Below are 115,343 nucleotides of genomic sequence, written 5' to 3'. Positions count from 1 at the left end.
GAGTATAATAGAAAAGGTAGGCCAGACATCTATATCCTATGCTATTCTATTAGAAAAAGAGATGACAGAATAAAACGGGTGGTTTTGCAGCAGAAATACTACAGGTTTAACTTCAGCTGTGATTGTTGCTGCCAGTACAACAGGAAAACGCTATTCTATTAAAGGGCGCTTTTATGGAATAAAATTTAGATTATTAAAAGACTTTATAGTTATTCATTTAAGTAATGTAATTCACAATACAAAGATATTAAACAACTATATTAAACACCGTCTAGGTTAACTGGACGGTGTTTGTGTGATTATAAAGGCAAAATTAAACATCTTTATTCTAACTGAACAGAAACGGCCCTATTATTCTCCAATTATCTAATCTAAAGCGGGATGGAGAAAGAGGGGACCTTTAAGGTTTATCACATTACTAAGAGTTGAATTCCTATGGAGGAGAATTTAAAAGCTTCACCTGTTTTTTAGTTGATAAATGAAGAGATGCCTCTGACGGGATTCGAACCCGCATTCCTTTCGTAAGCATAGGCTAGGGGAGAACATGCTTCCCTACGGTATAGAGGATGTTTTTTAACAAATGAAAGAAAAGATTAGTGAAAAAAGCTGCTTCAGATAATTTATAGAATTATATCTCCTTTCACTTTGTATTAAAGAAGAGTAAAAATAAGGAGATGACCAATGTGAAAAAAATTACTGTCTATTCCGCTGACTATTGCGGTTATTGTCGTGCAACTAAGGATTGGCTAGCAAAACATCAATTATCTTATACCGAATTAGATATCACTAATAATGAAATACAAGAAGAATTTCAGAAATATAAAACACCTGGAATCCCACTAATTCTTGTTACGGACGAAGATACCGGCCACACTATTCAGATTAGAGGGTTTAATATTGGTGAGTTAACCGAAGCATTATTTTAAGCCGAATTTTATTCGGCATTTTATTTTTATTAATCTTCTTTCACTTTATAGGGAAAGGGGTGAAAAATGTGATAAATAATAAAAATTTGATTCTAGGACCGCAACAAATTATTACTGTTTTTGAAGCTCTTAGTACAATCCCTGAGAATTTAGACATCATCAGGGCAAGAGAAGTTTGGTCTCAATCAAAACAAGGTGATGGTATTATCGTAGCAACTATTGATACAGGAGTAGAAAAAGAACATCCAGATTTAAAGGATAATATTATTAGCGGGTATAACTTTACTGCAGATGATAGTCCAAATGTCTTTAAAGATTATACAGGCCATGGAACTCATGTTGCTGGGATTATTGCCGCTAGTGATAATGGAAAGGGAATTGTCGGTGTGGCACCAAAGAGCAAAATTTTAGCGCTAAAAGTAATTGATAGAAATGGGCTGGGAAGTTACGAAAATCTTATTCGAGCCATTCATTATGCAACCCATTGGATTGGTGATAATGGAGAAAGAGTGAATATCATCAATATGTCTTTAGGGGGACAAGAGCCCAACAATTTACTGCACAAAGCAATAAAAGAAGCTAGGCAAAAAGGGATTGTGCTTGTTTCAGCAGCTGGTAATGAGGGTGACGGTGAAGACGAGTCTTTTGAACGTTCTTATCCCGGATACTACAAAGAGGTTATTCAAATCGGTTCTATCACAAGAGATTTCAGACCATCTGTTTTCTCAAATACGAATGTAAATCTTGACTTTGTGGCACCTGGAGAAGATGTACTTTCAACACATTTGAACGGGCGCTATGTACAATTATCTGGTACATCTATGGCAGCCCCTTATGTTGCCGGAGCAGCAGCCTTAATTTTAAAGATTATTGATCCAGACAATCTAAACCCTCCGATGATTCCCTATCTTGTGTATCAGTATCTTCTTGAACATAAAAAACCATTAAATTTTTCTTTTAATCAGGTTGGAAATGGACTAATTCAATTAACTACTTAAAAGAGTGGCCTCCGGGTCACTCTTTTATTTGAAGATATTTCTAATCTATTTTGAGTTGATATATGGAAGATAAAATAAAATATTTACAAATTAACCCAATATATAGAACATATGTTCGAAAATGGTTTACAATTAATAGGTAAGAATCACTTTATATTATGAGGAAAAATAATATCAATATAAAGGTGATAGTATTTTTATGGAGGATTCTGCTATATGGACAAAAAGCTACCGTTAAAAAGTACAGAGTTTAAAAATCCTTTGATTAAGGGCTTTTTGGAAAATGAAATGAATAGAGAATTATACAAAAAAGCCATTTATGACTTTACAGAAGAAAACAAAAGATTAGTGGAAGATGCTTTTGCTGAATATTATGAGAGAGTCAGAAGGACGGCTTATTTTAGTAGTATGATTAAGTTTATGGGTATTGATTTCGACAAAAAATTACGTAAATTAAACAACCGCTTTATGCTCACCTTGGACCAACCTCTCAAAACTGAAACAAATGAAGGATCGACCATGAAGGATATGCTAATTGATTCTGCTGCACCATCATTATATGAAGGTGACGACACCCTTTCATCAAAAATCTCAGATAAGAAATTGTGTGAAGCCTTAGAAAGGCTAACACCAAAACAAGCAATAGTTTTAGAAATGATATATGTTAAAGAGCTTTCCAATAAGGAAATAGCAGATATCTTTCAAACTTCACCACAAAATATTTCCAATACCCATAAGAAAGCTTTAAAAAAGTTAAAAACACTAATGGAAGGTGATTTATAAATGACTAAAGAAGATTGTTGCACTAAAGAAATAAAAGAAATTTTAGTATTGTTCGAACCAAAAATAAGAAAAACCTTGCTACAAACTGCAGTTCAAGATCGTGAAGACTTAGCTCAGGAAATGAGATTAAAATTAATAGAAAAATATCGAAATATACAATTTAACAAAGCACCAAAGTTTTGGGACCTTGTTAATTTTTAATATATGGCGGTTTACTTTCTCTTTGTATCATTCACTTTATTATATATAAAACGGTGGTGGCATAGCCAAGTGGTAAGGCAAAGGTCTGCAAAACCTTTATCCCCGGTTCAAATCCGGGTGTCACCTCTAAATACTATAATGAGGTGAATATAACATATGAAAGTGATTGAAAATGGTACTGAGACAATTGAAATAGAATTTAAAAAGTTGAATCGTATCAAAAGTGACTTATTCAAGATTGCTAAGTGTATAGATGAATGTACGAATAAATCAGAGAAAGAATTTTATCAAATTATTTGTTTAGAGTACTCTAAAGAGTTGAAACAAATGAAAGACTCTATTGAACAAACTTATAATGTTGAATTACACAGTTGTTGTACTAACAGGCCTAAATAAATGACATTGGGAAATATGTTAGATAATTTATAAATTCAAAAAGCTTATTGAGACAGTTCTCAATAAGCTTTTTTCTGTTTAACCTATACATCTCGGCACTCCGCCGATCTTAAACTTGTATACCTCCTTTAGGGTATCTATATCCTATTCTGTAAATCCATTCATGACTAACGAACCCTTTCACTAAGCATATATGGTAAAATTAGGCCTAAATAAAAGTGAAAAGAATGATGATATGTCTGATTTTGATAAGGAAATATTCCATATTTTATTTTATCTGTACAATGAAGAATGAATATTTCGATACTTATTTAGTCAATAAAATGGCAGCAACCAATCTAGTTTAATGTTGGGAAAATGAATATAGGAAGCAGGTAAATAAATGATCCCATTAGTTTATGATCAAATTAATGGCTGGGGAAAAGACGATGAATTCTTCTTGGCACTTTTAAAGAAAGTAAATGTTAAAGAAATAGCAGATTTAGGTTGTGGAACAGGAAGGTTAACAACCCATTTTGCACAAGCTGGCTATCATATTACAGCTATTGACCCAAATGTAGATGCGATTGAAAAGGCGAAAAGTAAAGAGTTTGCAGACGAAGTGACTTGGATTGTTGGCGATAGCTCGAATTTACAACCAAATACGTTTGATGTTGTCATAATGACAGCGAATGTTGCACAAGTATTTCTTACAGACGAAAGTTGGCAGCAAGTCATTTCTAATGCACATCGAGCATTAAAACCTGGAGGACATTTTATTTTTGATACGCGTAACCCATTAGCAAAAGCGTGGGAACAATGGCAAAAAGATGTGACACCCGATGTTGCAAAGGATGAGGTAAGCGGCGACCCACTTGAAATTTGGACGGAATATGAAGGGTTTATAGGAGATGTATTTACGTTTTATGAAATCGTCAAAAATGCACGAACAGATGAAGTGTTAATTCATGAAAAAATGCAACTAAAGTTTCGAACACAAGAAGAAATCTATAAATCATTACAACAAGTAGGCTTTTCACAAATCCAAGTTTATGGTGATTGGGAGTTTGAACAAGCAACTGAAGAAACAAAATCATTTATTTTTCATAGTGTGAAATAATATAAGTGGGCTTTTCAAAATTAAACAACTTTTTAACAGCGTTCCATTTTGGAGTCGGTGTTACGCGCTAACATTTTTAAATGTAGTGTAGTGCTTTAGAAAACTAGTGAATATTACCGTATGAAAAAAGCCCTGTTTTTTTATTCGAAAACAGGGCTTTTTGGTTTTTTAAAAGACTTAGGGAAATGTATAAAATATACTCTCTTTTTTAAGAAAAGCACCGTTTATTTAATAAGGTTAATCAAAGATAAGGTTCAAATAATCTCCATGTCCTCTTATAAGTTCAACTTCATTTTCGGATGAAATCCAGAAGAAATGGAATGTTAATCCTTCTTCATCTCCTCCGCCTGTTGGTTGGTAATCCCATTCATCTGGAACACTTGATACAGATATTTTATAAAAAAACCTATTATGTATTGCACCGTCATCGTTCTCCCATAAATCTTCTGCAATTAAATTTTCAACATGAAAACTTCTCAACCCTGTTTCTTCTTCAATTTCTCTAATGACTGCATGATAAGTGTCTTCTTTGGGTTTTACTGTGCCTTTGGGTATCTGTATCCCTGCTTCAGTAATAGGATGTTGAAAGACTAATACCTGTGTTTTTCCTTCTTTAATTCTTGTTACATAACCATAGGCTTTTCTAATCGGTGTCAATAATATATTCCCCCATCACCTTCATATTTTCTCTACCTTTATTCAATAAATCTTCTTCGTTAATTCAATAACACTGGCTCTTGCTTTTCTTCTAACTTATACACTTCATCCCACTCTATTCCACAAGCAGCCGCATGTATTTTAGGGTCGTATTTCTGGCCACTTTTTAAAATTGTATAAATCAAATTTGCAATTTTACCACAAAGATGACCAATTGCCTTTTTCTTTATCATTCCTTCGTCAACTTTACGATCGTAATATGCTTTGAAGACGGTTGGTTTTCGTTTTCCATTCGCTAACATCATCATGGACATCTGATAAAGCACTCGACGTGCATCTCGAACACCACCATAGGTTTGTTTTGTTGAATGTACAGATGTTCCAGATTGAGAATTTTCAGCTGATACACCAAGGTATTTTTTGAATTCTTTATATGTATTAAAACGATCTATATCTCCAATAACACCGATTAAGGTACAGGCAATATTTTCACTGACAAAAGGAAAAGAAAGAAGTAACTCCGTATATGGATGTGGTTCAATTCCTTTTTCAGGGTCTCCTCTAAGAAGTGAATGGATTTCTACATCGATAAGTTGAATGCTTTCCTCAAGCCTCAAGGCTTCTTCAATTACCCATTTCTGCCTTCCTACTAGATGTTCTACTGGTACAGCCACTGTATGGGGCATAATTTCAGATAGTGTTTTAGCAGCCTTTTTCGCTACATTCTTAGCGCCTGCTTTAGAAATTGCCTTATACAATTCATCTTCCGATGATCCCTTCATGTGAAGACCCGAAGGGTATTCTAATACTAATTTCATTACTGAAGAAGTAGCCAATTTTTTAAATGCTTTATTTAAGTCTGGGTGTGTTACTTTTAATAATTGTTGAACTTGATTTTTTCTTCGAGTTAACTGAACGTTTAAATACCATCGATCTCGCATGACAGTCCGAAATAAGGATTGTAAGACAGTTTGAGGTCTTATTAAAGTAACTCCCTGCATGTGAGGATGGAGTTGTTTATGCCACCCCATATAGGACATTACTTTGGCATCCATTGAATCTGATTTTTCTGAGATACCTAAATTATTCTTACGAAATTCTCCAACTGCTTTATTCTCCACTTGAAAGAGTTGATATCCTTCGTTCAATAATACTTGCTGAACTAAATAGGAATAATGTCCACCAGTAGGTTCTAATAGGATTAAGAAATCATCTCTGTTGATAGTAAATTGATCTTCTATTTGTTTTAAAGCTTTTAAAAATTCTGCGATTCCTGCGCTATCAGAGTTAAATTTCATTGTTTTTGTTCGTTTCCAGGCAATTCCTTTGGGGTCTAAAAATGCATCAAATTTAATACAAGAAGCTACATGAAAACTAGCTCCAATATCTATACCAACATAAAATTGATAAAACTTACGAGTATCTTGACCTTTATTATCTGAATGATTCCCATAACTAAAAGGAGTAATCGTATTTTCCATGATTTCCTCTCCGAACAGTAAGCAGTATGATTATATCTGACCATCCAAGTTTCTGTTAGAGCTTAAGCCCAATGTAGCATGTTAGGATTATAACGCCAGATATTTAATCTCAGATTTAACAAAAGAGTCTAGATTCACTAGCTCCATACACTTTTAGAGTTTCAACTGCACACTATTCACTATATTGATTTTAAAATCTCTCTATATAGTCTATTGAGGAGGAGTATTCGACACTAACCATAATATTCCTTCTAAAAAAATAAAAAACCTGTCGAAATTGACAGGATAATCCGTTGTTTTATATTTAATTTAATGTGCAGTGCCGTCTTTCTAATTGAATGGAGTGCCTCACATCAATATTAGAGGTCTATGAATAATAGCCCCAGTCCAGTTAATGGTCGGAATCACCTAAAGGTCACTGCACAATTATATAATATCGTATCTAGTAAGATTAATAAACCAATGTCCCCAAACGACTTTCAAAGTTTCTATAAGAGAACTCACGTTTAAAATAAAGGTACATTGGTTCTTCTAAATTATATATTAATTATTCTTTTTATTCATTATTATTTAAATTGTAGCTATAGACTTAACTAAGTAGCATGTAGTCTATTAAAATAGTGTATTTTTTTCTTTAATCACTACAGAAACGACTTATTGTCCCTAATCACGTACTAAAAGAAGGCTGCCGAAACATTATCGACAGCCTACCATTAATAATCTTTCGTTCATGTTGCAAATTCGTTTAAACCGGGCACTCTTCTGGTCTTGCAGAATTAGCAACACACATACGGCATTTCCACAAGCACGTAGAACTAGCGATCGCACAAACTAGGCAAAATACGCATGAAATTGGGTTTAAGCAGCTAGCACAAGCCCCTAAGCATGAGTAGGCACTAACACATGACTGCCAAGAGCCACATCCAATACAGTCTGCCATACACGCTTTCCATTTCCCTTTAGAATCCAAAGGAACAATTACCGGTGTAGCTTCATTAATTACCACAACACCTTCATTTTTATAAAGCCTAATAAGAGTGTTTCCATTTTCACCAAACACTAGTGCTCCAATAACTTCATCTTTTTCCATAACATCAACGGTCCATGCCTGAATATAGTTTTTAGTAGATTGTTGTGATTCTTCATCAAAGGAATATTGCTCTACATTTAATACTTTTTGACTGTCTAGAGCTAAATCGTATCCTCCATTCTGAATAAAGGTAAGGATAGCATCATAATCCTCTGAGTCTTTAAATCTTTTAAACATTTGTGCAATTACATCTTTGTTGCTTTCAATTTTATTAAGTTGATACAACCAAACATCCTGAGCTTCCGTATACTGCAACTCAGCAGATTCACCATTATGAATTACAGTTTGAGTGTACTTAGTTCCCAAAATTTCGCCATCAGACTCTCTAAAAGATAAGTCTACTTGAACAGCTTGAAGATCATCGGAAAAACTTTTAATAGGGTGAGACACCTTCAAGTTCAGACCGAGTTTGCCGTTTAAACGTTGGTCGATCCGTTTTGCTACTTCCGATTTTTGAGCGACTGATAATTCAACAATTTGTTCCATATTAAAACCACCTTATTAAATATTTGAGTTTCGCAACTCATTTAATAAAGTGGTGGGAATGTTCTAGAAGTAAACCTATTCTCTACTGTGATAAATAAAAGCCTGGAAAATTTGAATGAGCATGAACACAAGAAAGCTTATGAACAAAGCTAAAGTTGCGGAATCTTTAAAAGCAGCAAGGCTATCACTTGAATAAAGAGAAATACTTAAATGAACAATTAAGTATAAATAAGATAAGCTTAAGGAGGTTTTTATCCTTCCAATAATAAACTGATCCATAACCACTTCTTTATTAAGCAAGCTGTTCCCTTTAATAGCGACAACAATATCCTTGATTAACACATAGGCACTGACTATTATGGCAGCTGAGAAAATAATCCCTCTAAAGTTGTCACCACTCTCAAAAGAGTTATATACGACAAAGGTAAACAATGCTACAAACACTAAGCTAACAAACATTTTTAAGATTCTTGGAACTCTCAAACTCATTTTGAAACATCTCCTTCTTCCTTAATGTAAAAAACTTCCTTGATATCCTTTCCCACTGCAATACTAATTGCATAAGCTACCTCAATTGATGGCGCATAACTTTTGTTTTCAATTGAAACAATCGTTTGACGATGAACAAGAGCCTTGTCTGCTAATTCTTGTTGTGTCATATCCATTAAAACGCGGTATTTCTTTACATTGTTATAAACAATAGGTCTTTTCATCCCTCATCACCTTTTTGTATATTATCTTATCCATGTTGTATATCATCCTATCCAATTTGTATATTATCATATACATAATGTATAGTAAACTATATATGTAAGTAAATGTTAAAAATGAGCAGAAAGTACTCTTTCCTTGTTTTTATGGCACAATATTCATGCCTTTGGAGGTTCCAAGCCACTTTTTAAAGGAATTAAACAGGTAATTAGCTCATGCTACCCGGCTTTCTTTATTGTAAAATGTTATTTATCTGATAAATAAAGCTTCCTTGCTCGGTTTCTAAGAAAAAGGTTCTGTAATTTGAATTTTCTCCCCCTAAGTCCTTCGTCTAAAACATCACTTTCTTCACAAGGAACCTTAGCTTCAACAGAGTAGTATCTGTGTAAGTATTATTGCGGAGGTGAGAAAATGACAGTAAAACAGATGACGATATTTGATATAAGTGATAATGAAATAATTAAAGATGCAATTCAGGAAAGTGAGTTACTTAAACAGCTGCAAGAAAAGGTAGCAGAGAAATCGCCAGAGAATGACTTATTACCTTATGATGTAGGTGATAGAGTATATATTCAACTTGGTTATACGGAAGATGAGGACTCGGAGAGTTACTATTACTTGAAAAAATGGTGGAAGAAGAAAGGGGTTATCCTAAAGGTCAATCTTAAGCCGAATCTTCAATATGAGGTAGACTTTGGGAATGAGGTCGCTATGGTTTATCATCATGAACTTTCAATAAGTCCTCCAGAAAAAGAATAGCGGTATGTGAACCCAGCGATTAGAATCCCTTGCTGCCATATTGGTTTCACAAGTCCTTATAAGTGTAATAGTGGTATAAGGATCTTATCAAACACATTATACGATTTAGAAGGGTGGAGCTAAATTGATCTTTAGAATAATACGCAATGTAATATTGGTATTAGTAACGCTATATTTAGCATTTTATTTAGGCTATGAAATCTTTGAAAGTTCAAAAATAGGGATAGGAATAATGCTGTTTGTACTATTTTTGACACTGTTCGCTACCTATAAATTAGTACAACAAAAAGAAAAAAAAACGAAAGATAATAACTGAAATATGAAAAGATAACTCAAGAAGTCTCATTCCTTATATGGACCAATTTGGTTGGTTCCTGGGGCAAAAGAGGCAAATGATTTCGTCCTGTGGGAGGGAGTTTGTTCCTGATCAAGGGGGAAGGTTTATGAGCTCCAGAAAACATTAAGAAGCGGCGAAACAGATAAATATATACCTGGAACCCAAAGTAAAAATTTAATGGTTTTGATAGATTCAAAGGGAGGAAGTTTATTGTTATATCATCCGAAATGGAGCAAATCGAAGAAACGTTTAATGAGTTTTATATGCGATTCTTTGCATTCAAGAGTAGATTTTAAAGTGATTAATTATCGAAAAGCACACGACCAGTTAGGTAGAACTGTCATAACTGTTGATAAAGTAGAAATGTTGAATATGTGTACAATTACTGCTGAAAGAGAAGAATATTATAGAGAACGAGATATTCGTATTCAATTAGACGATTTTAGTTATGATAATATACTTAATAATCGAGCAATCCAGGAACAAGCTCAAGAACAATTAAAAATGGAAGGTATTTATGCACAATTTGATTTCTTTTCTGCTTTGGAAGAATATTTTAATTCACCAATTGAAATATCTTTAAAGTCGAATGATATGTTAATAAAAATATTGTGTATTTTGGACCGTCGTGTAGGGAAAAGAACTTTACGTAAAATGAAAGAATCTATTTCAGAAGAAAAAACATTAGTTCAGGATTTTTATAAATTACGTTGTGACGCAGAAAATATACATAGTAGCGAATAAACTAAAAGAACTTCCATAAAACAGGTAGTTCTTTTTCTATGCCTTATCAAAATTGAACTTTAACAAGCCTTATGTTTAATTGACAGAGCTGACTTTACAGTTAATTCACACTTGTAAATTAACTGGTTTATATTTTTTTTGAAAATACCTCTTTAAATGCTAAGGGAGGTGCGAATATGGAAATAAATATTGCACAAATCATAAGTATTATGGGGAACTTTGGTTTTCCCGTAGCGATCGCAATATACTTATTAATCAGATTCGAAAAACGTATCGAAAGTTTAACCACGGCAATTACAGAACTTCAAAAAATCATAAAAAAAATTTAGTTGTCCAACATATATTAACCTTAAGGAGAGTGAATTCTTTATTCACTCTTTTTCCTGTAGTATACTTAAATTTTCACCTTAATCGTAACCTTTCTGGGTTTCCCACCAGGGGGAAAATCCCCCACAATATGCATTACACAAATATGAGTAGGCTATACATACAGCATGGGTACTAATCTATTTCATTATATAATTCACCTACCCAAACATTTAGAAAATGTTTATTACTGATGCTTTTTATATTTCTTAAATATTTGATTCTGCTGCAAACTGAAGACCTTTCTCTTGATGACACGATCTTCTAAAATATAGCCTTCTTGTTTGAAGCTAAAAAAATCCCCTTTGGAGTTAATAATCAAGTGATCGATTAATGGAATCTCAAGGACTAATCCCGCTTTTAGCAAGGATTCTGTTATATTGAAATCTTCTTTTGATGGTTTTATGTCGCTGGAAGGGTGGTTGTGCGCTACAATAAAGCTCCTTGCGTTATTTAGGATGCATGCTTTGAAGATTTCGCGAGGTGAAACGGCAACAGTGGAAAGGGTACCTAAATGACTTCTATGTACGGCAATAACGTCATTTCTGGTGTTGAGGCAAATAACGAGAAAAACCTCTCTATCATCATCCCCTATAAAGTGATGGGCAACATCTTTTACATCCCATGGATTACAAACTCTTCTTTCAAATCTTCTATCTTTCACTTCTATAATGACTTGCTTGATTCTTGAAACTTCATAAATGGTTTCCATTAGGCGTGCTCTTTTCTGTTTGGATTTGTTGAATTAATCATAAATCCATTACCTATTAATGTATATAATTAGGAAGATTTAGACATTAAATATTCACATATTCCTAAACAATATACATAGGACAAGTAATCCTTCTCATATGCGGCTTCTTTTTGTACAAACGGGGCAGCATTCCTCCTGTATTGTGGAGTAATGGGGATGATCTTAAAATATCTGAAAAAGTAGGTATCTGACAAGTGAAGGTTTAACTTAGGAACAGTTGCAGTTAGTTAGGAGGACGGTATCAAATCAATATATATACTTGGAACCTAAAATAAAATGTAAAAGGAAATTTAGAAATTTCACCTCTAAGCAAATGCTTCGAATCCATCTTTTGTTGAATTCAATGAAAGTCATTAATTTCATTGAATTTAATATTTATTATGTGGTATCCCAAAAAGCCGAGTTTTTCTACCGTGACCCCTTAGTACAATTTTCATTTTTTGTCGGGTAGGACATGATATATATAGATAGATAGATATCATTTAAAATGACATATTTGATATATCGAGTGATACGCTCAGTCAGTGTGATGTTTTTAAGGACCTTTACCTGTCAAGATTACAGGAAGGCTGCACACATTCAAAAAAAATGGTCGTAATGACAAATGAAAGCAAAAGAGGGACTCATTTAAGTCCCTCTTTCTTGGCCTGTCTATTCAACCAAACCTTCAAAAATGGCCTTTCTTAGCCCAGAAGCTTATATTCTATTTTTTTATGTTGATCTTTGTAAATTCTTTAATAAACTATATGCAATTTTATTTCTATTCATAAAAATTTCTTCAATTGGTAAAATAAAATGGGATGAAATAGAAGTTGTATCAACTAATAACGGTTTATCGTAAATAAGATTTATTTTGAATTTTTTAGTTGTAATTAAATAATCATTCGAATTTATTGCATTTAAGAAATCAAAGTAAACCTCTTGCCCATTCTCACTTTCAAATAGCCTTTCTATAGCTATCTTCCCATGGAAACCTCCCCACCAGGATAGGAGTAATTTAACACTTTCAGGAATTCCATCGATATTATTACTAAAAAGCTGTTTATATATACTTGAATCTTGTTCTAATATTCCGTTGTGATCATAACCACTTTGCTCATTTTTATAAGTGATTTCGGACCATATTTCTTTAAACTTACTTTCAAATTTTTCTTCCTTTAGAACTCCCCAATAACAATTCGTATAATACAAATTAACGCATTCATAAACATTTTAAAAAGTGTCCAAACCCTTGGTATATAATGGGTTGGACATTTTTTTAATTAATCATATTTAGCATTAAGAAGGATTAACGCTTATTTTTGAACAAGTTTAATGGTTCTTTCTCTCTGTAATATTTACGGTAATTATAAGGATTTTAATAACCATCTTATGTATCCTTTTATTTAGCTGCAACCGATAATCAAAGTTCCCATTTGATGTGGTGGCTTTCATTTATTCACTAAAAGTTTAGTGAAAGAATTGCTTAACTAATCGCATTGTGTGCTATTTAGACGAGAGTGTAGGGTTTCTCTTTTGGTATTTTTCGTTCTGGTGAGCGAACCTCATTTCCCAATTAGCTTTTACACTGGCAAATGGATTTACTTTTGTGAAGTAATACCATACATTGGCATGCACCTCGAAGGTTTGCTATCTTGTGTGAACTGCCCCTGCCTATTGAGGTTGGATAAAATCAATTTATGTTTTAAATATAATAATTTCTTTAATCATAGCAATTATACAATAGCAAATATGATAGTTACATGGCTTTTGTGAAAGTTTATATAAACTTTTTGATAACTATCGTGATTAATACAGTCGCCATCGCTTTAGGCCACATTAAGGTTCCCTATACTTGAGACCTATTTGTTCTCCTTAATACCTCTATTACGTATTGATGATTCAGCTTTTGGCATGGATATTGCATGTGTTATTTAAAGTAATGTATTAAAAGAAAGGAGAGAACAGATGTAAAGATATGCAGCAACAATAACGATTTGAACAAGTTGCGATTTTAACAGATCGTGTCAGTGGCAACCAACCAAGTTCTGAATGTTTTCGTCGGACTCCCCGTTGGATAATTCAAGAGGTAAATCATTATGATTACAGTTACCGGCAGAGATCTTTTTGCAACAAAACAACTAATTTGTTCTAGTTACTAAGAATTTAGTTGTGAACCTAACAAATATAGTTCTGGGATGAATATGACTTAAAATTATTTAGTGTAAAAGAAAAAAGAGAATACGTATTTGGGAGATAAACAGAAATCAGAATTTTCAAAATAACAAATACGCTGTTTGATAAAAAAGGAGGAAAAAAGGGATGAAAAGTCAAAGGGAAGACCATTCCATCTATGACCCAACGACCGGCACAATTTTCGGTGCATTAGTTAAAGGAACAGACCTCATGCAAGGTATTATCCGAGAATATGAAAAGTACAGCGCTGAATCTGGTGTGGTCACCTTTATAGGGTCTGTATCACAGGCAGGCTATGTCTATCCGGCGGAGAGACCAGATGGGAGCTTATGCTATTGTGATCCCATTGAAAGAGAGGGTCCCTTTGGAATTTTAAGTGGAACTGGCTTTCTAAGCAAAAATGAAAGCGGAAACACCGATTTGCACATGCATGCAGTATTTTTTGGGAAGCAGGGAATTGTCTTCGGAGGACATCTTATTTCTGGAAAAAATCCCGTATGCGTAACGGTGGAGTTTAGCATTCAAGTTGGAAATAACATAATGGCTATACGTTCATTTAATGAAGACCTTGGTTTTCCAACGATCAATTTCAAATAGGAGGGATACTGCATGGAAACACTAGGTGCAATATACCGAAAAACTTTTGGTAACTTTTCTGATTCTATTGCTGTGTGCGACGAGTATACAAGCTATACGTATGCACAGCTAAAAGAACGTTCCTTTCGTTTAGCCAACGCCTTGATTTCCTTTGGTCTTAAAAAAGGGGATCGAGTAGCCATCCTGGCATCCAATCGGATAGAGCATATTGAATTGGAAGTGGCAGCTGCTCTCGCAGGGCTCATTAAAGTCCCACTTAATTATCGTCTGCATCCAAGGGAGCATGAATATATGCTCCAACATTCAGGAGCCAGTATTTTATTAGGAGAGGACAATTTAATTGAGATCATTGATGTTGAAATTCCAACCATCAGATTCGGAATAGAATATGAATCATGGATTGCAGACTTTCCGGATATCGATCCAAATGTTGAGATTAATGAGGACGATGTAATCACAATTATGTACACCTCAGGAACAACTGGCAGACCCAAAGGAGCGATGCAAACACATCGCAACTGGATTTCCTGTACATTATCCTTAATTAAAGCAAGTGATATGTCTGATGATGATGTGGTTGGACATGTAGCACCTTTGACTCACGGAAGCCTGGCTATGGCTTATAGTGCCTTATTCTTGGGGATCAAACAGATTATATTTAATAAGTTTGAACCACAACAATTTTTGGAAGCAATCGAAAGTGAACGAATAACCGCCGTCTTTCTCGTACCTACCATGGTTAATCTAATGATTCACGAAGAGAGCTTATCAAAAAGAGATCTTAGCTCATTGAGAACAATAAATATGGCAGGTGCCCCGATGGCCGCTGAAAAGATAAAATTAGCGATAGATCTTTTGGGTCCAATTATTCTTGAAACCTATGGGCAAGCGGAGGCACCTTTGACAATTACGGTTATGCCAAAGGACGAATTAAAAGACTGGCCTTCGTCGTGTGGAAAAGTCGGAATATTTACAGAAATGAAAATTGTAGATAAATATGGTCAAGAAGTACCTGCCGGAACAATTGGTGAAATTATCTGTAATGGTTCATTGGTAATGAAAGGGTATTGGAATAACCCGAAAGCAACCTCAGAAACAATCAAGGATGGTTGGCTTTACACCGGTGATCTCGGATGGGTAGATGAAAAAGGCTATCTTCATATCGTCGATCGGTCGAAAGATGTCATTATTAGCGGTGGAGCGAATATTTATCCTCGAGAAGTAGAAGAGGTGTTAAATCTACATCCTGGTGTTAAAGAAACATGTGTATTTGGTATTCCAGATGAAAAATGGGGTGAATCTGTTTGCGCCTATATTGTGCCTAGGAATCAACAAACGGTATCAGAGCAGGAACTTATTGATTTGTGTAAAAATCACTTGGCAAGCTTTAAAAAGCCAAAGAAAATCTGTATTATGGACTGCCTACCTAAAAATTCGTATGGAAAAATATTACGCAAAGAAATTCGAGACTCTTACTGGGGGAGTAGAATATGAGAAATGTTTCAGTAACGGGAACCGGCATGACCAAATTTGGAAGGCATGAAGCCTCTCTAAAATCACTTGCTTTAACGGCTAGTCGTGAAGCCTTGCTTGATGCGGGAACTCCAAAAGTCGATGCTATTTATGTGGGGAATTTTTCGGGCGGAAGGTTAGCGGGGCAGGAAATTCTCGGATCTGTCTTAGCGAGAGAATTAGGGTTAGGCCCCATCCCCGCCGCCAAAATGGAAGGAGCTTGTGCATCTGGTGGAATTGCATTTCGTCAGGCTTATCATATGGTATCTGCTGGCATCTACGATACGGTATTGGTTGTAGGAGTAGAGAAAATGACCCATGCTCCAACAAATGTAGTAACGGAAGCGCTAAATGTGGGGATGGACAATGACTCCAATGAAGGGATATCAGGTTTAACTTTTCCTGGATTTTTTGGGGTGGTTGCCAACCGGTACATGTATGAGTTTGGTGCAGGTGTAGAACATCTGTCTATGGTATCTTTGAAAAACCGGGAATATGCATTGAATAACCCGAAAGCACAGTTCGGAAAAGCAACGAGCTTAGAAGAAATTATGCAGGCGCGTCCGATTACCGCTCCTCTAGGGCTATTCCATTGCTCCCCGATTACGGATGGAGCTGCCGCTGTCGTGGTTACCGCTAGAGATAAGGGAGTTAAGGTGCTTGCATCTAGTCAAGCTTCCGGACCACCGCTCATGCAAGATATTCCAGACTTATTAAGTATTGGGGCTATTCAAGAATCCGCACATCAAGCCTATAAGCAGGCAGGGCTAGGTCCAAGCGACATTGATGTTGTAGAACTTCATGATTGTTTTGCGATTACTGAAATTTTAGCTATTGAAGACTTAGGCTTTTTTGAAAAGGGGACTGGATGGAAAGCTGTTGAAGATGGTTTAACCAAGCATGGGGGACAGGTGCCTGTCAATACTGGTGGTGGATTACTGTCACGCGGTCATCCGATTGGAGCAACTGGAGTATGCCAAATTGCGCAAATTGTAAATCAACTCAAAGGAAGTGCAGTTAATCAAGTCGAAGGAGCAAGAATTGGATTAGCCCAGAATCTTGGAGGTACAGGGGCATATTCAACTGTCCACATTTTTGAAGGGAAGGGTCTGTAATGGTGGAAATGACATTATTATCATGTGTAGGTTGTAAAGAGAACTTTAATCCCCCTAAATATATTTGTCCACATTGCTATAGTGAAGAATTAATAGAAAAAAAGGTAAGTGGAATAGGGCAGATTTATTCTTATACCACGATCTATGCTGCACCAGAAAGGCTTGCTGCTGATGCTCCTTATCATATCATTTTAGTAGACTTAGATGAAGGGTTACGCGTCACAGCTCGTCTTATTAATGGTGAACCAACCATAAATCAAAAAGTTAAAATTTATAAGTTTGAGGATTCCGTTTATTGGTTTGAATCCATCTAGGTCATTTGAATTTTTTGTAGAATGGAGGATTAAATATGACAAATCGATTAGAGAATAAGGTTGCTCTTGTCTTTGGAGCAGGATCAGTTGGGGAAGGATGGGGAAATGGCAAAGCCGCTGCAGTTGCTTATGCACGTGAAGGTGCAAAAGTCATGGTCGTAGACTTACATGCTAAAGCTGCGGAACAAACGTGCCAAATTATTCTTAATGAAAATGGGGTCTGTTCTTATCGAACAGCAAATGTGACAAACTCCGTTGAAGTTCAAAAAGTCATTACAGACACTATTCAGGAGTTTGGTCAAATTGATATTCTTCATAACAATGTAGGATTAGCTCAAATGGGAGGAATCGTCGATCTACCTGAGGAGGATTGGGAAAAGACGATTAACGTAAATCTGAAAAGTGTCTACCTCACCATGAAGTGTGTTTTACCACACATGGCGGAAAGAAAAACAGGTTCCATTATTAATATTTCTTCTCTTGCAAGTATCCGTTTTACAGGCTATTCATACCCGGCATATAGTGCTGCAAAAGCTGCAGTGAATCATCTAACATCCGTCACAGCGCTTGAATATGCCTCCCAGGGAATTCGAGTGAATGCGATCTTACCGGGACTGGTTGACACCCCGTTAATTTATAAGGACATTGCTGGTCAATATGATAGTGTGGATGAAATGGTAGCGGCTCGAAGCGCTAGTTGTCCTATGGGGCGCATGGGAACAGCCTGGGATATTGCCCATGCATCTGTCTTTCTTGCCTCAGACGAGGCCAATTTTATCACGGGTGTTTGTTTGCCTGTTGATGGGGGGCACTCTATTCGTAGTTAATAATTATCTCGTTTGGTAGGAATATTTTTTGGAGGCTTAGTTTTGCCTCCAAACTAAAAATCTTATTTTCTTTTACTTTAGTGTTAGAAAAAACTCTCTTTACTGATATATATTGAAATTCAAAATTTAGAACGAAATTTGGGGACTTCTTGACGGTTATTATATCTAGGCGGGATTTATAGTTGGATCCTTACTCCGACAGAATCAGTAGATGATGTTCTGCTTTTTTTATTGTATTAATCTTGATTACATATGTTCAAATCATTACACATTTTCACCAGATTTATTGGGGATAAATGGAATGTAGTACGATAAAGAGAAATGAAAATAACGTAGATAGTAACCGGAGTTTCAAGAAGCATTGGTGCTACATGAGCAAAAACACTTGCTAGAGAATGTGTGTATGTTGTTTACGTGAATTCATTAGTGAGTGAAGAAACATGGAAAGAAATTGCTAAGATTAATCCAAAAATCAGAGCAATCTCTTTCATATACCGCTTTATCTCGCTTTCCTATTTTGGGAGGGCAAGATAAGGGGTTATCTGATACTCTAATAATTTTGAAATATATATAACTAAAATATTGGGGGGATTCTATCTACCCCGTTTTTTTGAAAAGTAAGATTGAAATATAGCTTAGTTTTTAGGTTCACCGACCATATCATCTTAGCTAGTAATACGTCTTATCTTCCCATTACAGAGATTGCTACAGTAACCAAGCGACCAGAATAAGTAATCGTTATGCATTTTATGAATCTGTACCAGTCATCGAAGGGCCCACTAACGTTGCTGACTTTATTGGTTTGGAAACTTGCTTATATATTAAGGAAGTATTATATGAGGGTAGGGATTCAAAATACCGACCTTGCCTGTTACTTCGCAAATATGTGAAGGCTAGGTGGTTAGGAAAGAAATCCGGAAGAGGATTCTATGTTTATGAATAGTCCCTGTTTAATATGGCAAGGTACGCAAATTCAAGAAGTAATAGGTATTAAATTAAGGAAGGTTCCTCTACATGACAAATGACTGAGCGTTCGCTCATAAATGTTAAATAAAGATAATTAATGAAAACAATTAAAGTCATCTTTAGAAAGGAACAACGATATGGAACTTCAAAAAGTAAAGATGTGGGTTGAAAAACAAAGAGACAGCCTATATATAGAAATCGTTAACATTTAAATCTTGTCCGCAGAGGCTCTTATATAGGCTTTTGGAAAATATTCCTTTAATACTATACCGATTAAAACAGAAAGATGTCTATCCAAGTCAGGAGAATAATTATAATGAAAGACTACTTGAGGAACAACGTGTTTTACCAAATGTAATCAAAGTCAAAAATGGTATTCCCACTGTGATTGAGTGGAACGGACAAAGATATATTTTTAAACCACTCCAATCAATTTAAAACAGGATTGAAAATTCGCCACTAAAAAGTGCCAAACTTACCTTTAAATGATACTCGCTCCAATTGAAATTATGGTAAAGGATGGTTAGTTATCCATTAGGAGGTTTCTGCTTTGAAAATTAAAGGAGTTATATATAAGAAGAGAGCCTATGTAGATCGTGAAAAGCCAAACGTTACCACTATTTTGTTTATTGAATTAGAGGAGAAAATCGACATAAATGGTGAGACGATTAGGATTATTCCAATCCTAAGTTCTAATCCATCCAGCTACTGTGTCGGAGAGCAGATAGAAGTGAATGGGGAAGTAAGGTTCGAATGTATTTGGACATCAACAGGAAAACTTAGTTTTTCGCAAATACCTGTTATCCGAGGCGCTATTTAGTTAACCAGAATATTTCAGTGTTTACAGTAAAGAAGGTTTACCAATGTTATCATTACTTAATTTTTTTCCCTGATGGCTGTCACCTCTTATGCCGTTTACCTGTTTATCCTGTCGTATACAGCCGCGATCTGTTTGGGAAGTTCGGTAAGAGAGCGGCTTATGAACCGAATCTGAAAGAACGAATCAATACGTATAGGTGAATGGGTTAGGATAGAGAAAATTGTTTCTAGAAAAAAAAGCGGATGTATGCACTTGATTCTGTTTCATGGCTTCATGTTCATCCAAGTGGGACTGATCGAACTGATTAACAAGGGATTGATTAAAGGGTACTTGACATGAAGAAATTGTATGAAGGCTTCGACCTCTGTCACCAGTCCACCAGTGTGTCGATGACGATCAATGGTCCGGCACCGATCATTCTTGCGATGTTTATGAATACAGCTATCCATCAGCAGGTTGAAAAGTTTATCGAGAAAAACGGGAGGCAGCCAAGCCGGGACGAGTTGGAACAAATTAAGGCATGGACCTTGCAAACGGTAAGAGGTACTGTGCAAGCGGATATCTTGAAAGAGGATCAAGGGCAAAATACGTGTATTTTCTCGACGGAGTTTGCACTTAAGATGATGGGGGACATACAACAGTACTTTATTGATCATAAGGTGCGCAATTACTATTCCGTAAGTATTAGTGGCTATCATATTGCCGAAGCGGGAGCTAACCCCATTTCCCAGTTAGCTTTTACTCTGGCGAATGGATTTACGTTTGTGGAGTATTACCTTAGCCGTTGTATGCACATCGATGATTTTGCTCCAAATCTTTCTTATTTCTTCAGTAACGGATTAGATCCGGAATATACGGTGATGGGCCGTGTCGCCCGTCGAATTTGGGCTACGGTCATCAAAAATAAATATGGCGGAAACGAACGCAGCCAAAAGCTGAAGTACCATATCCAAACCTCCGGTCGTTCCTTGCATGCACAAGAGATGGATTTCAATGACATCCGGACAACCTTGCAGGCCTTAATTGCGATCTATGACAATTGTAACTCCTTGCATACCAATGCTTATGATGAAGCGATCACGACACCGACGGAGAACTCCGTACGCCGGGCCATGGCGATCCAAATGATCATCAATAAAGAATTAGGCTTGGCGAAGAACGAAAATCCGCTTCAAGGGTCTTTTATCATTGATGAGTTAACCGATCTGGTGGAAGAAGCAGTATTGGCCGAATTCCAACGCATCCACGATCGTGGAGGGGTACTCGGAGCGATGGAAACACAATATCAGCGAGGGAAAATTCAAGAAGAATCCATGTATTACGAACATAAGAAGCACTCTGGGGAATTGCCGATTATTGGAGTCAATACGTTTATTAATCCGAATGCAGATGAAAATGCTTATGAGATCGAGTTGGCCCGTTCGACGGAAGAAGAAAAGCAAACCCAGATTCGAAATCTTCAAGATTTCTGGAAGAGAAACGAGGCGGAATGTCCAGCTGCCCTAGATCGTCTCAAGCAAGTTGCTCTTCAAAATGGAAATATCTTTGAAGAGTTGATTGAATGCGTGAAGGTGGCATCTCTTGGACAAATCACCACCGCTCTCTATGAAGTGGGCGGACAGTATAGACGGAATATGTAGGGTTTAGCCTGTTTGAATTACTTAATGAAGAAAACTGCTACCCTTGTCCACAATGGAGGAGATATAGGAGACAAGCCTTGTTTACGGAGAACGTGTTTCTAAGCTATCTCAATGGGTCAAGGCATATGGGACTCGTGATGAAGCCAACTCGATGATTGGGTTGGCTCTTTCTTTACTTCCTAAGGAAAAATAATGGACGTTTTGTAATCCCAACCAAGCTGTTTCGTGTAGGGTAGAATTGGCGAACGAGTTAGATGGAAAATTGTGATAAGGATGTTTGTTTCTTAGAAGAACAAATTGATCAGATAGAGGTTGTTTTACCGCCCTTGGTTAATTTTACCTTACCTAGAGGACACCCCGCAGGATCCCAAATTCACTTGTAAAGGACCATTCTATGCCGAGCAAAGAGAACCGCTGTAGAGATTCAAAAAGAGGATAACATTAACCTTAATGGTAAAGCTTGTTTCATTGGTGCCTACCCGTTAATTGGGGCAGTAGCAAAGAGTATCTACAATGTGCCAACTCAAAAATAATGAAAAAGAGATAAACCTTCTGAGTTAGGATCGTTAATCTTATGTTCATTAACGATAGCTATAATGCTATATCATAAATGCAATTATATGGCGTTTGTGATCATTTATTTAAAATATTTGATTACTATGGTGATTTATAGTGTGGCAATGATTAAGGTCCCATTAAGGTTCAGATAGATTTTATAATTGTTTTTATTATAAATATCTCTATTTAATCATTATAATTCAGAATATTTAGCCTTTTGGTATGGATATTGCATGTGTTAGTTAATGTAATAAAAGAAAGTAGAAAAAATATGTGGAAGATAACCAGTAATAGGAATTTACGAAAACAAAAATGCTGTATCGATAATAACGGAGGAAGTAGTCACTGCATGACACCGGAGTGCAATGATTGGGTTTCCAAGACAATCACAAATTGTAAGTTGGTTCTTTTTACCGCTGAGGAATTTGGAAACCATGATCTCTGCTGGACTGCTTATAAAAAGTTTAATGATTCTGTGAAGGAATTCCTGAAATAAACCATTTTCGTAATTATCGTAGATCTTTCATATACAACAGCCCGAATAGGTTCATAATCGGAAATTTCATAAAAGAGGATTAAATATAAATTTAATTTAATATAAGAGGAGATTGTTATTATGAATCAAAGAATTAGAGAAAAGCTTAAAAATGGTGAAACTACCTTTGGATTATGGGTCACGTTGGAAAGTCCATCTATTACAGAAATAGCAGTTGAATTAGGTCTTGATTGGATTTGCATTGATTTAGAACATGGATACCTTAGTTATAAGCAAGTTGCTGGACATCTTCAAGCGGCAAATGGATCAAACCTTAGTGTTTTTGTTAGAGTCCCAACCCACGCACTTGAATCTATTAAACGAGTATTAGACCTAGGAGCTCATGGAATCGTATTACCTTTTGTAAGATCTGCGAAGGATATTACTACGATTCAGCAATACGCTTATTATCCACCTAAAGGGCAAAGAGGTTTAGGAGGAGAGCGTAATGTTAAATGGGGATTAGGCCTTAGGGAGTATACAAGCACAGCAAATGACGATATCATGATCATTCCAGTAATTGAAACAAAGGATGCAGCAGAAGCTATTGATGATATTTTGGCACTAGAGGGTATTGAAACGATCCTTTTTGGACCAGGAGATTTATCCTCAAGCTACGGATATCTTGGGCAGTGGGAAGGACCAGGAATGGCAGAGTTAATTTTGGAGATGAAAGAAAAGGCTTTAAAACTTGGAATTGGAAGTGCCGTTATGGCGCGTAACACAGAGGATGCTAAATTGCGCCGTGATCAAGGATTTGCCATGGTTGGTCTAGGTTCAGATGCTGGTATGGTAGTTAGACATGTGGGAAAACTGCTTGCTGATCTTGAAGTAAAAGAAATCGATCATCGCTGGTTTTAATACATTCCCTTTTCTATACAAATTGCAAATCGGGACTGCGTTTTGCAATTAACCCAAGGGATGCCAAAGAATATGCGAAAGTTTCTATTTAAAAAATTGAGTAAACCTAAGGATTAAGAAACGATTGAACTTAGGAGGATTTTTGGTGCCATGAGTGGTTCTTACAAATAAACAGGGAGGACATGGAAGGAATATGAATTATGTGAATGGGAACACATGGCCAAAGAGTAAGCTGTTGTAATTCTCATTCTTCCAAGTAAGTTGATATTTAATAAGAAAGGCTTCAATCCCCTATTATTAAAATGATTGTGCTAAAGAAAAGTGTTCAGTATGCGTCAAAATTTAATGATGAAATTATAAAGTTGGAAAACATTTTATACGAGATTCATTATAGGCGAAGCCAACTAAGATTTTAATCTTTTTAAATACCTGATCTTATAAAAGATAGAAAGGAGGGATGTAATTCTAATTAATTTTGAGGTAGGACTGAAAAAGTATTGCTAATGTTTATAAAGAATTATAAAAGTCTGTCTTATTAAAAAAGGGGGAAATAAATGAAAAATCTGACATTTACAGGTTATTTAAACGGTGTATTCGCGATGGTTATGACGTTCTTGACGAGCGTTATCCTTGTTGCGCCTTCACCGATTATGACTACAATTGTTGAGAAATCACATTGGAATTTAGGACAGACTGGGTATTTATTATCTGCAATTTATGCGACAACAGTTATTTCTGTCTTTGTTGGAAGCGTATTTATTGAAAAAATTGGTGCCAAGTGGACTGCGGTCTTTTCATTGGCTATTGTAGCGATAGGCGGTGTCATGGCTTTCTTTTCAGGAGACAGCTTTGTACTGCACCTGATCGCAAGAGTTATCGTTGGTATTGGTTATGGATTATATTTTCCACTTCCTGGTGTTATCGTATCACAGTGGATTCCAAAGTCACAACAGCCTGCTTGGCTGGGTGCTCGTACTTCGATAAGCACTCTAGGAGTTTCTGCGGGTATGTACTTGACCCTACCTATTCTTGGCTTTATGCATACCTGGCAGGCTACTTTTGGCTTCTATGGTATTATAACGGCTGTGCTTTTCGTTATTTCTATATTCGTTCTCAGAGATCCTAAACGCAGCGAAAAAGCAAATGCTGCAGAACTGGCTGATACCAAAGTTGGCCAAATGGGTCTATCGCGGGTTGTAAAGAACAAAATCATCTTGAAGATGTGTGTACTTATAATTGGAGTGGGGATTACTACTATTGCATTTCAGGACTACTTACCTGCTTTTCTTGAGTTGGAACACGGTATGAGCAAAGAAGCCTCTTCCAAGTTGGCTGGCGTCAGCCCAATAGGATCCGCTTTATTCGGCTTTTTCTGCGGTTTAATCATGACAGCCCTTGGACGCAGGAAAATTATAGGTCTATCTTCACTAATTCTTATATTTTTCAGTGCGATGTTGGTAATATCCATAGACACCTATTTTGTTGTTCTAGTAGCCGCATTTCTATTTGGGGTAGGTTCCGTTGGTTATTATGTATACTATTCAATGATTCCGTTAGATGTTTCGAAATCCGATCCTTCCTTTGTTGGTGCAGCGTTTGCCATCATACTTGCATGTGGCTGGTTACCTGCTTTCTTCGTTCCTGCAGTTTTCCAGGCGTTGCTTAATCTCGGAATGTCAATGTCGATGGTAATGGTTATTTTTACCATACCAACACTCGGAAGTATATTCCTACAAATGTTTATTGAAGAGACAGGTCCTAAAGCTAAACAAAAGCAAGCTGAGGCTGTTATTCAAATGACAAACAAGGCAATTAAATAAACCTAAATATATGTTCAGTTTTTTAGATTTATGGAAAGTTAATTAATATTTATACTTTTACCTAAGGGGAAATTATTCTGCTTACTAACGCATCCCGTTTTATTCCTTGGTGCAATGTTTGTAGATGTGGCGATGGACGCACATGTAACCCTTTGTATAGCAAACCTGATATTCGGCTCAGTTATACACCTTCTGCAAAGTTTAATCCAGGCAGTATTCTCAGCATCGCTTCGCTTTAATTAGTTACCTCTTTTTCAAAAAGGGTCTATAAGCTGGCCGTTCCATGAGTTAGCGAAAGTAAAGATTTAGGATCTTTAAATTTCAGAAAGAAAATAGTGGAACTCCCTAAAAATATTCAGAAAATTAAAAATCCGCTTTGTAAAAATGAAAGCGGTAACACAAATTTGCATTTGCATGAAGCGTTTATGGGATAGCAAGTAATTGTTTGCGGAGGGCATCTTATTTCTGTAAAAAATCCCGTACCTATAACGGGACTATTCGTTCATTAATAAAGATCTTGTTCTTCCAAAGATCATTTTCAAATAGGAGGAAAGAGGATTAAAAAGCCAACGGGAAAACCATTCCGTCCTTGACCAAACGACTTGTACAATTTTCGGTTCATTCGTTAAAGGTGCTAATCTTATGAGAGTATTATTATCTGAAGAATTAATTTAAAAGCAAGCTCATAAAAAACCAAAATTGAAAAGAGGTAAAATACAATGAATGAAAAGATGAACACTGGTGTCCCTTACACACGTAATCCTCTGATGGAAGGATTTACTGAAAATTACTTTGAGACAAAGGACCATTTGAAGTTGCGTTACCTTCATAAGGGCAACGGAATGCCCTTCATCCTGGTCCACGGTTATAGCGATGATGCTGACTGTTGGTCTCTTAATGCACCTGCCTTTGCAGAAGAATATTCTGTCTATGCTCTTGATCTACGAGGGCATGGCTATTCTGATTCAAATCACGGTGCTCGCGTCTCCCGTCTAGCAGCAGACCTCAATGAATTTATAGAAGCTCTGAATGTACCAAAGGTAAACCTGCTGGGCTGGTCTATGGGTTGCAGCGTCCTCTGGAGTTATATTGACCTGTTTGGGCAAGACAAGATTAATAAGATTATCTTTGATGATGAGCCCCCCATGCTCGTGGCAAACCCAAGATTTACCCGTGAAGAAGTTATGCTTACCGGCAGCAATTGCATGGATTTCTGGCATCTGTGCAATGTAGTATATGATCATGGCTGTGTATGGAACTCGGTTGAGGGTCAAAGTCCTTTCTTCGATGCGTTCACGACTTGTTTCCATCGCGGCATCCTGACATACACAGATGAAGAAGTCGCCGCTATGCCAGATAACGTCCATGCTAAGCTTGCACAGCGTCCGCAGCCCCCTGTAACCGATAGTAAATTCCTGGCCAATCTGCTGAAGGATCACCTGATGCTTGACTGGAGAGACCTGATCCCAACCATCAGTGTGCCTGCCATGTATATGACCGGTGATGTGAGCCACGCCGTGACTCTTGAGTGCGGCAAATGGATGAGCGAAACCATGCAGAACTGCAAATGGGTCCGCTTCTCTGCAGAAGAGTTCGGTAACCATGATTTCAATTGGACTGCCTATAAGAAGTTTAATCGCGTTGTATTGGAATTCCTAGAGGAGTAATCCTGGAGAAGCATGGAATCCTGAAAAATATTGTATCAGCTTGAGAGTTAGGATGGAAATAGGGCCTGCAATTCTTTTCCTGATACAGAGCTAAGCCAAAAATTTTATTCGCAATCATTTTCTTGAGAATAGTTCAACCTTAAATTTATTTCTTTAACTAACCACATAAATGGAGACAGGCATGGAATTAATAAATGTATCATTCGTTGGAAAGACAGGTATTATCAATGGGGTTTAGACCAGCTTGAGTAAGTTATTTTAATGAGAGTAAATAGATGATTCAAGTAATCCCTTGTCCAATCTGCCTGGGTGAATACCAAAGGCTATTATTAATAAATGAGCCATTCCTGCATGTTAGCGGCAAGTTATATTTGGAATTTCTCTCGGATCTTTACCATGATACTGCGGTATTCTTATGAAAATACCATGTGGGGGTTAGGATTTGTATTCAGTTTTCTAAATTAGAAATAGAGGAGAAGGGGAATGAAAACATATTTACAATTAGGTGTGGTCTATTTAACTTCGTTTACTGCATGGTTTTTTGTTGTTCCTTTGGTTGTCTATGGGTATATAACTATCAGCTTCCCCGGGCAGAGCTCTCTCACAATTCTCATGATGACACTGCCATCTTTATTCGCTATGGTCGGTGGATTTGCTGCGATACCATTAACGCGCATTATGAGTAAGAAATCTATTGTGATTGTTGCACTTTGCCTAAGTCTATGCGGCGGTCTGATTATCCGTTTCATGGGAACAAGCAGTCTGACAATTGCGTTGATTGGGGCAGCAATCACTGGAATTTCGGCAGGATTGCTACCCTCGGTGAATAATGTAGTTTTGCCAAACATCGCACCCGAGAAACTTCGCGAGAAAGTAATTGGAGTTAATTATGCCATGCTTACTTTGGGGATGGTTATTGTTACTGCCTTATCAGGCTTCCTTGCAGCTGATGGAGACTGGGTGAGGGCGTACAATGTATTCTATATAATTATTCCAATTATTACTATTGTAATATTCTTCTATCCAAGGGTAAATGATAATACAACCCAGGATATTGCATTGACAACAAATACGGAACCTAAAGAGGGAAGCGATTCATCCCTAATAACCGTATTATCTTCAGTTCCCAAATTTGTTATTGCCCTTTTAATTGTTCGGTTTATCGCAGGATTTTTCTATATGGGAATTCCCTTAAATGCCTCTGAGTATTTCATTAATGAACGGGATATTAACTCAAGTCTGGTTGGAATGGGCGCTTCCATAGCAAATTTCTTTGCCATCTTTGGAACTGCATTTGTTTTTATATGGCTTAGGAAGTTAAAAAGATTCAGTCTGATGATGGCGTTAGTACTATGTTCAATTGCAGGTATAGCCAGTTTAACTCTCCCAAGTGTGTACGCCAATATGTTTGGATGGATTTTGGCGGGAATGGGTACTCTGATATTCTCCTCGGCGGTAAATACGCTTGTAGTTTTAGGATTCAAGGGTAAAATGGCTGAAACTATCAGCTCTTTATGCATTGTAGCCATGTTCGCCGGTGAATTTCTTGCAGGATATGTTTCTCCACTACTATCCAATTTGATATTTGGAGGCGTTTCTGCTTCGGCAAATATACAGGTAACCACTGTTGGTTGTATAGTTATCGGTATTTCCTCTGTACCGTTTTGTAAAATTGCATATAAGCACCTATATGCTTCGGAAAAAAAAGAGAGTTTCGTGGATAAAGAGTTCAATATGTAATTAAATAACCGTGTGACTGCAAGATCGATGTCACCAAGTACGCCATCAGAAGGTGGACCGATCAGCGTCTGTTGATCATGAAATGGATTGAGCAGTACTTAATTGAGTACCGAGTGAACTTTTCCAGAACAATCTTGTTTCCCTTTTGTTATGGGCGAGAATTGCTTGAGTTCTGAGTTCGCGTGGCCATTGGCGGATGCTGTAATGACGGGGCGGTACTATATTGTAAGGGAGTGTATCCCCCTAATTGAAAGGGTTTTTGTTTTACCCCTGAGGAATTTGGAACCTTTGATCTATGTTGAACTTCTGATAAGATATTTAATTGTATGGTATCGCCGGAATAAACCACTTTTTTTCATCAATTTGTATACGTAAGAAAAACGTAATGAAGAAAATATGTGCGAATTTAAAGGCTGCACCAATCAAATGTACCCTGTGGAGTAGATACTAAAAATGTCTCCTATTGGGTACTTTTTTCTTATAACCCTTATGTTAAATCAGGTAGTTAAAAGAGGATAACCTAAAAAAGAATCTTTTCATTAAAGAAGGTGAAGGGGAAATCCCAAACAATAATTATCAAAAAATAAAATTATGATTCTTTCTTAATTCGACTAACTTAGTTAATTATAAAAAACCTTGTATACATTGATGTTGAAGGAGTGGTGAACAATGAAAACGAGAGAGGAAGCTATTGATTACTGTTTGAAATTGGAAGACACGTATGAAGATTATCCATTTAGTGATAAGAATTGGACATTGATACGACATAAAGAAAATAGGAAGGTCTTTGCTTGGATTTTCGAAAGATACGGACATATTTGGATTAATGTGAAGTGTGAAAATGGTTGGCTGGACTTCTATCGTCAGAAATACCATTCTGTAGTTCCAGCATTCCACCTTAATAAAGAGCACTGGAATTCTATTATTCTTGATGGCACAGTTCCTAAGGAAGAATTATGTAATATGATAAGACAAAGCTTTAACTTAACGAAAGCAAAAAGGTAATTTTCAACCAGTCTGTAGTTTATTAGCATTCTCATCATAAGATTTCATAAGAAAGAATAAATAATTGCGGGAAGATGGACTATGGGTGAGCTATACTAGTCTCAACTTTATACTGAAAAAATAAAAACCGACGATTTCTTCGACAAATGATCGTCGGTTCTTTCTAGTATATAAAATGGAACTTTGTTTTATAGGCCATACTTTTTTTTCTTTCGGAAAAAAGTCGTTAAATCCATCCCTAGTATATCTGCACATTTTTTTAAGGGTCTATAATTCGCTATATAATAAGATAGAACCTTTTTCTCATGTTCTTCAACTATTTCTTTAAAAGTCAAACCAGAGTTGTTCTGAAAATCATTATTTTTTCCTGCCCTAATTACATCCTGCCTTATCGATTGTATATATGATGGAAGATATGATTCATCTATTTCTTCATTATCTGAGATGATGACAAGCCTTTCCACTAGATTTTTCAATTCACGAATATTTCCTGGCCAGTGATATTCTAATAACATATTCATTAAGATCGGTGAGAATGTTTTCTTCATATTATGTTTATGATTAAAATAATGAAGAAAATGCTTTAAGAGGGCGAATACATCCTCCGTCCGTTCGCGAAGGGAAGGGATATTCAGGGATAATACATTTAATCTAAAAAAAAGATCTTCCCGGAAACGTTTTTCTTTAATCATTTCTTCTAAATTAGCATTGGTGGCAGCGATCACTCTAACATTGATTGGAATCGATTTCGTACCTCCTAATCTTTGGATTTTCATATCCTGAAGAACCCCTAATAATTTGACTTGCAAAGAATATGGCATATCCCCAATTTCATCTAAAAATATAGTACCGTTATTTGCCACTTGAAAAAGCCCGGCTTTTCCTTGCCGATTAGCGCCAGTAAACGCACCAGCTTCATATCCAAATAATTCAGATTCCAAAAGATGTTCGGGAATAGAACCGCAATTTACTTTGACAAATGGCCCTTTTTCATTACGGTCACTAACACTATGTATATAATTAGCAAGCACATCTTTACCAACCCCAGATTCACCGAGAATAAGGACAGGAGTATCAACAACAGAAAACTTGTTAGCAAGTGAAATGACCTTTTCCATTAAAGGACTTCGAAAGATAATCTGTTTTTCATTAATGGTAGATAACTGAAATTCTTGTAATGTTTGTCGATAGCTATTAGTCAAGGCGGTTGTATCGTCTAAATCACGTTTTAATTTATTCAGTTCCGTGATATCTCTAACATTGCTTATAACAAAAAGTAAGTTTTTTTCGTTATCAAAAACCGGAGTGGAAGTTACTAAAGCTTCAACACCTGTAGGATATTTACTAATGCTATTAACGGTCTTTTTTTGCCTAATAGCGCCTATTGCTACAGCTTTTTCTAGTAAACCTTTTTCGACTAGCTCATACATCGTATAACCATTTAATTGATATGATGTTAACCCGGATATGCGCAAGAATGATTTATTATGCCAGTGGATATTACCTTCAGGATCAGTAACAGTAATGCCATCATATAAATTATTTATTAGATTACGAAGTAATAATTCTGATTCAAAGGGATTTTGAACGATTTCTTCTTTTCTCATGTTTTGTCTCCTCTGCTTATCTCTTTTACTTAGTAATTAAAAGCATTGCAATAATGATATTTATATATCAAATTGGCCATTGTAAATATGTAATATTTTCATTTAATTATAACAGTTATGAATATTCTTTCAATAGAGATCGATTAAAAGTGTGTTCCTATGATGATTTTCCTTAGAAAATCATCTAGAAAGTTTAGAGGCAATAAAAATGTTGAACCATAGATGGAATGAGCCTATATATTTTGAGGTTGAATGATATATATATATTTTAATTTCATTAATCATAGCAATTTTGCAATAGCATAAATACAAATTATAGCGTTTGTGAAAGTATTTCTATACTATGTGATAACTTGCGTGGTTAATAGTATGGCCATTGCTTTTAGGCTTAGGTTCCCTATAGACTTGACACTTATTTATACATATTTATGATTCAGCCCTTTGGCATGGATATTGCATGTGTTATTTAAAGTAATAAATGAAAGGAGAAAACAGATGCAAAGATAAACCGTAATCATAATGAAGTAACCAACTGCGATTTTAACAGGTGGTGTCCGTGGTAACCGGCCAAGTCCTAAAAGTTTTCGTCGGGCTCGCTGGATAATTCATTATGATAACTCGTACCTTCAAGAAATTTTTGCAACGGAACAAATTAATTATTAGTTTGTTCTACATAGCTTACTTGGAAGCAAGGACGTAGCCAAATAACATTAATGTAGAGGGAAATTATGATTTCTTAGCGATTATAAAGAGATTTTAAAAATCGAAGGGAAGGGGTTTAATTATGAGAAAAAGCAAAGTTTGGCTTTCATTAATTGTAAGCGTTATCTTTTCGTTGTTATTAACTGCTTGCGGTAGTGGAGGTTCTAGCTCCGCGGGTGGGAAGGAAAAAGAAATGAAATTGAGAATGTCAGTAACGGTAGGTGATACTTCGACTATGTATAAAGCTGCAGAGAAATTTGCAAAAGAAGTAAAAGAAAAAACGGATGGAAGAATTATCATCGATATATTCCCTAACGAACAATTATCAAACGGTGACTCTGGTAAAGCAGTAGAATCACTTGCAAAAGGTACCATTGATTTAACTTATAACTCTTTGATTATTTATTCGATTCTTAACGATAAACTTGGTGTTATAAATGCTCCATTCCTTTTTAAAGATTTAGAAGAAGTGGATTCAAAACTTGGTGGCGAAGGGGGAGAAATGGTTAAGGATATCCTTCGTGATTTTGGTGTAGAGCCTCTAGGCTTCGGACAGAATGGTTTCCGTCAAGTAACGAACAGTGTTAAAGAGATCAAAACTTTAGAGGATATTGAAGGATTAAAAATGCGTATTCCAGGTATCACAATGTTTACTGACCTTTGGAAAACCTTTGGTGCAAACCCAACAACAATGAGCTTTTCAGAAGTTTTTACTTCCCTGCAGCAAGGAACGATTGATGGACAGGAAAACGCTATTGATATTATATATTCCTCTAAATTAAACGAAGTACAACCGTACATGACAATGTGGAATTACGCTTATGATCCACTTATTCTTGGTATGAATAAGAAGTTATTTGATTCTTTAAGTGATGCAGATATTGAAATTATTCAAACAGCAGCTGATAATGCAAACAAATTCCAAATTGAAGAAGCTAGAAAACTTGAAGCAGAGCAAATCAAGAGTCTAGAAGAAGCAGGAATGCAAATCTATTATCCAACAGATAAAGAATTAGAGGCATTTAAAGAAGCAGCTCAGCCAATCTATGATCAGTACAAAGAAGTTTGGGGAGCAGAACTATTTAATGCCTTTCAGTAATAAAGAAAACTCCATCAGTGGGGATGTCCTTCATCCCCCACTAGAGGTTTGTGTGGACCTTCTAAGGGGTTAATACCCAAAGGAAATTTCTCAAACGGGCTTTTATGGGGGAACCCACTGCCTTTTCTACTTTATAAACTCAGTCTGGATCGGGGGTCTTACTACCTGTTAACCTGGCGTAATTTCTTTTCGAAGGAAGTGTGATACATGTCTAATTTGCTATCAAGAATTGAAAATAGCCTATTAATTTTCAGTGTTTCTATTATGTGTCTAATAGCTTTTACTAATGTTTTATCACGATATTTTCTTAAAACTTCATTGGCGTTTACAGAGGAAGTTACGATTAACCTTTTTGTTTTGATGACGTTTGTTGGAACTTCAGTCGGAGTGAGGACTAGTGCTCACCTCGGCTTCACCCTTATTTTTGATAAGGCAAAATTGCCAGTGAAAAAGTTATTATCAATTCTTATAGGTGCTATCGTCGTTATATGTTTTATTCTATTTGCTTATTACGGTTTTAAGATGGTGCAATTTCAAATGATGATTAATCAGACGACTCCATCTTTGGGATGGCAACAATGGATATTTACATTGAGTTTCCCGATTGGTTGTGGTTTATGTGTAATTCGAGCGATTGAATCGACGGTTATTGAATTCAAAAATTTACTACAAGAAAGCGAATGATGTAGATGGCTAGTATACTTCTTTTTGGTGTTTTCGTACTGCTATTACTGATTAGAGTACCTATTGCCATTGCACTTGCAGCTGCGTCTATTGTGACATTGTTTTCTACAATGGGGATGTCATCTCTTGAAGTAGTATCAGATATCATGTATACGAGTGTGGCTAAGTTTACTATGCTTGCGATTCCGTTTTTTATCATTGCCGGCGTTATTATGGATTATGCCGGAATATCAAAGCGTTTGATTCACTTTGCTGATGTCATGGTAGGACACAGGAGAAGCGGGATAATCCTTGTAACTGTTATTACAGCGATTTTTTTCGCTGCAATTTCCGGTTCAGGTCCTGCAACAGTTGCTGCAATAGGTGGTATCTTAATTCCTGCATTGGTCAAAAATGGTATGAAAAAGGAATCCGCTGCTGCCCTACTTGCAAGCTCGGGATCCATTGGGGTTATTATTCCTCCAAGTATTGCGTTGATTGTATTTGCAGTGGTCGCAGGTGATCAAATACCTGTGTCCATCGGGCGTTTGTTCATTGCTGGTATCATACCGGGGCTTCTTTTGGGAGTCGCTTTTATTCTTGCCGCGATGTATGTCAAACGTAAAGATATTAAAAATTATATGCTTAAAGTAAATGAAGACAATGCATTCTATGAAATATCAGCAGCCAGAGAAAAGTCTACAAATAAAGAACGCCTTAAGGCTTTTTATGACGCGATATGGGGACTGCTCATCCCGGTTATTATTTTAGGCGGGATATATGGTGGTATTTTTACTCCAACAGAGTCAGCTGTAGTTGCCGTGTTTTATGGATTGTTTGTAGGAATATTTATTTATAAAGAATTAAATGTAGCGCAAATTAAAAAGATCTTGATTGATTGTTCCGTTCAGACAGCTGTTGTCATGTTCATAGTAAGCGCCGCATCAATATTTGCGTACTTAATTACCACAGAACAAATTGCCAAGCAAATCTCTGATGGATTACTAGGAATAACGGACAATAAAATTATTATTCTATTATTAGTCAATATAATCTTACTAATTGCCGGAGCTTTTATGGATGCAATTTCTGCATATTACATTTTTGTTCCGATTATCCTTCCAATCATGCTATTCCTTAACGTAGATCCGACTGTATTTGGAATATTCATGACAGTGAACCTAGCAATTGGTTTATTTACACCGCCAGTTGGTGTAAATCTATATGTTGCTTGCGGTCAAGCGGGAGTATCACTTGCTCAGATTTCAAGGGCTATCTTACCATTTGTTATAGCATCGATCATTGTTTTAATATTGATTACTTATGTACCTAGCATTACCACATTCTTACCAGATTTACTAGGTGTGAAATAAGGAGGATTATCATATGAGAGTTGAAAATCATGTAGCTATTATAACTGGAGCATCTAGAGGAATAGGTGCAGCCTGTGCAAAAACACTAGCAAGAGAAGGAGCACATGTTGTGTTGGTAGATCTTCTGCCAAGTGAGGAAACGATAAAAGAAATTACTGAAATTAATCCTAATGCCAAAACACTTTCTTTTGAGGTTGACATAAAGGATAAAGAGGTCATTCAAAGTCTAGTTAAAGATACCTATCAAGCTTTTGGCAGAATTGATATTCTTGTAAATAATGCTGGAACGGCCAGTAGAATGGATCTGGAAGAGATGACAGAGGAAGTTTGGGATCGTGATATCGATACTAACCTCAAGGGAACTTTTTACCTTACACAAGCTGTCATTTATCCATATATGAAGGAGCAGCAATATGGAAGAATTGTAAATATCAGCTCAATCTCTGGCATCATGGGAGGTGCCGTTTCAGGATTTGAACCTGGAAGCACAAAGGGACGTTCAGGCCCTGCATATGCAGCCTCAAAGGGTGGCGTTATTGCTTTTACCAAATGGATAGCAAAAGAAGTGGGACATTTAGGTATTGTATGTAATAGTGTTGCGCCTGGTGCAGTGGAATCTGCGCTTACAAAAGGTCTGGCTTATAATCTCGATACACAGGTAATAAAAAGAATGGGGACTCCAGAGGATATTGCAGAAGCAGTACTATACTTTGCTTCAAAGGAAGCAAGCTATACAACAGGACAAGTTTTAAAAGTATGTGGAGGGGCTGCTATTGGCTAAAGTTCTGGAAAGGGAGATTTCGATGAGCCATTTTTCTCGATTATGCCTCTCCAGACCACTCTTTTTATTTTGCAAAACTCCATTGTTTTTAATTAGAAGATAATCTATACAATATCCATTGTTAATTTTATTGCGAGGGCGTCTCCCGTATATCTGTTAGCGCTGATATATGGAAGACGTCTTTCCCTTTCTCTATAATAATAATTATCTAAATATTGCGAATGTTTTACAGGTGTTTTAAACGTCTAATTCTGCACAGGCAATACCCGTCAACTTACGGTCATTTGAAATAGCAATAATTTCAGGAGGAAAAAGTAGATATAGATAATATAGATTTAAAAAAAGTGATCGTCTCAATTAAAAGTAAAAAAAACCGGAGTGGATATTCCTGGAAATTGTTTTAATTAACATGGTGGAGAGTTTCCTATTAATACAAACATAGATTGTAATAATGTACTAGCAAAAAAAGCATTTTTTATCGCAGTTTTGCAAGTGTATTAACTATATATACACACAAATCAAATTTAAATAAAACAAATAAGGGACTTTGAAAACTATTTAACCATATACATTTGGCACGGGACTTGCATAATAAATTATTGTAGTTGTTGTGAAGGATTATGAGTTTAACTGGGGAGTCGAATGGCAGACCACTTCGAGATGGAGCCCCTATAGTTCATGTAACTGATATGCTTTTTGAAGCACTTGCAATCTCGTCGGCATTATTTGAGAGATAGCAGAAATATTATTAAGACAGCGAGTATATAATGCAGTAGCTACCAAAACAATGGCGCAGATCCGAATAATGAACATCATACCGGGACAACAATGCCAGGTACTGTCATTAAGGTCCTAGTTGAAAAAGGCGAGAAAGTGGAAATAGGAGATCACCTAATAATCAGCAATGAAGATGGAAACGACTGTTAAAGCTTCATTGTCACTATAAAAGAATTATATCTATCGAGCGGAGAAGCGATTCTACTGAGGATTTATCGATTGAAATTATACAAAATAAGATAAAGGGGTTTAATAAATGTTTAAGCATAAGATAAAAATGGATCAATTGATATTAGAGAATATTAAAGAGATAAATAAAAATAAGGATGTACTCGATCAAATTGAAAAGAAAATTGAACAAAGGCATACAAAAGAAGCATTTAAATTAGGGGGTAAAGAAAATAAGTCCTGTTTTTAATTTTTGCTATATCTTTGTTTAATGGTCTAACTCTAAATCAACAATACATCAACAGTGCAATGAATGATGACGGAGTTCAAGGTGCTATCACAAGAAATTAAAATTAGAAGAAATAGAAACTCTCAATAAAAATGGAAACTATGATGAAAGTAAATTATTGAGTTTGATAAAGCTGCTCTCAACAATGTGGGCAGCATTCCTGTGATAATAGAAATGGCAAATGACAAGTTTTGTGAAGGAATGTACTTAAACAAACGGTACTTTTATTTAAGAAGGGAACTAAAGTATTTCTGGTTAGAAAAAGGAATGTCTTCAAAATTGAAACATTCCTTCTGATTTTCTAGAGTCCGACTTACTTTCATTATGACATTATGCCAGGTATGTGTGCCTTATAGAGTTAGTTGTCATGAAAAAAGAGGATATAAATTGACCGGAACGCATAATAACAATCCCAAAAGGGAAACGTAAAAAAAAGCCAAATTATGCTATATCAATGGGTGTAAAATAATGGAATAAATGTTCGTATAATACCTATTTTACGAGTTGTCTACCGTGGGAAACGAACGTTTAGTATAAAGTTGTATAGTTCACTATCGAGTTGTATAGGTCACAACTGAGTTGTCTAAAGAAAAAGAGGGAAGGCAGATTTATATTTTGATAATTTCATTTGTGCGTAAAATACTTATTTTCAGCAATAATGAATAGACGTCGAGAATGTATGTTTGGTATAATTACCCTATACATAAAACTTATTCCTTATTTCTGAGGAGGTATTTTTTGGCTGGGATCCTGAAAATCAAGAATCGCAAAAACCATTCTGTTGAAAACCTTAGCTACTACACAATGCAGCAATTAGATGAACGCTCAAGGAAAGAAAAAATGCAAGAAATTTATGAACAATATCATCATAGACAGTTAGAATTATATTGTCTCTGTCAGTCAGCTGCTCCAATTAATATGAGTATTAGTTACATATCGGATTCAGACACTTATTATTTAAAAAGCTTTCCAAAACAAGCTAGTAAGCATCATACTGATTGTCATTTCCATAATGAGAACTCTTTATCATCATCTGAAACCATTTACAAAAAGAACTGTGAAGAAGATGAAGAGGGCAATTATCACATTACCTTAGATACCCATGATTATAAAATCATTAAACGAGCAAAAAAAACAAAAGATTCTTCCGCTCCCTCACCTGTTACAGGCGGAGATACTGGGCAAAGTACAAATAAATTAAGTATCCAAAATCTTATTAAGTTGATCGTGACAAAGGCCTGGAATGATTATATATTTTTTAATGGTCAAAAAGAGTACCCTTCTCTTAACCATGTATTTAGACAAATTTATTCGAAAACAACTCGGCATTACTTTGTCACTAAAGAACTCCACTTACAAAGTTTGCTTTATAAAGGCGGGAAACCAGGTCAAGTTTATATGATTGAGCAAAAGGTGAACCGTATAGCTCAACCATTCGCTCTATTTATGTTAGATAATTATGAAAAGGTGGATGAATGCAGTTACTTAATAAACGTAATTAATCCTCTTAATCTAGCTAATGCTAAATTAGTGGTTAGCAAGAAACTGTTGGAATTTGCTCAAAGCTGTATAAATGTATCAAGCGGGCCTTACATAGTTGGCGGCTTCATAAAAAGTACTGGTTTTGGAAAACTGCCTGAATTCATAAGTTTAGGAATACTCCCGATCAATAACTGTGGAGTGCCGGTAGAAAGTTCATATGAGCGGGAATTGTATGATCTACTGTGTAAGGAAAAAAGAATTGTTCAAAGGCCCATAGATACTCAATATCACCCTAAATTAAACGGACTTATACCAGATGGAATCCTTTTGGACACAGAAAAGCCAACAATTCTTGAAGTGTTTGGAATCTCAGAAAGAAATACGGAGTATCACATTCATAGGAGATACAAGATAGAACTATTTAGTGGATTATTTCCGGATTATCATTTTTGGTATTGGGATGCTTATAATCAGTCTGAAAAGCCTCCCCTGCCCACTGTTGGGTTCTAATAATCGATTATATTATATATTCGTAAAAATTGAATTTTACGCATAAATTAGACAAATTTCGACAAGGAGTGGAATCATGGCCGAAACTAGACAACATAAAGTTCATCAAAAAAAACTACAAGAATTGGTCAAGATCATGCCCTATTACGTTGGTGAGTATGTAGATGATAAATTGGATACCCGCTCCTCCTCCACCCTTTTAAACTATGTATTAGATTATAAAATGTTTTTTGAATGGTTAATATCTGAAGGAATTACGGAGGTTGCCACCATTAAAGAAATTCCTCTTTCAGTCCTGGAAAAACTAAAGCTCGATGATGCAAAAAACTTTTTTAAGTACCTGCAGCGAAGGGATATTCAAGTTAGCAAAAATGAAACAAAAAAACCCGAAAAAATTTCTGTGAATCGTAAGATATCGGCTCTCCGTTCCCTTTTCCATTATCTGACTACCCAGACTGAAAATGATGAGGGTGAACCATATTTTTACCGAAATGTAATGTTGAAAATTGAAGTAAATAAGGTAAAGGAAACACTTGGTGCAAGAGCTTCTAAAATCTCAACAAAAATTTTTCAAAATAATGATGATGCTTCCTTTCTATGGTTTGTTAGAAATCAATATGAAAAAAATTTACCTGATGGTTCAAGGAAGCGTATATTTTTTAAAAGAGATAAAGAACGTGATCTTGCTATCCTCTCTCTCTTTTTAGGCAGTGGTATTCGTGTAAATGAGCTTACCAATCTTAGATTAAAGGATTTAGACTTTGAACTGAATATTATCAGTGTAATAAGAAAAGGCGGCAAAAAAGATACAATTCCAGTTGTTCCAGAAGCAATGAGGGATATTAGAGATTATCTAGATATACGTTCAGAGCGCTATAAAGCAACCAATGAGGACTCTGATTATGTATTTATATCTAAAGGTTCAACTAGCCCTTCTCCACTGGCAAATCGCTCTGTAGAAAGCCTGGTTAAAAAATATACAAAAGCGTACAAAAATAACAAGTCTATGTCCCCCCATAAACTAAGGCATACATACGCTACAAACCTTATGGAGGAAACAGGAGATATCCATTTGCTAATGAGACAGCTTGGCCATTCATCTACAAGTACAGCTGCATTATACTCTAACCCTGACCAAGAAAAAGCTCAAGAAGCTGCTAGACAATTAGGTTTGAGAAGAAACCAGCTTAATAAGGATTAAAGTAAATTAAATTCCTTCTACTTAAAGTAATCCCTAAGAATGATTTTGGAATTGTAACCCTTGGTGAGTTAACTTAATGCAATTGAAAAACTAATATAATAAGTGATTGAATTGGAGGAAAATATGAGAATAGATTCTGGTTTTTCTCGAATCGCAAACCACATGAGTTCATGGCTAAAATACTCACAAATTTTTGGTTATAAGCCATCAAAAGAAGAAATTATAAATGATATACGAAGTATAAATTTAGAGGATGCTCTGATTATTATTGCTAAATTCTCTGTATTAAATGACCAATCAAAAAAGCAGTTAAAAACACTTATAAATGCGAGTATTCAAGATAGAGAGGAAATTTATTCTGTAGAGCCATTTGATTTAATCAGCTTACTTTATTCAATAAAATGGTTTTTAGCATATGGACTTCCCAAGAATGAATCAACATTTAATAATGGTTATCCTGATTACTATAATATTTTTATCACAGTTTTAAAGATTTCCGATTATTTGGAAGACAATATAGATAATGAAGATGAAGTACAAAACCTTGTCTTAAAAAGTTGGTTATTTACTCGTCCAGGAGATATTGACAGAGCATTAGTAAGGCAGTATGTAATGTTTGAGGAAATAGCTAAAAATAAAGATTTTAAAAATGAATTAAAAGATTCTTATTTAGATATACATTCTATCTTTGAACAATATTATGGGTACTCCATTAAAGATTATATTTCTGTACTCTTCGCATTGCATATGCCTAGCATCAAGGAATTAAACCTAAGAGAAGCATTTAGCACTAATAACTGGGGCATAGATTTAACTACCTTTTTTAAAAAAGTTAAAATCAAAAATGTAGCAGAGCAAATATCCAATGATTTAACAGTAGATATAAATACTTTAAAAACTTGGGCTAGAAACACCATTGATAATCCATTTGATTACGAAATACTTCTCTCCAAACCATTATTTAAAAAAGGTAATTGGTTAATCCCTTTTTCTCCTGGCATATTAAATAGCACCATTTTTGATGGTTTGTGTTTTAAGATTAATCAAAGTTGTGCTAAAAGTAAGATAGATTTTTTTTCTTTTTTCGGCCGCTTGTTCGAACAATATATATCCACATTGTTATCATCAGCTGTAAACTCTGCAAAGAAAATAACAAATTATGAGTTTATAGATGAATTTCTTTATGGGAAAGAAAACAAAAGATCACCTGACTCTCATGTTTTACTTGGAAGAACATTGCTAATTTTTGAATGTAAAGGTGGTCGTATTAGGAAAGAAACAAAAATTTCTGCAGAGCCAGAATTCAGTAAAAAAGATTTTGAAAAATACGCAATCGAACCGATTAAGCAAGCAAACAAAGCTTATACCAATATCCTTAGTAAAAAACCTTCAATATTTAAAAATGTGAATAAGGTGATTATTTTATCAGTATCTCTTCAATCTTTTCCTAAAATTCCAAAGTTTAATGATTTAATAGCTGACTTAAAAGGTAATTTGCATCCACATATAAAAGAAATAGATTATATTGGCCTTTATGATCTAGAGTTGTTAGCATATTTAATTAGTCATCATGATATTACCGTCTATAAGTTTATTAAGAATAAAAAAGTATTGGATGATTTTATTCCTTATCGTAATTACTATTACGATAAATATGGTGGAATAAAGCGCCCAGATTTATTAAATGAAAAATATATGGAGTGTACAAATATAATAAGAACAACTTTATTTTAAAATTTATAGGCTCATATGGTAATGGGGTTTTCAAATATTTAAATTTAAAACCTTTCTAGAGTATTAAAAAGATATACAGTCTGTTAGCTTATATTAGAGATGAATTAAACCTGCATTTTTATTTTGATTCTTTTAAGGGGATGATGTCATGAGGGAAATTGATGTGCCTACACAACCTGAGTCTGAAATCATAAATTGGTCTTCTACACTTTCTCAGTTAGAGCAGGTGGCAGAAAGCATGCGACCTCTTACCTCTTTAAATATCCATAGTAGACTTATAGAGGCCACTTCCTCGATAATAGATGGCCTATCAACTAGTGGATATTTAAAGACTCTTTCTGAAATACAAGCATCTATAAAACCTTTGCAGGTAAACGTTTTTAGCCAATTGACATCAAGTCTTTTAGAAGTTCAAAAAGAGCAAAGGCTATTGTGGCAGAGTATGTCTCCTGTATTTCAATTGGCAGATAAAACACAGGAGTTAATAAAAGCTTATGAAGAATTTAATTCTAATAACTGGATAAGACCTATTTACACAGAGGTAGCTAATATAGCAGAAATCACTTCATCTTTGTCATCAATATTCAAAGACTATAATGTTAGGGATATTGATTTAAGTGGTTTTGAAGATTTAGAAGATGATTGTTCTTCTGGAGGGCAAGAATCTCTTTCTCCTTCTTTCCAAGATGTAGTCCTTCAAGTAAACGGAACTGTCGCTCCTGGTCAGAAAAAGTTAATTGATATGACGGAGGAGGATCTTAAAAGATTATTTGAAAAATCACTAACTAAAGCTCGGGCATTTTCTCTTCCGGCTTTTATATATTATCTTTACGCTGAATATGTTAACGATGCAGCAAGGGTCATCCTTGAAATCATGTTTGCTTTTTCGTTAACATTTTTAACTGGACAATATAATGCAGAAGTAAAAGCTCTTATTGCAGATACGATGCAAGATTCAATGATAGTAAAAGATACGAGAAAAGTGATTACAAAGTATATAAAGGTTAATCCGGTTGATCAAGTGGCATTTTTACGGAATGAATCTTTTTTAAGACAGGGAACATCCAAGACTTCGCCTGTTGTGCCTGGAGGAAAGGTATCAACTGTATCAGTTTTAACAATAATAGAACGAAAAAATAATTGGATAAAGGTTGAAGTGGATACTGGAGAGTCTTGCGGAGAGATAGGTTGGGTTGAGGAGTCCAAAGTGATTAAATTTAAGATGATTAAGTAAAAATAATATAGTTAGAGCATGGATTTGACTAATATAAAACTTTAAGGTTAACCAATTGGATGGTTAACCTTTTACATTTTTAAGTTTGTTCATTTACCTAAAGAATTTTTGTGTGAAACCTTAAATTTGTTAATGTTCTCTTGATAGAGTTCTTTACTTTTTTTTATTGAGTAGTCCACCCATTCAGGAAAAACATCTGAAATTGTTGGATATTTTTTAGTAATATACATTTTCAAGACATTTATATCGTCTTTAGATGGATTAATTGGCGCTCTTGGTAGCGGAAGTGGTCTCTCATCTATATTACTATTATACATTGCATATGAAAACTGAACATAAAACTCATCGGTTAAGATTGCATCTTGTGTTCTGTAAACTCCATTATCATCAAATGCAAGAGTATCAAAAACAATCCTTAAAATTCGTATGGGTTTTCTATTTTTCGTTTCGCAAGCCATATCCATCATTAAAATATCTTGTTTGGCAAACTCCGGCCTTCTAATTTCAGAATAATCTTTCTTGGGAATTTCAAATACATGACCATTGTGAACACAAACCTTTTTAAGACTAACACCCATATTATCAACACCTTTATATTAACTACGATCTTATTGTCATTTTTAAACTTGCGAGACTTATCTCTTGGTGAATTCTTCTATATCTACTCCATAGAAATCTGCTAATTTTTGCAGCTTGTCTTTCCTTGGCCGTGTTTTGTTTCTTTCATACCTACCTATCATGCTATGAGATGTGCCAATAGCTTTTGCCACTTCTTCTTGTGTAAGGTTTTTCTTAAATCGCTGAATTCTTAAGTTTGCTCCTAAGCTGCCATACATATAATCACCCATGTCTTGTATCGGATTTTTAAGTAGAAATGTTTAAGGATAGAGGTTTATGCATCCTTTAGTTTGGTTTTTAATAATATCCCTTCCAATACCTATTCCATTCCACTTCGACTTTCTCGAGGATATCAAGGATAAATTGGTTAGGACAAACTGCATTGCATACCATTCCATAAGACGACAGTTTCAATTTTAGTTTAGCAGTATAAGACAATTATTTATAAATTCTTATAATATGCATTAGGAAATTAAGCCACTTATATCCCGGTTCGTTGCTCTTAAACTTCCAAAGTCAAACTTATTTTTTCTTTTTTTATCTGGGTATTGACAAAGTTACTAGTAAATGGATTACATAATCTTAACCTACAGATAAGGAATGATTATATGTTCAATAAGCTAAGAATCTGTCACTGCAACCCTCAAATTGTAAATGAAGAAGTCCGGCATGATTACTATATCCGGTATACTCTTTGTAACCGATGCGGGCATAAAACCAGCTTCATTTTTTATCAAGGTATGCTTTTCTTCCGAAGCTGATAAAAGGTCCGATGGGGCAATGACCTAAATCGAACATTGCCCCATCTTCAATTTTAATAATAATTTCTAAGTTCAACCTCAGTAACAGGAAAAGGCTCTCCGCTTATATAAAATAAAGCTTTAGATTCATCTCCCATTCCCAATGTACCAACAATATTTCTTTCCTCACCTTCCCTTGTAACAATGGATATGTCATCATTTTGGTAAAAGTCGTTAAGTCCCTTTGGATTGAAAACAGTCAACATATAAGTAATTCCATTATTATTTCCCACATGGAGAACCGCTCGTGAAAAATTAATGTCCTTACCTTTAATAACAATTTTTGTGATATCTTTTTTCATAATTTTCATCCTTTCACTTTTTTTGTCTTTATAGATAATATAGCAATAGCACTAATTTTCTTTTATTATCTTTGCGAAAAAATTCGACAAATTTCCACCTTAAAACTAACGCTATCTCACTTAAATTGGGTGAAACTCAGATTATTTTAATTTAATCGAGTAGGAGGGGGTGACTAACCCCCGACCTCTCACACCACCGTACGTACCGTTCGGTATACGGCGGTTCATTTAAGTTTGACGCAGAAATTCATATCTTTGATATAGACTTTTGAGCCCTCGATTACTCCAATAGGAGTTATCGAGGGTTTTGTGTAGGATTGGACTAGAGGCTATTCTCCAATATTTCCTTCTGGAGTTTCCCCATTCGTATGCCTTTTGGTCAGGGACACCTAGACCTTTGAGTCTTCTCACCCTTGTCCTTGGGTTTTTCCATTGTTTCCACTCAATCATACGAAGTCTTCTTCTAATCCACTCATCAAATTCTTTAAATTTACTTGGTGTGTCAGCCAATGCAAAATATCCACACCATCCCGTCAGATATTGATTTAGTTTCTGAATTCTAACTTCCATAGGAATTGATTTGGAACGGGAGGTTAATTCCCGTATGTTAGCCTTAAGCCTTTTAATACTTTCTTTGGCTATTCGAACCTTCGGTTTCTTATTGAGCGTAAAGCTAAAGCCAAGGAACTTTCGTTTCCACGGGCGATCAACTGCTGATTTTCCTCGATTTACTTTGAGTTTTAATTTCTGCTCTATGAAACGTGTAATCGAGTTCATCACTCGTTCTCCAGCTTTCTTCGATTTCATGTAAATATTACAATCATCGGCGTAGCGGACAAACTTGTGACCTCTCCTTTCCAACTCTTTATCAAGCTTATCCAAAAGGATATTTGAAAGAAGAGGACTCAGAGGACCTCCTTGTGGTGTTCCTTCTTCTGCATCATAGACTACACCATTTATCATGATTCCTGCCTGGAGATATTTCCGTATTAGTTTCAAGACCAATCGGTCTTGGATTCTACTTGCTAAAATCCCCATTAGCTTATCATGATTTACTTTGTCAAAGAATTTCTCCAAGTCCATGTCAATTACCCATCTATAACCTTCACTTATGTATTCCCTTGCCTTGCGAACCGCATCATGACCTCTTCTATTCGGTCTAAACCCATAGCTATGTTCCGAGAAGCTTGGGTCAAAAAGGGGGGTTAGAACTTGAGCAATTGCTTGTTGAATGAATCGGTCTGTCACGGTAGGTATTCCTAGTAACCTTACTCCACCGTTCGGTTTCGGGATTTCGATTCGACGGACGGGGTTGGGCTGATAGGTGCCTTTCCTTAAAGAATCACATAAGGTGTCCCAGTTCTCATAGAGATGTCTTCGTAGGGATTTTACGGACATTCCATCTATGCCGTGACTCCCTTTGTTCTTCTCCACACGTTTAAGTGCTGCTATTAAGTTTTCCCGTGACAGAATCAGATCCATTAACATATGATATTTCCTTTCGACGTGAACGTAGAAATCTAATTATGTTATTCCTGCTCCACCCTCCTGAAGTCCCCTTGTGGAATTCACCACTTCTTCCTTCAGGTAAGTCCTTTCGGATTGTCTGCTTCTACACAGGAATTGTATGCCTAGTTCTCGTTCTTCCTAAATGTTCAGCCCTTCCCTTACCATCTCGAGTAGGTAAGGTACTATGACCTCTGCTGACTTCTGGTTGTTCAACTATCTATTGCTAGATAGGTTACCAAGTGTACTTGGCGTACCAACCAGATCTCCCCGGGTAAGAGTACAGTCTTTCCCTCCATCTATCTGCTCCATTTACTCTGTACCACCTTTGGCAGTAAGGACTTTGTTTTGATCTGCAAACTCATCCAATGGTACCTAGCCTTATATGAAGTTCGTGTTCCTCAGACCGGAGGTTTGCCGCTCGCTTCCTTCAGATTCCGTGTCACCACGGACACCCTTGCGTTAAGCTAACCACTACTACTGCCTTCATGGCTCGGGACTTGCACCCTATAGACTCCACCCATGCCGGGCGCACAGAAAAAAAGGAGTCAGCTCTTTACTGACTCCTTTTTTCAATAAATTATAATGGAATTTCCCTTTTTCTAATCTCAACCTTTAAATCGTTCTTACAGTATTCAATAAAATCGATCATATTTGCAATCAATTCTTGGTGATAAGCTTCCCCATTTTCTTTAGTTGATACTGTTGGGTCTCCTACTACTCCAACATTAAGTGACCCCTCTCTGTATATACCCACATCACTTGGAACAAAGATTCGGTCTCCCTCAACAAATGGATCGTGCTGTAGGAATCGATGATTCTCTTTAATATTTTTTACTGCTTTATCCATTTCACAAAGCTCCGGATGAAGAAACAACATATGGGAAGTTTCCATTTCAGCAGCGTGACCAACACCTCCAGGTTCTGATTTTTTTACTATTCTGGCTACCTGGTCAGCTATATAAAATGGATCTGCAATTGATAAAAAAGCCCCTGTCTCGTTGCGAAGCTTAGTAATGGCAATCTTTAATGGGGGCAAATTTGCCTCTCGATGTCCATTTACGATGATAATCTTTTCGAATCCATGATAGATTAAGCTTTTACAAACATCATACATCAAGTTCGTTAACGTTTCCGGTCTTAATGTTATTGTTCCTGGATATGCCATATGATGAGGGGCCCAGCCTGTCCAGTTCGGAGGAGCCACCAACGTTTCTGTGCGTTTGCCAGCTTCTTCTGCCACCTTTATAGCTACCAAGGAATCTGTACCAAGCGGCAAATGTTTCCCATGCTGTTCAACACTGCCCACAGGGACAATTATTGTTTTATTTGATTGTAAATACGCCTCTACATCTTCCCATTTGTTTTCTTGAAGCCATATACTTTTCAATTCTCTCATCCTTTCATTCGATTATTCTGATAACCTATTTAAGTCTTCTTCATCCAGGTAGTTCCTAATCCACCCTATTCCTATCAATAAAGGTATGGTCTCTATATAAGTCAGTATCCAAAAGGAGGCAATCGCCGCGATGACTGCAAGTACCGGTATATTTTTTATGTTGAAAGGAAAGCGGAATTCTGCCTTAATTTCCGGCCGCATGATCCTTACGACAATGAGAGCAATATTCATCAAACCCATCATCAGCCAGTTAGAAAATACGGCTGCCCCAACAGCAATCGAAATAGCTTTCCCATAGCCAAAAGTACTCATTAGAGTTGCTCCAAGTGCAATGATTCCAGTAAAAACTGTTGCGTAGACTGGAACTTTCGTTTTGCTGCTAATTTTCCCAAAAACAGCAGGAACAGCATTTTCTCTTGCTGCAGCAAATAGCATTCTTGATGAGCCCAGTAAGCATCCGATTGTTGAAGTTCCGGTTGCTGTTAAAGCTGCGATGGCAATCAGAACAGCACCAAGACCAGGAAGCACATTCTCAACAGCTAAAGATAGAGGTGCTTTAGATTCCGCAAGAGCAGTGATATCCGCTGCGGAAACCACCCCATAACCAGTTAAGCAATATAAAATAACTACTGTAACCAGGGCAGAAACCTGAGCTAATGGCAAATTCCTTCTAGGGTTTTTAGCTTCTTCTCCTAATGTCAGAACTGCCTCAACCTGCATTTGTCCAAAAGCAATCAATGCTGTAGCAGCAAAGACTCCGGTCCATCCATTGGGAAGAAAATCACTTTGCAGAAAAGGCCCCGCTGGGTTAGAAGCAATTGAAATAATAGCAATTGCAAATAAAGCGATAACCTGAATAACTGAGAAGATTGTGTTTATCTTGCCAGTTGCATTTATACCTACTAGTAGCAATCCAGTGATTAAGATAGAAATGAGCGGTGCCACTACAGTTGCCGGCAAGGATGGAAATATATAATTAAAATATCCTGCAAATCCTAAGTTTACGGCTCCAGCAGCAAAGGCAAAGGAAAGAAAATATAAGCCTGAACACCAAAGAGCCATTAACCTCCCCAAGTCTTTATGGATTGGCGAAAAAGCGAATTTTGAATATGCATATGATGCTCCTTCATATGGCCATATCGAGGCAAGTTCTGAATAACTCATGCTAGACAATATGGCAATAATACCGGCAATTAAAAAAGCAACAAACAAGGCTGGTCCTGCTTGCGCAACTGCTGGGGCAATTACTGTAAAGATTCCTCCCCCTATGAGGGCTCCAACACCCACACTCCATAAATCCACAAAACCCAGGCTCCTATGAAGCTGTCCGTGTCCTTTTCCATTCAGTTCATTTCTGCTAATTACCTTATTTGGCTGCATTTGCATCCCTCCGTTTCAATTATTGGAATATACATTTCATTTTTAAAATAGTTTCGACAAAAACAACCTCAATCCTTCAAAATAATGAAAAAATTAAAAAAACACTTCTATTCAATTAGAAGTGTCTATAAATTATGTTCAATTTTATTAGCTGTTTCTTTTAGCAACGCTATATATTTTTCCACATGATCGGGCTCAAAATCTTGAGACATACCAATCATGCTGATAGCTCCTAATACCTCTTTTAACCTTCCAAATACAGGAACCGCTATAGCAGTAGTGCCTTCATAAAGTTCCCCATGGCTAAGTGAGTATCCTTTTGCTTTTATTTCATTCAACTCTTTTTTTATAGAATCATAGTTGATCTTTGTTTTAGAAGTAAATGAAGTATACTCGTAATTACTCAGAATATAATCCTGTTCGTCTTCTGGCAAATATGCGAGTAAAATCCTTGGACATGCAGCTGCGTAAAGAGGTACTCGCCTGCCTACTTGAGGATAAACTCTTATTGGATTAAGTGACTCAAACTGTTCTATATATACAGCATGGTCTCCATCCCTGACCGCCAGCTGAACGGACAGTCCAGTTTTATTTCTTAGTTCAAGTAATTCACTCTTGGCGTACTCCCGAATATCAAAATCGCTTGTAACTATTTGGCTTTTTTCCATAAAGGTCATTCCTAGTTTAAATCTCATTTGTCCTTCTAATGTAACTCGCTTCACATAACCAAACTTCTCCAGAGAGCATAGCATTCTAAAAACAGTAGGCTTTGGGAACCCGGATCTTTCAGCAATAGCATCCAGAGTTAGAGAAGGGGTCTTCATAGAAAAAAGTTCTATTATTGAAAGTGCCTTTTCGACACTGCCGCTCTTACTTTGCCTTTCTTTCATCATCTTTTGCTCCTTCATATAATATGGGATGCGTTGCTTGTTTTAACTTATATTAATCGCTTACAGTTTTATAGTTCAGACTATCATTGTAGGATAAGTTATTCCTTTTTACAAATTTTACAACATAAGAAAAGCTCTTCTCTTAAGAGAATTAGACTTTTTGTTTTTGACTTAAAAAAGATGATCACTTCCTGCCTGTGCCGCTCAACAACGCGCCCGGTTATCGAAAATTTTGTTGAAGATTAGTGAACATAAGTAAAACACCTATTCCAGTAAAATTGTGAAATTATAAAAGACCAAATCATTAGTAGATTTGGTCTTTCATTTGTAACTAAGTTACAAGAATTGTTTACTTAATATTCAGTAATTTAATTATATGCCTTCTTATTTCCTTTCAGATATTCAACGATTTCTTCTGGTGTTTTATTGTTTAAACCTAAATCAGTTAATTCTAAGGCATTTGCTCGCAAATCTTCTTTTCTAATTAAGGATGCCAAATCAATAAGTAAATTGGATGCAGGAGTTTCAACACCTAATTTTTCACCTAGCTTTACAAATGGATGTAACCCATAAGGAATATCTTCATAAATATACCGGTAATTTACCGTTGTTGGTGCTTTACCAGTCTTATAAGCTGGATTGTTTTGAATTGCATCGTATATATTATCTTCAACCACATCATAGAATCTGTTAAGAAGTTCTGGACAGGTAGATAGATTTATATTTAATTTTCTGCCGATTTCTAATCGTTCATTTTCAATTGCTTCAATCACATTTACAACAGAAGGGGTGGCACCATCTGGGTAAAAGAAGAAATCTCCCTCTGATTCTATTCTGCCAGTATTTAATAATAATATAGGTACATGAAATTGAGGATTCACGTTGTTTAAGGTAGTAGTTAGTACACTGTCCGTTGCAACTAATTGCGGATAAACTTCTTTTAGTCTTTCCTGTACAATGGAAGCGTCAGTTGCTGGAAGAGTGGCAAACTCTAAATTTTCCTTTATCTTTCTGATACGAACATGTCCTGGTTCAATATAGCGGCAAGTATAAATAAGGGATTCAGTTTCTGCAACATAAACTTTTTTATTCATTCCGACTTCGTTAAATATATTTCTAAACTCAAGAGCTCCCCAATAGCCAGGGAATATCATGATAATCTGATCGTCTTTCAGATACGGTGCAATCGAACGAGCAACACTCTTGTGTGCAGTACCAGTAGTTGTCACCATGATTATCTCGGAGTCACTCATAGCATATTCCAAATCTGTTGTTGCAGTTACAGAGGCAAACCCTTCAAATACACCCTCTGCCTTAATACCACCATTTTCTTTAATTTTAGCAATTAATTCAGTTTGAATATCATATAATGCAACTTCATGATTTAGATGTGTAAGATGCGCCGCCATACTTTGTCCGCCATTTCCCGCTCCAATAATAGTAAATTTCATATTTTATCCCTCTATTTCATTTATTTTTTTTGTTACATTTTGATCTACTTTTTTGGAACTAAAGTACAATTGAACCATTATACTAGCTAAAATTAACCCTAATCCAATGGTATCTGTTATTAACCCTGGAACAATAAGTGTTAAGGAGGCGGCAATAAGTAAAATTCTCACCAAAACATTTGCTTTCTTACCTATAAACCATCCTTCTACGCCGGATGCTAGTACGAATGCCCCGATTAATGCAGTCAATGTAGAAACAATAATTTGAGTCGGTGTGCCTTGTAATAAAATAGCTGGGCCATAGACGAATACAAAAGGAATGATAAACGCTACAATTCCAATTTTCATGGATGTCATTGCAACCTGCATTGGTTTTGCTTCAGAGCACAAAATACACCGTATATAATAAAGAGAAAAGCCTTTAAAATCAGCTTTTCTCGATTAAGCTTAAAACATCTTCTATATAATCGTTAAATTCTATATTCACACGGTCCCGTCCAAAATACACTTTGTTAATTACTCGCGAAAGCATTACTTTTTTCAAATCGTTATCTGCAGCATCAAATTTTTCTTCCCAATTTTTTAACTCTTCTACCATATTACGAACATCTGAGTAATTTTCTTTTTCTTGACTAAGTTCCTTTTCAATATAATCTATCATTTCACTTGCTTCATCAAATTTATCTTGAATTCCGCGAATTGCTGTTGATAATTGATCGGGCGTAAAAGAACTTTCTCCAAAAAGAGACTTTGCAATTTCACTATTTAATTTATCCAATTGTTTTTTATAATCATCCCGTTCTTTATTAATATTTTTAAGTTGCATTTCTTTGATAGATAACCCCTTTTTTTTCTTATCTATAGATTTATCAATAAAAATGGAGAGATCCATATTACGTATGATTTCCTTTATTTGATTAATAATGATTTTATCGTATTTCCTTGCCCCCCAGATGTTTTGTTCATGATTAAAAGTTCCTTTGTTTGCAGGACATCTGTAACGGTATTCTACTCTCTTATAAACTTCATCCGGGTTTTTCTTTTTCTTCGTTTCTCGATAGTTGTAACTTCCTTGGAGTCTCGACTGGCAAACTTCGCAGAATGCAAGACCCGAAAACATCAGTTGACCACTCATTGGAACTCCTTTTTTTTCATCTGTTTTAAGAGCATCACTTCTCTTTTTCCTAAGATTTTGGGCTGCTTCAAACAATTCATCTGATATAATCCTCAGTTCTTCTTTATATGGCATGGTATCGCCATCTTTGCCTCTAAAACTTTTGTATTTTTTCTTTCCAATGTAAATTGGATTTTGGAGCATACGCTGGACAGTGCTTACTCCAAATAAATTATTCTCTCTACTTCTATATCCATTTGAATTTAAATAATCAACTATTTTTCTAAAACCATAATGCCGATTAACATATAAATCATAAATCATTTTTACAATTTCAGATTCGTATTCATCAGGCACTTCTTTTTTATAAAACACATCTTTTTTCTTTAAATGTGGTATGTCTGATATGACAAGTTTATAGCCGTATGTAGCTGGTCCACCTTGAAAATAACCTTCTTCCGCATAATTTGCTTTATATTCCTTCACACGACTTGAAGTATTTTCACTTTCCCCGGCTGCTTTCCAAAATCGTATGTAATTGATAAGTTTATCGATATGCTGATCAATTTTTATTTGCCCATCTTTTACCGACCATACTTCAATTCCTTGATTTATTAAAAACTCAACCACAAACGGAGTCTCTTCATCTCTTCTTCCAATCCGGTCATCCATGAAAACTAACAACACATCAAACTCTTTATTTATGGCAGCTTCTTTTATTTCGACTACCTCATCCCGCTCGTCTGCTTTTTTCTTCCAGCCGGAAATTCCCTTTTCATATAATTCATTGGTAATCTCCCAGTCCGGTTTCGAGTCAACAAAACGATGACAGGCTTTACGCTGACTTGGAATATCATCATCTACGTTTACTTGTTTTTTTGTCGAGACACGGTACAAATTCCATACTCTTTTTTTCAATTGTTTCACCTACATTTTCTCCGTTATATGACGCGTTAATTATATAACAAAATACACCAAAAAAGGACCGGAATTGTTTACCTATACAATTCCGACCAAAATTCACGCCAGCCGTCTTTTGCAAGCTTATTTTTTTGTTTATCTTTGCTAAAAGAAAAGTCCACCTTCACACCTTCACTTGAATTATCTTTAAAAACAATCTTGTCGTGTTCGTCATGGACTGAATATTCCTTATCTCCCAGCTGCAGTTTCCCGATTGATTGGGTGTCATTTTCATGAGTAACATCAAGTTTTTCGCTTTCCATCCCAATCCCCCTTGCTTTATCTAGATGCCGCCTTACTAAATCGTATGCTTTATTGAAAATGTCCTATGTTCTGTATACTGTTTTTTTTATTGTTTATTATTTAACCTTATTATGGCAATTTTTGTATATTGTATACTTAGGGGGTTATAATGATAATAATCAATAAACAAGGAGTTAATTAAAATGGATATCAATCCGGTTATCATTGGACAATTAGTAAGACAGAGAAGAACCGAAAAGAATATTGGAGTTAGGGAATTGGCAAGAGAAATAGGGGTTAGTCCAGGTTATATTTCACAGCTTGAAAAAGGAACATACAAAGTCCCATCTTCAACAGTTTTAGAAAAATTATTTAGGATTTTGATGTTTGAAAATAAGTACAAAGCCATTTTTGGATTAAAAGAATTAACTGCTGAAGAACTTAATGAAAAAATAAATAATGAAGAGCTTAAAAAAATGTACATTAATAATTTGCTAAAACAATTTGAAGCAATGGAATCCGAAGATTTAAGAAAATTAACCCTTGTTCTAGAACAATTTCAAGATATTGTTGTCAAATTGGTTGAGATCGATGAAAAAGCTCATGATAAGAATAAGGTAATACATGCTATTCGTGAGTATGTTGATTTTGTTCATAATAAAAATGTAGTTAATAGATTAAACAAGTTATTTGAATAGATTATTTTCAAAAAGATTCCAGATAAACAAGAAAAAAATGGAATGATATAAAATTTGTTGGTAAGTAAAAAAGTCACTAACCTAAGAGGCTAATGACCATTTTATTATTCGAAAATTTTTAATAACCCATCGGATTTTACTGTGCTTTTAACGAACTTAATTTAGTATCTTTTTCAAAAGAAATGTATTTAACCACTTCAGCTGCCTTTATTAATTGGAAAAGTCGAAGAACATCTTTTTTTGAAATTCGATCATAATTATAAGAGCCATGCATCATCCAATTACGATTAATTTGTTCCGGGTGTTTGTCCCAAGAAGGTTTAAAAAGTTCCTCGTATACATAAAATACTCTTCGAAAAAATAGTAAGTTAATTGCTAATTCATCTTCTGTACTTTCCACATAGTCTGAAAGCTTAACGTATAATTGGTTTTTCTTATTCCTTAATTTTGGTTTAATTTCTACATCAATTTCATACCCATGAAATGTTGTAGACATAATGCCTTCGATTACAGCAAATAAAGGAAAAGAAGCAAGAGCATATTGTTTCAATTGGTAAGCCTCATAAGACTGTTCAAGGATTGTAACATAATTAGTATACATTTCTTCTTTTCTAAAATTATCCATATATTTATCCAGCATTTTCTCTACATGCTGCTCAATATCCATACAAGATGGAAGATCGATATCGTCATCTATTTCAAAAGAATCGAAAATGTTACTATCTATCGCCCATAACTCTTGATCGAATTTTTCCATTTGTGTCTCAAATGTCGCTAGTCTAACTTTCAAACCTTCTCTTAATCCGCTCCAGTCAATGGAACTAATGGCTTGTTGTAATCGCGCAGTTACCAAAGGCAATGAAAGGGAAACCGGAGTCATTATATTTTTAAGTGTAGCTTGTAAATCTATTGTTGTTTCTTTATATGTATCACCTATTTTCTTAAACATTTGGAATAATTCTGGGTCTATTTTAGGCGGTGAAATATTAAGACTAATTGCACTAAGTTTCTCACTTATTTCCTTTAATTGATCTCCTATATTTTCTTGAACATTTTTATTGGCAGCTATCAAATCTTTTAATTTTAAATTTTCTCCCAAAATTAACACCTCTTTTTTCATAATTATTATTTTATTATAAATTTGGTTAAATTTGTTATCGAAAAATATAGGAAATTAATAAATAAATAAATGACACGAGGTGAAAACAACATGGTGTGACCGTCAAGTAAAATGAAACAGTTTTTGCTCCTTTAAGTGACACAATTAATTGGAAATTAGATTAAGAATAAAATGTTCTCTTGAGTAATAAAAGCTATTTTATGGACGTAAATAAAAGAGCCGAAAAATACAAGTAGTGTATAAAAACTTGCATAATTCTGCTCTTTTTTGCTCTTCATTGTTTTACTAAACCAGCTAATAGGAGTCAAGAACTTCTTATTAAAAATTTTTTTCTTCCGTGTTATACTTTGGAAGGCACGCCAAATAACCCTCCAAATACCTTTTGGAAGGTTTTTCATTAGCTGCTTTTTCTTGTTGATTAAGCCATATCTAGGAACTGCTCATTCCTTTTTAGGATTGCATAAATCCAGTGTAAAAGCTTGTTTACACAAGCTATCATCGCTACTTTTGAAGGCTTTCCTTCATTTCGTTTCCGATCATAATATTCTTTTAGCTTCTTGTTCCTCGAGCTTCTTATACCGCATAATACGGCCATATATAAAGCGTGCCGTAATCGGCTTGAACCTCGTTTGGTAATATGATTTATCGTAGCGGTGAACTTACCTGATGAATGGACACTTGGATCTATTCCTGCGTAAGCCACAAGTTTTTTAGGGTGATTAAACCGGTCAATTTCCCCGATTTCAGAAATAATCGTTGCCGCGATTTTTTCTCCTATACCGGGAATTGATTGGATTATCTTACATTCTTCAATTTCTTCTGCCAGGACATCTATCTGCCTCTCCAAGCTTGATAGGTGTTCTTGGTATTGAAGAAGCATATTGATATACATATCCAAACTGAACAACTGGCTTTCATAAACACCTTGTTGGAATGGATTCCGCTTAGCTGAAGCCATTAATTTGTGTGCCTTCTCCCTCATCCAACTTGGGGATCGTTTAATACGCATTTCCTTAATTCGTGCCAAAATCTTTGCTTCTCCTGCCATCAGTACATCTTCGGATGTTGGAAACTCCTTTAATATTTTAAGAGAAACTTTCGAAAATAAATCCCCGAAGACTCCCCTGTATTCAGGAAATATCTGATCAAGAAGAGTATGAAACTGAAGTTTTGCCTGGATGTAAAGGTTCGTAACGGTTTCGTATTGCCTTGACAATGTTCTCAGGTTTAGAAGTCTCAGTCCTCTTTTCTTATATGGCTCAAATTCTTCCTTGTAGTAAAGAACACAAAGGTGATATGCATCAACGGCATCAGTCTTTACCTTTCTAAGGCTTGTTTTCTTAGCTTGATAAGAAATGATGGGATTTACCAAGATGTATAGATACTGACTTCCCTCAAGACATTGAATAATCGGTGTATGGTAATGTCCTGTAGATTCAAGAATAACTGCTGGCCTAACCCCAGTATGTCCCTCTATCTCTCTCAAAAAAGAAATAAGCGAATCTAAATCCTCCTTGGTATGCTTTACACTGAAACTTTTCCCGAACGGCTTGTCTTTATCTAAAAAGGCTTGAACCTCACTTTCTCCTTTGGCTACATCTAGGCCAATGACTGGATTCATTAATATCTCTCCCTTAGTTTTACTCACCAGTAACCCCTATACCTTCCTGTAGTTCCATAGCTTCGCTTGTTATACGAGATTATTTGTCCCAACCAGCCTCAAACATCATTCTACAAGTAGGGGGCGAACAGTTTAGTTGACGAGATCTAACTCCCACGCACCCGTACGTTCTACCCTGGCTACTGAAATAATAGGTCCTATAAAAAAAAGAGCAACCAGTAAAAACTGGTTAACTCTATAATACGAACGCACCCGTTAGTTTAAGTACAATATTTCACAAACTTTTTTAAAGTCCCCATTACTGAATATTTGAAATGCCCTCTTGGATTTTTCCCTTGTCAAACCAAAAAATTATTAATTTTCCATGCAATATTACATAAATGATAAAAAAATACCAATACTTGTTATAGAATATAAAATTAATCTTAAAAAGGAATTGATTATATGGATAATACAAAAGCTGCAAAGTTAACTGCGGGTGAGTTAGCACATTGTTGGGAACAGTTAATGAATAATAGTATGTCAAATGTTGTTTTGGAGTATCTTACCTTAACATCAGAACAAGAAGAAGTTAAATCTCTTTGTAGTGAGGCGGGTTCTATTTCTAAATCTGCTGTACAATTTTTTGAATCTGTTCTACGAAGTGAAAACTATCCAATTCCTAAAGGCTTTAACATTAAAGATGATTTAAACCCAAATGCCCCTAAGATGTATACGGATGTTTTTATACTATTTTATTTAAATAATTTGTCTAAAATTGGAATGTCCTTAACAAGTATGGCACTATCCGATTCCGTAAGGGAGGATATCCGCAATTTTTTCCACGAACAGTTAAAAAACCTTTCAAGTTTATTTGAACGTACAACAACCATTCTATTGGAAAAGGGAGTATTTGTAAGACCTCCTTCAATTACCTCCACTCATGAAACAAACCCAATTGCAGATAAAGGATTTTTGGGTAACTTCTTTAATGATAATAGAGAATTAACGGCAAGAGAAGCAAATGAGCTACACAAAAATGTTTTTATGAATTATATTGGTAAAAACTTATTAATTGGATTTATACAATCTACATCTAATCAGCAACTAATGAGTTTATTGCAACATGGAAAAGAATTATCTATAAATATTATAGACAAATTAGGTGATATTTTAGTTCAAAATGATTTGCCTATTTCAATGACTTGGGATACGAATGTTTTGGATGGTAAAACATCTCCTTTTTCAGATAAATTAATATCTTATCTATTAGACCAACTTAATCGTGATGGTATCGCCAGTTATGGATATAGTGCAGCAGTAAGTATCCGAAAAGATTTAAAAACAACATATGCAAAGATAATTGCAGATGTGTATCAATATGAAGAAAATATAAAAACCTTTATGATAAAAAATGAGTGGCTGGAGAAACCTCCTGTTGCACTAAATAGGGATAAGCTTGCTCAAGACTAAAGAAAAGTAAAGCTACCAAAAGTTACGGTAGCTTTTTTGTTTTTCAAAGGAGTATTCCAAATCTCCTTTAAGTGTGTACCAGATATATGAAAGCCATTATTCCACTAACCTGCCCCGTTTGTTCAATTGGAAGGAATCAATACGTAATACTCTTTAGATCAATAGGGCATAATCTAAAAATAATCTTAAAATAACGCCTAGCTGAGGTGGATAATATGTTTCGTAAAGGAATAATTTTAATTTTTGTTGCTCTGTTTCAATTTAACTTATCTACTGTAAACGCCCAGGGAAATAATATTGCTAAGCTGTTTGATATTGAAAAGAATCAAATAATAAAAACAACCCCAACAAATTCTAACGTTCAATTAGAAACTGAAAAAATAATAAAAGGGATAGATGGTGTTGTGAAAAAATTTGAGCCTATTCCAAACCAAGGTTATATGGTTAAAATCCCTTTAGAACCGTCTTACCTTTTGGAAAATAAATGGATAAACACTTTAATTGATGAAATTATAATTATAATTCCTAAACAGGAGGATCCCTATTTGGTTACCTTTGATGATGAAAACAATCCTTATTTTTTTACTTTTAATACAAAAATTGATTCTTTATTGAATACTTTAGAATTTTCCCTTTAAGAGACCTTATTGGTCTTTTTTTATTATGGTTTTTCCTTTCCTGCCTCGATAGTACCTAAGACAACTCATTTTAGAACAAATCTGTATAATTAGGGAAAATCTTTATTGAGCTAACCTCCCTCAATAAACAAACACTTATCTCTTAAATACGCGGTTTTTCTCAATATCGCTATCCAGCTTGTTTAACTTTATAGAGTTGATAAGTACGAAAAGAACACAATCAAGCAGTTTAAGAAGAAAATGAGCGCAAGAAACTAGCCAACCTTCGGTTAATTTCCAAAAAATTGGATAAATAGGTATGTACGCACCAATGGATATCCACATATCTTATGGGGGTCTACCCTCCCAAGTCTCACAGAGTCTACGCTCCTACATTCCTTCGTTCAACCTTTCCATAAGGTGGATGTCGGTCATGCTGCCCTACAGGATCTAGGTCCTTACGTTAGTTGCGTTGCCGACTAATCCCATGCTGATCTTGTCTGTTTAACCGTCCAAATCTACTCGTTAAAAGTCAGTTTGATAGTGATTAAGCTGCTATTGGTTCTTGAATAAATGCATGCATATGGGGGATATCCTTCAACATCTTCTCTTCCTGGAACACAAACTGTTTCTTCCCAATAGAAAAGAGAATGCGTATAAGCTTATTACACAAAGCAATTAAAGACTGCATCTTTTTCAACGGATTGTCAGGCCTTGTTGTGTAATGATGATGTAGAGTTTTAAAGGCTTTATTCTTCGCTACTAGAATCATAGATGCCCGAAATAATAAGGCTCGTAATTTCTTTCGACCCCGTTTCGTGATTTTCGTTCTTCCTTTATGCTTTCCTGATGTATTTTCTTTTAAGCTGAGTCCTGCCAGCTTGGTTATTTGACGGGGATGATTATACTCCCTCAAATCTCCTACTTCAGCGAAGAAACCCGCCACTGTATCGCGTCCAATTCCTGTTATGTCTAACATTTGATCAACGCCTGGAATATCCTGAAGGAGTGTATCCAGAGTTTGGTCAAGCTCTTCGAACTTGGCTTGAATGAGTTCATACTTTTGAATTAACGCTCTTAATTCCATTTTAGCCATCATGGCGCCCTGACGAATGCCAATCGACCGATTGGCTGCTTCCTTTAAGGCCTGAATCTTCTTTATGCCTATACTACGTTTCACTGCTTGCCTAAGGTATTCTAGTAATCCTTCGTCTGTATAACTCACCAATTCATCCGGTAATGCTTCAAGCTTTAATAAATGAAGAGCTGCCTTCCCTTCCCAACTTTTAAAAACGGTAAAGAACTCTGGAAAGTATCGATCAATCCAGTTGTGTACCTGTCCCTGCACAATTTGTAAGTCTACATTTAATAAATCGCGTAATTTCTTAGCCACACGCAGTTCCGCGAAAACTCCTTGTGGTATTGTTGGTTCGGCGTATCTACCATCTTTAACTAGTTGTGCAATGACTTTTGCGTCTTTTACATCATTTTTTGTTGGAGAGTTATCGTCTAGCTCCTTACTATGCTTGACGTGTAAAGGGTTGACCGTTACGAACTTAATCTGTTCCTCCTTTAGAATATGAGCTAAATTAAGCCAATAATGGCCTGTTGGCTCCATTCCAGTAATGACAGACTCCATTTCGTATGACTCTTTTATTTGATTAATCCAATTAATAAATGCCCTAAATCCTTCTTGGGTATTATCAAAAAAGCAAGTCGATCCTAGCTCCATCCCACGATAATCCTGTGCTCTAGCTACATGATGATGCTTGGCAATATCAATCCCGATTATTAGGGTATTAGGTGTAATTTGAGCTATTTTATGATTTTGGTTATAATTCATGGTAAGACCTCCGAGTAGATGTTTTGTCCCTTTTAGCTGGCCAGCTCAGGACACATTCATCTTATCAAGAGGTCTTTTTTCATTCAAACCGCATTTTCAGTTATTACAGGAATGCTGCCCCTTTTGTTAAATAAGAAAAAAGCTGCCTGATTAGCAACTGGTATTGAAAATAAGCTGCTTATAGATGAATATGCTTAACTTCAAAAAATCAGCTTATATAAAACAAATCCACCTATCAATACAACAATTAATACACCTGTACCTTTCCAGCCCATACCACCAGTTAAATCATTTAAATTCCCATTACTTCCTCTATTTAATGAATCTTGCAAGGAACCAGTTGGATTATTTTTTAATTCACTTTGTCTTATTCGTTCCCTTTTTTCTTCAGGTGTTTCATCGTGATTATTCAAATTAAACACCCCTACGAATAGTTTCTAATGTGAATATATTCTATATTTCATCTTCTATACCTTTTTCCACAAAACTGCCCCGTTAGTGTAGCAAGAACAACTTTAAAAAGGTGTATAAATATTAGCTTATATACATTTTCTTGAGAGTTGTGATTCATAATTATAATCTTAAAACATACTTTAATTTATTTCTAGAAATAGCAAAAAAAGAGGCTAACCTTAGAAATATACGTTTCAAATTGGAAAAAAGTGTCCCACTTTATCATGCAAAAACTGTGTCATCTCTTTCAAGCGGTCACACATGGTCGATTTAGTCCGAAAAGAAGAAATTTCAACAATCAAATCAAAGGTTTTAGGGATCCTAAATATGGTCATTAGCGATGATTTATATAATAAGGAAATGATTTGTTGATTTAACAAATCTTGTGGCAGCACTTGATGAAATGGACGATAAAATAGAAAGGATTTATCCAAAATCACCAAAATAAAAAGCACCAACCGGCGCCTTAATTTTTCTGTATTTGTTTTTCAAGGTTGAATTTTTTTAGTTTAGTTTCCCATTCGATAAAGTGGCTTTCGCAAAGCCCCATTAGGAAATGATAATTTGAACATTCTTCAACACCACACAACTTAATCACTTTTGCCATATAAGGATTTGCATAGTAAGGTTCTGAACATCCTGGAGCTAGGCAATGCTCAATAGAATTTGGCTATATAATTTTCTATATCGTGGTAAAAAAACCTCCCATTAAATAAAATCGCCCTATTTCGCAGGACGATTTTTTAAATAATCATAAAATGTGGTTCGGCTTAGTCCCACTTTTTCAGTTATCTCTTTCACTGAATACCGTTTTGAATCATGCAGCGCAAATGCCATTTCTAATTTCTCATTATCAACTACCGGACGACCAAGCTTTATGCCGTTTTTCTTTTTGGCGGCAAGCTGCTCTTTTGTTCGTTCTGATATAATATCACGTTCAAACTCTGCGATTGCACCAAATTCTATTCCCCGGATTTCAAACTCTTCCACGAGCTCCTCCAAATGCTTTAAACTGCGGCTAATACGATCAAGTTTAAAAACTATAATTTCATCGCCTTCACGAGCATATTCAAGCATACGTTTTAATTCCGGGCGCTCTTTTTTCATCCCCGATACATGTTCTTTGAATATATTATCCTCTTTTACACCCGCAGCCTTTAGTGCTTCGATTTGCATTAACATATCCTGATCATCAGTTGAAACCCTTGCATAACCTAATTTCATTTTTCCTCCATTTCTTGTAAGTAAAAAGTACAAATTGATTATTTCCGTACACTTTAATTCGCGTACTATTTTTCTTACAGTATTTATTAAAAATAAGCCCAAAAAACGCTTGAATGAATTATCTGAAAATAGATATAAATAAATGGACGTTTTTTGAACACTGCTATTATGGTACAGATTAAAAATTTTGATACCTTTTGGTAACGTATACCAAAAGATTGCTACAAAATAAAAAGCCACCGATATGCTCGGCAGCCATTTTATATATTAAGTATGGGTTATACGCTCCTGTTTAACTAAACTGCTCCTTTAGATCAATAAGAATAGATGCCAAAATGACAGCCCGGATCTTTCGCTAACGCTACCTCGGGAGCCTTATTCCATTCTTGAACCCCAATTTCTATTTTTTCTTCCCCTGTTGCTATTGTACTAGCGGTACTCTCCAAAGTTACTTTTGGAGTTTTGCCGTATGATTAAAAACCCTAAAGCTAAACCCCCACCTAAACTTATTATAAATAATCTATTTTTAGTTGAGAAGAGCATATTAAATCGTCTTTTTTGGTAAAAAATATCAAAAATTCCAGAAAAATAAATCCAATCCTCTTTACGGTTTAATTATCCTCATTAGAAGTTTGAAGTAAAGGCTGTCGGACTTCAGTATGTTCACAATTCCTCCATAATTACTCAGGTGATTTCCATAATAAAATAAACAACATAAAAAAAGAGCGAGTATTCTCTCTAGTCGTTGCAAAGATTACAATTTTATTTCGTTGGTTTTTGCCCAACAAATTGTATGACATGGGACAATCCGTTATGTAATTCCCCCTCTTTACGAACAACCTCACCCATGAAAAAGTGAACAATCCGCCAATCTGAAAAGGTATTTAAAAACTCATCAGGATCGTATAGAAAACTTAAATCTTGTGGTCCCCCACTTTTATAGGGAAGTTGATACTTTGAATATACCTCTGTAACAAAATAACCCCCTATTTTTACTGCTTCCTTCACTCCTTCAAGTGTTTTTTTACGTAATTCCTCTGGGAAATGTCCGAAAACACAAACAATTTCATCCCAACGTTCTTTTTCCCAGTACGCTTCATTTAAATCGACAAGCTCTGTATCAACAGTTACACCTCTTACTTCTGCAAGTCTCTTAGTTTTTTGTAATCCAGTTTCAGCATAATCCCAAGCAGTAACCTTCATTCCTTGTTCAGCTAAAAAAACTGCATTCCGTCCTTCTCCTTCTGCTATTGCCAATGCATTGCCAGTTAATTGGAGTTTTTTCTGAATTTCTAATAAAAAAGCATTAGGCTCAGTTCCATAAACATAATTTTCACCTTGAAATCGAGTATTCCATTGGTTCATATTCTAATCTCCTTTATAAAGAATTTTTACTACTGATTATTTATTTGTTAAACAGAATATCATTATTATTTTCAAAATAATGAAATGATAAAGGAGTCAACGAAAATGAACACTATTAGTCGATCTGTAATAAATTGAACTTAATTAAGCTAAAAAGAAAGCAAATAATTTAGGAATACACTAGGAAGTCCCCAGTATTACTAGAATAGGGTCCCTTTTCTATACATTTTCAGTTTGACCATCGATAATTTAGTATCATATTGTAGATGGTAAGAGTTTTGACTTCGCTCTTACTCCTATTTAAAAGAAGTATCCTACTTCTATTTTGATAGCAATTGTCAGCCACCATTTATACAGGTTGTCGTAGAGCTGCCCACAACCTTATTTAACTCATTAAGAAGTTTAGCGAGAGTATCAGGTTCAATAAATATTTCCATCGCTATTTCTGTAAGAGGTATATTATGTTTTTTAAAAATAGTAGCCGTAACTTCCCAAACTTCAACTACTGCTTTGGCTGACATATTGGATTGTATGACCATTTCGGTAATCCTCTCTAATGGTATGACTCTTTTTCTCTTACCAAACTTAACTTTAAATCAGTGATGACACTGACTCTGACGGAAATATAATAGTTCTATACTTCTGGACAAGTGCTAAATTAGTATCAATTGGATTTATTAAATCAATGCCCATGCAAATAAATAATAACCTCCGAATACTAGAAAAATAAGAAGTATGAGGAAGGATAAAAAGATTATTAAAAGTTTTGGAAATGTAAAAGTTTGATGATTAATGTCTTTTCCTTTTTTAAAATAGCTAAATGTTGCCATCAAAAGTGTTAAAATGCCAACAATAATCGAAGTTAGTCCAATAATTCTTGCTAAAAAATCTCCCATTTCAATATTAGCTGTAAGAGTAGCAAAATGAAGGTTTGTTATTAAAAATCCGACTCCAATAATTGTAATGCTTGTCCGTATCCAAGCTAAGTAGGTGCGTTCATTTGCTAAATGTTGTTGAATATATTTTGAATCAATTGTATGTTCCTGAATTTCTTCCATTGTTTTTTCCCCTAATTTTAATCATTCAGAAATAGATTTGTTAAAACACTTTTATTCATTTGTTGATAACCCTTGTAATTAGTATTCCCCGGACGCATCATTAATAAAAAAAAAACAATCACTCTTGATATCAAATATCTATGTTAAAACGCTACGAACCTGTATCCAATTCCTCTAACTGTTTCAATAAATTCCGTGCCATCCAAATAATTTTTAAATTTTTCTCTTAATTTTAGTATGTGGACATCAACAGTTCTTTCTGAAACTAATTTATTATCGTTTGGATATAATTCGTCTAATATCTGTAGTCTAGATAATGTTTGATTTGGATGACGCATAAGAAAATATAATAGCCTAAACTCGTGAAGTGTTAACGAAATAGGAGTCCCTTGATATTTCACTTCACCTTTTAATGGCTTGAGAGTAATACCTCTATAGGTTATTTTGTTACAACGATGAGCAGTTCTTCTTAACACCGTTTCGACCCTCACTATTAATTCAGTTGAATTAATAGGCTTAGTTAGGTAATCATCGCCTCCAATCATTAATCCCTTTATCCGATCCTTATCGTTGGTTAATTTTGAAACAAAAATAATGGGTATCTCGCTTTTCTGTTTGGTACGAATCCAGCTGCATAATTCAAAACCACTTATGCCATGTAATACAGCTTCTATAATGACAAAACATGGATCATATGTTAAAAAGATGTCCTTGGCTTGTTTACCATTTGTGGCTATTAAAACTTGAAATCCTGCCTCCTCAAGTTCTCGCTTAATATGACTAAGAATTTCTATATCATCATCAACTAAAAGGATGGATTTTCCTCGATTATTCATATTAACACCGCTTTTATTCAATACTGTTAATTAATTCAGACATCATTTCCTTATCCATGGGACCTACGATTTTCTTACGGATGATACCTTTTGTATCGATGATATAACTTGTAGGAATTGAAAAGGCTTGATAAGTTTCCCCTATTTCACCATTGCTGTCTAATAATATAGGAAAAGTCAAACCGTAATCATTAACGAATTTTCCAATATTATTTGAATCTTTCTCTGCTGTCGTTAAATTAACGGCTAATATCTCCACTTTGTTTCCTTTTTGATCCACATAAAATTCTTGCATGTGAGGCATTTCTGCTTTGCAAGGTGGACACCAAGTAGCCCAAAAATTTAATATTACTTTCTTACCAGCCATATCAGATAGTTTTATTTCTTTTCCGTCTAAGGTCTGTAATTGAAAATCAGGCGCTTTTTTCCCTTCTTCGACCCCAGTTTCTATGTTTTTCTGACTATCTGGTGGACTTACCTGATTCGTTTTTTTTGTCTCGTTTGCGGATAGGCTATAATCGTAGACACCCCATGCAATCATTCCAACTAATCCTATGATTACCAGTATTTTTTTGTACATTTTTTTCACTCCTTAAAACGTAAAAGTAGATAAATAGGAACTAATTTTTTGCATTTGACCGGTAAAAAGTAAAATCCCCATTAAAATAAGGACCCACCCATTGATCAAAGATAGTTTAGGCAATATTTTATTTATCTTTTTGACAACATTTAATGAGTAGGTAACGATTATGGATAACAAAAGGAATGGAATACCTAGCCCAAGAGAGTAAATCCATAATAATAACATTCCTGAAAATACGGTTTCCGTTGAACTTGCAAGTAATAAAATAGACGATAATGCAAGCCCCACACAAGGCGTCCATCCAGAACCAAAAGCTAACCCAAGAATAAAAGAACGAATGGAATTCGCCTTAGAGGAGGAATTATGAATAAACCGTTTTTCAGACATTAAAAATTTAATTTTAAATATGCCAAGTATTTGTATTCCAAAAATAATGATTAAAATGCCGCCAAACATTTGAATCAACTTTTTATTCTCTAAAAATAATTGTCCAACAAAGCTCGCAGAAGCACCTAATAACACAAAAACTATACTGAATCCAAGGATAAAACTAATAGATCGCAGGAGTAAAACCCTTTTATTTGTATTCACTTTTCCCGATGAAACGGTACCGTCAGATAGATGAGCGACATAAGCAGGAATTAGTGGAAATACACATGGTGAAAAAAATGAAAGTAAACCCGCGGAAAGTGCAAAGTAAATCGATAGATTTTCCAATTAAATCTCCCCTTTCTGTTGTATTCTTTCAAATCAATGTTAAGAATTAGTTAAGAAGTTGATTTTTTATCCCAGTAAAAAAGGGAAACAATAATAATAACAATTAAAAACCACTGTTCAATTGAGAATAAATAAAATAATTTATTGTCCATATTCCCAATGACAAAAGATTGGATAAGACTTAAAAAAGAAAATAATATTAAGTACGTGAATATAGCTTGCTGGGATAACATATTTTTTTTAAAAAAGGAGATACTTACCGTCACTAAAGTAAACAAGCCTAGAGTAAGGTGACTCATTTTGTGTTCATCAAGAAAAAGAAGCGCTAAAATATGATACGAACTTAATACTACAAAAGTAAAAATAAATACCGTCTGGTAAATGAACAAATTAGGAATATTCATTTTCTGTGCTTTGTAGATAAAGATAAGAACTGATCCGGTTATTGCAAAAAGTAGCCCCGTAGTGCCACCTGTAAAATACAACAAAGAGAATGGACTTTTTATAATTAAAGATGGCTCTAGTATTAACATACTGCCTTTCCAAATTAAAAACCCTAAGAATAAGCTATTGAATATTAAATCAAAAACTTCTTTATTTTGTATTTCATGTTTCTGTAAATACATAAGCCGAAACTTCATATATAATAAACCAAGTAATATAGCTAGTCCGAGTAATACCCATTTAAGTAAAATAGCTATAGAGCCAATTTGAATAACTTCCATAAGGTTCCCCCTTAATCCATTAAAAACATCCAGATTACATAGTTTATTATACCATATAGGGTATATAGAATATAGCAATAAAATTAAATAACGGGACAGATTTCAAACGATGCATTAATCTGAACAGCGTCTTTAAGGGTCTGTATCATTCCACAATTTTTAAATGTAACATCAAGGGACTTTCTTATTTGTTCTTCAGGAATATTCTTACCTTCAAAAATGAATTGAAGATCAATTCTGGTCACTTTATTCGCTTCTTTCTCATTTCTTTCAACATTAGTTTTAATTCGAATAGCACTTATTTTAATCCGTTTTTTTACTAACACATTACTTAAGATCTGACCACTGCAACCAACGATAGACGATACTAACAGTTCGATTGGCTTAAATCCTTTTGAATGGTCAGGCGAAACAACTAATACTCCGTATTTTGTATTTAAATTAGTCACACCATTTTTTATCTCATATTCAAACATCGGACTTCCTCCCAGAAATTTAATATTTTAATTTTGTCATTCAATTATTAAGATTGTGTTAAGGAACAAAAAAACGCCATAGGCGTTTAAATAGTAAGGATTTTACCGGCATCCTTATTTTTATATGTATTTATATCTGATAAATAATTCTTTATAACATCAATGGAGTGGATCTTTTTAAACTTCATTTTGCTTTGTAAGTTTTTGAATAACTGATCTCCGGCTCCTATTACCCGATAAATTTTAGATGGATTGAAAGTTTTGTTTTTCCATTTATAAATGTTGAATTCTGTTTACATTTGGGTTGTAAGGTTTAAATGCCATCATTAGACCGCTTGAACGTATTATATACCCTCCCTTTTGTTGGAAAGGATCAGGAGAAAGGACTTGCTCCAAGTTTTTTTAAGTAATTGATATAAAATTCGTCCTTCGATTTCTACTTGAAAAACTTCTGGATTGGTCGGAATAATGTCATACAGTTGATTCATCGATATATTACCCGGTACAACCGGAGCTCCATAACGCCATCCATGTGAAAAGGCTGTGAGCACTTAAGATAATGTTTATCCCATCAATCATGGAAGCTAGTTTGTAATCGATTGGCAACCCCATATGACTTATAAGAATAATAAGATCCACATTTTCTTCTTTAAGTAAATCTACACACCTTTGAACCTCAGCGACTCCTAAAGAAAATTTTAGTCCCTTCGAAAAACTATCCGGCATTGTTTCATCAACGAATGGATATGTTGTCCCAATAATCCCCACATTTACTTCGTTGATTTTTTTAATTATAAATGGTCTTAATAAATATTCGTTGTTTAAATCTACAACATTACATGCAACAGCCGGAAATGGTAACTCTCTAACTAAGTTCAATAATTGGTCTTTCCCGAACGAAAAATCCCAATTCCCTAGAACAAAGGCATCCAATTCCATTTCTCTTAAAAGTGGTATATTCCTTCTCCTTTCGTAAGAACAAGTGGCGCCGTGCCATGAAAAATGTCACCGCCATCTAAAAATAAGACATTTTTATTTAATTTTCTCATTTCTTTTACATATTGATGATCTCTAGAAAAACCTCCAACTATTAAAATTTGCAACTAAAATATTTATTGAATGCCAAAGTTCCTCCATCTTCTTATCCCCTATATTTTTATCTTCATTACACCGTGCAAAGTAAAACATTTGTTGTACAAAAGAGGGACTTTATTTAGCCCCTTTTTAGAAAAATTTTTGAATTAAGATGATGACTCCTACCAGGAGCCAAATGAAAACCCCAGGTCATATAGGCGGAGAAAATTTCGAACGGGGTTTTTTATTATTGATTCCTCAGGTACTGTTACCACAATTCTTAGGGTTTTTATTCTCCATTTATTTATCCCCCTTATGGAGTTCTTCTAATTTTTAAATTAATTAAACTCGGAGAACTTTGAATTGACCGCCTCCAAATAAGGTCTTTATATAATCAATTTTCACATTTTCAAAATAAACTTTATCTCTTTCATTAACTAAAAACTGAATACCACTTTGTTCTGTAATTTCATCATTTTCTAAAGCTGACTCCTCCAGAGTCAGACGAAGCTGAGGTCCTCCTCAGCCAATTCCCATCGATAAACGAATTAAAGGTTTTTTACCTTCATTAATCAAATCTTGAACTTCTTTAGTAATTTTTGTAATAGCAGCCTGGGTTATTTTAACCATTTGGAACCTCCTAATATTTATTTAAAAATGGACAAAAAGATCTGCTGATACAGCTTCATTTAAGACCCATTTAATTGGTACTTGCTCAGCTGGGTAAAGAAGATTAACTTTATCATGAATATCCATATCAACAACATATAATCGTACTCCCATTTCCACAGCTATATCTAAAAGTTCGTGAATAGATGGTGCACCAAAATCGTTTAAAGCATTTGAAAGGTATTCTATACCTTTAGATGGAACTGGAAAATACTTTCGATCTAATATGTTTACTCCTTTGCGGGAAAAGGCTAAAATGACATCTGCCCCTGATGCTGCAGCTCCTACAGCAACATTTAATGGAGGATATGCGGATTCTAATTCATCATGAAGGGCAAGGACGACAACTTTTTTTGATTCCATGATAGATTTCCCCTTTCAATAACTTAGAACGGCATCAGCTTGGTAAGTAATTTCCAAAAAAGTAACAACTCCGGCTAATTCAGCCCCATCAATCAGCACTAATCCTTCTGCAATTAATACATTCATTTGACATCCAAATAATTTGATTCCGGCGTCTAAAGCGGATTTCATCAATGATGAAAGTTCTCTACCATGAATTTTATCCATTTTATTTAAATATCGTTGGTCTAAAACTCGTGCTCCGTCAAGATCAAAAAATATTGCCACTTCATTTTTTTGCATTGCCATTTTTAGGGCTTCTTTAAGAACAAAGGGGACATTAGAGCTTAACGAAACAAAGTATACAAAGTTTTTGTTCGCCACCGTAATCCCTTCTTTCATTGTAGTTTTAATTGCCCCGCTATTTTATATTATCCAAACTTAAAGAATGTCCATCCAAATCTTTATTGCTGTAGCTAAAATCAATAAGGCTAATACAACCTGAAGAATTTTTGTATTTACCTTCTTCCCGGCAATGGCTCCTAATGGAGAGGCAATTAAGCTTGCAACGACCATGATTAAGGATGGTAAAAATTCTACTTGACCAGTTGTAAGTTTCCCTACAGTTGCACCAATTGAGGATATAAATGTAATAGCTAAAGATGAAGCAATCGTCATACGAGTTGGAATTTTCAATACTACCAGCATGATTGGCACTAATAAAAATGCCCCGGCTGCTCCTACAATTCCAGATCCAATACCAACGATGAATGCAAGGGTAGCTGCAAGCCATTTATTAAACTTAACTTGGTCCAGAGGAATATCATCAATTCCTTTTTTAGGAATAAACATCATAACAGCTGCAATTAATGCTAAAATACCGTAAATTAGGTTTATTCCACCTTCTGTCATGAGCTTTGAGCCAAAGCCTCCAATTAAACTACCAATTAAAATACTTGCTCCCATATATCCAATTAACGTTTTATTCAAATAGCCGCCTTTACGGTATGCCCATACTCCACCAATAGTTGCAAAAAATACTTGAACAGCGCTTATTCCCGAAACTTCGTGGGCACTAAAAGCTGCTAATCCAAATAACGGAGGAATATATAAAAGCATTGGGTATTTAATAATAGAACCACCAATTCCTAACATCCCTGAAATATATGAACCAATAAAACCAATTAAAAAAATTGTAATTATAAATCCAATTTCCATGTTTTTTCCTCCCTTTAAGAAAAGGGAACCCAAACTGGTTCCCTTATTTTTTAACCTTTTTTAATCCAAAATTTTAAAACACCGTTCTCTTCTTCATGTTTAATTAACTCGTGACCGCCGGATTTTGCCCAAGCAGTAAGGTCATTTTTTGCTCCTTTATCCGTTGCATGAATCTCTAAAACCTGACCACTTTCAAGATCATTGATTGCTTTTTTTGTTTTTACAATTGGCATAGGGCAAGCTAAGCCTTTTGCGTCTAATACTTTATTTGCTTCCATCGTTTATTCCTCCTGTTTTTTGAACTTATCTCACTGCACAACGATTTGGTCCAATTTCCATTTCACGTTGTTTTTCATCATCAGGATTGATTTTTCCCATATTTGTTTCACGGATTTCCTGATAAGAATTTGGTTGCGGTGGTAGATTTTCTGTTACCATTCTTCTAAATTCCGCTTCATCTTCAATATTTAAACCATGATTTTTGGAATAAAGTGTTCCTAATTTTTCGGCAACACTTCCATCTTCATTTAATTCCTCGATAATCATAAAATGAGCTGGAAGAACCACTAAATCCTCAGATAATTCTCTATAGCGCTTATATAAACTTTCTCTTAAATCTCCCACCCAATCCTGCGCTAAACCAGCTAAATCTGGTCTACCAATAGAGTCAATGAACAAGATATCCCCTGAAAGTAAGAACTTTTCATCAACAATAAATGAAGTAGATCCAATTGTGTGACCTGGTGAATATAAGGCATGGATATTGATTTTCACGTTACCAATTTCTACATCATTACCATCTTCTAATGGTTGATAGTTAAATGTTACTTCTGTTGCATCCTTTGGTGGTAACCAATACGTCGCACCAGTTTTCTCAGCGATTACCCTTCCTCCAGAAATGTGATCGGCATGAAGGTGTGTATCAAATACATGAGTAATTTTAGCGCCAATACTTTCAGCAAATTCAAGATAGACATCTGTCATTCGAGTTGAGTCAATAATTGCAGCTTCACCGTTTGATACAACCATGTAAGATAAACAGCCTTTACCAATACGAACAAACTGATAAATTTCACCGCCATCTTTTAAATCCCCAACTTTAACAGGTTCTAAATGTTCGCTCCAAGCTTTCATCCCACCTTTTAGGTAAGAAACTGTTAGTCCTGCATCGGATAGCATTTCTGCCACCATTACAGATGATCCTTCTTTTGCACAAACAACTAAAACCTCTTTGTCAGTAGGAATTTTTCCAATGATTCCTTCTACACCATCAAGCAATTCAAAATATGGAATATTTAAATATTCAAAGTTTTCACCTTCAATTTTCCAATCCTGAAAATCACTTTCATTACGAACATCTAAAATAAATAAAGCTTCCTTATTAAATACTTTATTTGTTACCTCTTTTGAAGTCATTGCATTTACTGTCATTTGAATTTTACCCCCTATGGTATAATATATTATAAAAAAATTTGCTCAATTAAAATGTTAGTGTGATATCGGCGTCTTTAGCAAATTCTAAAAATGTTACGGCTCCACCAACTTCGATACCATCAACAAATGCTTCTTTATCAAGACCCATTACATCCATTGTCATTTGGCAACCAATGAATTTAACACCCATTTCCTGCGCCATTGCAGCTAATTTTGGGATAGCTGGAACATTCGCTTTTGCAAAGCCTTCTGCAAAATGTTCTTTTCCTTCCGGCATCGGAAGTTGCTTGTTTGCATCCTTATGAATCAAGTTTAATCCTTCAAACGTAAAGAAAATAGCTACTTCCTGATCGGTTGCTGCCGCTGCTGTTGCGATGTTAAATACTTTGTATGCATCAAATAAACCACCATTACTTGCGATAATTGCTACCTTTTTATTCATTGTTTTTCCTCCTAATTTTTTAGTGCCATCATGATACTATTTGGATCAAAGCCAACAACCCATTTTCCATTAACCTCAGTTTGAGGTACTCCCATTTGTCCTGTGGTATTTACAAGCTGTTGCATAATTTCCGGGTTCCTTTCTACATTTACTTCTTTGAAAGGAATGTTTTGATCGGATAAAAAGTTCTTTAACATTACACAGTACGGACAACGTGTTGTGGTATAGACAGTTACCGAACTCATTTATAGACCTCCTTAATTATTTAAACTAACTGTTTTTCCAGTCCACTCGCTCATGCCTGGTACAACATTTATGACATTAGTAAAGCCTTTTTCTGCTAGCTTTTGCGAAGCAAGGTCAGATCGGCTTCCAGTACGGCAAATCACAAAAATATTATCTTCTTTGCTTAATTCGTTTAATCGATTTTCCAATTCTCCCAGAGGGATTGATATAGCATTAGGGATATGATTAAAAGCATATTCTGCTGTTTCCCTAACATCTAGTACCACAATGTTTTCATTTGCATTTAATTTTGTTTCAAGTTCGTCATTGTTGATTACATTTGGATGTTTTCTTTCTATCGTTTCATCACTAGAAGACTTTCTAAGATAGTGCTTTAATACTTCGCCTTCCTCCAATGTGCCCAAATATTGATGACCTGTACTTTCTGCCCATGCCTTGATATCGGCTTTTGACCCTTTATCTGTTGCTTGGACTTCCAAAACTTGCCCAGATTCTAATTGGTTCATTGCCTTTTTCGTTTTAACGATTGGCATAGGACACGCTAAACCTTTAGCATCCAGTGTCACATTTACATTTATTTTTTCCATTATTAAACCTCCTGTTTTATACCTACACGGGTATTAATTTAGTTAAAAATTTTTATTCCACTTTACCTTCCCAGGAAAGCATTCCACCTGTCATATTGATCACATTAAAGCCATAGCTTTCCAGAAACTGTGAAGCTCGACCGCTTCTAGCACCAGATCGGCATACTATGATATATTCTTTAGATTTATCTAGTTCATGCATGCGAAACTCAATAAGTCCTAGTGGAATGTTTATGGCTCCCGGAATTTTCCCTTCTGCCACTTCATCCACTTCGCGAACATCGATAATATCTATTTTTTTCCCTTCAAGTAATAATGTTTCTACTTCTTTTGCAGTCATTACTTTCATTGCTTATTCCTCCATTCATTATGACCAAGCGCTCATGCCGCCTTTTACATTAGTTACTTTTGTAAATCCTAATTTTTTTAACATCTTACTTGCCTTTTGGCTTCGCATACCACTTTGACAAATGACCACTACCTCTTTATCTTTTGAAAGTTGATTTGCTTTTTGATCCAATTGATGAAGTGGAATATTTTTGAATGATTTGATGTGATTTCCTTTAAATTCACCAGGTGTTCGGACATCGACAAATTGCTTATTCTTATCTTTTAACTCATTTTTTAACTCCGATGTGGATATATGTCTAATACCTTTTGCCGGTAAAATGCGTTGAATGATAAAAAATATGAAAAGTCCAATCAAGATATAATTTACATATTCCAAGTTTAGCCCCTCCTTTTTCGGGGAACCCCCCCATTTACCATTAGATAAACAGATTGACATTACCATCTTCAGCGTCTGCTAAATAGGCAGCAACCCCTGCATATTCAATATTATCTATTAATTCTTCTTGTTTAAGACCTAATAAATCCATGGTCATCGTACAAGCGACCAATTTAACATCTTGCTCTTGTGCCATTTCGATTAATTGAGGTAATGGAATTGCATTGTGCTTTTTCATTACATCTTTAATCATTTTAGGACCGAATCCAGCAAAGTTCATATTGGATAGCCCCATTTTATCAGCACCTCTAGGCATCATTTTTGCAAACATTTTTTCCATGAAACCTTTTTCCACTGGAATATTTTCATCTTTACGCAAGGCATTTAATCCCCAAAAAGTATGAAAAATAGTGACTTCATGATCGTAAGCAGCTGCTCCATTCGCAATGATATATGCTGCCATCGCTTTATCGTAATCTCCACTGAACAATACAATCGTTGTCTTTTTCTTATCTGTCATGGTGTTACCTCCTGAATGTTATTTTAACTAACCTATACTGGTACAGGTATTTTAAATAATAAAAAAATTATCCTTTTTTAATCCAAAACTTAAATACATCATTTTCCTCTTCATGTTTTATAAGTTCATGTCCACCAGAATTAGCCCAAGCAGTAAGGTCGTTCTTTGCGCCTTTATCCGTTGCATGAATTTCTAATATTTGACCTGATTCTATTTCGTTTATTGCTTTCTTAGTTTTAACAATTGGCATTGGACATGCTAAACCTTTTGCATCTAAGACTTTTGTAATATTCATTTATTATTCCTCCAGTTCGTCATAATTACCATTACCCATATGGGTATATTATTAACCAAAATGAAAGAGGGTGTCAACCTTTTTTAACGACTTTTTACAAGTAAATTAACAGCTTCTTTCACTAATTCTTCCATACTTTTTTCGTCATTTTCATTCGCTTTTTGTACACACTCCACTAAATTTTCACTGACAATAACGCCGATTGTACGATCAATTGCTGTTCTCGCAGCAGATAACTGAGTGATAACATCTTTGCAGTCTTTATTTTCTTCCATCATTCTTAAAATTCCTCTTAATTGTCCTTCAATACGTTTTACTCGATTTTTAATTTGATCATTATAATCCATTTTCTTACCTCCTTTTTAACAAAAAGTTCTTAAACTTATTTGATTTTCCTTTAATATTATATTGTTATTATTTGTAATTGAATATCCAACAACCCGGAAACCTTTTTTTCGCAATAATCGTATTCCAAAATTTTTTCCAAGTCTATTTGAAGCAACTACATGTAAGTCACCGTTGGTGATTTCATTGTAGTGCCTGTTAATATATGCAATTGGAATATTGATTGCTCCAGGTATGGGATCCTTGTAAGATTCATTATAGTCTCTTACATCAATTACTATTGTACTTCTATCTAATTCTCCCAGTTTTTTACAACACATTCCTAAAACAGGGAAGTATCTTCTGTAAAGGATACTACCAACAAATAAAATACTTAAAATAATAATTGTCTTCAAGAACTGCTGTGACCGTCAAGTAGAATGATACAATTTTTGCTGATTAATTTGAGACACTTTGTTCACCAAAAATCGTTTTTCGATGTTTCATTCTCCAACTATCTTCATTTAAATGAACTATTTCCACTCGATGTAAGATCCGGTCCAGTATAGCTGTCGTGATGGCTTGGTCGCCCAATAGCTCACCCCATTCTTTAGGCCCTTTATTAGATGTAAGTATAATCGAGGTTTGGTTATAAAGGGTGTTAATGAGATGGAAGAACATATTAGCTTCCTGTTTATCCATTGCCATAAACATCAAATCATCAATAATAACCAAATCTGCCTCTCTTATTCGCTTCATTCTTGTTTTGGATTTCCTCGTTATTTCTTCAGTCTTTAATGCCTGAATTAAATCTCCCATAGTGGTAAAGATCACTTTATATCCCTGGTTTAAAGCTTCTATTCCTAAACCTATCGAAAGATGGGTCTTACCGACACCTGGCGGTCCTAGAAAAATGATGTTATATAGCTGCTCAATCCATGTTAAATCTTTTAACTGGTTTAACTTCTTACTGCTCAAAGACTTTTGCTCATTCACATTATACTCATCCACAGTACTATGGAAGGGAAACGTCGCCCACTTAAATCGCCTTTCCAGCTGCTTTTCATCTCTGCGTTTTTGTTCATAGGTTACTACATCTAGTAGAAACTGAGTAAAGGACAAGTCCCTTTTCTCAGCTTCTCTTATTAACTCTGGCAATCGATCAGCTGTTTCAGCTAACCGAAGGGACCTTAATTTATCTTGGACCTCCTGAAGCTGATTCAACTTTGATCACCTTCTTCCAGTAAAACCGTATAGGCATCTACATTTCTCTTTTGTGCTTCTGTTTCTATTATCCAACCGGATATGCTATTTAATGGTGAAACAGTCTCAGCTTTGTCGTTTGTTGTATCATGAACCTGTCGTTGTCGCTTGAGGTATAAAATGATATCGCTGAAATCTGTTGCACTATATAAGTTTCTCTTGATACATTCCGAGAGGGCTGCTGTTAGAAGCTGCTCGTTATTTTGTTTTGTTTCTTTTAGTATCATTTGTAACTGATCACGAATATACCGTGGGTACTTCTCACGAAGTTTATCCAAGTAATCGTAGGCCGTTTCTGTTTCTTCGAATCGTTTTGCCACAGTATCAATAAATGTATCGATTCCTTTTGAGCGATCTCTTGTATGCTTTCTGTCTTTAATTAATTGTCCTTTACCATCCGGAATCTGATGTTTGGCCAGGAGTTCTCCTGTCTCAGAGTTATAGATTAATAGTTCTCTGTCTTTTGTTTCTTTTATTGAGACCATTTCATGCTTATGAAAAGTTCCAAGTGGAAGGGAGTACCTATTGGATAAATACCGTATGGTATTGTCCTTATGGATGCTTCTTGTTATACTATTTTCATGATTGTTTAGGAAATTAATGTTTCCTGAGACTGGTCTTAAGTGTTGCTTTTCCAAGGAGAACACTTCGACCGGTCTTTTTTTTGTTGTGTTGTGGATTTTTCGATTACCTGTACGATTTAGCCATTCCCATCCTTGCTCATTCCAAGAATCAATATTATTGAACACTCTATACTTGGCGAAATTGTACTTAATAAATCCTACAACGTTCTCTATTTTCCCTTTGCTTTCTGGATCGGCTTTCCTACAAACCCGAAGGTTTAAATTTCGAGTTTGCTTATAGTGCTGAAACTCTTTCGTTAAAATGAGATCTCCGCCATTCTCGCTCACCACAATTAAGCTATCCTGATCATACACGAGTTCTCCTGGGATCCCACAAAACCATTGAAAAGCATTTTCATGAGCTTGAATGACATCTTGAGTTGTAAAGGGGCGATCTAACCACTCTTTATATTTGTATCTCGAGTTAGATAGCACAAAGGCAATAAAGTTCAGCTTTACTTCTTTATTATCAGACGTTTTCTGCTTGGTGTGCCCAAAGTCAACTTGGACCTGTTCCCCCATTGGTGAATCAGGTATTGCTTCATAATCCCTTGGTGAAGATTCCTTAGCTATTTTATATTCAACTCTTAGCTCCCTTACGTAAGCACGGACTGTGCTTTCACCCACTTCAAGTTGTTCCTTATACCTTTCCATCAACCAATCTTCTACTTGTGCTGCTGAAAGATCAGGATGTTCCCTTAACCAATTCAAGATTAACTCTTTATAAGGATCCAACTTTTTCTTTCTTGTTTGTAAAGATTCAACCCATTCTGCCATCTCCGAAGGAGATCTCTTAAGATGCCGATATACAGTTGCCCTGGATACCCCCAGTTTATCTGCTACTTTGGATTTACTAAAACCTTTCTTGAGTAACTGCTGAATTTCCATATACATTTCCCACTTATCCACCTTTTCTCAGCCCTCCAATGATTTAAGAATCAAACCATCATCATACAATGGAGGAGCTATATATTTTACTGGTATATTAGGGTAAATAAGTGTTTCATCTTATCTAGCAAAAACTGTCTACTTTAGTTTAGCAGTCACAACTGCCCTCCTCTAAAAGGACTAACACTTACACGACTTATAATATACCCTATTGGGTATGGTGTCAATAAAAGAAATTAAAAAAATTATTATTGAATAAAAATCACTCGCCAAAACGAGTGATTTGAACGGTTCCCGATTATTTTTAATTTATTCCACAGCTTTATTCATACAGTTAATGAGTCGCTCTTCAATGTCTTTGGCTAAATTCTCCATTTTGTTATCATTTAACATACTTATAAGCGCTGTGGGTCTTGGCATTCCAATATGAGTATGTCCTTTATCTTCGTAAACCACAATCTTGCAGGGCAAAAAATAACCCGCCATATTATTTTCACTTAAAACTCTCTGCGCCTCAATCGGGTTACAAACTTCAAGCACTTTAAACTCTTTTTCAAACTCAATACCCTTTTCTTGAAGCTTATCCTTAATATCAAACATCCATAAAACACCGAATTTCTCTTCTTTTAATTTCTCCTCTAATCTTTGAATAGCATCATGGATGGTTTTATCCGTTGTAACCGTAAAATCAAACATTTTGATACTCCTTAAGATTTTTTGTGTTCTCTTTGTTTTCTAAGATTGTTTGAAGAGCCATCTTTTCATTAATTATTTCATTTGCTGTACGGACTCCACATTTTCTTATGATTGGTAATGGAGGACACCACCCCTGTAGAGAATGTTGGACCATAAAAATACTGGCAATCCCTGCGAGGGTGATCCACCTTTTATTATGGAATAATGCTAATATTGATGTAATTAAAACAATACCTGCGAAATTGATTTCCAAAACACGTTCAGTATCCCATTCATAATCTAATTCCTTTATTCGAGCATTAATGGCGTTTTCATTTTTAGCACGTATGCTATTGATTGTAGCTTTTGTTTTCTTGTGAATTTTATCATTAATTCTCTGACGGGTATTCCTATTTACTTTTGTTGTTGTAGGCGGAAAAAAATATTTGATGTTCATTCCGTTTTTCCTCCGGTACCATATATTGTACTAACGTATTGAAGTTTTTTTATTTTTCTATTATAATTCCTATTATATATATAGGAATTAACGGGATAAAGGAGAGTTAATGTTATGGGCTTATTGAGCCGTCTTTTTAATGAAAAATGTCCGCAATGCCAAAAAACATTAGAAACGAATAAATCCAATATTTATAAAGGAATTATTATAAAATCATGTCCGAATCTTCATTATCAAAAGGAATACCATCCTGCTCTTGAACTGTATGTTGAAAGTGGTAAAGTATCTTAAAGCAATATATCTGACCATATTTTAATTGACGTAGCTAATATTAATAATGCCAAAATCCATTGAAGGATTTTGGTATTTATTTTTTTTCCAACATTAGCACCAAGAGGAGAGGCAATTAGGCTTGCTATTACCATAATAAGTGCTGGAAAAAATTCTACTTGTCCGGTTGTGATTTTTCCAACAGTGGCGCCAATTGAAGAAATAAATGTAATGGCTAATGAAGTAGCTATGGTCATCCTAGTTGGAATTTTTAACACCACCAACATGATTGGAACTAGAATGAATGCACCAGCAGCCCCCACGATACCTGCTCCAATTCCTACAATTAAAGCAAGAACCGCAGCAAGCCATTTATTAAATTTCACTTGATCCAGTTGAATTTCATCAATTCCTTTTTTAGGCAAGAACATCATCACAACTGCAATCAAAGCTAAAATTCCATAAACCAAATTAATTCCACTTTCTGTCATGAGCCTAGAGCCATACCCACCAACAAAGCTACCTATTAATATTGCTACACCCATATAAATGATTAAAATTTTATTTAAATATCCACCCTTACGATAAGCCCAAACCCCACCGATGGTTGCGAAAAAAACTTGAACTGCACTAATTCCTGAAACTTCATGTGCACTGAAGGCTGCTAAACCAAATAATGGTGGTAGATATAAAAGCATGGGATATTTTATAATAGAACCACCAATTCCAACCATCCCGGAAATAAAAGAGCCTATAAAACCAATTAAAAAAATAACCACTATAAAAACGAGATCCACCTACATCCCTCCAATAAAAAGGAAAGGTAACCGTGATAGTTACCTCTCACATTTTTTCAACCTTTTTTTATCCAAAATTTTAGAACACCGTTTTCTTCCTCATCTTTTATTAGCTCATGACCACCAGAATTTGCCCAAGCGGTTAAATCATTTTTTGCCCCTTTATCTGTCGCATGAATTTCCAACACTTGACCCGAAGTTAATGTATCCATTTCTTTTTTTGTTCTTACAATCGGCATTGGACATGCTAATCCTTTACAATCTAACACTTTGTCAACTTGTCCAGTCATGATTTCCTCCTTTTATCTGACAGCACAACGATTTGGTCCAATTTCCATTTCTCGTTGCTGTTCTTCATCTGGAGTAATTTTCCCCATATTTGTTTCCCTAATTTCTTGATAGGAATTTGGTTGTGGCGGTAAGTTTTCAGTTACTGTTTTTCTAAATTCATTTTCATCTGTGATATTTAATCCATGATTTTTTTGATATAAAGCACCAAGTTTTTCAGAAATACTGCCGTCTTCATTCATTTCATTGATACCCATATAATGAGCAGGCAAGACTAATAAATTATCAGCGAGATCTTTGTAACGTTTATATAACGTATTTCGTAAATCTCCTACCCAATCTTCTGCTTTTCCTGCTAAATCTGGTCGTCCAATAGAATCAATAAATAATATATCCCCGGTTAACAAATATTGATCATCAATGATAAACGATGTACTACCGATAGTATGCCCTGGAGAATAGACGGCTTTAATGGTTGTCTTGCCCACCTCATATTCGTCACCATCATTTATTTGTTGATAATCAAAGGTGACTTCTGTTGCATCTTTTGGTGGGAGGTGGTAGGTTGCACCTAATTTTTCCGCCAGTTTTCTTCCTCCAGAAATGTGGTCAGCATGTAAATGAGTATCCAAAACATGAGTTAATTTAATGTTATGCTCTTTAATATAGGTTTCGTATGGTTCTAACATTCGATTTGTATCAATCATGGCGCCTTCTCCGTTTGATTCAACCAGATAAGATAGGCAGCCTTTCCCGATACGGACAAATTGATAAATAGCTCCGCCATTTTTCAATTCACCGATCTTTATGGGTTCTAAATGTTCACTCCATGCTTTCATTCCGCCCTCAACAGAGTAAACATTTGTAAAGCCAGCTTCTGAAATTTGTTGCGCTACAAACTCTGAGGAACCACCTTTTGCACATATTACATAAATTTCCTTATTTTTAGGTAACTTATCTTCAATGGAATCAACACCTTCCAATAAGTCAAAATAGGGAGTATTAATGATTTCCACATTTTTCCCTTCAATTTTCCAATCATCAAAATCATCTGTGTTTCGTGCATCTAAAATGAATAAATCTTCATGATTTAATACTTTTCTGGCAAGTTCTTTTACCGTTATGGTTTTGACAGCCGTTTCTGTATCCATTTTTAAATCTCCTTTAAAAAGTAAGTGTTACGTCCGCATCTTTAGCAAAGGTTAAAAAAGTAACAGCACCACCAACATCAATTCCCTCTACAAAATGTTCTTTTTCTAGACTCATGACATCCATCGTCATTTGGCAAGCAATCATCTTAACACCCATCTCACTTGCCATTGAAACTAGTTCCTCGACAGGAGGCACATTTGCTTTTTTAAACCCCTCTTGAAAATGTTCAGCACCTGGAGGCAAAGGTAAATTTTTATGTCCCTCTTTATGAATGAGGTTTAATCCTTCAAATGTAAAGAAAATTCCAACCTCCGCATCCGTTGCAGCAGAGGCTGTTGCAATATTAAAAACTTTATAAGCATCAAACATTCCACCATTTGCGGCTATGATAGCTACTTTCATTGTTTTCCTCCTTATTTAATGACTTTTATTGATTGGTCCGGTCCAATCCTTCATACCAGGTACAACATTTTTTATGTTTTTAAATCCTTTTTCTGTTAGTTGTTGCGCTGCAAAATCACTACGTGTACCGGTTCTGCAAATAATATGGAGATTTTCCTCATTATTTAACTCTTCGAAACGGTGTTCTAATTCTCCAAGCGGTATATTAATGGAACCTGGAATGTGACCAAAGGCATATTCTGCTGGTTCTCTTACATCTAGTACGGTAATTTTTTCATTACCTTCTAGCATATTTAACAGGTCATCTAAACTGACAACATCGGGATGCTTAGCTTCTGGTCTTTCTTCTTCAGATCTAGCCTTACGAAGATAATGTTTTAATACATTTCCTTCTTCAACTGTTCCTAAATATTGATTACCGGTACTATCAGCCCAAGCTTTTAAATCAGCTGTCGACCCTTTATCGGTTGCTTGAATTTCCATGACTTGTCCAGGTTCAAGTGTCGTCATCTCTTTCTTTGTTCTAACAATTGGCATAGGACATGCCAAACCCTTAGCATCCAACACCTTATTTACTGTAACCTCCATCAACTTTTCCCTCCTTTCTTCATTTATTATCTTTCAATATCATCTTTCCATGCCAACATACCACCAACCATATTTTTCACCTTATATCCTTATTCTTTTAAAAATTCAGCCGCCATCCCACTTCGGCTTCCTGATCGGCATACCATAATATGCTCCTTATCTTTTTCAATTTCATGAATTCGATCTTGTAGTTCACCCAAAGGGATATGATGAGCACCAGGAATTTTCCCCTGAGCTACTTCTTCATATTCACGGACATCTATGATGTTTTGGACTCTTCGCTCTTTTATATTTTTTGAAACTTCTTCGGGTAATATTTCATCCAGTATGGTTTTCCCAGCCATTTTAATCACTCCTTACAACTTTTTCTGTAATAGGTTTTGTCAATAAAGTATTTTTATGTTTATGAAAATGGAAATTAATCACAGGGTTTTTACTCCAGTATTTTTAAGACGTTATGATTTTATCCCATCTATTAATTTTTCAATTATCATATAAATCCATAGGGATTTTGGTGTATAACATTTAAAAGGAGTAACTATAAAAAAATTGTTGTTGAAGGTGGAGTTGCAGTAGGGGAACTACGGGGCTTTGGGGTTAGACCCAGAAAATATCCTTGCAGCTGACTTCACTAACCCATCACAAAGAACATGTTTGCACCTGGTTCTACTATATTTAAAATGTTCGACCCTGCTGATTTTTGCAGGGTCTTTACTTATACAGTCATTTTATTTTTATTAATGTATTTTTCAATGGTTCTCTGAAATCCGTAGATAAAAATTGCAAAACTGATAAACATAAAAAAGATATACTGCTGCTTAAAATGAATTAACCGAAAAATCCTCATTCTTTGAAATAAATTGGTTAAAGGATAAGCAAACAACCAATCTAAAATCAGATTGATTCCAAGATACTTAAATAAATTGTCAAATGAAAATTTAAACACCCAAAGTGTCCCAATGAAAAAGAGGCTTAAAACAAATGATACATTTGTAACTAAATCCGGAATAATATGGGTTTTTACTTTCCACCAACGTCTCGAATGTGCTATTTCACTTATAATCGAAAGTAGCAGTGTTACAAAGGTAGCAGAGGGTAAAAAACGAAAAAAAGATTTCTTCCCTATAAAAGGAATAGTTAATAACGGAAAAATTAATAATCCCCACATAACCCTTCGTGTAGTTTTCATATCTACTCCTTCCTTCTCACCGGTGCTGAAAATGGCAATAACTCCTATAAATATTAACTTTTCCAAAATTACAATCTAATATGAATGTCATTTCGCTTCAGAATTTATATCTCACTCACAATCAGCAATTGCAACCTTATTATTTTTTCACCTTTCTCAACAGCTATATTTTTCACTTCTTAAACATTGAGTGTTTGGAAAATATTAAAAGCACAACTCGAAAATACGAGTCATGCTTTTTTAAATTACTTTTATTCTTTTTAAAAGTGTATGACCAGCATTTTTCGTCCGAGCTCGCTGGCAAGTCACTCAAGGCACCCTAATCAGCACATGAATCTCTATGACTTGTCTGCTACTTAATTTGTTCATACCAATGTCATTTTTTTAGTTTCAGTATTCTTACTAATATTGGTGCCGTATACAGAGGAATATGTTTTCCAACCTCCATCTACATTTTTAACTTTGTATACATTATTTTTTAGGATACGGCTTGCTAAATATCCTCTTAATCCAACCTGGCAACTAACATAAACAGTCTGATCTTTTGGGATTTCTCCTAATTTATTTCTTACGAAAGATTGCCATTCATAATTGAGTGCGAGATCCGCTGGCTGGCGCAGTAGCGTTGGCATAGTTGCCTGTAAAAAATCAAGTTTATCGACAGCAGTATCCAATCCAATTGTATGTTCGACTTTATCCTCTTTATCGGATATGCCTGAGAGTCAGATGTTAAGTGCACTATCATGTATAAAATAAGCACCCTATTAGGGTGCTCAGCTTGTGGAGAAAGGTATGATTTTTCCACAAGCTTTTTTTATTTTCTCAATTACTGACTTAAAAATAGGCTTTTTTTATGGAAAAACAATAGATCGCCACAATTATCCTAGCTTGGCTAGGTGAGTGGCGATCTTTTTCATATTCTGGCACGCTGCGGTGAGTAATACTTGCTCACTCGCATTGTGCAATCCCCGTAACCGGCAATAGCGAAGCCCATGCAGTTCTTTTGAATCTGCGAAGCTTCGCTCAACTTTCTCTTTTCTATATTTATAAAGAATTTTTCCGGAGAGGGAGAGTCTGTTTAGGCGCACTTTCTCTTTAAATTCTTCCCACACATGGCGTGTTAGGACCTTTTGTTTGTTCTTTGACCTTGTGCACTCCTTCAGGAGTGGGCATTCTGAACACTTTTTAGAATCAGACTTGTACTCTCTGTACCCTTCTCTTGTTGTTGTGCGATAAACTAGCTTCTGGCCATTTGGACAAACATAGATATCTTGTTCTTTATGATAGGTAAACTTCCATTTTGGAAATAATCCTTTGGTCGGCTGATATCTCCGATGTGCAATTACACCAAAAATGCTTCTGTCGTGAAGCCCTTTACAAATGGGATTCGTTAAATAACCTGAGTCGAGTGCCACTGCTTCTACTTTAAATCCAAAACGATCGATCTGACGATCCAATCTAGAAAGATAAGGGATAGAGTCATGGACATTTCCAGGAGTAACATAGGCATCCGTTATGATATTGAACTTCATATCCGTTGTTCGGTGGTCTAAGTAACAGAACATTTCCTGCTTATTTTCCCTGGACATGAATCCGCAATCTGGATCGGTTGTACTTTTTCGGATTTCCTTGGTCTCTGTCACCTCCTCTCTTTCTTTTAGCGCTTTTTTCCGTGGTTTGACCTGTCTTCCTCAATAGCTTTATTAAGTTCATCTATATATTCCCGAGTTTCAATTTCTACTTCTTCACGAGTGAATTTGTGCTTGTTTGCATTCGCTTTAAGGTGAGTGGAGTCAGTAAATAAAACTCTTCCACCGACCATTTTATGACTAATGGCTTGATGGACAATTTCATCAAAGATCTCTTGAAAAATATTTGTATCTTTAAAACGAGTTCGCCGGTTCCAACTGATGGTTGAATGGTCCGGAACAGGATCATTGAGCTTCAAGCCAAGGAACCATCGGTACGCCACATTCATCTGTACTTCCCGTTCTAATTGTCGTTCTGAACGGATGCCATAAAAGTAACCAATGAACATCATCTTAAAAAGCATAATGGGGTCCGAAGGACGCCCGTTATTCTCTGAATAGAAGGGACGGACTTTCTCCCCGATAAAAGAAAAATCTATGTACTTATCAACTTTTCTTAAAAGATGATCTTCAGGGACTAAATCTTCAATAAAAACAAATTCCGCTTCATTTTGTGATTCTCTTTTCGGTTTGAACATGCCATCCACCATCCTAAGTAAAATTAATTATATTATATCAAATTAACGCAGTGAATTAATAAAGTTAATGATAAAAATAAAAGCTGTCGAGAGTTTCTCGACAGCCTGAGCACCCTATTAGGGTGCTTCAGACTGTCGACAAACTCGATGAAAATCGTGCTTGTCTGCAGTCTTTTTTATTTTAAAATAGAAGTAATACAATGCTTGAGGTGATTTAAATGCTTTCAAAACATAATCCAATTCAACGGGATCAAATTGAAATGGTTGCTTTAGACGAACTTGTACCGGCGGACCATTTGGTCCGCAAAATTGAGGCGGCGATTAATTTCTCATTCATCTATGACTTGGTAAAAGATAAGTATTCAGAAAAAGGCCGCCCAAGTATTGACCCTGTAATATTAATTAAACTCACATTTATTCAATATACCTTCGGTATTCGCTCCATGCGTCAAACAATTGAAGAATTGAAAACGAATATGGCTTATCGATGGTTTTTAGGATATGGCTTTCACGATAAAGTTCCTCACTTCTCAACTTTCGGTAAAAATTATGAGCGCCGATTTAAAGACACCGATCTCTTTGAACAAATATTTTACCGAATCTTAAAAACCGCAGCTGAAAAGAATTTAATTAGTGCTGAACACGTTTTTGTAGATTCTACTCATGTAAAAGCGAGTGCAAATAAACGCAAATTTGAAAAGAAAGTTGTTCGAAAAGAAACCCGTGCTTATCAAGAACGCCTTCAAGAGGAGATTAACCAAGACCGCGAGGATCATGGAAAAAAGCCGTTTCCACCAGATAAGTTTGATAAAGAAGAATACAAAGAAATCAAGGAAAGTACAACAGATCCAGAGAGTGGCTACTATGTAAAAGATGAGCGTACAAAACAGTTCGCTTATTCTTTCCATGCGGCCGCAGACCGCAACGGCTTCGTGTTAGGCGCAATTGTAACCCCTGGTAACACGCATGATAGTCATATTTTAGAGCCATTGGTAGAACAAGTCATTGAGAAAGTTAGTAAACCAAAAGCTGTTGCGGCAGACGCAGCCTATAAAACACCTGCTATCACGAGCTACTTATTGAAAAACGACATCACACCTGCTTTACCTTACACACGACCTCGCACAAAAGAGGGTTTCTTCAGAAAACATGAGTATGTTTATGATGAGCATTTTGACTGTTACATTTGCCCAACTGGTGAGATATTAAAATATACTACAACTACAAAGGAAGGGTATCGTCAATATAAATCAGATCCTCGAATTTGTGCTGGATGCCCTTTCTTGTCTCGATGCACACAGAGTCAAGCACATCAAAAACTGATTCAACGTCATGTGTGGGAGGAACATGTGGAAGAAGCAGATCATCTTCGCCACCATCAAGACGTCAAACCGATCTATGAAAAACGCAAAGAAACAATTGAACGAGTATTCGCAGATGCAAAAGAAAAGCATGGCATGCGTTGGACAACCCTCAGGGGACTTAAAAAAATGTCGATGCAGGCGATGCTTACTTTCGCTGCCATGAATTTGAAGAAAATGGCCAACTGGACTTGGCAAGGTCCAGAAATGGCCTAAATGATAACCTCGGAGAGGTCTGCAATTCTCTGTAATTACTTGAAGTCCTACAAATAATCAAAAAAAGAGTTCGGAATGAGACTATTCCGAACTCTTTTTGTCTACAAACTGAAGCACCCTATTAGGGTGCTTATTGGCTCTCATTCTATATTATTTGTTGTTACGTCAATCTACGGGTGAGAGTTCTGAAAATTTAACCAATTTAATTTCATTATCTCTTTTTATTTCGCAATACCCACTATCATAAATCCAATGAATAATATAAATTTTTGATTCAAATATTACTTTTGTTCCTTTGTTAAACAAATAATCTATCCCCCGAATTCAGAAGAGAGCCTTAAATAATTTATCAATGAATCCGTTTTATTGTCAAAATGCAATTAATGGAATTAGATTATACCATTATAAAAAATCATCCTACTTAGCAGGGCGATTTTTTAAATAATCATAAAATGTGGTTCGGCTGATTCCAATTTTCTCTGTTATTTCTTTAACTCAATTGGGAAAAACGGATAAAGAACTTGTTCGTATGATACCAACAAGCTATGTGGAATTAAAGGACGTAAGAGAGCAGCTCAAATTATTATATCATGGTTATTTCGAGTTTGAGGTAGAAAGATACAAGCAAGCAAGAACACTCCTGAAAGAAGGTAATCAAACGAAGAAATTGTTGAAAAAACAAACATAAGTTTCTATGAATTAGAACTGGTGAAACAACAGCTTAAGCAATACGAGGAAAAGTTTATATGGGAATTGAACGCAGAACAGTGACAGTTATCAAAGATGACAATATAGGAGTGAACAAATGAAGAAAATTTTATTAATTTTAGCGATAGCATTCTTCACTGTTGGTAGCGGTGCTTCTGCAGAAGTTGCAGGTGAAGGAGAAGTAATAGAAATAAAAGACAAAACTACAAAAACATTTATGTACCAAATACTATCGATGCCATACATACACCATGTTGCATCAGATTTTTACCATAAAAAATACAATGCGGAGTCAATTGGATGGGGAGGTCTTGAATCAGAAAATATTCGTATCTGGATACAAGAAGCTAAGCCCAATCCAGGTGAGGCTAGCTATACCCACATTGTAAAAGTATATATCCCATATGAAAAAATTATTATTAACGATAAAAAAGAAATAAAAACAGCTGATACGTTTGTTTTTGCAATCGATGGAGATATGTTTTCACTTTGTTCTGAGTCGCATCAGCAATACCTGCAGCTGCGTATGCTGCTAGTGCTACAGGTGGTGTAAACGCTGACAAACAAGCAAAATAGAATACAAACATATGTGCAGCTAAAGGAGATACTCCCATCTGAATTAATGCTGGGGCAACAACTGCGGCTGTTATTAAGTAGGCTGCGGTTGTAGGAAGTCCCATTCCTAATATAATCGTTGCACACATAGTCATTACTAAAGCCAATGCTAAATTATCCCCAGCCAATGATAAAATCAATGAAGCAAATTTTAGCCCAGCACCTGTTAAATTTAAAACCCCGATGACGAGCCCAGCAGTTGCACATGCGGCAATCATTCCAAGAGCAGATTGGGCACCGTCAGCTAAACAATTAATGAGTTTTGAAAAGGTCATCCTTGTATGCTTTTTAAAAAAAGATACAATAATTGTTGATGCAATTGCCCAAATTGCTGCTTTAATTGGACTTGTATTTAAAATGGTCATTGTAAAAATTAGAACTAACAATGGGATAAATAAATGACCTTCTTTTATAAGAACATTTTTTATGTTCGGAAGTTCATTTTTAGGTAAACCCTTTAAGCCTAATTTGGCCGCCTGTAAATCAATCATAATCATGACTGTAAAAAAGTATAATAATGCGGGTACGATAGAAGCATAAACGATATTAAGATAGGAAGTTCCTAACAATTGAGCCATAATAAAAGCGGCTGATCCTAATATAGGCGGCATAATTTGTCCGCCAGTTGACGCTACTGATTCCACCGCACCAGCATAACGGGAGGGATAACCTATTTTCTTCATCAATGGGATAGTAAAAACACCCGTTGATACCACATTCGCCACTGAATTTCCAGAAACTGAACCAAATAAAGCACTTGAAACAACAGCTGCTTTGGCTGGTCCTCCTCTTTTTCCACCAGTTGCACCAATTGCAAAGTCTATAAAAAACCTACTTCCTCCAGTAACTCCTAAAAAAGATCCAAAGAGTATAAATAAGAATACAAAGGTTGCGGACGCACCGATGGGCACACTAAATATTGCATCCATACTATTTAAATAACTTAATATACGATCCCAGCTATACCCCCGGTGTCCAAGGTCACCAGGAATATACTTTCCAAAATGTGCATACAGGATAAAAATTAAAGCTAGGATCGGGAGAATTAATCCCGTTGTTCTTCTGGTAATTTCCAAAACAGCTCCAATTAAAATGATGCTCACTAACAAGTCCAATGGGGTAGGGGCGACACCTATTCTATAAATTAATTCGTCCATTTCAATAATTAGGTAAGAACCTGCAAATAAAACTAGCAATATAAAAATATAATCAATAATGCTAGCTAATAAGCTTTTATAGGCTGACCTCCTCATTGGGTAAATCATAAATATCAATATTGCCCCAAGTCCTAAGTGGACTGTGTATAAAACCCATGGTGTAATTGGATAAAAGCCTAGCACATATAGGTGAAATAACGACATAAATACTGCTATAAGGGTGAAAAGCTTTAACTCTATCCCACTAAGAGCTTTCCTTGAGCCAGAATTCTCTTGAATCTTCAAATCAGCTATTTTTTCTTCAGACACGGCGAACCTCCCGATAACAGATTCCTTTAGTTTGAAATTTTATCTCATATTTTGTAGATACATATTATTTGTTAGAAAATAAAGGATTATATATAATTATAATGGGGACTTCTTGACCTTTTTTATTAACCAAGAAGTCTCCTTTTGGAAAATTATCGAACTCCCTTAATTTCTTTCTATAATAAGAAATTTCTATTTTGATTCAGGAGGCATAAGGTGATCAGGAATTTCAACTCCAACTTCCTTATAATACTTAACTGCACCAGGATGGTACGGGACAGTACTATACTTAACATTCTCAACCAGCGTTTCTTTAGCACTTGGGTCCACTGCTAATAAGTCTTCATGTTTTTCAAATGTTGTTTTCACCAGATTATATACTAAATCTTCAGATAATTCAGATGATGCAATTGCTATGTTCCAAAAGCCTGGCAGTAAAATATCTTCTTCTTGGTGCTTATAAGAACCATTCGGAATAGTTGCCTCAGACCAATAAGGATACTTTTCTAGTGCCTTTTTCATTTCATCTTCAGTTAAACCAATTTGCTGAACTTCGTGCGTAGTTTCAAGATCAAGCATGAAAGGCCCCGGTACTCCTGTGACCGCAAAACCAGCATCGATTGTTCCATCACGTAAACCATCAACTGCGGTATTAGTTGGTATGGCATTAACCCTAGCCGGCTCTGATCCTAATACCTCTAATAGCCCATTTCCTGCTTCAGCACTAGTACTTCCTGGAGCACCTGTACTAACATTTTTACCATCAAAGTCGCTAATGCTAGTAATACCACTATCTTTTAAACTGTACATATGCATGACACTAGCATACATTGGAAAAATCGAACGAATCTTAGTATATTTTTTATCTGCCCAACCTTCTCCGTTATAGGCTTCGCCTCCAAGCCAAGCGGTCACAAAGCCTAAATCCATCTCTCCATTTTCAATTAATTGAATATTTGCATTTGGACCACCTGTAACTTCTACAGCAATGTCAGTACCTGGGACATTCTTTCCGATAATATCTGCCCAGCCGCCTCCCCATACATAGTAAGTACCACCTTGACTAGAAGTGCCTAAGAGCAATCTATGTTCTTCTGCTTTTTCCTTATCAGTACTTCCGCTATCATTAGTTTTCGAAGTGCTACTTTGAGAACAACCTACAAGAGCAAGAGTTAAAGCAGCAACTATAATAAATAACTTTGACAATGTGCTTTTCATTTAATTTTCTCCCCCTATCAATTTTTTATTAACTCAACCCTTTCCTTATTACTCTACTAAACCTATTAAATCTTGCCCCCCCTTTACCTAGTTAGTATTTTCACACCTGAGCTTTTGACAATTGTTGCTTTTTATATTGAAAAATACCTTGATGCTCAGTTAACCATTCTTTATCCTGCTTGAGTACTTCATTTAATTTTTGCAGCTGTTTTTTAACTTCCTCTGGCGCTGGGCCACCAATTGTATTCTTTGATTCGACATTATATATCGGATCTAAAGCCTTTTGAATACCGTCTTTAGATAAAATTATTTCTCTACCTAATACTAATTTTGATATATCCTTAACGATCTCTGAGTTTATTTTAGAAACCGGTATTTTTTTATCTATCATTTCACTTACTAGGTGCCCTACAACCTGATGTGCTTCTCTAAATGAAATATTTGCCTCGCGAACGATTGTATTAGCAAGCTCAGTAACTGTTGAGAAGTTCTCTAATGAGCGAATATACATTTTTTCTTCATTAAATTTTAATGTTTTGATTGTCGCTGTCATAAGGTGAAGACAAGAGTCTACCTCATAGAAAGCATCCCATAGATATTTAAAGCTTTCAGTGGCATCACGACTATGTCCATAAGAAGTGTTCTTTAAACAACTAGTTACTGAAACTAAAGCAGCAATTATATGTCCTGATTTTGCTTTGATATGCTCTAATGTAATTGGATTTTTCTTCTGTGGCATGATGCTGCTGCTAGCAGCTACCGAATCCCCTACTTCAACAATTCCAAATTCATCAGTAGACCATATGTATAGGTCATGACTAAAACGACTTAAGTTGTTCATAAATATATTCATAGCTGAAAGCGCTTCTAAAACGTAATCTCTAGAAGCCACGCCATCAATTGAGTTAGCCATTGCGTTGTTAAATCCTAGTAGTTGTGAAGTTTCTTTGCGGTCAATATTAAAAGATGTTGATGCCATTGCTCCGGCACCTAGTGGGGAGGTGTTGGTCTGGTTGAAGGATTGTCTAAATCGTTTAAAGTCTCTTTCTAATGCTGAGAGAATAGCCGACAGATAATGAGCAAGTGTTACTGGCTCTGCAGGTTGCATATGAGTATAACCTGTTAAAACAGTATAAAGCGTGTTTTCGGCTATTTTAATAATTTCTTCTCGAAGCTTAATGATCTGTTCACAAATGCTCAGAAGATTATCTCTGCTGTTCATCCTTGCCAAGGTGGCATATAAATCATTTCTACTTCGGCCGGTATGAAGTTGACCACCAACCTCAACACCTACTATCTTTATGAGAGCAGCTTCTATATTAAAATATAACTCCTCTAATTTAGGGTCTAATTCTAAGCTAGAGGCACCCTTTTGATTTATCTCTTCAAGCGCCTCCATAATTTTCTGCCCATCCTCACGCGTAACAATTCCATTGGAAATTAACATTACTAAATGTCCTTTATTAATATCCATAATATTAGTAAAGGATCTCTTTTGCTCAGCCTCTAAAGCTGGCAAAAGAAGATAATTAATTACCTCATCTGAAAGATCAACTTTTAATCTTTCTCTCAAAAAAATCACTCCTTTGATTTTAATATTTAAGAAACAATTTAATCTCAGAGTTGAATTTCTGAACTAAATTGGACTTTACATCTGTCTCCCCTAATAATACTAGTAAATAAAATAACTGGACTTCCTTGTGGGGTCATTACTAACTTTGTTATCTTTAAAGCAGGTTGATTTTGTTCTACTTCTAAAATTTTTGCCTCAAAAGAATCTAGTAGCACAGGCTCAATAGAGTTCTGATATTTTGTCATTATAATTCCGTATTTTTCAGTTATTAGATCAATAAGCTTTCCTTCGAGATTATTATCAAGCAAGTCTGGAATAAGACCAACTGGGATATAAGATTTCTCAATTGCAGCAGGCTCATCATTAAAAAATCTTAAGCGAATGATTTCAAATACTTTTTCCTGATCTTTTAAATTAAGCACTTTTAATTTCCCCGCTGTACCCTCTATAACATTTATACTAATTGGAGTATGCTTTGTTCCTAGTTCTTCAGGAAAAGTAAAGCTAATAAAGTTCCCCTCAATTTTAGGCTTAGAAACAAAGGTGCCCACACCTTTCTTTCTTGTTAAAATACCTTCGTTAACTAACTCCAATATAGCCTGCCTCATGGTAGATCTACTAACAGAAAAGTTTTTTGCTAAATCTACCTCATTCGGAATTTTATCACCACTTTTCCAATCACCATTTTCGATTTTTTCCCTGATGAGCTCCTTTATTTGGTAGTACAATGGAATGCCACTATGTTCGTTAATTAATTCCTTCATCTTAATTCCTCTTTATTCAAATTTTGTTTTTTATTTCTCCGTTTATTACCTTTTTAACATACCAAAACCAATTGCACTATTGAAAATTTTAATGATTCGAAATATAGGTTCTATGACTTCTATTTTTAGAATATTATCAAGACTTTGTATGTACGTATGTTCATATGTCTGTACATATTGGTATTATAAAATATGATTTTTCAAAACACAATAAAAATTTTTAATTTTTAATTTGTTTTTTGTTTTTCACCCTCTTCCTTTTATGAACTATTTACTGATGTTGCAAACATTTAGTGGAATCTGGTGAATAATAAAAACCCCTCTCAAATTGAGAAGGGCTTATATTATACGTACTCGGGTAATACTTGCTTAATTTCCTGCTCAGCATTTTCTAATCCAGCTAACCAAAGTTCAACCAGCTTAACACCGTCAATTAGTTCAATGTTTAATTCTTCTGCATACTCTTTAGCATTTTTAGTGAAAGATCCAGTAGTAACAATATATCCACCTAAAGCTCCTTCCTTGACCATATTAGAATGAATGATGGCAATACAGTCAAATGCTAAATCACCTTTAAAACATTTTACCTGACCTAAATATTTTCCTTCTTCCGTAACATGCTCAAAGTCAACTCCAAAGTCACCAGTTGGAGGTGATACCCAAGTACTCCCTCCTCTAGCTTTTTCAAATACTTCCGCAACGAAGGATTCAAACAAAAAGGGGTCTTGTTTTATAAAGATTGAATTTTCCTTAATAGGGTTTTTATCATCCTCATACTCTTTCCTAAATCTAAGGTACAACCCCATCGCTAAAGTTCTTTTTATTTCTAGACTACTATCAATATGACTTGCTAATAAAGCAGTTTTATAATTCGTTTGCCTTTTCACTCTTTGGAATTGTACAAAAGCTGCAATTAATACTACGGCTATCATTATTTCGACCAATAACATTAGACCGCCTCCTTATAGTTAAGGTATCGGTTATTTAAGAGGAAATTATTCAAATAATTCACTTTGGCCTATGGTGTTATAAAGGTATACTTAATTGAAGCCTAATCTGTTTTACACTTTTCTACATGCGGATAAGATAGTATCAAAACGATTAAGAATTTACAGAAGTCGAAGAAATCCAATGAAAATGAGAAATGGGGTTTTCTTGATGTGTGGACGTTTTTCACTTACTGAAGATATTTCCGCTCTGCAGCAATATTTTGACTTTGAAATCTCTGAGGAAATCTCTCCTCGATATAACATTGCTCCTAGCCAAAGAATCCTAACGGTCATCTCTGATGGGCATGAAAGAAGAGCTGGCACAATGAAATGGGGCCTGGTTCCCTTTTGGGCCAAAGACGAAAAAATAGGCTACAAAATGATTAATGCTAGAGCTGAAGGAATCGATGAAAAACCTAGTTTTAAACACGCTTTCAAGCGAAGACGCTGTTTAGTCGTGGCAGATGGGTTTTACGAGTGGAAAAAGCAAGAGGATGGCAACAAGCAGCCTTACCGCTTTATTATGAAAAATAAAAAGCCATTTGCTTTTGCGGGGTTATGGGAAACCTGGAAAAAAGGACAGCAACCTCTTCACAGCTGTACAATTATTACAACCACACCAAATGAAGTTACCGAGGATGTTCACGATCGCATGCCAGTAATCCTTCATCAGGATAGCTTTGATTTGTGGCTAAATCCTAAAAATGACGATACAGAGCATCTTAAATCATTACTTGTGCCCTTTCCAGCAGAAGAAATGGATTTGTATCCTGTTTCTACAATGGTTAACTCGCCAAAAAATGATATAGCTGATATTCTTACTCCGTTGAATAGTATGTAAATGCTGTATAGTTTAGAAAAAAGCTTATGGCTTCGATGGCTTTGTGAAACTTGAAAGTAGAATTTACCTTATACTAGGCTAAATCAGCCGGTTCAAAAAAACACTAAGGGTACTTTTTTAATATAGGTGCTCTTCCCCCCTCTATGATATACTTTTTATGTACAGCAATCGCAGGGTGGGCAGCGGTCCCCTCCAATCCATTGAGGAAAGGGGGTGCCGCTGATGGTTACGTATGAAGCAATGAACTTGATGGTGAGCTTTGCTACACTTATCGTTGCCGTGATCGCTATAGGTATTTCTTCAAACAAAAAGAAGTAGCCTACCCTGCACATCGCCAAAATGTGAGTAGGACTACTTCTATTCAGGATTGGCCGCTGCACTTCATGCAGCTTGCTGTACATTGAGGTCCTGGTGACAGCCAGGATCTCTTTTTTTAATATATGGACTTTATAGTTAAATTATAAACATAAAATTTATAATAAGTAAAGCAGTCTATATAAACCTGCTATATATCATCCCGTGATTTTATAATGGGAAGACTCCACGGTTTTCTAGCTGGAAAAATACAATACTATATCGATACCTACAATGAATATGAAATAAAGTGGTTGTAAAATAGATGGGTCATTTGTCGTGAGGAAATAGCGCAGATGCCTCTTGAATAGTTTGAATCTTTCAACAAATATGCATATTTGCATATTTATCCCTCCTTTTATTTGGTATTTTATTACTATAAATAAGTTAATAAAAGGAGATTATTATGAAAAAAGAATTAAGTAAAAAAATTTTATCTTGCTTTCTATCGGTAACGATTACAGCTATTGCGCTTTCTCCAATTAGCCAAGCTGCAACCGATGTAGCTACTACCGATCCCAATACAGACTTACCATGGGAGCACGCACCTCAATTACCTAATACATAAACTTTGTTTATGTATAAAACCCCCTTTAATAAAGGGGGTTTCAGACTGTCGACAAACTCGATGAAAATCGTGCTTGTCTGCAGTCTTTCTTACGATTAGTCAAGCACCTTTAAACCGTTAATTTATTTTCTGTATAAATGAATCCCCTTCAACGTTGTGTTTGAAGAGGGGCCAGATTTATAGGTATACCTAATAGGCCTAGTGATTTCGCGTTTTTTAACTAGACCTGCCTTTGTGGTATTATGTACTAAACTATGATTGGGTGGCTAACCGGAAGTCATAGTTCATATTGTGTGTAATAAGGTGGAAGATAATCTTCAAAAGCTTATTCACACAGGCAATGGATGCAACCTTATGGCACTTGTTATAGGGTTGCGTTTTTAATTTATCGTAATAATCAACAATATGGTTTTGACTGAAACGGCGTAGTTTAATCATGTTCTGGATAATGATAAAAAGGAGCTTACGTAAATGCTTATTGCCACGTTTATTAATCTTGTCCTTGTAAAAGGTTTTACCTGATTGGTAACGGCGAATATCAATACCAGCGTATGCGTTTAGCTGCTTATTGTTTTCAAAACGTCTAATATCCCCTATTTCTGCCATTAGACGTACTGCGGTGTTTGAGCCAATCCCCGGGAAACTGAGGAGAATATGGTATTCAGCCCGGCTTTCTGCTAGTTGCGCCATGTCCTCGATACACCTTTCTTTCATGGATAGGAGTTCCTGGTAACGCCTAGCGTAAGATATCAGCTGGCTACACAGGACATCGGTTGACGAAACGGCAGGAAATGATAAATGCGCTGCTTCAAGCAATTGAGTAGCTTTTTTTTCAGCCCTTGCGGTAGAAATATTCTTATCAGTGTTTGTCCGGATTTTGTTCTTTATAACCGTTTTTGAATGTTGGAGCACCAAGTCTGGATGTGGGTACAATTGAACAATATTGAGGAATAGCTCTGATTTGGTTGTAAAGATTTTTTCCAGTTCCGGAAAGGTTAGCTGAATAACTTTATGCATGCGGTTGCGTGTTACGGATAACTCGTCATCAAGTTCACTGTAAAATCGGGATAGCGACTTCAATTGGAGAAAAAGATCTTCTGTGCCATTTCGATTAGTCCTTTGCGTTGAAAAGTGGGTAAGGGCAAGTTGGTGGGCATCACTCTTATCCGTTTTGTGGATCCTCAAGGAGTCGCACTGGAGCTTAGCTTCCAGGGGATTCAAGGAACAATAGGAAAAACCATTTACATTCATAAACCGCTCCAATTGCCTGGAATAGACCCCAGTTGATTCAAATACAATATGTGGCTGTTCACCATAACCTTCTGTTAATCTGTCGATCCTCTTCTTTAAGTTTTCAAATTCAGGCCGTGAATGCTTGATTTCTCCTTCATAAATACACTTTTTTAGTGTGTTGTAAATTACCATGTAGCTTTTGCCCATACTTACATCAAATGCGATGACATGTTTCACGTTATTTCCCCCAAAAAAGTTTTGAAGTTCCCTCACTTACTCTTATCGACTCCCATTTCTTATACACGATCTCAAGGATCCAACATACTTAAACCTGATTCGAATAAGGTAAGTGAAGAAGGTCAGTTTTTTGTACGGATTCTAAGATCCTAAGACTGCAACGACCTATTCTTCACTTCTACTATATAAAAAAATAGTAGTGCCAACCAATGCCTTGGTCAGCACTACTAATCTTAGTATGTTTTTTATTTTAAAATAGAAGTAATACAATGCTTGAGGTGATTTAAATGCTTTCAAAACATAATCCAATTCAACGGGATCAAATTGAAATGGTTGCTTTAGACGAACTTGTACCGGCGGACCATTTGGTCCGCAAAATTGAAGCGGCGATTAATTTCTCATTCATCTATGACTTGGTAAAAGATAAGTATTCAGAAAAAGGCCGCCCAAGTATTGACCCTGTAATATTAATTAAACTCACATTTATTCAATATACCTTCGGTATTCGCTCCATGCGTCAAACAATTGAAGAATTGAAAACGAATATGGCTTATCGATGGTTTTTAGGATATGGCTTTCACGATAAAGTTCCTCACTTCTCAACTTTCGGTAAAAATTATGAGCGCCGATTTAAAGACACCGATCTCTTTGAACAAATATTTTACCGAATCTTAAAAACCGCAGCTGAAAAGAATTTAATTAGTGCTGAACACGTTTTTGTAGATTCTACTCATGTAAAAGCGAGTGCAAATAAACGCAAATTTGAAAAGAAAGTTGTTCGAAAAGAAACCCGTGCTTATCAAGAACGCCTTCAAGAGGAGATTAACCAAGACCGCGAGGATCATGGAAAAAAGCCGTTTCCACCAGATAAGTTTGATAAAGAAGAATACAAAGAAATCAAGGAAGGTACAACAGATCCAGAGAGTGGCTACTATGTAAAAGATGAGCGTACAAAACAGTTCGCTTATTCTTTCCATGCGGCCGCAGACCGCAACGGCTTCGTGTTAGGCGCAATTGTAACCCCTGGTAACACGCATGATAGTCATATTTTAGAGCCATTGGTAGAACAAGTCATTGAGAAAGTTAGTAAACCAAAAGCTGTTGCGGCAGACGCAGCCTATAAAACACCTGCTATCACGAGCTACTTATTGAAAAACGACATCACACCTGCTTTACCTTACACACGACCTCGCACAAAAGAGGGTTTCTTCAGAAAACATGAGTATGTTTATGATGAGCATTTTGACTGTTACATTTGCCCAACTGGTGAGATATTAAAATATACTACAACTACAAAGGAAGGGTATCGTCAATATAAATCAGATCCTCGAATTTGTGCTGGATGCCCTTTCTTGTCTCAATGCACACAGAGTCAAGCACATCAAAAACTGATTCAACGTCATGTGTGGGAGGAACATGTGGAAGAAGCAGATCATCTTCGCCACCATCAAGACGTCAAACCGATCTATGAAAAACGCAAAGAAACAATTGAACGAGTATTCGCAGATGCAAAAGAAAAGCATGGCATGCGTTGGACAACCCTCAGGGGACTTAAAAAAATGTCGATGCAGGCGATGCTTACTTTCGCTGCCATGAATTTGAAGAAAATGGCCAACTGGACTTGGCAAGGTCCAGAAATGGCCTAAATGATAACCTCGGAGAGGTCTGCAATTCTCTGTAATTACTTGAAGTCCTACAAAAAATGAAAAAAAGGGTTCGGAATGAGGCTATTCCGAACTCTTTTTGTCTACAAACTGAAACCCCCTTTAATTGGTCAAGCCCCCATATAGTGGAGATATTAAAAAACCGGAGCTGTTTCCTTTTGGAAATGGCTCCCTTTCGGTTTTATTTTAGTTATTTCATTCTTTTTATTTACTTGACATGGAGCCTCGTCACGCATGATTCTCGCTCTAGGAAGCAGGTTTGTAACACAACTAGCTCCCCTATGACGGTATCATGCGTTGCTCCATATCAAGTAGTGCACTTTAAATAATTTGTGAGTTCCTTTTGAGGGACCCATTTCCTTATGCTATAAGATTCTGGCGACGATAATTTACTGGCGACTGTTTATTTAACCGCTTTTGTCTCCTTATATGATTGTAATGATGAATATATTGATGGATTTTTGCTTCTAATTCTTCAATATTTTGTACAGAATAGGGATGATAAGCTTCTGTTTTTAAATGGGAAAAGAAGCTTTCAATACAGGCATTATCGAATGGATTGCCTGGACGGGACATGCTTGGTTGAATATCATAGGATTCGAGCGTGTCTTGATAAAGTTTGGATGTGTATTGTGTTCCCCGGTCGCTATGGAGGATGACACCTTGCACATCCTTTTCTTTTTGAACAGCTTGGTATACAGTTTTTATTACGAACATCGTTTCACTATTATTCCTTGCCATTTCGTATGCAATAATCTCATTATTGTACAAATCCATTATGGCAGATAAGTGTAACTTTTCGTCCCCGATTGAAAAGGAAGTGATATCTGTAACCCACTTTTTATTAGGTTGGTCAACCGAAAAGTCTCTATTGATGATATTTGTTGTAATCGTTTCTGGTTCAGTGCGCTTATACTGATTATAGTTTGAAGATCTGTGTTTCTTCCGAATAATTGATTGAATTCCAAGTTCCTTGTAGAGTCGAAAGACTCTTTTATGATTGATTTGCATTCGGTATTCTTCCTGAAGTTCCATATGAACACGCCGATAACCCCATTGCTTATTGGATTTCTCATATAATTGCAGAATCAGCTGCTTCAATTCAACATCCCTATCAAAACGTATATACTTTTTGTATTTGTAGTATCCACTTACTGATACCCCAAGAAATTTACAAAGTTCCGCTACATTAAATTGTTCTCTTAAGAGATCAACTACCTGAAACTTTAATTTCTTCCCTCCCTCATCAAGATTTCCTGAAACTTTTTTAAAACAGAATTCTCCATTTCCAATTTCCGAATGTAACGCTCTTGATCTGTATACTCTTTCCTTCGACCCCTATTATCTAAATAAAATGCTTGTCCTTCTTTTTGATATTTCCTCCACCAAGTCTTTACAGTATTTCTGCTTGGGATATTTAGTTTGTCAGCTACCTGTTGTGCTGAAAAACCTTCTTCTTTTAACTGGATCGCTTCCGCTTTAATCTCCAAAGAATAACTTTGTAACCTTTGCCCTTTTTTGGCCATAAAAATCACCCCTTAAGTCAATGTTGCCCAACTGTGGGTTTTTCAACATCTACTATAAGGGGTGCAGTCTAAACAAAGGGGGTTTTATATGTAGTGTTTCTTTTTATCAAGCAGAATCTTTTTATGATAAGTTAATTCCAGTATGTCAAAAAAGAGATATGCTTTTTTAAAGTTTGAAGATATTTCTTCATACTCTCCATCAATACACTCTAAAATATATGCCTTTTGACAATAGAGATGCCCAATTAATGACATGTCATTAAGAATTTGAGATAATGCAATTCCTTGGTTTGTATATTGGAGTGCTTGGTGATATTTCTTTCTTAAAAATAGTGATTTACCAAAGTTATAATTACATTTTACTTTTAAAATATCTATGGACTTTGATACTACTTTTTCAACTAATATCTCTTCGTAAATTGCATCGCTTTCTGCATAGCTCTTATTCTCTGCCAGAATATTAGCTAATGAATTTTTTATGTGTAAGTCTAAAAAAACATCAGTGCCGTAAGTATCCTTTTGCAATAAAAGGTTTAATTCTGTAATACAACTTTTTGAATTAATTTTATTTAAAGTATATGCAGCTATATAGTACTGCCATAAGAGAAATTTTTTTAATTCAGGATGGATAGCTTCTTTTTGAGGCAATACCTCATCAATCATTTGGTAAATCTTTTTATAGTCTTTATTCTTAGATAAGGTTAGGATTTCTTCTTTGAATGCTTTTTTATATTCGACATCATCATGTATTAAAACCTCAAAAAAATAGGTGGATGGTATCTTTAATTTACGAGCTAATAAATGAAGTACATCAATACTTGGAAAGACCTCTCCAGCTTCCAACCGGCTGATCTCACTTTGATGACACACATTTTCTGCTAATTGTTTTTGAGTAAAACCCCTTATTTTTCTCCAACGTTTTAATTCCCTTCCTAGCCTCTCTTTATCCATAAAACTCCCCTTCCAAAAAACTCCATATACTTAGTATACAGTATTTTAGAAGAGAAATAACCCATCACCTTTCGGTAAGTGGGTTATCCCTTTCTACATATTTAAAATAATCAACTTGTAACCTGAAAACACAAGCATAGTAATAACTTCAATTATTATCTCCTCAAGCTTTATTCAATAAATAGCGCCAAAAATTATTACTATTTCCCTAAACTTGAAACTATATTTCTATATCTTTCTGATTCAACCATATCTGATTCATCTAATTTTTCGAGCTCCTTAATTCTATTTGAATTAAAGAAACGTTCTAAGAAAGGAATCTCCCAATTATGATTAGTGTTTTCCTCTACTCCAAATACATCTAAGTAGGATAAATTTTCAGGTTTAATTGAATTCATAAAGTGAGAATCAATAAATTCACCAAATAATAACTCTGTATGGTATAAAGCATAATAAACAATATGGTTTACTTTATTTTCAATTAGTTCTTCAGAAAACTCTGGCCAGTTTATATCATTCTGGAACTTTAAAATATATTCATAAACATCAACATACTTAATTAATTCTTGATCCTTTCTTTCCTTTATTCCTTGAATTCTTGTGGCATCTTGATAGAGATGAGAACTCAACTGAAGTACGTTGTATTCTGGCTTTAAGGAAAAGCATTTTGCTTTATTATTAATTATTTTTATTTCCTTTGAGGTTTCAAACAGGTTTTCCAAATTGTAATTAACCCTCATATTTTTAGCTCTATTAAAAATATCAAATTGCACGTCGAATTCAATAAACTCACAAGTTTCTTCATTGGTTTCTAGCAAAAAAGGTACTAACTCGTGTGTAGACAATCTATGGAACATCTTAAGTTCTTTCGTTGCCGGGTCAATAGCTCCGTCTTTAAGATAGCCTTGTATGAAGCCATGCTCATTAAGTATACTCGTTACATGCTTTAAGTCTTTATTTTGGATAAGGATATCCATATCGCCGCTATATCTTAAACCATAGTCCCTGTAAACCTGGTGATTCAGAATGGTACCTTTTAAGGGAATACACTTAATCCCTTCATTGTAGAAGTCATTAAAGATTTTAGCAGTATGATCATAATAGTATGTGTTTCTCATTTTATTGCCTGTATACATTAAGCTTAGTAAGCCCACCAGCTTATTAGGGAAATAGGAAGTAAGATTAAATTTTTTCAAGTTCTTATAAAAAAGCATACTAGTTCTATGGAGAAAAAGCATGGATATAAGTTTATCAAAATCAATTATAGATACTTCTAAAAGATTTTGAACTTTTGTAATTTCCTCTTTACTAACACTTAATTTCGATAAGGTAAGTATTAACTCAACTTCTCCTGACTTATTTAACTCCATTTTCTAGCACCTCATTTACTTCACGTTTAGTAATTTCTACAAACCTCTTACTTTTATCTAGCAGCTCAAATTCCAAATCATTTATGGAATGCAATTTTTTTATCATCCGATTAAAAAGTTCGCTTTTTTTATGGGGCTTTGCTTTTGCTGCCTTTATCATCATATTGGAACACACTTTCCATTCTTGACCTGAATGAAAGTATCCTTCAAATAAGCTATTAAATAGTTCAGATGAAAATTCTTGCTTCTCCCTCGATAAGAAGGACGAATATAAATATCGGGTGTTCGATATTCTTGATAATATGGTATATAAGTCATCAAAAGTATCTTCTGTCAGAAATTCATTATTCATTGCATAAGACGCATATTCCTCAATAAAGGCCTGTATTCCATTAAGACCTTTGTGAACTACTTCAATGTCCCCTACCTTACTATCAATATTTAACTCACCTTCTAGGGCCATATTATTAGTCGCAATAGTAGATAAGATTACTTCCTTAGAATCCATTAATTTATTTTTAATTTCCACAGTAATAATGCCATGGGTAATATCATGATCTAATCTCAAAACTGTAGATTTTTTTAATGTTTCAAAGGATATCACATCCTGAATTTGATAAAAATCATCAACAAAGTTGAAGGTGTTTCCCTCATACCCTGTAATAATCAAACAGTGTTTAGCATGCTTGTCTTTGTAGCACATGTGATAACTCAGTTCAAAAGTATCTACAAATACAATTACAGGTTCCCCTTTATCTATGTAGGATTTAATGGAGAGAATCATTTCTTCAGCAGAATCATGTTCTACAAAGTTTGCATAAATAGGATCACCTAACATTAGTTCTTCTGTAATTGACAAAAATTTTGCATTTAGATAACCTGCATTGTTAGTTTTCTTAATATAATTCATTCCACATTGTTTCCATATATACTTATAGTTCTTATATTGTTTGTACTTAAGAACATTTGAAAATGCTAACGTAATACAATTTGCACCATGGATTCTTTCTTTTAAAGGAGAAATATCACCTAACATTTTTAGTGCTCCTTTCTAATGTTAATGAGAAAATATGCATACCAGGGTTATCTCCTAGTCTAATTTCGTTAAATAATACACCGGTAGGAACTTTTACCTTTTGGTACCATATGGTACATTGCATCCCTTCTAAACAACCTAATTGAGCAGAGTGAACTCCTTTACACACTATTGCTTTTAAATCATTAAATTTCGGCTCATAGTCAACCCAATCTGTAAAACCTAACATAACTTTGGAAACCGATCCTTGTTGGTCTATAAGTGATATGGGTTCTAAGAATGAGCCATTATCAGCAGCCCCCAGGACATGTATGGCTTGATAAGAGTCCTCTTTGACCTTTATTTTTTGTTCATTGAATTCTATATTATTAAACTTTCCCTTTTCCTTCGATGGGAAATGAAATGGCACTTCGTGGATTTTTATTACCTTTTCAGATGATGGTAGTTGCTCAGCCGGATACGAAGAGCCACTTCCAGTAAAATCGCCGTTTTCTCTTTGGTTAATAAATGAAAATCCACAATTACAATAGTATTCCTCAAGGTTGACTAAATAGTAACTCATAGCCGTTGTCCCCTCATAAATATTTTTGAAACTCTTCAAATTCAGTTATCATTTCGTTAATTTTTTTCTGAGAATTCCCATAAAAGAGTACAAAAATTCGAAATTTTGTAGTGCTGCTTACATTATCTTTTATGCTAGCAAAGGTATATATTAAGAAGTTGTTATCTGGACAAGGATACAATTTATTACTTAGTTCTCCATATATATCGCTAAATTCATGGTATTTATCCGAACTTAATCTAGCAAATCGACTTTGAATAAAGTTATACGATTCTTTCAATTTCTTTACTGTTGGTAGCAAGTAGGTGACTTGGGTAAAACGGCCATTAATCTCAACAGCAGGATATAATATACCGTCTTTATCAATAATAGAATCAATACCGGCAATACCTTTATATCCCTCTGATTGAAGATGCTCGCCAATTTTAGTTAGATCTCTCCTATAATTATTTAAAACTGACTCACTAAATTTACTAGAGAAATTAGTTCCCAGATACATACCATTTTTATCTATAAGCTGTTCAGTAATAGAAAGGATTCTTACTGTTTTATCATCAATAAGCAGCTGTGCATTTATATTACGATCAACTTGATGCCATCCTTCAATTAATAATGAAAAATTACTATGACCTCTTCTTTTTAAGAAATTGATATAACTATTGAACTTTCTTTGGTCTTCAAAAGTTTTCAATCCTTTGCCAGACGAACCATACGGAACTTTTATAACTACTTTATTAAACCCTTGCTTTAATAGCATTTCAAAAGCTGAAAACAGTTCATCTAAGTTGTTACAAAAATAACCTGCAGTAGTCTGGAGGCCCAAACTTTTAATCATCTGCCTACAATAAAATTTATCATTGACTCTTTTAACCAACTCACTTTTGCATCCAAATAAGGGAAAGTTTCTTGCCAATGACAATTGATATAATTCATTGGTAACAATATAAGGTACAAACATTGTGTCACTTTGCAAAATATCACGTGGTATACTGTGTGAATCCTCTATTTTCACTATTGTTGGTAATTGGATTCCATTTGTTCTTAGATATGATAAAAACTCTGCATTAATATCTTGTCTTATTAAGACGGTATCACGCGGGTTAGCAATCAGAAGAAGTTGTTGTTCTTGTTGAATCATGAGGTTATCTTGTTGATTATCAGATATACTTGGGAATGCTTTAACTTGATTCCAGGCTTGTTCCTGATTAATATTATAAAACCAAACAAACCCTTGTTTATTCTCAGTTTGCAGCAACATATTTGTTCCCGGTTTTCTCTATAATCTTTGTTGCAATCTTCTCGATACTAGAAAAGTTTTCTGTTAAGAGCTCATTATCATCGAAGCCGATATCGAAGTGTTCTTCTAAATCTAATATTAAACTCACAGTGTTTAGTGAATCTAAACCTACAGATATTAAGTCTTCTTCAATTCCAATTTCTTTATCACTTCCAAGAGTTTCATTAAGAATTTCTTTGATAGCTGAATATAAATTTTCCTTTGATGTATTCATAAATTCCCTTCTCTCATTAAACAATATTAGTTAACCGGCTATAGGAGCTATTATTATTAAGTAAAGTATTGTGACTACCTTTCCCTACAATTCTCCCTTTATCTACTACTAGTATTAAATCTGAATTCTGAATTGTAGATAACCTGTGAGCTATAATAATGGTTGTCCTATCCTTTCGAAACTCATCCAAATCCCTTAATACCTTCCGTTCTGTTTCCAAATCTAGAGCCGATGTTCCTTCATCAATAATAAGGATTTCTGGATTTCTTAATAATGCTCTAGCTAGAGCTATTCTTTGTCTTTGTCCACCAGAAAGTAGAATACCCCTCTCACCAACCTGCGTCTCGTATCCCTTGTCTAAAGACGAAATAAATTCATGTATATGGGCTATCCTGCAAACCTTAATAATTTCTTCAATACTATGTTGTTCGGACCCCATCAATATATTATTTAAAATGGTGTCTGGATAAAAATAAGGATCTTGGAAGACAATCGTTATTTTGTTAGTCCATCCGTTTCTATTTAAATCGTTAATTTCAGTACCATTAATTAAAATTTCACCTTTATTTGCTTTGTAATTCATTAATAAAAGCTGCGCAATCGTCGATTTACCTGAACCGCTAGAACCAACAATTCCAATTTTCTTATTAATAGGGATATCTATAGACATTTCATCTAATACATTCTCTTTTAGGTCAGAATACTTGAAAGAAACGTCTTTAAATTTTATTGACTCTATAGGTTGTGAAATTATAATATTCCCATCATTAAGTTGTTCTTTATCCATAACACTTTTAAGGCGATCCACAGATGCCATATTTATTGGGATCTTCATAACAAAATCGTATAGAGTTTGAAATGAATCCATAAGCTGAGTAGAAAATTGATATATAACCACAAACATACCTAAAGATAGCTGATCAGTCATCACCAGGTACCCACCATATGCTAGGATGATGAATAATGCTGCCCATTTTAAAGATTGACTTGAAATTATTTGCTTATTTATAATCCCGCTCTCTTTTTTAACCTCACTAAAGTACTGAGAAAAGTTTTTCTTATATCTTTCTTCTTCCCACTTTTCTCGGTTATAGGCTAAAACTTCTCTTGTGGCAGAGACACTTTCCTCAATGTTCACCAAAAGCTCTGTTCTTTTTTCAAGAACAGCAGCTGAATGCGCCTTAATCCTATTGGTGTAGTATTTGACTATAAATATATAGCAAATACTTAAAACTACTACGAGTATGAGAATTACTGGGCTGGCAACTCCAATAAATATAGTTAAGATTACTGCTGTGAAAAAGTGCTGAACGAGTTCTGGTATATTGATAGATATCATTCTAGCTACCGCTTCAATGTCACCTGTAAAATTGTTCACAAATTTAGCAGTACGTTCATTTTGAATTACTTCTGTAGGCAGTTTCTGAAGTTTTGCCAATAGGCTTTTTGATAATATTCGATTTAACCTAAACGCGTTCTTGTCAAGAATACGTGCAGCCAAAATATGAAATAAGTTGAAAGTGAAAATAGCTAAACAAAAGAACGACAGTAGGTATACTAACAGGTGATATTTTGATTCAATAAAAACATCATCAATAATAAATTTTTGAATAGCTATTAACGATAAGTTTGAAACAGTTTTGATAATAGTAAAAAGTAAACCCAAAGCAAATGACCATTTAATTATCTTTACGAATTTAAGTATCCACTTTGTATTTTCCAAGTTTTTCTCTCCAATATATTGTTTACTGACCTCCAACAGCTAGTTTATAAAATGCTCCCTTCTTGCTGATTAGATCATCATAACTTCCTTCTTCTAAATTTGTTTGGTTATCGATTAAGATAATCCTGTCGTAATTCTTTACTGAAGATAATCGGTGAGCGATTGCAATAGTTGTGCGATTCTTTAATAAAGAGTCGAGAGCGTTAACAACATCTTTTTCATTTTCGTTATCGAGGGCGGAGGTGGCTTCATCCAGCAGTAAAATGGATGGGTTTTTAATGAACATCCTTGCTATTGCTATTCTTTGTCTTTGACCGCCTGACAACTTTACTCCTCTCTCTCCTAACAAAGTATCGTAACCATTAGGAAGATTCATTATGAAATCATGAGCGTTTGCAGCCTTTGCTGCCTTAACGATATCCTCATTGGAGGCTTCGGGATAACCGAAGCGAATATTCTCTCTAACAGAAAACCCAAACAAATATGTTTCTTGAAAGACGTATCCTATGGAGCCTCTAATTGTTGAAAAGCTTAACTCTTTGAGATTTACTCCATCCAATGAAATATGTCCCTGATCCGGATCATAAAATCTTGTTATTAGCTTTAATAAAGTAGATTTTCCATTTCCGCTTGAACCAACAATAGCCACTTTTTCACCTGGTTTAATATTGATATTTATATCTTTGAGTAATGGACGTTCTTTCAAGTATCCAAAGCTTACATTATGTAGCTCAATGGCTCCCTGGATCTTTTCAATTTTTTGAGGAGCAATAGGTTCTTTAACTTTTGGCTCTAAATGAGCAAAGTTATAAAGCCTTTCAGCTTGTAACATGATAATTCGTTGTTCTGTTAAGGAGGTAACCAAATGAGTTAAGTCGGTCATTAATCGATAGTAATAAAAAGTTAATGCTACAAACTCTCCAATGGTCAACGTACCGTTTTGTATGGATTTTGCACTTAATATAAAAAAAATTAAAGCTCCTAAGTAAATTGTTAATCTCCGTACAGTTCCTCTAAGAAAAGCATAAAGATTCGCACTTAAGTGAGAATCATGGAACTTCCTTAAACTACTTAGTAAGCTATTCATTGCCCACTTTTGGCCATTTAAAATACGTGTTTCTAAAATTGAAGTAATGCTATCATAAATCTTTTTATTACTAGTAATTCTGTTTTCTCTAGCAACTTTTAACCATTTCATTGCTTTTCTTTCAAAGTAAGGCCCTATTGTGTAGTAAGATAAAAAACAAGGAATAATTAAAAAGAAGATTTTATAGTTCATGGTAAGCATAAAAACAGAAGTGATAATTAGAATAAATGTCTTTTCTAGTATTTGAGGGAAGTAAAATTCATAAATCTTCTTCACCGCAGTTACTTCAGTATTAAAAAGAGATAGTGTCTCGCCGACGGGTGTCTTTTCATGGTAGGAAAAGCCAAGTAATCTTAGGCTTTTAAATAATGTTAGTTGTAAATCTCTTGCTGCTTTCTCCTGAACAGTTTTTTGTAAGTACTCCTTCATGGCCATAGAACCCAGCATGACTACGATTAATAAAAAAAGCATCAACAAAAGCTGTATAAAAAGTTTCTCATTATTGGTTGGAATTACTTCATCAATAAAATACTGAATGAATTTCGGAATTGAAAGCTCAATGGCCGATATGACTAAACTTGTCATTAACAGGACAATGAATCCGCCTTTGTATTTCCCTAAAAATGATATGATCCAGAAATAACTTTTCGTCAAATTTGAATTTAATGTAAAATAGTTTTTCAATTTACTTTTTCCCCTAAGCCCATCTATTTTTACGAGTAATGACACCTAGTGTTTTCTTCGCTAACAACTCTTTTAATAGATCTTCAGTTGGTTGATGGAAGGTTGCTGCTCTTACATCTCTATATAGCCTCTCTAAGAGATTTCCTTTATTTAAACTACCCATACCTTCAATTTGCATGGCATCCCAAACGATGTCATTCGCTGCATTTGATAAATATGCTTTGGTTACCATGGAAGTTATGTTTAGGTCATTGGGAAATCTATTAAGTTTTAATGCCTCTTCAAGTTGGTTTGAGTAATTTAATAGCTGGCTAAAAGAGGTATCCAATTTTATTTTCATATCGGCAACCTTAAATTGGACGCCTGGCAAAAAAGACAGTGCTTTCTTTGATATTCTATCTGTTCTTTGTTTTACTAAATCCTTGGTATGGTTAAATGAAGCAATTGAGATCCCATGATATACAGATGAAATGGCTAGCCTGGACCAGTAAACCAATTCACTTGTATCTTCAATACCATAAAATGGTCTTCCAATTACCCTCTCTTCGGGAACGAATACGTTTTCGAGTATTACATTATTGCTTTTAGAAGCCCTCATTCCTGAGAGGTTCCAGGATTCTTCTTCTATGATTACACCCTTATCTCTTTTTTCTAAAATTAAAGCCGTAATACCCAAATCAAAACCGTCTTCTTCAAATCCAATTTGATCTCCAAAGATAGGAATATAACTTGCGCACTCAATCCCTGAAACATACGGTTTAATTCCGTTGACGATATATCCACCTGCTACCTTATTAATTTGGATACTTGTATAAGCTTGTTTCTCCTTAGACGATATAGCAGCAGTTAACATGACATTCGGTTGATTAAAGGAAGTAATAAACTTACCTTTTGTTGCAATTTCCTGAAACATGTTTCTTACATAAGGGTTATCAATATGGGACTCTAAACCGGCCAAAGTATAGTAATGCATGGCTATACACAAACCAGTAGATGAGCAATAAGAACTAATTTCAGTTATTAATTTGCTAGTCTGTTCTGGTGTATAACCTTTTCCTCCCAGTTCAACGGGCAAAGTTACCAAATGCAGCTCCTCATCAGCAATTCCTTTGAAATTATCATGAGGAAAGCTTTCATTTTGATCATACATGTTAGCGTTTTTAAACATTTCTTCAAATAAACTACCATTCAGTATAGTTGAACTAGCCATCTTTAATATCTCCTAATTTTATTAATATTTTTTGAAAGTTTATTTAAACCTTTGACTTTTGTAAGCTAATAATCCAGTCATCCAAAACCTTCCTATAGACATTTAATTCATTTTCAGAGAAGAAAATTGACGATTCTCTATATACTTCTCCCGGGGACGAGCAATGCAGAACTCCCCTTGTGGGATGGGAAGAAAAATAATATCTAATGGTTCCAGGAATATCATGCTTCCCCTGTAAGTCCTTTAATATTTCTGCTGAATCAATGCCTAATGGGGATTCCATTACGATGGCCACCACAGGACCATCCAGACATAAATCGATGAGGTTTTCATAATGGGGAGAATCTTTACGGTCATGATACATACTCTGAATCTGATCCCTTGTAGGCGTAAGCATCTTCAATCCCGTGATTTTTAAACCCTTGTCTTCAATGAAACAAATAATCTTCCCAATTAAGTTCCTTTGGACTGCTTCAGGCTTTAAGAGAATAAAACCTCTCAATATTTACTTCCTCCTTTCTAGATTGCTAATATATTAGTATCCTTCTATCGCACTTGCTTAATTTACAGCTAAAACTTTATCGTATTTTTCCAATTGATCTAATACTTTATCAACTGCATTTTCATCACTAATATTGCCTATAAGAATCCTCTCGTTATTTTCATCTTCTGTTAGCCAATGATCATGTTCATTTTGTCTAGGAATCCACACTACCCCTTCTCCATCAATCAATAGGTATTTGTTTTTCCTGTTTAGCCTGGATTTCAATTGGATATCTATAACAGTATCAAAGTCTAGAGCCTCCCTTAGATTCTCAAACTGTTGGTCGGCTAACTCATACTTTAATCGATTTTTATACCCACCCGGCCCTATTGGCATGAACTGAAACAATTGCCATTTTGTAATCGATTGGTAAGGCTTGATTAACTCATAAATGTTTTGAATGTCATCATAGTTGTTTTTATGGACTACAGTATTAATGCAAATATTTGCTCCCTTTGAACTTAAGTCATCTAAGATTCCCAATATCTCATCTACTTTTAACCCCCGCCGGAACATATTCATTAAGTCGTCCGAGGAACCATCAAACGGAATGCCGATTACATCAATCGAGCTGATAATATCTTCAGAAGAGATTTTTTTTACTAATGTGTTTTGTCCAACTATTACATCTCTGATTAATGAAAGCCCCACCGTATCAAGATTAATCCGATAACCCAGTTCCTTTAGAGCACTGAGTATATATGGCATATCTTCTCTCGCTAATGGCTCACCACCAGACATCGTTACTTTTGGAACCAGCACTTTATCTTTTAATTGAGTTAGAAAATCCAAGAGATCTTCAGTAACATAATCTTTATTACTAAAGAAGTTATAGCAGCCGGGGCATCTGACAAAACATTTATTTCCGCCACTTAATTGAATTCTTCTGCTTATAGTTTTCAAATATTCGACCTCTTTCCTTAGCTTATTGAAAGGTTACATGCCTTTTTCCACTTACTACCAACCTGTCTCAACGAATATTCTAAATCAATAAATGATTGTAAAATATGAAAGTTTGCATATTTTTAAATAATCAAAATTTATAGAAATTAAGGCGCCGATCTCCTTATTAAGCGGCTCTTGTATTCTATGGGGTGAACATTTTAATTGCTAATTGAGGAGGTTAAAGCCTGAGGAGCCCGACAAATCTTATAGAGAAATCCATATGACCAAATCATCAGAATTTTTATGCAATTATGCATATTCGATTGACCAACTTAAAAATATTTAATATATTTACCTTGTAAAATTTTACAAAATCAAACGAAAGGAGTTGTTGAACATGAAATCTGTTAAAATGGCTAAATTTGAGCACGTTAAAACTCATAGCTTAGGTTACATTGATGAAGGCGGCTGGGCTTAATACATTCACATTTACATTTAATGCTATCTGGAATTACATAGCACCTAGGGCTTTGTAGAATAAATAGCGCAATTAAGGCTCTTTTCCATACGTGAAAAGAGCCTTAATTTTTAAAAAAATAATATAGGGGTTTTTTACAATGGAAAACTTAAAAACACGTTTGTTAGATTCTGTATTCCTTTCCAATGAATCTAATGTATTTTTATTAAACGGCAATATCGCACAAACTGATCAACTACTAAATCAATTAAACGAATCCTT

119 protein-coding genes, 1 tRNA gene and 5 pseudogenes (2 of these 125 running past the window's edge) are annotated in these 115,343 nt (G+C 35.2%); 45 read left to right on the top strand and 80 right to left on the bottom strand.

Annotated features, from left to right (window positions below; all coding sequences use genetic code 11):
• The 8 genes from NSQ49_RS26335 to NSQ49_RS26300 form a co-directional block, all read left to right on the top strand.
• Nucleotides 1-8, top strand: the 3' portion of a protein-coding gene (locus NSQ49_RS26335; protein WP_236566245.1) for a transporter substrate-binding domain-containing protein. The gene continues 928 nt to the left of window position 1, outside the view; only the last 8 of its 936 coding nucleotides appear in the window; its start codon lies off the left edge, out of view; it ends in the stop codon at nucleotides 6-8.
• Nucleotides 9-683: 675 nt separating this feature from the next.
• Nucleotides 684-926: a glutaredoxin family protein gene (locus NSQ49_RS26330; protein ID WP_159866833.1), complete on the top strand. Its 243-nt coding sequence runs from the start codon at nucleotides 684-686 to the stop codon at nucleotides 924-926.
• A gap of 68 nt (nucleotides 927-994) precedes the next feature.
• Complete coding sequence (locus NSQ49_RS26325) at nucleotides 995-1,924, top strand: S8 family peptidase (protein WP_236566246.1); 930 nt, start codon at nucleotides 995-997, stop codon at nucleotides 1,922-1,924.
• Between the two features lie 216 nt (nucleotides 1,925-2,140).
• Entirely contained in the window at nucleotides 2,141-2,707 is a 567-nt protein-coding gene (locus NSQ49_RS26320) for a sigma-70 family RNA polymerase sigma factor (RefSeq protein WP_159866836.1), read from the top strand.
• A complete protein-coding gene (locus NSQ49_RS26315) occupies nucleotides 2,708-2,908 on the top strand; it encodes a hypothetical protein (protein WP_159866839.1) in 201 nt (66 codons plus the stop codon).
• 55 nt (nucleotides 2,909-2,963) lie between these two features.
• Nucleotides 2,964-3,034 (top strand) — tRNA-Cys (locus NSQ49_RS26310).
• A gap of 30 nt (nucleotides 3,035-3,064) precedes the next feature.
• Complete coding sequence (locus tag NSQ49_RS26305; RefSeq protein ID WP_159866842.1) at nucleotides 3,065-3,304, top strand: hypothetical protein; 240 nt, start codon at nucleotides 3,065-3,067, stop codon at nucleotides 3,302-3,304.
• A gap of 382 nt (nucleotides 3,305-3,686) precedes the next feature.
• A complete protein-coding gene (locus NSQ49_RS26300) occupies nucleotides 3,687-4,403 on the top strand; it encodes a class I SAM-dependent methyltransferase (RefSeq protein WP_159866845.1) in 717 nt (238 codons plus the stop codon).
• Nucleotides 4,404-4,640: 237 nt separating this feature from the next.
• On the opposite strand, the gene NSQ49_RS26295 is transcribed toward NSQ49_RS26300, so the two are convergent.
• From NSQ49_RS26295 to NSQ49_RS26275, 5 genes are all read right to left on the bottom strand, one after another.
• Nucleotides 4,641-5,060, bottom strand: coding sequence for an NUDIX hydrolase (locus NSQ49_RS26295; RefSeq protein ID WP_098799151.1), 420 nt, complete (start codon nucleotides 5,058-5,060; stop codon nucleotides 4,641-4,643).
• Nucleotides 5,061-5,119: 59 nt separating this feature from the next.
• A complete protein-coding gene (locus tag NSQ49_RS26290) occupies nucleotides 5,120-6,541 on the bottom strand; it encodes an IS110 family transposase (protein ID WP_098799150.1) in 1,422 nt (473 codons plus the stop codon).
• 745 nt (nucleotides 6,542-7,286) lie between these two features.
• A complete protein-coding gene (locus tag NSQ49_RS26285; protein WP_159866848.1) occupies nucleotides 7,287-8,117 on the bottom strand; it encodes a hypothetical protein in 831 nt (276 codons plus the stop codon).
• Nucleotides 8,118-8,192: 75 nt separating this feature from the next.
• Nucleotides 8,193-8,606 carry a hypothetical protein gene (locus NSQ49_RS26280; RefSeq protein WP_159866851.1) on the bottom strand — a complete coding sequence of 138 codons (414 nt, stop codon included), beginning with the start codon at nucleotides 8,604-8,606 and terminating at the stop codon, nucleotides 8,193-8,195.
• The gene (locus tag NSQ49_RS26275; protein ID WP_159866854.1) at nucleotides 8,603-8,830 is read right to left on the bottom strand and encodes a helix-turn-helix transcriptional regulator; all 228 of its coding nucleotides are present in this window, start codon (nucleotides 8,828-8,830) and stop codon (nucleotides 8,603-8,605) included. The genes NSQ49_RS26280 and NSQ49_RS26275 overlap by 4 nt, the downstream gene beginning before the upstream one ends.
• A 409-nt stretch (nucleotides 8,831-9,239) precedes the next feature.
• Between NSQ49_RS26275 and NSQ49_RS26270 the strand changes: the two genes are divergently transcribed.
• The 3 genes from NSQ49_RS26270 (at nucleotide 9,240) to NSQ49_RS26260 (ending at nucleotide 10,997) form a co-directional block, all read left to right on the top strand.
• Complete coding sequence (locus NSQ49_RS26270) at nucleotides 9,240-9,587, top strand: hypothetical protein (RefSeq protein WP_159866857.1); 348 nt, start codon at nucleotides 9,240-9,242, stop codon at nucleotides 9,585-9,587.
• Between the two features lie 547 nt (nucleotides 9,588-10,134).
• Nucleotides 10,135-10,668 (top strand): SF0329 family protein, encoded by a 534-nt coding sequence (locus NSQ49_RS26265; protein WP_159866860.1) that lies wholly within the window; start codon nucleotides 10,135-10,137, stop codon nucleotides 10,666-10,668.
• Between the two features lie 176 nt (nucleotides 10,669-10,844).
• Nucleotides 10,845-10,997: a YvrJ family protein gene (locus NSQ49_RS26260; RefSeq protein ID WP_159866863.1), complete on the top strand. Its 153-nt coding sequence runs from the start codon at nucleotides 10,845-10,847 to the stop codon at nucleotides 10,995-10,997.
• Nucleotides 10,998-11,221: 224 nt separating this feature from the next.
• Here NSQ49_RS26260 and NSQ49_RS26255 read toward each other — a convergent pair whose 3' ends face one another.
• Nucleotides 11,222-11,746, bottom strand: a complete 525-nt coding sequence (locus tag NSQ49_RS26255) for a JAB domain-containing protein (protein ID WP_159866866.1) — start codon at nucleotides 11,744-11,746, stop codon at nucleotides 11,222-11,224.
• Between the two features lie 753 nt (nucleotides 11,747-12,499).
• Nucleotides 12,500-12,979 (bottom strand): hypothetical protein, encoded by a 480-nt coding sequence (locus NSQ49_RS26250; protein ID WP_159866869.1) that lies wholly within the window; start codon nucleotides 12,977-12,979, stop codon nucleotides 12,500-12,502.
• Between the two features lie 1,110 nt (nucleotides 12,980-14,089).
• On the opposite strand from NSQ49_RS26250, the gene NSQ49_RS26245 reads away from it, so the two are divergent.
• The 15 genes and pseudogenes from NSQ49_RS26245 to NSQ49_RS26185 all read left to right on the top strand — a co-directional run bounded on the left by NSQ49_RS26245 (nucleotide 14,090) and on the right by NSQ49_RS26185 (nucleotide 29,940).
• Nucleotides 14,090-14,560 (top strand): PPC domain-containing DNA-binding protein, encoded by a 471-nt coding sequence (locus NSQ49_RS26245; protein ID WP_251284684.1) that lies wholly within the window; start codon nucleotides 14,090-14,092, stop codon nucleotides 14,558-14,560.
• Between the two features lie 12 nt (nucleotides 14,561-14,572).
• Entirely contained in the window at nucleotides 14,573-16,054 is a 1,482-nt protein-coding gene (locus NSQ49_RS26240; RefSeq protein ID WP_159866875.1) for a class I adenylate-forming enzyme family protein, read from the top strand.
• Nucleotides 16,051-17,187 (top strand): thiolase C-terminal domain-containing protein, encoded by a 1,137-nt coding sequence (locus NSQ49_RS26235; protein WP_159866878.1) that lies wholly within the window; start codon nucleotides 16,051-16,053, stop codon nucleotides 17,185-17,187. The genes NSQ49_RS26240 and NSQ49_RS26235 overlap by 4 nt, the downstream gene beginning before the upstream one ends.
• A complete protein-coding gene (locus tag NSQ49_RS26230; protein WP_159866881.1) occupies nucleotides 17,187-17,501 on the top strand; it encodes a Zn-ribbon domain-containing OB-fold protein in 315 nt (104 codons plus the stop codon). The genes NSQ49_RS26235 and NSQ49_RS26230 overlap by 1 nt, the downstream gene beginning before the upstream one ends.
• A 35-nt stretch (nucleotides 17,502-17,536) precedes the next feature.
• Nucleotides 17,537-18,328 (top strand): SDR family NAD(P)-dependent oxidoreductase, encoded by a 792-nt coding sequence (locus NSQ49_RS26225; protein WP_159866884.1) that lies wholly within the window; start codon nucleotides 17,537-17,539, stop codon nucleotides 18,326-18,328.
• Nucleotides 18,329-18,981: 653 nt separating this feature from the next.
• Nucleotides 18,982-19,271: pseudogene (locus NSQ49_RS26220) on the top strand (3-hydroxyacyl-CoA dehydrogenase family protein); the annotation flags it as partial.
• A gap of 573 nt (nucleotides 19,272-19,844) precedes the next feature.
• Nucleotides 19,845-20,114, top strand: a complete 270-nt coding sequence (locus NSQ49_RS26215; protein ID WP_159866887.1) for a hypothetical protein — start codon at nucleotides 19,845-19,847, stop codon at nucleotides 20,112-20,114.
• Nucleotides 20,115-20,446: 332 nt separating this feature from the next.
• A pseudogene (locus NSQ49_RS26210) lies at nucleotides 20,447-21,754 on the top strand (methylmalonyl-CoA mutase family protein); the annotation flags it as partial.
• Between the two features lie 79 nt (nucleotides 21,755-21,833).
• A pseudogene (locus tag NSQ49_RS26790) lies at nucleotides 21,834-21,947 on the top strand (cob(I)yrinic acid a,c-diamide adenosyltransferase); the annotation flags it as partial.
• 61 nt (nucleotides 21,948-22,008) lie between these two features.
• The gene (locus NSQ49_RS26785) at nucleotides 22,009-22,137 is read left to right on the top strand and encodes an ATP:cob(I)alamin adenosyltransferase (protein ID WP_159866890.1); all 129 of its coding nucleotides are present in this window, start codon (nucleotides 22,009-22,011) and stop codon (nucleotides 22,135-22,137) included.
• Between the two features lie 791 nt (nucleotides 22,138-22,928).
• Nucleotides 22,929-23,708: an HpcH/HpaI aldolase family protein gene (locus NSQ49_RS26205; RefSeq protein ID WP_159866893.1), complete on the top strand. Its 780-nt coding sequence runs from the start codon at nucleotides 22,929-22,931 to the stop codon at nucleotides 23,706-23,708.
• A 554-nt stretch (nucleotides 23,709-24,262) separates the two neighbouring features.
• A complete protein-coding gene (locus NSQ49_RS26200; RefSeq protein WP_159866896.1) occupies nucleotides 24,263-25,528 on the top strand; it encodes an MFS transporter in 1,266 nt (421 codons plus the stop codon).
• Between the two features lie 719 nt (nucleotides 25,529-26,247).
• Entirely contained in the window at nucleotides 26,248-27,195 is a 948-nt protein-coding gene (locus tag NSQ49_RS26195; RefSeq protein ID WP_159866899.1) for an alpha/beta fold hydrolase, read from the top strand.
• Between the two features lie 483 nt (nucleotides 27,196-27,678).
• Nucleotides 27,679-28,935, top strand: a complete 1,257-nt coding sequence (locus NSQ49_RS26190; RefSeq protein WP_159866902.1) for an MFS transporter — start codon at nucleotides 27,679-27,681, stop codon at nucleotides 28,933-28,935.
• Between the two features lie 669 nt (nucleotides 28,936-29,604).
• Nucleotides 29,605-29,940, top strand: coding sequence for an MmcQ/YjbR family DNA-binding protein (locus NSQ49_RS26185; protein WP_159866905.1), 336 nt, complete (start codon nucleotides 29,605-29,607; stop codon nucleotides 29,938-29,940).
• A 188-nt stretch (nucleotides 29,941-30,128) separates the two neighbouring features.
• Here the strand turns inward: NSQ49_RS26185 and NSQ49_RS26180 are convergent, their stop codons facing one another.
• A complete protein-coding gene (locus tag NSQ49_RS26180; protein WP_159866908.1) occupies nucleotides 30,129-31,547 on the bottom strand; it encodes a sigma-54 interaction domain-containing protein in 1,419 nt (472 codons plus the stop codon).
• A 784-nt stretch (nucleotides 31,548-32,331) separates the two neighbouring features.
• On the opposite strand from NSQ49_RS26180, the gene NSQ49_RS26175 reads away from it, so the two are divergent.
• The 9 genes from NSQ49_RS26175 (at nucleotide 32,332) to NSQ49_RS26130 (ending at nucleotide 43,560) form a co-directional block, all read left to right on the top strand.
• Nucleotides 32,332-33,348, top strand: coding sequence for a DctP family TRAP transporter solute-binding subunit (locus tag NSQ49_RS26175; RefSeq protein ID WP_159866911.1), 1,017 nt, complete (start codon nucleotides 32,332-32,334; stop codon nucleotides 33,346-33,348).
• A 207-nt stretch (nucleotides 33,349-33,555) separates the two neighbouring features.
• Nucleotides 33,556-34,032, top strand: a complete 477-nt coding sequence (locus NSQ49_RS26170) for a TRAP transporter small permease (RefSeq protein ID WP_159866914.1) — start codon at nucleotides 33,556-33,558, stop codon at nucleotides 34,030-34,032.
• Between the two features lie 5 nt (nucleotides 34,033-34,037).
• Complete coding sequence (locus NSQ49_RS26165; RefSeq protein WP_159866917.1) at nucleotides 34,038-35,384, top strand: TRAP transporter large permease; 1,347 nt, start codon at nucleotides 34,038-34,040, stop codon at nucleotides 35,382-35,384.
• 13 nt (nucleotides 35,385-35,397) lie between these two features.
• Nucleotides 35,398-36,165 (top strand): SDR family NAD(P)-dependent oxidoreductase, encoded by a 768-nt coding sequence (locus tag NSQ49_RS26160; protein ID WP_159866920.1) that lies wholly within the window; start codon nucleotides 35,398-35,400, stop codon nucleotides 36,163-36,165.
• Nucleotides 36,166-37,198: 1,033 nt separating this feature from the next.
• Nucleotides 37,199-37,360: an FbpB family small basic protein gene (locus tag NSQ49_RS26150; protein WP_159866923.1), complete on the top strand. Its 162-nt coding sequence runs from the start codon at nucleotides 37,199-37,201 to the stop codon at nucleotides 37,358-37,360.
• 777 nt (nucleotides 37,361-38,137) lie between these two features.
• Nucleotides 38,138-39,391 (top strand): DUF1173 family protein, encoded by a 1,254-nt coding sequence (locus tag NSQ49_RS26145; protein ID WP_159866925.1) that lies wholly within the window; start codon nucleotides 38,138-38,140, stop codon nucleotides 39,389-39,391.
• Between the two features lie 76 nt (nucleotides 39,392-39,467).
• The gene (gene xerS, locus NSQ49_RS26140; protein WP_159866928.1) at nucleotides 39,468-40,592 is read left to right on the top strand and encodes a tyrosine recombinase XerS; all 1,125 of its coding nucleotides are present in this window, start codon (nucleotides 39,468-39,470) and stop codon (nucleotides 40,590-40,592) included.
• A gap of 123 nt (nucleotides 40,593-40,715) precedes the next feature.
• Nucleotides 40,716-42,326 (top strand): hypothetical protein, encoded by a 1,611-nt coding sequence (locus NSQ49_RS26135; RefSeq protein WP_159866931.1) that lies wholly within the window; start codon nucleotides 40,716-40,718, stop codon nucleotides 42,324-42,326.
• Between the two features lie 148 nt (nucleotides 42,327-42,474).
• Nucleotides 42,475-43,560: a hypothetical protein gene (locus NSQ49_RS26130; protein ID WP_159866934.1), complete on the top strand. Its 1,086-nt coding sequence runs from the start codon at nucleotides 42,475-42,477 to the stop codon at nucleotides 43,558-43,560.
• 89 nt (nucleotides 43,561-43,649) lie between these two features.
• On the opposite strand, the gene NSQ49_RS26125 is transcribed toward NSQ49_RS26130, so the two are convergent.
• The 11 genes from NSQ49_RS26125 to NSQ49_RS26075 all read right to left on the bottom strand — a co-directional run bounded on the left by NSQ49_RS26125 (nucleotide 43,650) and on the right by NSQ49_RS26075 (nucleotide 54,243).
• A complete protein-coding gene (locus tag NSQ49_RS26125) occupies nucleotides 43,650-44,138 on the bottom strand; it encodes a hypothetical protein (protein WP_159866937.1) in 489 nt (162 codons plus the stop codon).
• Between the two features lie 57 nt (nucleotides 44,139-44,195).
• The gene (locus tag NSQ49_RS26120; RefSeq protein ID WP_159866940.1) at nucleotides 44,196-44,396 is read right to left on the bottom strand and encodes a helix-turn-helix domain-containing protein; all 201 of its coding nucleotides are present in this window, start codon (nucleotides 44,394-44,396) and stop codon (nucleotides 44,196-44,198) included.
• 596 nt (nucleotides 44,397-44,992) lie between these two features.
• Nucleotides 44,993-45,280, bottom strand: a complete 288-nt coding sequence (locus tag NSQ49_RS26115; protein WP_159866943.1) for a hypothetical protein — start codon at nucleotides 45,278-45,280, stop codon at nucleotides 44,993-44,995.
• A 228-nt stretch (nucleotides 45,281-45,508) separates the two neighbouring features.
• Entirely contained in the window at nucleotides 45,509-46,768 is a 1,260-nt protein-coding gene (gene ltrA / locus NSQ49_RS26110) for a group II intron reverse transcriptase/maturase (protein ID WP_159871960.1), read from the bottom strand.
• A gap of 598 nt (nucleotides 46,769-47,366) precedes the next feature.
• The gene (locus tag NSQ49_RS26105; protein WP_341071771.1) at nucleotides 47,367-48,176 is read right to left on the bottom strand and encodes a creatininase family protein; all 810 of its coding nucleotides are present in this window, start codon (nucleotides 48,174-48,176) and stop codon (nucleotides 47,367-47,369) included.
• A gap of 21 nt (nucleotides 48,177-48,197) precedes the next feature.
• The gene (locus tag NSQ49_RS26100; protein WP_159866949.1) at nucleotides 48,198-49,565 is read right to left on the bottom strand and encodes an APC family permease; all 1,368 of its coding nucleotides are present in this window, start codon (nucleotides 49,563-49,565) and stop codon (nucleotides 48,198-48,200) included.
• A gap of 125 nt (nucleotides 49,566-49,690) precedes the next feature.
• Nucleotides 49,691-50,458 (bottom strand): IclR family transcriptional regulator, encoded by a 768-nt coding sequence (locus NSQ49_RS26095; protein WP_159866952.1) that lies wholly within the window; start codon nucleotides 50,456-50,458, stop codon nucleotides 49,691-49,693.
• A 365-nt stretch (nucleotides 50,459-50,823) separates the two neighbouring features.
• Nucleotides 50,824-51,906, bottom strand: a complete 1,083-nt coding sequence (locus NSQ49_RS26090) for an NAD/NADP-dependent octopine/nopaline dehydrogenase family protein (protein ID WP_159866955.1) — start codon at nucleotides 51,904-51,906, stop codon at nucleotides 50,824-50,826.
• Between the two features lie 3 nt (nucleotides 51,907-51,909).
• Nucleotides 51,910-52,254, bottom strand: coding sequence for a hypothetical protein (locus NSQ49_RS26085; RefSeq protein WP_159866958.1), 345 nt, complete (start codon nucleotides 52,252-52,254; stop codon nucleotides 51,910-51,912).
• A 79-nt stretch (nucleotides 52,255-52,333) separates the two neighbouring features.
• Nucleotides 52,334-53,947, bottom strand: a complete 1,614-nt coding sequence (locus tag NSQ49_RS26080; protein WP_236566247.1) for a recombinase family protein — start codon at nucleotides 53,945-53,947, stop codon at nucleotides 52,334-52,336.
• 68 nt (nucleotides 53,948-54,015) lie between these two features.
• A complete protein-coding gene (locus NSQ49_RS26075) occupies nucleotides 54,016-54,243 on the bottom strand; it encodes a hypothetical protein (protein ID WP_159866961.1) in 228 nt (75 codons plus the stop codon).
• A 183-nt stretch (nucleotides 54,244-54,426) separates the two neighbouring features.
• On the opposite strand from NSQ49_RS26075, the gene NSQ49_RS26070 reads away from it, so the two are divergent.
• On the top strand, nucleotides 54,427-54,921 hold the full coding sequence (locus tag NSQ49_RS26070) for a helix-turn-helix domain-containing protein (protein WP_159866964.1): 495 nt from the start codon (nucleotides 54,427-54,429) through the stop codon (nucleotides 54,919-54,921).
• A gap of 136 nt (nucleotides 54,922-55,057) precedes the next feature.
• Here NSQ49_RS26070 and NSQ49_RS26065 read toward each other — a convergent pair whose 3' ends face one another.
• Both NSQ49_RS26065 and NSQ49_RS26060 read right to left on the bottom strand, forming a co-directional pair.
• A complete protein-coding gene (locus NSQ49_RS26065; RefSeq protein ID WP_159866967.1) occupies nucleotides 55,058-56,020 on the bottom strand; it encodes a hypothetical protein in 963 nt (320 codons plus the stop codon).
• Nucleotides 56,021-56,459: 439 nt separating this feature from the next.
• Nucleotides 56,460-57,662, bottom strand: coding sequence for an IS110 family transposase (locus NSQ49_RS26060; RefSeq protein WP_159871975.1), 1,203 nt, complete (start codon nucleotides 57,660-57,662; stop codon nucleotides 56,460-56,462).
• 444 nt (nucleotides 57,663-58,106) lie between these two features.
• On the opposite strand from NSQ49_RS26060, the gene NSQ49_RS26055 reads away from it, so the two are divergent.
• Both NSQ49_RS26055 and NSQ49_RS26050 read left to right on the top strand, forming a co-directional pair.
• Nucleotides 58,107-59,114: a DUF3231 family protein gene (locus tag NSQ49_RS26055; protein WP_159871906.1), complete on the top strand. Its 1,008-nt coding sequence runs from the start codon at nucleotides 58,107-58,109 to the stop codon at nucleotides 59,112-59,114.
• Between the two features lie 215 nt (nucleotides 59,115-59,329).
• Nucleotides 59,330-59,752 carry a hypothetical protein gene (locus NSQ49_RS26050; RefSeq protein ID WP_159871903.1) on the top strand — a complete coding sequence of 141 codons (423 nt, stop codon included), beginning with the start codon at nucleotides 59,330-59,332 and terminating at the stop codon, nucleotides 59,750-59,752.
• Nucleotides 59,753-60,278: 526 nt separating this feature from the next.
• On the opposite strand, the gene NSQ49_RS26045 is transcribed toward NSQ49_RS26050, so the two are convergent.
• The 31 genes from NSQ49_RS26045 to NSQ49_RS25895 all read right to left on the bottom strand — a co-directional run bounded on the left by NSQ49_RS26045 (nucleotide 60,279) and on the right by NSQ49_RS25895 (nucleotide 80,795).
• Nucleotides 60,279-61,574: an IS110 family transposase gene (locus NSQ49_RS26045; protein WP_159871962.1), complete on the bottom strand. Its 1,296-nt coding sequence runs from the start codon at nucleotides 61,572-61,574 to the stop codon at nucleotides 60,279-60,281.
• A gap of 200 nt (nucleotides 61,575-61,774) precedes the next feature.
• Nucleotides 61,775-61,987: a DUF6366 family protein gene (locus tag NSQ49_RS26040; protein WP_113884113.1), complete on the bottom strand. Its 213-nt coding sequence runs from the start codon at nucleotides 61,985-61,987 to the stop codon at nucleotides 61,775-61,777.
• A gap of 763 nt (nucleotides 61,988-62,750) precedes the next feature.
• Nucleotides 62,751-63,491 (bottom strand): recombinase family protein, encoded by a 741-nt coding sequence (locus NSQ49_RS26035; protein WP_396399561.1) that lies wholly within the window; start codon nucleotides 63,489-63,491, stop codon nucleotides 62,751-62,753.
• 522 nt (nucleotides 63,492-64,013) lie between these two features.
• Nucleotides 64,014-64,616, bottom strand: a complete 603-nt coding sequence (locus tag NSQ49_RS26030; RefSeq protein WP_061794420.1) for an SAM-dependent methyltransferase — start codon at nucleotides 64,614-64,616, stop codon at nucleotides 64,014-64,016.
• A 338-nt stretch (nucleotides 64,617-64,954) separates the two neighbouring features.
• Nucleotides 64,955-65,155 carry a hypothetical protein gene (locus NSQ49_RS26025; RefSeq protein WP_061794419.1) on the bottom strand — a complete coding sequence of 67 codons (201 nt, stop codon included), beginning with the start codon at nucleotides 65,153-65,155 and terminating at the stop codon, nucleotides 64,955-64,957.
• A gap of 138 nt (nucleotides 65,156-65,293) precedes the next feature.
• Nucleotides 65,294-65,674 (bottom strand): YidH family protein, encoded by a 381-nt coding sequence (locus NSQ49_RS26020; protein ID WP_061794345.1) that lies wholly within the window; start codon nucleotides 65,672-65,674, stop codon nucleotides 65,294-65,296.
• Nucleotides 65,675-65,817: 143 nt separating this feature from the next.
• The gene (locus NSQ49_RS26015) at nucleotides 65,818-66,510 is read right to left on the bottom strand and encodes a response regulator transcription factor (protein WP_159871510.1); all 693 of its coding nucleotides are present in this window, start codon (nucleotides 66,508-66,510) and stop codon (nucleotides 65,818-65,820) included.
• A gap of 13 nt (nucleotides 66,511-66,523) precedes the next feature.
• Nucleotides 66,524-67,090 (bottom strand): peroxiredoxin family protein, encoded by a 567-nt coding sequence (locus NSQ49_RS26010; protein WP_159871508.1) that lies wholly within the window; start codon nucleotides 67,088-67,090, stop codon nucleotides 66,524-66,526.
• A 12-nt stretch (nucleotides 67,091-67,102) separates the two neighbouring features.
• Nucleotides 67,103-67,810: a cytochrome c biogenesis CcdA family protein gene (locus NSQ49_RS26005; protein ID WP_061794348.1), complete on the bottom strand. Its 708-nt coding sequence runs from the start codon at nucleotides 67,808-67,810 to the stop codon at nucleotides 67,103-67,105.
• Nucleotides 67,811-67,860: 50 nt separating this feature from the next.
• Nucleotides 67,861-68,535: a hypothetical protein gene (locus NSQ49_RS26000; protein WP_061794349.1), complete on the bottom strand. Its 675-nt coding sequence runs from the start codon at nucleotides 68,533-68,535 to the stop codon at nucleotides 67,861-67,863.
• An 83-nt stretch (nucleotides 68,536-68,618) separates the two neighbouring features.
• Entirely contained in the window at nucleotides 68,619-69,011 is a 393-nt protein-coding gene (locus NSQ49_RS25995) for an OsmC family protein (RefSeq protein WP_061794350.1), read from the bottom strand.
• 344 nt (nucleotides 69,012-69,355) lie between these two features.
• Nucleotides 69,356-69,499, bottom strand: a complete 144-nt coding sequence (locus NSQ49_RS25990; protein ID WP_236566347.1) for a hypothetical protein — start codon at nucleotides 69,497-69,499, stop codon at nucleotides 69,356-69,358.
• A 7-nt stretch (nucleotides 69,500-69,506) separates the two neighbouring features.
• Nucleotides 69,507-69,944: a hypothetical protein gene (locus NSQ49_RS25985; RefSeq protein WP_218008335.1), complete on the bottom strand. Its 438-nt coding sequence runs from the start codon at nucleotides 69,942-69,944 to the stop codon at nucleotides 69,507-69,509.
• 792 nt (nucleotides 69,945-70,736) lie between these two features.
• A complete protein-coding gene (locus NSQ49_RS25980; RefSeq protein ID WP_159871506.1) occupies nucleotides 70,737-71,117 on the bottom strand; it encodes a peroxiredoxin family protein in 381 nt (126 codons plus the stop codon).
• Nucleotides 71,118-71,132: 15 nt separating this feature from the next.
• Nucleotides 71,133-71,480, bottom strand: a complete 348-nt coding sequence (locus NSQ49_RS25975; RefSeq protein WP_061792541.1) for a DsrE/DsrF/DrsH-like family protein — start codon at nucleotides 71,478-71,480, stop codon at nucleotides 71,133-71,135.
• A gap of 57 nt (nucleotides 71,481-71,537) precedes the next feature.
• A complete protein-coding gene (locus NSQ49_RS25970; RefSeq protein WP_061792503.1) occupies nucleotides 71,538-72,314 on the bottom strand; it encodes a sulfite exporter TauE/SafE family protein in 777 nt (258 codons plus the stop codon).
• 50 nt (nucleotides 72,315-72,364) lie between these two features.
• Nucleotides 72,365-72,592 carry a sulfurtransferase TusA family protein gene (locus tag NSQ49_RS25965; protein WP_061792504.1) on the bottom strand — a complete coding sequence of 76 codons (228 nt, stop codon included), beginning with the start codon at nucleotides 72,590-72,592 and terminating at the stop codon, nucleotides 72,365-72,367.
• A gap of 25 nt (nucleotides 72,593-72,617) precedes the next feature.
• Entirely contained in the window at nucleotides 72,618-73,745 is a 1,128-nt protein-coding gene (locus NSQ49_RS25960; protein ID WP_061792505.1) for an MBL fold metallo-hydrolase, read from the bottom strand.
• A 49-nt stretch (nucleotides 73,746-73,794) separates the two neighbouring features.
• Nucleotides 73,795-74,190, bottom strand: coding sequence for a DsrE/DsrF/DrsH-like family protein (locus NSQ49_RS25955; RefSeq protein WP_159871504.1), 396 nt, complete (start codon nucleotides 74,188-74,190; stop codon nucleotides 73,795-73,797).
• A gap of 11 nt (nucleotides 74,191-74,201) precedes the next feature.
• Complete coding sequence (locus NSQ49_RS25950; protein ID WP_061792507.1) at nucleotides 74,202-74,435, bottom strand: glutaredoxin family protein; 234 nt, start codon at nucleotides 74,433-74,435, stop codon at nucleotides 74,202-74,204.
• Nucleotides 74,436-74,447: 12 nt separating this feature from the next.
• Nucleotides 74,448-75,023, bottom strand: coding sequence for a sulfurtransferase TusA family protein (locus NSQ49_RS25945; protein WP_061792508.1), 576 nt, complete (start codon nucleotides 75,021-75,023; stop codon nucleotides 74,448-74,450).
• 52 nt (nucleotides 75,024-75,075) lie between these two features.
• Nucleotides 75,076-75,372, bottom strand: a complete 297-nt coding sequence (locus tag NSQ49_RS25940) for a rhodanese-like domain-containing protein (RefSeq protein WP_061792509.1) — start codon at nucleotides 75,370-75,372, stop codon at nucleotides 75,076-75,078.
• An 18-nt stretch (nucleotides 75,373-75,390) separates the two neighbouring features.
• Nucleotides 75,391-75,750 carry a rhodanese-like domain-containing protein gene (locus NSQ49_RS25935; RefSeq protein WP_061792510.1) on the bottom strand — a complete coding sequence of 120 codons (360 nt, stop codon included), beginning with the start codon at nucleotides 75,748-75,750 and terminating at the stop codon, nucleotides 75,391-75,393.
• A 40-nt stretch (nucleotides 75,751-75,790) separates the two neighbouring features.
• Nucleotides 75,791-76,270: a DsrE/DsrF/DrsH-like family protein gene (locus tag NSQ49_RS25930; RefSeq protein ID WP_061792511.1), complete on the bottom strand. Its 480-nt coding sequence runs from the start codon at nucleotides 76,268-76,270 to the stop codon at nucleotides 75,791-75,793.
• A 67-nt stretch (nucleotides 76,271-76,337) separates the two neighbouring features.
• The gene (locus NSQ49_RS25925) at nucleotides 76,338-76,565 is read right to left on the bottom strand and encodes a sulfurtransferase TusA family protein (protein ID WP_061792512.1); all 228 of its coding nucleotides are present in this window, start codon (nucleotides 76,563-76,565) and stop codon (nucleotides 76,338-76,340) included.
• Between the two features lie 83 nt (nucleotides 76,566-76,648).
• Nucleotides 76,649-76,912: a metal-sensitive transcriptional regulator gene (locus tag NSQ49_RS25920; RefSeq protein ID WP_061792513.1), complete on the bottom strand. Its 264-nt coding sequence runs from the start codon at nucleotides 76,910-76,912 to the stop codon at nucleotides 76,649-76,651.
• Nucleotides 76,913-76,927: 15 nt separating this feature from the next.
• A complete protein-coding gene (locus tag NSQ49_RS25915; protein WP_061792514.1) occupies nucleotides 76,928-77,305 on the bottom strand; it encodes a hypothetical protein in 378 nt (125 codons plus the stop codon).
• A 43-nt stretch (nucleotides 77,306-77,348) separates the two neighbouring features.
• On the bottom strand, nucleotides 77,349-78,113 hold the full coding sequence (gene istB / locus NSQ49_RS25910) for an IS21-like element helper ATPase IstB (protein ID WP_174752389.1): 765 nt from the start codon (nucleotides 78,111-78,113) through the stop codon (nucleotides 77,349-77,351).
• Entirely contained in the window at nucleotides 78,110-79,684 is a 1,575-nt protein-coding gene (gene istA, locus NSQ49_RS25905; RefSeq protein ID WP_174752390.1) for an IS21 family transposase, read from the bottom strand. Before istA ends, istB begins: the two co-directional genes overlap by 4 nt.
• Nucleotides 79,685-79,972: 288 nt before the next feature.
• Nucleotides 79,973-80,359, bottom strand: a complete 387-nt coding sequence (locus tag NSQ49_RS25900) for a DUF302 domain-containing protein (protein WP_159871501.1) — start codon at nucleotides 80,357-80,359, stop codon at nucleotides 79,973-79,975.
• Nucleotides 80,352-80,795, bottom strand: coding sequence for a DUF2892 domain-containing protein (locus NSQ49_RS25895; protein WP_206698067.1), 444 nt, complete (start codon nucleotides 80,793-80,795; stop codon nucleotides 80,352-80,354). The genes NSQ49_RS25900 and NSQ49_RS25895 overlap by 8 nt, the downstream gene beginning before the upstream one ends.
• 114 nt (nucleotides 80,796-80,909) lie before the next feature.
• Here NSQ49_RS25895 and NSQ49_RS25890 point away from each other — a divergent pair, with 114 nt between their 5' ends.
• Entirely contained in the window at nucleotides 80,910-81,086 is a 177-nt protein-coding gene (locus NSQ49_RS25890; protein ID WP_169799751.1) for a hypothetical protein, read from the top strand.
• Here the strand turns inward: NSQ49_RS25890 and NSQ49_RS25885 are convergent.
• The 9 genes and pseudogenes from NSQ49_RS25885 to NSQ49_RS25845 form a co-directional block, all read right to left on the bottom strand.
• Entirely contained in the window at nucleotides 81,083-81,862 is a 780-nt protein-coding gene (locus tag NSQ49_RS25885; protein ID WP_061792515.1) for a sulfite exporter TauE/SafE family protein, read from the bottom strand. The two genes, NSQ49_RS25890 and NSQ49_RS25885, sit on opposite strands and share 4 nt — an antisense overlap.
• Nucleotides 81,863-81,918: 56 nt before the next feature.
• Complete coding sequence (locus tag NSQ49_RS25880) at nucleotides 81,919-82,152, bottom strand: sulfurtransferase TusA family protein (RefSeq protein WP_061792516.1); 234 nt, start codon at nucleotides 82,150-82,152, stop codon at nucleotides 81,919-81,921.
• 12 nt (nucleotides 82,153-82,164) lie between these two features.
• Entirely contained in the window at nucleotides 82,165-83,301 is a 1,137-nt protein-coding gene (locus NSQ49_RS25875; protein WP_159871498.1) for an MBL fold metallo-hydrolase, read from the bottom strand.
• A gap of 13 nt (nucleotides 83,302-83,314) precedes the next feature.
• On the bottom strand, nucleotides 83,315-83,704 hold the full coding sequence (locus tag NSQ49_RS25870) for a DsrE/DsrF/DrsH-like family protein (protein ID WP_061792518.1): 390 nt from the start codon (nucleotides 83,702-83,704) through the stop codon (nucleotides 83,315-83,317).
• Between the two features lie 15 nt (nucleotides 83,705-83,719).
• Complete coding sequence (locus NSQ49_RS25865) at nucleotides 83,720-84,292, bottom strand: sulfurtransferase TusA family protein (protein WP_061792519.1); 573 nt, start codon at nucleotides 84,290-84,292, stop codon at nucleotides 83,720-83,722.
• A gap of 26 nt (nucleotides 84,293-84,318) precedes the next feature.
• Nucleotides 84,319-84,636: pseudogene (locus NSQ49_RS25860) on the bottom strand (rhodanese-like domain-containing protein).
• A gap of 371 nt (nucleotides 84,637-85,007) precedes the next feature.
• Nucleotides 85,008-85,481, bottom strand: a complete 474-nt coding sequence (locus NSQ49_RS25855) for a hypothetical protein (RefSeq protein WP_159871496.1) — start codon at nucleotides 85,479-85,481, stop codon at nucleotides 85,008-85,010.
• A 240-nt stretch (nucleotides 85,482-85,721) separates the two neighbouring features.
• Nucleotides 85,722-86,053, bottom strand: a pseudogene (locus tag NSQ49_RS25850) (CoA-disulfide reductase); the annotation flags it as partial.
• Between the two features lie 306 nt (nucleotides 86,054-86,359).
• Nucleotides 86,360-87,708 (bottom strand): IS1182 family transposase gene (locus tag NSQ49_RS25845; protein ID WP_159871978.1). Its coding sequence is split into 2 segments (ribosomal slippage): nucleotides 86,360-87,144 and nucleotides 87,144-87,708, totalling 1,350 coding nucleotides; the frame shifts between segments, so codons are not numbered across the junction.
• Between the two features lie 218 nt (nucleotides 87,709-87,926).
• Between NSQ49_RS25845 and NSQ49_RS25840 the strand changes: the two genes are divergently transcribed.
• Nucleotides 87,927-89,285 carry an IS1182 family transposase gene (locus NSQ49_RS25840; protein ID WP_159871992.1) on the top strand — a complete coding sequence of 453 codons (1,359 nt, stop codon included), beginning with the start codon at nucleotides 87,927-87,929 and terminating at the stop codon, nucleotides 89,283-89,285.
• A 1,127-nt stretch (nucleotides 89,286-90,412) separates the two neighbouring features.
• Here the strand turns inward: NSQ49_RS25840 and NSQ49_RS25835 are convergent.
• The 5 genes from NSQ49_RS25835 to NSQ49_RS25815 form a co-directional block, all read right to left on the bottom strand.
• Nucleotides 90,413-92,074, bottom strand: coding sequence for a TRAP transporter permease (locus tag NSQ49_RS25835; RefSeq protein ID WP_159871891.1), 1,662 nt, complete (start codon nucleotides 92,072-92,074; stop codon nucleotides 90,413-90,415).
• Between the two features lie 192 nt (nucleotides 92,075-92,266).
• Nucleotides 92,267-93,292: a TAXI family TRAP transporter solute-binding subunit gene (locus tag NSQ49_RS25830; RefSeq protein ID WP_159871894.1), complete on the bottom strand. Its 1,026-nt coding sequence runs from the start codon at nucleotides 93,290-93,292 to the stop codon at nucleotides 92,267-92,269.
• Nucleotides 93,293-93,392: 100 nt separating this feature from the next.
• Nucleotides 93,393-94,865 carry an argininosuccinate lyase gene (gene argH / locus NSQ49_RS25825; protein ID WP_159871897.1) on the bottom strand — a complete coding sequence of 491 codons (1,473 nt, stop codon included), beginning with the start codon at nucleotides 94,863-94,865 and terminating at the stop codon, nucleotides 93,393-93,395.
• 44 nt (nucleotides 94,866-94,909) lie between these two features.
• Nucleotides 94,910-95,629, bottom strand: coding sequence for a GntR family transcriptional regulator (locus NSQ49_RS25820; protein WP_159871900.1), 720 nt, complete (start codon nucleotides 95,627-95,629; stop codon nucleotides 94,910-94,912).
• Nucleotides 95,630-95,973: 344 nt separating this feature from the next.
• Entirely contained in the window at nucleotides 95,974-96,579 is a 606-nt protein-coding gene (locus NSQ49_RS25815; protein WP_159871945.1) for a restriction endonuclease, read from the bottom strand.
• A gap of 208 nt (nucleotides 96,580-96,787) precedes the next feature.
• Here NSQ49_RS25815 and NSQ49_RS25810 point away from each other — a divergent pair, with 208 nt between their 5' ends.
• The 3 genes from NSQ49_RS25810 (at nucleotide 96,788) to NSQ49_RS25800 (ending at nucleotide 98,381) form a co-directional block, all read left to right on the top strand.
• Complete coding sequence (locus NSQ49_RS25810; protein WP_159871948.1) at nucleotides 96,788-97,459, top strand: SOS response-associated peptidase; 672 nt, start codon at nucleotides 96,788-96,790, stop codon at nucleotides 97,457-97,459.
• Between the two features lie 222 nt (nucleotides 97,460-97,681).
• Nucleotides 97,682-97,777, top strand: a complete 96-nt coding sequence (locus NSQ49_RS25805; RefSeq protein ID WP_222125080.1) for a putative holin-like toxin — start codon at nucleotides 97,682-97,684, stop codon at nucleotides 97,775-97,777.
• A 442-nt stretch (nucleotides 97,778-98,219) separates the two neighbouring features.
• Nucleotides 98,220-98,381: a hypothetical protein gene (locus NSQ49_RS25800; protein ID WP_159871942.1), complete on the top strand. Its 162-nt coding sequence runs from the start codon at nucleotides 98,220-98,222 to the stop codon at nucleotides 98,379-98,381.
• A 252-nt stretch (nucleotides 98,382-98,633) separates the two neighbouring features.
• Here the strand turns inward: NSQ49_RS25800 and NSQ49_RS25795 are convergent, their stop codons facing one another.
• Complete coding sequence (locus NSQ49_RS25795) at nucleotides 98,634-99,851, bottom strand: IS110 family transposase (protein ID WP_159871966.1); 1,218 nt, start codon at nucleotides 99,849-99,851, stop codon at nucleotides 98,634-98,636.
• A 287-nt stretch (nucleotides 99,852-100,138) separates the two neighbouring features.
• Between NSQ49_RS25795 and NSQ49_RS25790 the strand changes: the two genes are divergently transcribed.
• On the top strand, nucleotides 100,139-101,497 hold the full coding sequence (locus NSQ49_RS25790; protein ID WP_251284898.1) for an IS1182 family transposase: 1,359 nt from the start codon (nucleotides 100,139-100,141) through the stop codon (nucleotides 101,495-101,497).
• 378 nt (nucleotides 101,498-101,875) lie between these two features.
• On the opposite strand, the gene NSQ49_RS25785 is transcribed toward NSQ49_RS25790, so the two are convergent.
• The 13 genes from NSQ49_RS25785 to NSQ49_RS25725 all read right to left on the bottom strand — a co-directional run bounded on the left by NSQ49_RS25785 (nucleotide 101,876) and on the right by NSQ49_RS25725 (nucleotide 114,622).
• A complete protein-coding gene (locus NSQ49_RS25785) occupies nucleotides 101,876-102,808 on the bottom strand; it encodes an IS3 family transposase (protein WP_159871989.1) in 933 nt (310 codons plus the stop codon).
• Nucleotides 102,742-103,041, bottom strand: coding sequence for a helix-turn-helix domain-containing protein (locus NSQ49_RS25780; RefSeq protein WP_159871984.1), 300 nt, complete (start codon nucleotides 103,039-103,041; stop codon nucleotides 102,742-102,744). Before NSQ49_RS25780 ends, NSQ49_RS25785 begins: the two co-directional genes overlap by 67 nt.
• Nucleotides 103,042-103,125: 84 nt before the next feature.
• On the bottom strand, nucleotides 103,126-103,992 hold the full coding sequence (locus NSQ49_RS25775; protein ID WP_159871244.1) for a helix-turn-helix domain-containing protein: 867 nt from the start codon (nucleotides 103,990-103,992) through the stop codon (nucleotides 103,126-103,128).
• A gap of 200 nt (nucleotides 103,993-104,192) precedes the next feature.
• Nucleotides 104,193-105,362: a nucleotidyltransferase domain-containing protein gene (locus NSQ49_RS25770; protein WP_159871241.1), complete on the bottom strand. Its 1,170-nt coding sequence runs from the start codon at nucleotides 105,360-105,362 to the stop codon at nucleotides 104,193-104,195.
• Nucleotides 105,349-106,398 (bottom strand): BtrH N-terminal domain-containing protein, encoded by a 1,050-nt coding sequence (locus NSQ49_RS25765; protein ID WP_159871238.1) that lies wholly within the window; start codon nucleotides 106,396-106,398, stop codon nucleotides 105,349-105,351. The genes NSQ49_RS25770 and NSQ49_RS25765 overlap by 14 nt, the downstream gene beginning before the upstream one ends.
• The gene (locus tag NSQ49_RS25760; protein ID WP_159871235.1) at nucleotides 106,388-106,960 is read right to left on the bottom strand and encodes a hypothetical protein; all 573 of its coding nucleotides are present in this window, start codon (nucleotides 106,958-106,960) and stop codon (nucleotides 106,388-106,390) included. The genes NSQ49_RS25765 and NSQ49_RS25760 overlap by 11 nt, the downstream gene beginning before the upstream one ends.
• A gap of 13 nt (nucleotides 106,961-106,973) precedes the next feature.
• Nucleotides 106,974-108,218 (bottom strand): ATP-grasp domain-containing protein, encoded by a 1,245-nt coding sequence (locus tag NSQ49_RS25755; RefSeq protein ID WP_159871232.1) that lies wholly within the window; start codon nucleotides 108,216-108,218, stop codon nucleotides 106,974-106,976.
• Entirely contained in the window at nucleotides 108,202-108,471 is a 270-nt protein-coding gene (locus NSQ49_RS25750; RefSeq protein ID WP_159871229.1) for a phosphopantetheine-binding protein, read from the bottom strand. Before NSQ49_RS25750 ends, NSQ49_RS25755 begins: the two co-directional genes overlap by 17 nt.
• A gap of 16 nt (nucleotides 108,472-108,487) precedes the next feature.
• Complete coding sequence (locus NSQ49_RS25745; RefSeq protein WP_159871226.1) at nucleotides 108,488-110,194, bottom strand: ABC transporter ATP-binding protein; 1,707 nt, start codon at nucleotides 110,192-110,194, stop codon at nucleotides 108,488-108,490.
• Between the two features lie 22 nt (nucleotides 110,195-110,216).
• A complete protein-coding gene (locus NSQ49_RS25740; RefSeq protein WP_159871223.1) occupies nucleotides 110,217-111,965 on the bottom strand; it encodes an ABC transporter ATP-binding protein in 1,749 nt (582 codons plus the stop codon).
• Nucleotides 111,966-111,978: 13 nt separating this feature from the next.
• Nucleotides 111,979-113,175, bottom strand: coding sequence for an acyl-CoA dehydrogenase family protein (locus tag NSQ49_RS25735; RefSeq protein WP_159871220.1), 1,197 nt, complete (start codon nucleotides 113,173-113,175; stop codon nucleotides 111,979-111,981).
• A 43-nt stretch (nucleotides 113,176-113,218) separates the two neighbouring features.
• Nucleotides 113,219-113,677: a nucleoside-diphosphate kinase gene (locus NSQ49_RS25730; RefSeq protein ID WP_159871217.1), complete on the bottom strand. Its 459-nt coding sequence runs from the start codon at nucleotides 113,675-113,677 to the stop codon at nucleotides 113,219-113,221.
• Between the two features lie 57 nt (nucleotides 113,678-113,734).
• Nucleotides 113,735-114,622 (bottom strand): radical SAM protein, encoded by an 888-nt coding sequence (locus tag NSQ49_RS25725; protein ID WP_159871214.1) that lies wholly within the window; start codon nucleotides 114,620-114,622, stop codon nucleotides 113,735-113,737.
• A 599-nt stretch (nucleotides 114,623-115,221) separates the two neighbouring features.
• Between NSQ49_RS25725 and NSQ49_RS25720 the strand changes: the two genes are divergently transcribed.
• Nucleotides 115,222-115,343, top strand: partial view of a tetratricopeptide repeat protein gene (locus NSQ49_RS25720; RefSeq protein WP_159871211.1) — the start only. It continues 2,017 nt past the right edge of the window; only the first 122 of its 2,139 coding nucleotides appear in the window; the start codon lies at nucleotides 115,222-115,224; its stop codon lies beyond the right edge, outside the window.

Source organism: Cytobacillus sp. FSL R5-0377, from assembly GCF_038004385.1.
GTDB lineage: Bacteria > Bacillota > Bacilli > Bacillales > Cytobacillaceae > Cytobacillus.
The sequence above is the reverse complement of the archived record's forward strand: the minus strand, read 5'-3'. Positions and strand labels throughout refer to the sequence as shown.

Excerpts from the sequence above, each read along its gene's own strand:
- NSQ49_RS26320 (WP_159866836.1), top strand. The coding sequence starts at position 2,141 with ATGGACAAAAAGCTACCGTTAAAAAGTACAGAGTTTAAAAATCCTTTG.
- NSQ49_RS26315 (WP_159866839.1), top strand. The coding sequence starts at position 2,708 with ATGACTAAAGAAGATTGTTGCACTAAAGAAATAAAAGAAATTTTAGTA.
- NSQ49_RS26305 (WP_159866842.1), top strand. The coding sequence starts at position 3,065 with ATGAAAGTGATTGAAAATGGTACTGAGACAATTGAAATAGAATTTAAA.
- NSQ49_RS26300 (WP_159866845.1), top strand. The coding sequence starts at position 3,687 with ATGATCCCATTAGTTTATGATCAAATTAATGGCTGGGGAAAAGACGAT.
- NSQ49_RS26290 (WP_098799150.1), bottom strand. The coding sequence starts at position 6,541 with ATGGAAAATACGATTACTCCTTTTAGTTATGGGAATCATTCAGATAAT.
- NSQ49_RS26285 (WP_159866848.1), bottom strand. The coding sequence starts at position 8,117 with ATGGAACAAATTGTTGAATTATCAGTCGCTCAAAAATCGGAAGTAGCA.
- NSQ49_RS26280 (WP_159866851.1), bottom strand. The coding sequence starts at position 8,606 with ATGAGTTTGAGAGTTCCAAGAATCTTAAAAATGTTTGTTAGCTTAGTG.
- NSQ49_RS26275 (WP_159866854.1), bottom strand. The coding sequence starts at position 8,830 with ATGAAAAGACCTATTGTTTATAACAATGTAAAGAAATACCGCGTTTTA.
- NSQ49_RS26270 (WP_159866857.1), top strand. The coding sequence starts at position 9,240 with ATGACAGTAAAACAGATGACGATATTTGATATAAGTGATAATGAAATA.
- NSQ49_RS26260 (WP_159866863.1), top strand. The coding sequence starts at position 10,845 with ATGGAAATAAATATTGCACAAATCATAAGTATTATGGGGAACTTTGGT.
- NSQ49_RS26255 (WP_159866866.1), bottom strand. The coding sequence starts at position 11,746 with ATGGAAACCATTTATGAAGTTTCAAGAATCAAGCAAGTCATTATAGAA.
- NSQ49_RS26245 (WP_251284684.1), top strand. The coding sequence starts at position 14,090 with ATGAAAAGTCAAAGGGAAGACCATTCCATCTATGACCCAACGACCGGC.
- NSQ49_RS26240 (WP_159866875.1), top strand. The coding sequence starts at position 14,573 with ATGGAAACACTAGGTGCAATATACCGAAAAACTTTTGGTAACTTTTCT.
- NSQ49_RS26235 (WP_159866878.1), top strand. The coding sequence starts at position 16,051 with ATGAGAAATGTTTCAGTAACGGGAACCGGCATGACCAAATTTGGAAGG.
- NSQ49_RS26230 (WP_159866881.1), top strand. The coding sequence starts at position 17,187 with ATGGTGGAAATGACATTATTATCATGTGTAGGTTGTAAAGAGAACTTT.
- NSQ49_RS26225 (WP_159866884.1), top strand. The coding sequence starts at position 17,537 with ATGACAAATCGATTAGAGAATAAGGTTGCTCTTGTCTTTGGAGCAGGA.
- NSQ49_RS26785 (WP_159866890.1), top strand. The coding sequence starts at position 22,009 with ATGGAAAATTGTGATAAGGATGTTTGTTTCTTAGAAGAACAAATTGAT.
- NSQ49_RS26205 (WP_159866893.1), top strand. The coding sequence starts at position 22,929 with ATGAATCAAAGAATTAGAGAAAAGCTTAAAAATGGTGAAACTACCTTT.
- NSQ49_RS26200 (WP_159866896.1), top strand. The coding sequence starts at position 24,263 with ATGAAAAATCTGACATTTACAGGTTATTTAAACGGTGTATTCGCGATG.
- NSQ49_RS26195 (WP_159866899.1), top strand. The coding sequence starts at position 26,248 with ATGAATGAAAAGATGAACACTGGTGTCCCTTACACACGTAATCCTCTG.
- NSQ49_RS26190 (WP_159866902.1), top strand. The coding sequence starts at position 27,679 with ATGAAAACATATTTACAATTAGGTGTGGTCTATTTAACTTCGTTTACT.
- NSQ49_RS26185 (WP_159866905.1), top strand. The coding sequence starts at position 29,605 with ATGAAAACGAGAGAGGAAGCTATTGATTACTGTTTGAAATTGGAAGAC.
- NSQ49_RS26180 (WP_159866908.1), bottom strand. The coding sequence starts at position 31,547 with ATGAGAAAAGAAGAAATCGTTCAAAATCCCTTTGAATCAGAATTATTA.
- NSQ49_RS26175 (WP_159866911.1), top strand. The coding sequence starts at position 32,332 with ATGAGAAAAAGCAAAGTTTGGCTTTCATTAATTGTAAGCGTTATCTTT.
- NSQ49_RS26170 (WP_159866914.1), top strand. The coding sequence starts at position 33,556 with ATGTCTAATTTGCTATCAAGAATTGAAAATAGCCTATTAATTTTCAGT.
- NSQ49_RS26165 (WP_159866917.1), top strand. The coding sequence starts at position 34,038 with ATGGCTAGTATACTTCTTTTTGGTGTTTTCGTACTGCTATTACTGATT.
- NSQ49_RS26160 (WP_159866920.1), top strand. The coding sequence starts at position 35,398 with ATGAGAGTTGAAAATCATGTAGCTATTATAACTGGAGCATCTAGAGGA.
- NSQ49_RS26150 (WP_159866923.1), top strand. The coding sequence starts at position 37,199 with ATGTTTAAGCATAAGATAAAAATGGATCAATTGATATTAGAGAATATT.
- xerS (WP_159866928.1), top strand. The coding sequence starts at position 39,468 with ATGGCCGAAACTAGACAACATAAAGTTCATCAAAAAAAACTACAAGAA.
- NSQ49_RS26135 (WP_159866931.1), top strand. The coding sequence starts at position 40,716 with ATGAGAATAGATTCTGGTTTTTCTCGAATCGCAAACCACATGAGTTCA.
- NSQ49_RS26130 (WP_159866934.1), top strand. The coding sequence starts at position 42,475 with ATGAGGGAAATTGATGTGCCTACACAACCTGAGTCTGAAATCATAAAT.
- NSQ49_RS26125 (WP_159866937.1), bottom strand. The coding sequence starts at position 44,138 with ATGGGTGTTAGTCTTAAAAAGGTTTGTGTTCACAATGGTCATGTATTT.
- NSQ49_RS26120 (WP_159866940.1), bottom strand. The coding sequence starts at position 44,396 with ATGTATGGCAGCTTAGGAGCAAACTTAAGAATTCAGCGATTTAAGAAA.
- NSQ49_RS26115 (WP_159866943.1), bottom strand. The coding sequence starts at position 45,280 with ATGAAAAAAGATATCACAAAAATTGTTATTAAAGGTAAGGACATTAAT.
- ltrA (WP_159871960.1), bottom strand. The coding sequence starts at position 46,768 with ATGTTAATGGATCTGATTCTGTCACGGGAAAACTTAATAGCAGCACTT.
- NSQ49_RS26100 (WP_159866949.1), bottom strand. The coding sequence starts at position 49,565 with ATGCAGCCAAATAAGGTAATTAGCAGAAATGAACTGAATGGAAAAGGA.
- NSQ49_RS26095 (WP_159866952.1), bottom strand. The coding sequence starts at position 50,458 with ATGATGAAAGAAAGGCAAAGTAAGAGCGGCAGTGTCGAAAAGGCACTT.
- NSQ49_RS26090 (WP_159866955.1), bottom strand. The coding sequence starts at position 51,906 with ATGAAATTTACTATTATTGGAGCGGGAAATGGCGGACAAAGTATGGCG.
- NSQ49_RS26085 (WP_159866958.1), bottom strand. The coding sequence starts at position 52,254 with ATGAAAATTGGAATTGTAGCGTTTATCATTCCTTTTGTATTCGTCTAT.
- NSQ49_RS26075 (WP_159866961.1), bottom strand. The coding sequence starts at position 54,243 with ATGGAAAGCGAAAAACTTGATGTTACTCATGAAAATGACACCCAATCA.
- NSQ49_RS26070 (WP_159866964.1), top strand. The coding sequence starts at position 54,427 with ATGGATATCAATCCGGTTATCATTGGACAATTAGTAAGACAGAGAAGA.
- NSQ49_RS26060 (WP_159871975.1), bottom strand. The coding sequence starts at position 57,662 with ATGAATCCAGTCATTGGCCTAGATGTAGCCAAAGGAGAAAGTGAGGTT.
- NSQ49_RS26055 (WP_159871906.1), top strand. The coding sequence starts at position 58,107 with ATGGATAATACAAAAGCTGCAAAGTTAACTGCGGGTGAGTTAGCACAT.
- NSQ49_RS26050 (WP_159871903.1), top strand. The coding sequence starts at position 59,330 with ATGTTTCGTAAAGGAATAATTTTAATTTTTGTTGCTCTGTTTCAATTT.
- NSQ49_RS26045 (WP_159871962.1), bottom strand. The coding sequence starts at position 61,574 with ATGAATTATAACCAAAATCATAAAATAGCTCAAATTACACCTAATACC.
- NSQ49_RS26030 (WP_061794420.1), bottom strand. The coding sequence starts at position 64,616 with ATGAACCAATGGAATACTCGATTTCAAGGTGAAAATTATGTTTATGGA.
- NSQ49_RS26025 (WP_061794419.1), bottom strand. The coding sequence starts at position 65,155 with ATGGTCATACAATCCAATATGTCAGCCAAAGCAGTAGTTGAAGTTTGG.
- NSQ49_RS26020 (WP_061794345.1), bottom strand. The coding sequence starts at position 65,674 with ATGGAAGAAATTCAGGAACATACAATTGATTCAAAATATATTCAACAA.
- NSQ49_RS26015 (WP_159871510.1), bottom strand. The coding sequence starts at position 66,510 with ATGAATAATCGAGGAAAATCCATCCTTTTAGTTGATGATGATATAGAA.
- NSQ49_RS26010 (WP_159871508.1), bottom strand. The coding sequence starts at position 67,090 with ATGTACAAAAAAATACTGGTAATCATAGGATTAGTTGGAATGATTGCA.
- NSQ49_RS26000 (WP_061794349.1), bottom strand. The coding sequence starts at position 68,535 with ATGGAAGTTATTCAAATTGGCTCTATAGCTATTTTACTTAAATGGGTA.
- NSQ49_RS25995 (WP_061794350.1), bottom strand. The coding sequence starts at position 69,011 with ATGTTTGAATATGAGATAAAAAATGGTGTGACTAATTTAAATACAAAA.
- NSQ49_RS25990 (WP_236566347.1), bottom strand. The coding sequence starts at position 69,499 with ATGAATCAACTGTATGACATTATTCCGACCAATCCAGAAGTTTTTCAA.
- NSQ49_RS25980 (WP_159871506.1), bottom strand. The coding sequence starts at position 71,117 with ATGGAATCAAAAAAAGTTGTCGTCCTTGCCCTTCATGATGAATTAGAA.
- NSQ49_RS25970 (WP_061792503.1), bottom strand. The coding sequence starts at position 72,314 with ATGGAAATTGGATTTATAATTACAATTTTTTTAATTGGTTTTATTGGT.
- NSQ49_RS25965 (WP_061792504.1), bottom strand. The coding sequence starts at position 72,592 with ATGGAAGCAAATAAAGTATTAGACGCAAAAGGCTTAGCTTGCCCTATG.
- NSQ49_RS25960 (WP_061792505.1), bottom strand. The coding sequence starts at position 73,745 with ATGACAGTAAATGCAATGACTTCAAAAGAGGTAACAAATAAAGTATTT.
- NSQ49_RS25955 (WP_159871504.1), bottom strand. The coding sequence starts at position 74,190 with ATGAATAAAAAGGTAGCAATTATCGCAAGTAATGGTGGTTTATTTGAT.
- NSQ49_RS25950 (WP_061792507.1), bottom strand. The coding sequence starts at position 74,435 with ATGAGTTCGGTAACTGTCTATACCACAACACGTTGTCCGTACTGTGTA.
- NSQ49_RS25945 (WP_061792508.1), bottom strand. The coding sequence starts at position 75,023 with ATGGAAAAAATAAATGTAAATGTGACACTGGATGCTAAAGGTTTAGCG.
- NSQ49_RS25940 (WP_061792509.1), bottom strand. The coding sequence starts at position 75,372 with ATGAAAGTAATGACTGCAAAAGAAGTAGAAACATTATTACTTGAAGGG.
- NSQ49_RS25930 (WP_061792511.1), bottom strand. The coding sequence starts at position 76,270 with ATGACAGATAAGAAAAAGACAACGATTGTATTGTTCAGTGGAGATTAC.
- NSQ49_RS25925 (WP_061792512.1), bottom strand. The coding sequence starts at position 76,565 with ATGAATATTACAAAAGTCTTAGATGCAAAAGGTTTAGCATGTCCAATG.
- NSQ49_RS25920 (WP_061792513.1), bottom strand. The coding sequence starts at position 76,912 with ATGGATTATAATGATCAAATTAAAAATCGAGTAAAACGTATTGAAGGA.
- NSQ49_RS25900 (WP_159871501.1), bottom strand. The coding sequence starts at position 80,359 with ATGTTTGATTTTACGGTTACAACGGATAAAACCATCCATGATGCTATT.
- NSQ49_RS25895 (WP_206698067.1), bottom strand. The coding sequence starts at position 80,795 with ATGAACATCAAATATTTTTTTCCGCCTACAACAACAAAAGTAAATAGG.
- NSQ49_RS25890 (WP_169799751.1), top strand. The coding sequence starts at position 80,910 with ATGGGCTTATTGAGCCGTCTTTTTAATGAAAAATGTCCGCAATGCCAA.
- NSQ49_RS25880 (WP_061792516.1), bottom strand. The coding sequence starts at position 82,152 with ATGACTGGACAAGTTGACAAAGTGTTAGATTGTAAAGGATTAGCATGT.
- NSQ49_RS25875 (WP_159871498.1), bottom strand. The coding sequence starts at position 83,301 with ATGGATACAGAAACGGCTGTCAAAACCATAACGGTAAAAGAACTTGCC.
- NSQ49_RS25870 (WP_061792518.1), bottom strand. The coding sequence starts at position 83,704 with ATGAAAGTAGCTATCATAGCCGCAAATGGTGGAATGTTTGATGCTTAT.
- NSQ49_RS25865 (WP_061792519.1), bottom strand. The coding sequence starts at position 84,292 with ATGGAGGTTACAGTAAATAAGGTGTTGGATGCTAAGGGTTTGGCATGT.
- NSQ49_RS25855 (WP_159871496.1), bottom strand. The coding sequence starts at position 85,481 with ATGAAAACTACACGAAGGGTTATGTGGGGATTATTAATTTTTCCGTTA.
- NSQ49_RS25840 (WP_159871992.1), top strand. The coding sequence starts at position 87,927 with ATGCTTTCAAAACATAATCCAATTCAACGGGATCAAATTGAAATGGTT.
- NSQ49_RS25830 (WP_159871894.1), bottom strand. The coding sequence starts at position 93,292 with ATGAAAAGCACATTGTCAAAGTTATTTATTATAGTTGCTGCTTTAACT.
- NSQ49_RS25820 (WP_159871900.1), bottom strand. The coding sequence starts at position 95,629 with ATGAAGGAATTAATTAACGAACATAGTGGCATTCCATTGTACTACCAA.
- NSQ49_RS25815 (WP_159871945.1), bottom strand. The coding sequence starts at position 96,579 with ATGTTATTGGTCGAAATAATGATAGCCGTAGTATTAATTGCAGCTTTT.
- NSQ49_RS25810 (WP_159871948.1), top strand. The coding sequence starts at position 96,788 with ATGTGTGGACGTTTTTCACTTACTGAAGATATTTCCGCTCTGCAGCAA.
- NSQ49_RS25805 (WP_222125080.1), top strand. The coding sequence starts at position 97,682 with ATGGTTACGTATGAAGCAATGAACTTGATGGTGAGCTTTGCTACACTT.
- NSQ49_RS25800 (WP_159871942.1), top strand. The coding sequence starts at position 98,220 with ATGAAAAAAGAATTAAGTAAAAAAATTTTATCTTGCTTTCTATCGGTA.
- NSQ49_RS25790 (WP_251284898.1), top strand. The coding sequence starts at position 100,139 with ATGCTTTCAAAACATAATCCAATTCAACGGGATCAAATTGAAATGGTT.
- NSQ49_RS25780 (WP_159871984.1), bottom strand. The coding sequence starts at position 103,041 with ATGGCCAAAAAAGGGCAAAGGTTACAAAGTTATTCTTTGGAGATTAAA.
- NSQ49_RS25775 (WP_159871244.1), bottom strand. The coding sequence starts at position 103,992 with ATGGATAAAGAGAGGCTAGGAAGGGAATTAAAACGTTGGAGAAAAATA.
- NSQ49_RS25770 (WP_159871241.1), bottom strand. The coding sequence starts at position 105,362 with ATGGAGTTAAATAAGTCAGGAGAAGTTGAGTTAATACTTACCTTATCG.
- NSQ49_RS25765 (WP_159871238.1), bottom strand. The coding sequence starts at position 106,398 with ATGTTAGGTGATATTTCTCCTTTAAAAGAAAGAATCCATGGTGCAAAT.
- NSQ49_RS25760 (WP_159871235.1), bottom strand. The coding sequence starts at position 106,960 with ATGAGTTACTATTTAGTCAACCTTGAGGAATACTATTGTAATTGTGGA.
- NSQ49_RS25755 (WP_159871232.1), bottom strand. The coding sequence starts at position 108,218 with ATGTTGCTGCAAACTGAGAATAAACAAGGGTTTGTTTGGTTTTATAAT.
- NSQ49_RS25750 (WP_159871229.1), bottom strand. The coding sequence starts at position 108,471 with ATGAATACATCAAAGGAAAATTTATATTCAGCTATCAAAGAAATTCTT.
- NSQ49_RS25735 (WP_159871220.1), bottom strand. The coding sequence starts at position 113,175 with ATGGCTAGTTCAACTATACTGAATGGTAGTTTATTTGAAGAAATGTTT.